Origin of the sequence: Streptomyces albus subsp. albus, from assembly GCF_000725885.1 — a bacterium.
Taxonomy (GTDB): Bacteria; Actinomycetota; Actinomycetes; order Streptomycetales; family Streptomycetaceae; genus Streptomyces; species Streptomyces albus.
In genome coordinates, this window is sequence record NZ_JODR01000017.1 from 111,930 (window position 1) to 227,272 (window position 115,343).

Annotated in this window: 82 protein-coding genes, 1 other RNA gene and 1 pseudogene (2 of these 84 cut by a window edge); 29 read left to right on the forward strand and 55 right to left on the reverse strand. The window is 73.7% G+C overall.

What is annotated here, in order from left to right:
• Positions 1-239: the 5' portion of an FAD-binding oxidoreductase gene (locus tag IO40_RS0120430; RefSeq protein ID WP_016469210.1), read on the reverse strand. It extends 1,129 nt beyond the left edge of the window; 239 of the gene's 1,368 nt are visible here — the first part of the coding sequence; the start codon lies at positions 237-239; the stop codon falls past the left edge of the window.
• A gap of 57 nt (positions 240-296) precedes the next feature.
• Positions 297-1,376: a 4-hydroxyphenylpyruvate dioxygenase gene (hppD, locus tag IO40_RS0120435; protein ID WP_225841802.1), complete on the reverse strand. Its 1,080-nt coding sequence runs from the start codon at positions 1,374-1,376 to the stop codon at positions 297-299.
• Positions 1,377-1,626: 250 nt separating this feature from the next.
• On the opposite strand from hppD, the gene IO40_RS0120440 reads away from it, so the two are divergent.
• The gene (locus IO40_RS0120440; RefSeq protein ID WP_016469212.1) at positions 1,627-2,106 is read left to right on the forward strand and encodes an Lrp/AsnC family transcriptional regulator; all 480 of its coding nucleotides are present in this window, start codon (positions 1,627-1,629) and stop codon (positions 2,104-2,106) included.
• A 123-nt stretch (positions 2,107-2,229) separates the two neighbouring features.
• Here IO40_RS0120440 and IO40_RS0120445 read toward each other — a convergent pair whose 3' ends face one another.
• The 3 genes from IO40_RS0120445 to IO40_RS0120455 form a co-directional block, all read right to left on the reverse strand.
• The gene (locus IO40_RS0120445) at positions 2,230-3,069 is read right to left on the reverse strand and encodes a S16 family serine protease (protein WP_016469213.1); all 840 of its coding nucleotides are present in this window, start codon (positions 3,067-3,069) and stop codon (positions 2,230-2,232) included.
• A gap of 667 nt (positions 3,070-3,736) precedes the next feature.
• The gene (locus IO40_RS0120450) at positions 3,737-4,381 is read right to left on the reverse strand and encodes an IclR family transcriptional regulator (RefSeq protein ID WP_016469214.1); all 645 of its coding nucleotides are present in this window, start codon (positions 4,379-4,381) and stop codon (positions 3,737-3,739) included.
• Between the two features lie 365 nt (positions 4,382-4,746).
• A complete protein-coding gene (locus IO40_RS0120455; protein WP_016469215.1) occupies positions 4,747-6,555 on the reverse strand; it encodes a DEAD/DEAH box helicase in 1,809 nt (602 codons plus the stop codon).
• A gap of 277 nt (positions 6,556-6,832) precedes the next feature.
• On the opposite strand from IO40_RS0120455, the pseudogene IO40_RS0120460 reads away from it, so the two are divergent.
• The 5 genes and pseudogenes from IO40_RS0120460 to IO40_RS0120480 form a co-directional block, all read left to right on the forward strand.
• Positions 6,833-7,945, forward strand: a pseudogene (locus IO40_RS0120460) (N-acetylmuramoyl-L-alanine amidase); the annotation flags it as partial.
• A 345-nt stretch (positions 7,946-8,290) separates the two neighbouring features.
• Entirely contained in the window at positions 8,291-9,868 is a 1,578-nt protein-coding gene (locus IO40_RS0120465) for an MFS transporter (protein ID WP_016469219.1), read from the forward strand.
• Positions 9,869-9,963: 95 nt separating this feature from the next.
• Positions 9,964-10,869: a LysR family transcriptional regulator gene (locus IO40_RS0120470; RefSeq protein WP_016469220.1), complete on the forward strand. Its 906-nt coding sequence runs from the start codon at positions 9,964-9,966 to the stop codon at positions 10,867-10,869.
• A gap of 102 nt (positions 10,870-10,971) precedes the next feature.
• Positions 10,972-11,541 (forward strand): cysteine dioxygenase family protein, encoded by a 570-nt coding sequence (locus IO40_RS0120475; RefSeq protein ID WP_030407195.1) that lies wholly within the window; start codon positions 10,972-10,974, stop codon positions 11,539-11,541.
• Complete coding sequence (locus IO40_RS0120480) at positions 11,541-12,596, forward strand: YeiH family protein (protein ID WP_031175882.1); 1,056 nt, start codon at positions 11,541-11,543, stop codon at positions 12,594-12,596. Before IO40_RS0120475 ends, IO40_RS0120480 begins: the two co-directional genes overlap by 1 nt.
• Before the next feature lie 35 nt (positions 12,597-12,631).
• Here the strand turns inward: IO40_RS0120480 and IO40_RS0120485 are convergent, their stop codons facing one another.
• The 8 genes from IO40_RS0120485 to IO40_RS0120520 form a co-directional block, all read right to left on the reverse strand.
• Positions 12,632-13,315 carry a hemerythrin domain-containing protein gene (locus tag IO40_RS0120485; RefSeq protein WP_016469223.1) on the reverse strand — a complete coding sequence of 228 codons (684 nt, stop codon included), beginning with the start codon at positions 13,313-13,315 and terminating at the stop codon, positions 12,632-12,634.
• A 175-nt stretch (positions 13,316-13,490) separates the two neighbouring features.
• Positions 13,491-15,860, reverse strand: coding sequence for a molybdopterin cofactor-binding domain-containing protein (locus IO40_RS0120490; RefSeq protein WP_016469224.1), 2,370 nt, complete (start codon positions 15,858-15,860; stop codon positions 13,491-13,493).
• Positions 15,861-15,894: 34 nt separating this feature from the next.
• Positions 15,895-19,086, reverse strand: a complete 3,192-nt coding sequence (locus IO40_RS39835) for a 2Fe-2S iron-sulfur cluster-binding protein (RefSeq protein ID WP_051719310.1) — start codon at positions 19,084-19,086, stop codon at positions 15,895-15,897.
• Positions 19,083-19,955, reverse strand: coding sequence for an FAD binding domain-containing protein (locus tag IO40_RS0120500; RefSeq protein WP_016469226.1), 873 nt, complete (start codon positions 19,953-19,955; stop codon positions 19,083-19,085). Before IO40_RS0120500 ends, IO40_RS39835 begins: the two co-directional genes overlap by 4 nt.
• Before the next feature lie 320 nt (positions 19,956-20,275).
• Positions 20,276-21,868 (reverse strand): beta-N-acetylhexosaminidase, encoded by a 1,593-nt coding sequence (locus IO40_RS0120505; protein ID WP_016469227.1) that lies wholly within the window; start codon positions 21,866-21,868, stop codon positions 20,276-20,278.
• A 13-nt stretch (positions 21,869-21,881) separates the two neighbouring features.
• Positions 21,882-22,775, reverse strand: coding sequence for a carbohydrate ABC transporter permease (locus tag IO40_RS0120510; RefSeq protein ID WP_041968952.1), 894 nt, complete (start codon positions 22,773-22,775; stop codon positions 21,882-21,884).
• Positions 22,772-23,752, reverse strand: a complete 981-nt coding sequence (locus tag IO40_RS0120515; protein WP_016469229.1) for a carbohydrate ABC transporter permease — start codon at positions 23,750-23,752, stop codon at positions 22,772-22,774. Before IO40_RS0120515 ends, IO40_RS0120510 begins: the two co-directional genes overlap by 4 nt.
• Positions 23,749-25,020 (reverse strand): extracellular solute-binding protein, encoded by a 1,272-nt coding sequence (locus IO40_RS0120520; protein ID WP_031175885.1) that lies wholly within the window; start codon positions 25,018-25,020, stop codon positions 23,749-23,751. The genes IO40_RS0120515 and IO40_RS0120520 overlap by 4 nt, the downstream gene beginning before the upstream one ends.
• 774 nt (positions 25,021-25,794) lie before the next feature.
• Here IO40_RS0120520 and IO40_RS0120530 point away from each other — a divergent pair.
• Positions 25,795-27,081: a DUF1266 domain-containing protein gene (locus tag IO40_RS0120530; protein ID WP_016469232.1), complete on the forward strand. Its 1,287-nt coding sequence runs from the start codon at positions 25,795-25,797 to the stop codon at positions 27,079-27,081.
• A 164-nt stretch (positions 27,082-27,245) separates the two neighbouring features.
• On the opposite strand, the gene IO40_RS0120535 is transcribed toward IO40_RS0120530, so the two are convergent.
• Both IO40_RS0120535 and IO40_RS0120540 read right to left on the reverse strand, forming a co-directional pair.
• Positions 27,246-28,805 (reverse strand): amino acid permease, encoded by a 1,560-nt coding sequence (locus IO40_RS0120535; RefSeq protein WP_030407186.1) that lies wholly within the window; start codon positions 28,803-28,805, stop codon positions 27,246-27,248.
• A gap of 277 nt (positions 28,806-29,082) precedes the next feature.
• Complete coding sequence (locus tag IO40_RS0120540) at positions 29,083-29,967, reverse strand: M55 family metallopeptidase (RefSeq protein WP_031175886.1); 885 nt, start codon at positions 29,965-29,967, stop codon at positions 29,083-29,085.
• Between the two features lie 49 nt (positions 29,968-30,016).
• On the opposite strand from IO40_RS0120540, the gene IO40_RS0120545 reads away from it, so the two are divergent.
• Positions 30,017-30,415 carry a thiol-disulfide oxidoreductase DCC family protein gene (locus IO40_RS0120545; protein WP_031175887.1) on the forward strand — a complete coding sequence of 133 codons (399 nt, stop codon included), beginning with the start codon at positions 30,017-30,019 and terminating at the stop codon, positions 30,413-30,415.
• Here the strand turns inward: IO40_RS0120545 and IO40_RS0120550 are convergent.
• Positions 30,408-31,478 (reverse strand): hypothetical protein, encoded by a 1,071-nt coding sequence (locus tag IO40_RS0120550; RefSeq protein WP_031175888.1) that lies wholly within the window; start codon positions 31,476-31,478, stop codon positions 30,408-30,410. The genes IO40_RS0120545 and IO40_RS0120550 overlap by 8 nt on opposite strands.
• A complete protein-coding gene (locus IO40_RS0120555; protein ID WP_031175889.1) occupies positions 31,466-32,158 on the reverse strand; it encodes a hypothetical protein in 693 nt (230 codons plus the stop codon). The genes IO40_RS0120550 and IO40_RS0120555 overlap by 13 nt, the downstream gene beginning before the upstream one ends.
• 172 nt (positions 32,159-32,330) lie before the next feature.
• Here IO40_RS0120555 and IO40_RS0120560 point away from each other — a divergent pair, with 172 nt between their 5' ends.
• Positions 32,331-33,197: a YwqG family protein gene (locus IO40_RS0120560; RefSeq protein ID WP_051173498.1), complete on the forward strand. Its 867-nt coding sequence runs from the start codon at positions 32,331-32,333 to the stop codon at positions 33,195-33,197.
• A gap of 317 nt (positions 33,198-33,514) precedes the next feature.
• Here the strand turns inward: IO40_RS0120560 and IO40_RS0120565 are convergent, their stop codons facing one another.
• Positions 33,515-33,811, reverse strand: coding sequence for a DUF3039 domain-containing protein (locus IO40_RS0120565; RefSeq protein WP_016469239.1), 297 nt, complete (start codon positions 33,809-33,811; stop codon positions 33,515-33,517).
• A gap of 92 nt (positions 33,812-33,903) precedes the next feature.
• The gene (locus tag IO40_RS39840) at positions 33,904-34,770 is read right to left on the reverse strand and encodes a YqgE/AlgH family protein (protein ID WP_016469240.1); all 867 of its coding nucleotides are present in this window, start codon (positions 34,768-34,770) and stop codon (positions 33,904-33,906) included.
• Between the two features lie 218 nt (positions 34,771-34,988).
• Between IO40_RS39840 and murA the strand changes: the two genes are divergently transcribed.
• The 3 genes from murA to IO40_RS0120585 all read left to right on the forward strand — a co-directional run bounded on the left by murA (position 34,989) and on the right by IO40_RS0120585 (position 38,132).
• Positions 34,989-36,317, forward strand: coding sequence for a UDP-N-acetylglucosamine 1-carboxyvinyltransferase (gene murA, locus IO40_RS0120575; RefSeq protein WP_016469241.1), 1,329 nt, complete (start codon positions 34,989-34,991; stop codon positions 36,315-36,317).
• 333 nt (positions 36,318-36,650) lie between these two features.
• Positions 36,651-37,394 (forward strand): GntR family transcriptional regulator, encoded by a 744-nt coding sequence (locus IO40_RS0120580; protein ID WP_031175891.1) that lies wholly within the window; start codon positions 36,651-36,653, stop codon positions 37,392-37,394.
• A gap of 51 nt (positions 37,395-37,445) precedes the next feature.
• A complete protein-coding gene (locus IO40_RS0120585; RefSeq protein WP_016469243.1) occupies positions 37,446-38,132 on the forward strand; it encodes an HAD family hydrolase in 687 nt (228 codons plus the stop codon).
• A gap of 208 nt (positions 38,133-38,340) precedes the next feature.
• Here IO40_RS0120585 and IO40_RS0120590 read toward each other — a convergent pair whose 3' ends face one another.
• Positions 38,341-38,622, reverse strand: a complete 282-nt coding sequence (locus IO40_RS0120590; protein ID WP_016469244.1) for an HU family DNA-binding protein — start codon at positions 38,620-38,622, stop codon at positions 38,341-38,343.
• Positions 38,623-39,123: 501 nt separating this feature from the next.
• Positions 39,124-40,566 carry an NAD-dependent malic enzyme gene (locus IO40_RS0120595; RefSeq protein ID WP_016469245.1) on the reverse strand — a complete coding sequence of 481 codons (1,443 nt, stop codon included), beginning with the start codon at positions 40,564-40,566 and terminating at the stop codon, positions 39,124-39,126.
• Positions 40,567-40,856: 290 nt separating this feature from the next.
• On the opposite strand from IO40_RS0120595, the gene IO40_RS0120600 reads away from it, so the two are divergent.
• Positions 40,857-41,063: a cold-shock protein gene (locus IO40_RS0120600; protein WP_016469246.1), complete on the forward strand. Its 207-nt coding sequence runs from the start codon at positions 40,857-40,859 to the stop codon at positions 41,061-41,063.
• Positions 41,064-41,274: 211 nt separating this feature from the next.
• Here IO40_RS0120600 and IO40_RS0120605 read toward each other — a convergent pair whose 3' ends face one another.
• A complete protein-coding gene (locus tag IO40_RS0120605) occupies positions 41,275-43,614 on the reverse strand; it encodes a HelD family protein (RefSeq protein ID WP_030407177.1) in 2,340 nt (779 codons plus the stop codon).
• Between the two features lie 235 nt (positions 43,615-43,849).
• On the opposite strand from IO40_RS0120605, the gene IO40_RS0120610 reads away from it, so the two are divergent.
• The gene (locus IO40_RS0120610) at positions 43,850-44,302 is read left to right on the forward strand and encodes a DUF6010 family protein (protein ID WP_016469249.1); all 453 of its coding nucleotides are present in this window, start codon (positions 43,850-43,852) and stop codon (positions 44,300-44,302) included.
• A complete protein-coding gene (locus IO40_RS0120615) occupies positions 44,269-44,706 on the forward strand; it encodes a GNAT family N-acetyltransferase (protein WP_031175892.1) in 438 nt (145 codons plus the stop codon). Before IO40_RS0120610 ends, IO40_RS0120615 begins: the two co-directional genes overlap by 34 nt.
• 25 nt (positions 44,707-44,731) lie before the next feature.
• On the opposite strand, the gene IO40_RS38890 is transcribed toward IO40_RS0120615, so the two are convergent.
• From IO40_RS38890 to IO40_RS0120630, 3 genes are all read right to left on the reverse strand, one after another.
• Entirely contained in the window at positions 44,732-44,878 is a 147-nt protein-coding gene (locus tag IO40_RS38890) for a hypothetical protein (protein WP_244190324.1), read from the reverse strand.
• A gap of 403 nt (positions 44,879-45,281) precedes the next feature.
• On the reverse strand, positions 45,282-45,998 hold the full coding sequence (locus tag IO40_RS0120625; RefSeq protein WP_016469252.1) for an FG-GAP repeat domain-containing protein: 717 nt from the start codon (positions 45,996-45,998) through the stop codon (positions 45,282-45,284).
• 310 nt (positions 45,999-46,308) lie between these two features.
• Positions 46,309-46,920, reverse strand: a complete 612-nt coding sequence (locus IO40_RS0120630) for a TetR/AcrR family transcriptional regulator (protein WP_016469253.1) — start codon at positions 46,918-46,920, stop codon at positions 46,309-46,311.
• A gap of 123 nt (positions 46,921-47,043) precedes the next feature.
• Here IO40_RS0120630 and IO40_RS0120635 point away from each other — a divergent pair, with 123 nt between their 5' ends.
• Positions 47,044-47,805, forward strand: a complete 762-nt coding sequence (locus IO40_RS0120635) for an SDR family NAD(P)-dependent oxidoreductase (RefSeq protein WP_016469254.1) — start codon at positions 47,044-47,046, stop codon at positions 47,803-47,805.
• A gap of 77 nt (positions 47,806-47,882) precedes the next feature.
• Here the strand turns inward: IO40_RS0120635 and IO40_RS0120640 are convergent, their stop codons facing one another.
• The 6 genes from IO40_RS0120640 to ftsE form a co-directional block, all read right to left on the reverse strand.
• Positions 47,883-48,827, reverse strand: a complete 945-nt coding sequence (locus tag IO40_RS0120640; protein WP_016469255.1) for an oxygenase MpaB family protein — start codon at positions 48,825-48,827, stop codon at positions 47,883-47,885.
• Positions 48,828-48,981: 154 nt separating this feature from the next.
• Positions 48,982-49,354: a transfer-messenger RNA gene (gene ssrA / locus IO40_RS35320) on the reverse strand.
• A 264-nt stretch (positions 49,355-49,618) separates the two neighbouring features.
• Positions 49,619-50,137: an SsrA-binding protein SmpB gene (smpB, locus tag IO40_RS0120645; RefSeq protein ID WP_030407173.1), complete on the reverse strand. Its 519-nt coding sequence runs from the start codon at positions 50,135-50,137 to the stop codon at positions 49,619-49,621.
• A 27-nt stretch (positions 50,138-50,164) separates the two neighbouring features.
• Positions 50,165-51,448, reverse strand: coding sequence for a S41 family peptidase (locus tag IO40_RS0120650; protein WP_016469257.1), 1,284 nt, complete (start codon positions 51,446-51,448; stop codon positions 50,165-50,167).
• 68 nt (positions 51,449-51,516) lie between these two features.
• On the reverse strand, positions 51,517-52,428 hold the full coding sequence (gene ftsX / locus IO40_RS0120655) for a permease-like cell division protein FtsX (protein WP_016469258.1): 912 nt from the start codon (positions 52,426-52,428) through the stop codon (positions 51,517-51,519).
• 12 nt (positions 52,429-52,440) lie between these two features.
• Positions 52,441-53,130, reverse strand: a complete 690-nt coding sequence (ftsE, locus tag IO40_RS0120660) for a cell division ATP-binding protein FtsE (RefSeq protein ID WP_016469259.1) — start codon at positions 53,128-53,130, stop codon at positions 52,441-52,443.
• Positions 53,131-53,430: 300 nt separating this feature from the next.
• Between ftsE and IO40_RS0120665 the strand changes: the two genes are divergently transcribed.
• Positions 53,431-53,625, forward strand: a complete 195-nt coding sequence (locus IO40_RS0120665; RefSeq protein ID WP_016469260.1) for a hypothetical protein — start codon at positions 53,431-53,433, stop codon at positions 53,623-53,625.
• 210 nt (positions 53,626-53,835) lie between these two features.
• Here the strand turns inward: IO40_RS0120665 and IO40_RS0120670 are convergent, their stop codons facing one another.
• The 6 genes from IO40_RS0120670 to IO40_RS0120695 form a co-directional block, all read right to left on the reverse strand.
• On the reverse strand, positions 53,836-54,630 hold the full coding sequence (locus IO40_RS0120670; RefSeq protein WP_031029662.1) for an LPXTG cell wall anchor domain-containing protein: 795 nt from the start codon (positions 54,628-54,630) through the stop codon (positions 53,836-53,838).
• A gap of 238 nt (positions 54,631-54,868) precedes the next feature.
• Entirely contained in the window at positions 54,869-55,984 is a 1,116-nt protein-coding gene (gene prfB, locus IO40_RS0120675) for a peptide chain release factor 2 (RefSeq protein WP_016469262.1), read from the reverse strand.
• A 36-nt stretch (positions 55,985-56,020) separates the two neighbouring features.
• Positions 56,021-56,794, reverse strand: coding sequence for a 2OG-Fe dioxygenase family protein (locus IO40_RS0120680; RefSeq protein WP_016469263.1), 774 nt, complete (start codon positions 56,792-56,794; stop codon positions 56,021-56,023).
• A gap of 12 nt (positions 56,795-56,806) precedes the next feature.
• The gene (locus IO40_RS0120685; protein ID WP_016469264.1) at positions 56,807-57,949 is read right to left on the reverse strand and encodes an iron-containing redox enzyme family protein; all 1,143 of its coding nucleotides are present in this window, start codon (positions 57,947-57,949) and stop codon (positions 56,807-56,809) included.
• 232 nt (positions 57,950-58,181) lie between these two features.
• Positions 58,182-59,498: a serine/threonine-protein kinase gene (locus IO40_RS0120690; RefSeq protein ID WP_031175893.1), complete on the reverse strand. Its 1,317-nt coding sequence runs from the start codon at positions 59,496-59,498 to the stop codon at positions 58,182-58,184.
• A gap of 115 nt (positions 59,499-59,613) precedes the next feature.
• The gene (locus tag IO40_RS0120695; protein ID WP_031175894.1) at positions 59,614-61,434 is read right to left on the reverse strand and encodes a serine/threonine-protein kinase; all 1,821 of its coding nucleotides are present in this window, start codon (positions 61,432-61,434) and stop codon (positions 59,614-59,616) included.
• A 1,071-nt stretch (positions 61,435-62,505) separates the two neighbouring features.
• Here IO40_RS0120695 and IO40_RS0120705 point away from each other — a divergent pair.
• The 4 genes from IO40_RS0120705 to IO40_RS0120725 all read left to right on the forward strand — a co-directional run bounded on the left by IO40_RS0120705 (position 62,506) and on the right by IO40_RS0120725 (position 72,022).
• Positions 62,506-67,134, forward strand: a complete 4,629-nt coding sequence (locus IO40_RS0120705) for an FtsK/SpoIIIE domain-containing protein (protein WP_051719311.1) — start codon at positions 62,506-62,508, stop codon at positions 67,132-67,134.
• Positions 67,135-67,551: 417 nt separating this feature from the next.
• A complete protein-coding gene (locus tag IO40_RS0120710) occupies positions 67,552-68,901 on the forward strand; it encodes an ABC transporter substrate-binding protein (RefSeq protein WP_016469268.1) in 1,350 nt (449 codons plus the stop codon).
• Positions 68,902-69,797: 896 nt separating this feature from the next.
• Positions 69,798-71,078, forward strand: a complete 1,281-nt coding sequence (locus tag IO40_RS0120720; protein ID WP_033229804.1) for a carbohydrate ABC transporter permease — start codon at positions 69,798-69,800, stop codon at positions 71,076-71,078.
• Positions 71,075-72,022, forward strand: coding sequence for a carbohydrate ABC transporter permease (locus IO40_RS0120725; protein WP_016469270.1), 948 nt, complete (start codon positions 71,075-71,077; stop codon positions 72,020-72,022). Before IO40_RS0120720 ends, IO40_RS0120725 begins: the two co-directional genes overlap by 4 nt.
• Here the strand turns inward: IO40_RS0120725 and IO40_RS33835 are convergent.
• The 3 genes from IO40_RS33835 to IO40_RS0120740 form a co-directional block, all read right to left on the reverse strand.
• Positions 72,000-72,575 (reverse strand): GtrA family protein, encoded by a 576-nt coding sequence (locus IO40_RS33835; protein WP_016469271.1) that lies wholly within the window; start codon positions 72,573-72,575, stop codon positions 72,000-72,002. The genes IO40_RS0120725 and IO40_RS33835 overlap by 23 nt on opposite strands.
• Entirely contained in the window at positions 72,572-73,501 is a 930-nt protein-coding gene (locus tag IO40_RS0120735) for a decaprenyl-phosphate phosphoribosyltransferase (protein ID WP_041968959.1), read from the reverse strand. Before IO40_RS0120735 ends, IO40_RS33835 begins: the two co-directional genes overlap by 4 nt.
• Before the next feature lie 148 nt (positions 73,502-73,649).
• The gene (locus IO40_RS0120740) at positions 73,650-74,252 is read right to left on the reverse strand and encodes a phosphatase PAP2 family protein (RefSeq protein WP_016469273.1); all 603 of its coding nucleotides are present in this window, start codon (positions 74,250-74,252) and stop codon (positions 73,650-73,652) included.
• Positions 74,253-74,341: 89 nt separating this feature from the next.
• Here IO40_RS0120740 and dprE1 point away from each other — a divergent pair, with 89 nt between their 5' ends.
• The 5 genes from dprE1 to IO40_RS0120765 all read left to right on the forward strand — a co-directional run bounded on the left by dprE1 (position 74,342) and on the right by IO40_RS0120765 (position 82,381).
• A complete protein-coding gene (gene dprE1 / locus IO40_RS0120745; RefSeq protein WP_078565672.1) occupies positions 74,342-75,826 on the forward strand; it encodes a decaprenylphosphoryl-beta-D-ribose oxidase in 1,485 nt (494 codons plus the stop codon).
• Between the two features lie 26 nt (positions 75,827-75,852).
• The gene (gene dprE2, locus IO40_RS0120750; RefSeq protein ID WP_016469275.1) at positions 75,853-76,626 is read left to right on the forward strand and encodes a decaprenylphospho-beta-D-erythro-pentofuranosid-2-ulose 2-reductase; all 774 of its coding nucleotides are present in this window, start codon (positions 75,853-75,855) and stop codon (positions 76,624-76,626) included.
• A 67-nt stretch (positions 76,627-76,693) separates the two neighbouring features.
• On the forward strand, positions 76,694-77,506 hold the full coding sequence (locus tag IO40_RS0120755) for a class I SAM-dependent methyltransferase (protein ID WP_031175896.1): 813 nt from the start codon (positions 76,694-76,696) through the stop codon (positions 77,504-77,506).
• A 304-nt stretch (positions 77,507-77,810) separates the two neighbouring features.
• On the forward strand, positions 77,811-80,219 hold the full coding sequence (locus IO40_RS0120760; RefSeq protein ID WP_033229783.1) for a bifunctional glycosyltransferase/CDP-glycerol:glycerophosphate glycerophosphotransferase: 2,409 nt from the start codon (positions 77,811-77,813) through the stop codon (positions 80,217-80,219).
• The gene (locus IO40_RS0120765; protein WP_078659781.1) at positions 80,114-82,381 is read left to right on the forward strand and encodes a bifunctional glycosyltransferase/CDP-glycerol:glycerophosphate glycerophosphotransferase; all 2,268 of its coding nucleotides are present in this window, start codon (positions 80,114-80,116) and stop codon (positions 82,379-82,381) included. Before IO40_RS0120760 ends, IO40_RS0120765 begins: the two co-directional genes overlap by 106 nt.
• 188 nt (positions 82,382-82,569) lie before the next feature.
• Here IO40_RS0120765 and IO40_RS0120770 read toward each other — a convergent pair whose 3' ends face one another.
• The 7 genes from IO40_RS0120770 to IO40_RS33845 form a co-directional block, all read right to left on the reverse strand.
• Positions 82,570-83,649, reverse strand: a complete 1,080-nt coding sequence (locus IO40_RS0120770; protein ID WP_031175899.1) for a glycosyltransferase family 2 protein — start codon at positions 83,647-83,649, stop codon at positions 82,570-82,572.
• On the reverse strand, positions 83,646-84,911 hold the full coding sequence (locus IO40_RS0120775) for a nucleotide sugar dehydrogenase (protein WP_234029797.1): 1,266 nt from the start codon (positions 84,909-84,911) through the stop codon (positions 83,646-83,648). The genes IO40_RS0120770 and IO40_RS0120775 overlap by 4 nt, the downstream gene beginning before the upstream one ends.
• Positions 84,796-86,544: a glycosyltransferase family 4 protein gene (locus tag IO40_RS36050; RefSeq protein ID WP_016469280.1), complete on the reverse strand. Its 1,749-nt coding sequence runs from the start codon at positions 86,542-86,544 to the stop codon at positions 84,796-84,798. Before IO40_RS36050 ends, IO40_RS0120775 begins: the two co-directional genes overlap by 116 nt.
• 187 nt (positions 86,545-86,731) lie before the next feature.
• A complete protein-coding gene (locus IO40_RS0120785; protein WP_078659782.1) occupies positions 86,732-89,512 on the reverse strand; it encodes a glycosyltransferase in 2,781 nt (926 codons plus the stop codon).
• Positions 89,509-90,792 carry a Gfo/Idh/MocA family protein gene (locus IO40_RS33840; RefSeq protein WP_016469282.1) on the reverse strand — a complete coding sequence of 428 codons (1,284 nt, stop codon included), beginning with the start codon at positions 90,790-90,792 and terminating at the stop codon, positions 89,509-89,511. Before IO40_RS33840 ends, IO40_RS0120785 begins: the two co-directional genes overlap by 4 nt.
• Positions 90,789-91,937: a DegT/DnrJ/EryC1/StrS family aminotransferase gene (locus IO40_RS0120795; RefSeq protein WP_041969100.1), complete on the reverse strand. Its 1,149-nt coding sequence runs from the start codon at positions 91,935-91,937 to the stop codon at positions 90,789-90,791. The genes IO40_RS33840 and IO40_RS0120795 overlap by 4 nt, the downstream gene beginning before the upstream one ends.
• A 216-nt stretch (positions 91,938-92,153) precedes the next feature.
• On the reverse strand, positions 92,154-92,870 hold the full coding sequence (locus IO40_RS33845) for an acyltransferase (RefSeq protein ID WP_031029605.1): 717 nt from the start codon (positions 92,868-92,870) through the stop codon (positions 92,154-92,156).
• Between the two features lie 293 nt (positions 92,871-93,163).
• On the opposite strand from IO40_RS33845, the gene IO40_RS39470 reads away from it, so the two are divergent.
• Positions 93,164-95,533 carry an arabinofuranosyltransferase AftB family protein gene (locus tag IO40_RS39470; RefSeq protein WP_031175903.1) on the forward strand — a complete coding sequence of 790 codons (2,370 nt, stop codon included), beginning with the start codon at positions 93,164-93,166 and terminating at the stop codon, positions 95,531-95,533.
• 88 nt (positions 95,534-95,621) lie between these two features.
• On the opposite strand, the gene IO40_RS0120815 is transcribed toward IO40_RS39470, so the two are convergent.
• Complete coding sequence (locus IO40_RS0120815; protein WP_031175904.1) at positions 95,622-96,803, reverse strand: acyltransferase family protein; 1,182 nt, start codon at positions 96,801-96,803, stop codon at positions 95,622-95,624.
• A gap of 902 nt (positions 96,804-97,705) precedes the next feature.
• On the opposite strand from IO40_RS0120815, the gene IO40_RS0120820 reads away from it, so the two are divergent.
• Complete coding sequence (locus tag IO40_RS0120820; protein ID WP_031175905.1) at positions 97,706-100,414, forward strand: glycosyltransferase; 2,709 nt, start codon at positions 97,706-97,708, stop codon at positions 100,412-100,414.
• Here the strand turns inward: IO40_RS0120820 and IO40_RS0120825 are convergent.
• The 6 genes from IO40_RS0120825 to IO40_RS0120850 form a co-directional block, all read right to left on the reverse strand.
• Positions 100,372-102,465, reverse strand: coding sequence for a hypothetical protein (locus IO40_RS0120825; RefSeq protein WP_041969098.1), 2,094 nt, complete (start codon positions 102,463-102,465; stop codon positions 100,372-100,374). The two genes, IO40_RS0120820 and IO40_RS0120825, sit on opposite strands and share 43 nt — an antisense overlap.
• 341 nt (positions 102,466-102,806) lie before the next feature.
• Positions 102,807-107,843, reverse strand: coding sequence for an NAD-glutamate dehydrogenase (locus IO40_RS0120830; protein ID WP_016469289.1), 5,037 nt, complete (start codon positions 107,841-107,843; stop codon positions 102,807-102,809).
• Between the two features lie 517 nt (positions 107,844-108,360).
• Positions 108,361-108,654, reverse strand: a complete 294-nt coding sequence (locus IO40_RS0120835; RefSeq protein ID WP_158724382.1) for a hypothetical protein — start codon at positions 108,652-108,654, stop codon at positions 108,361-108,363.
• A gap of 218 nt (positions 108,655-108,872) precedes the next feature.
• The gene (locus tag IO40_RS0120840) at positions 108,873-109,649 is read right to left on the reverse strand and encodes a hypothetical protein (RefSeq protein WP_016469291.1); all 777 of its coding nucleotides are present in this window, start codon (positions 109,647-109,649) and stop codon (positions 108,873-108,875) included.
• Positions 109,650-109,853: 204 nt separating this feature from the next.
• A complete protein-coding gene (locus IO40_RS0120845) occupies positions 109,854-110,552 on the reverse strand; it encodes an HAD family hydrolase (RefSeq protein WP_016469292.1) in 699 nt (232 codons plus the stop codon).
• Between the two features lie 1,154 nt (positions 110,553-111,706).
• Complete coding sequence (locus IO40_RS0120850) at positions 111,707-112,207, reverse strand: DUF6912 family protein (protein ID WP_016469293.1); 501 nt, start codon at positions 112,205-112,207, stop codon at positions 111,707-111,709.
• 1,334 nt (positions 112,208-113,541) lie between these two features.
• Between IO40_RS0120850 and IO40_RS38900 the strand changes: the two genes are divergently transcribed.
• The gene (locus IO40_RS38900; protein WP_016469294.1) at positions 113,542-113,835 is read left to right on the forward strand and encodes an Rv3235 family protein; all 294 of its coding nucleotides are present in this window, start codon (positions 113,542-113,544) and stop codon (positions 113,833-113,835) included.
• 499 nt (positions 113,836-114,334) lie between these two features.
• On the opposite strand, the gene secA is transcribed toward IO40_RS38900, so the two are convergent.
• On the reverse strand, positions 114,335-115,343 hold the final stretch of the coding sequence (gene secA, locus IO40_RS0120860; RefSeq protein ID WP_030409237.1) for a preprotein translocase subunit SecA. The gene runs 1,841 nt beyond the window's last position; 1,009 of the gene's 2,850 nt are visible here — the last part of the coding sequence; its start codon lies beyond the right edge, outside the window; it ends in the stop codon at positions 114,335-114,337.

Sequence of the window (115,343 nt, forward strand, 5' to 3'; positions counted from 1 at the left end):
TTCGCCGCGCCGGACAGCCCGGTGCGGGCGCCCTGCGGGACCACGGGGACCCGCAGGGCGTTCGCGGTGCGCATGACGTGCTGGACCTGTTCGACGGTGCGCGGCAGGACGACGACCGCGGGGGCGCCGGCGGGGCAGAAGCCGGCCATGTCGTTGGCGTACGACCGGACGACATCGGGGTCGGTCAGCACCGCTTCGGCGGGCAGCCCCGCGGCCAGCCGTTCGATCAGCTCGCTCATGGCCCCCAGCCTGTCAGGGGCCCGCGCACCGCACCAGGGTCCGGGCGCGGGGAGCGGTCACAGGTTGCCGCGGCGCTCCTGTTCCCGCTCGATGGCCTCGAAGAGGGCCTTGAAGTTGCCCTTGCCGAAGCCCATGGAGCCGTGGCGTTCGATCATCTCGAAGAACACCGTCGGCCGGTCCTGGACGGGCTTGGTGAAAATCTGGAGCAGATAGCCGTCCTCGTCGCGGTCGACGAGGATCTTCTGCTCGCGGAGCGTCTCGACGGGCACCCTGGTCTCGCCGGCCCACTCGCCCAGCGAGTCGTAGTAGGCGTCGGGGGTGTCCAGGAACTCGACACCGGCCGCGCGCATGGCCTTTACGGAGGCGACGATGTCGTTGGTGGCCAGGGCGATGTGCTGGACGCCGGGGCCGCCGTAGAACTCCAGGTACTCGTCGATCTGGGACTTCTTCTGGGCGACGGCGGGCTCGTTGATGGGGAACTTGACCTTGCGGGTGCCGTCGGCGACGACCTTGGACATGAGCGCGGAGTACTCGGTGGCGATGTCGTCGCCGATGAACTCCTTCATGTTGGTGAAGCCCATGACCTTGCGGTAGAAGTCCACCCACTCGTTCATGCGGCCGAGTTCGACGTTGCCGACGCAGTGGTCGATGGCCTGGAAGAACCGCTTCCGGGGCGGCGCGACGATCGGGTCGGCGGCGACGAAGCCGGGCAGGTAGGGGCCGTCGTAGCCGGTGCGTTCGACCAGGGTGTGGCGGGTCTTGCCGTAGGTGGCGATGGCGGCCCGTACGACGGTGCCGTGCTCGTCCTTGGTCTCGTAGGGCTCGTCGATGCCGCTGGCGCCGTGCTCGAGGGCATAGGCGTAGGCGGCGCGGGCGTCGGGCACCTCGATGGCGAGGTCGATGATGCCGTCGCCGTGGGCGGCCACGTGGTCGGCGAGGAAGCGGCCCCATTCGGTGGTGGGCCGGATGACGGAGGTGAACACGAAGCGGGCGGAGCCGGATTCGAGGACGTAGGTGGCCGTCTCCCGGCTGCCGTTCTCGGGGCCGGAGTAGGCCACGGCCTTCATGCCGAAGGCGGTCGAGTAGTAGTGCGCCGCCTGCTTGGCGTTGCCGACGGCGAAGACGACTGCGTCCATTCCCTTGACCGGGAAGGGGTCTGCCTGCCGTGCGGTCTGCGGGGTTTCTGCCTGCGGGGTCTGCGAGGGCTGTCGCGGAGTCTCCGAAAACACAGTCATGGGCGGAAGCGTCGCCTCGGGCCGCAAGGTGCGCAATAGTTTGCGTTTTGGCTGGGCAATCTGTTCAGCAGAACCGGCGATCGGGCGGACGATGTGCACAATCTGCGCATCGTCCCGCCGCCCTAACCGTTCAACTACGGAGAGGCAACCCATGGCCATCGACCGATTGGACGCGCGCCTGCTCGAACTGCTCGCCGACGAACCCCGGATCGGGGTGCTGGAGCTCTCCCGACGGCTGGGAGTGGCCCGCGGCACCGCGCAGGCCCGGCTCGACCGGCTCACCGCACGCGGCGTCATCCGCGGCTTCGGCCCCCAGGTCGACCCCGCCGCCCTCGGCTACCCCGTCACCGCGTTCGCCACCCTGGAGATCCGGCAGGGCCAGGGCAACGACGTGCGCGCCCACCTCGCGGCGGTGCCCGAAGTGCTGGAACTGCACACCACGACCGGCAGCGGCGACATGCTCTGCCGCCTGGTGGCCCGCTCCAACGCCGACCTCCAGCGGGTCATCGACCGGGTCCTCGGCTTCGAAGGCATCGTCCGCGCCGCCACGGCCATCGTCATGGAGAACCCCGTGCCGCTGCGCATCGTCCCGCTGGTGCGGCAGGCCGCCGACGACGGCGACCCGCCGTAGCGGGCGCGCACGGTTGCGGGCGACGGCCCGCTGTGGCACGCACCGCCGGGAGCGGCGGCCCACTGCGGCGGCGCCCGCTCCGGCCGCTGGTGACCTCGCCCCCAGCCGCCGACGCCCCGCCCTCTAGCAGCCGGGGACCTCGCCGCCCGTGCGGATCTCCTTCAGCGCGTCCAGCGCGCCCTTGAGCGTGCCGACCGGAACCAGCCGCAGCCCCTTGGGCGTCAGCGAGCCGGCCTCACCGCACTGCGAGCGGGGGATCAGGAAGTAGCGGGCCCCGTCCCGGCGGGCCGCCTGCATCTTCAACGGCACCCCGCCCACCGCGCCGACCTCGCCCTTGGCGTCGATCGTGCCGGTGCCCGCGACGGTACGGCCCCCGGTGAGCCCACCCGGGCCCGCGCCGTTGCCGTCCAGTTTGTCGACGATGCCCAGCGCGAAGAACAGTCCGGCGCTCGGACCGCCCACATCCCCCAGCCGCAGTTTGACGTGCACGTCCTTCGGCGACCTGTGCACCTGGCGCAGCGCAGCGGTGACGGCCGCCCGCTGCGAGTCCTTCATCTCCTTGTCGATGCGCCGCTCGGCGTCCTCCGTGTCGCCGCCGCCCGGGTAGACCGCGTCGCGGGGCATCACGGCCCGGTCGTCACGGAACCAGGCCCGCACCACGTCCGGCAGCCGCACCTTCGCGTCGGGCAGCGTCGCCGCGATGGTCACCGACAACAGCCGCCCCTTGTCGGCGGCCTTCCCCGTGGCACCTTCGGCGCCCTCGACGGAGATCACCGGCTTGCCGCCGTGCTTGCCGAGCACGTTCGCGGTCTCGCCGGGCTGGGTGAGCGAGAACGGCAACGGGACGAACACCGCCACCACGAGCAGCAGGACGACGGGCAGGGCGCAGAGCGCCAGCGTGCCGCCACGGGTGAGACGCGGGCTGCCGGGCCGGGCGGGCCGGGTACTGCTGGATTCGGACACCCCCGCAATCTACCGACTGCGAGCGGCCCGGCCCGCATCCCCCCGCACCGCCCGCGGCCCGCCCGCCGGACACCCCGCGACGATCTACCGGACGCACGCCCGAGCGGGGCGACCGAGCGGGAGGGCGGGGGCGCCATGACCGAGCAGGCGCGCGGGCGGCGCGAACCAGGGGCGCGCAACCGAGCGCAGGCGCGGGGCGCGAGGCCGACCAGGCACGAGGCCCGAGACCGGCAGGGCGCGGGGGCCCACATTCAACACCCACGGAACCCACCACCGGCAAGGCGCGGAACCCACCACCGGGCAGCCACGGAGCCCAGCCCCGACAAGGCACGCGCTCGAACGCGAGCAGGCGCACAAGCGGCAGCGCACCAGCTGACGACCAGTTGCAGCGCGCACGGCCGCACAAGCGCGTGAGCGGCGGAACGTGAGCGGCGGAAGGGGCGGAGGGCAGGGAGCCCACCCCCGGCGAAGCACGAGCGCGAGCACGAACGGCGAGCGCACCAGCGGACGAACAGACGCAGGACGCAAGCCCGAGCAGGCGCCGAGCGCAAGCCCGCACAAACGCGCGCGGCGGTGGGGCCGAACGGCGAGGCGCCCCGAGGAGCCGGACGGGGGCCCCGTGGGGCCAGAAGGCGGGGCGCCCCCGTAAGGGCGCCCCGCCGTCGGTTCAGCGCAGGGCGTCGGCCACCTGGTTGGCGGCCCGCACCACGCGGTGTCCCACTTCCTCGGCCACCGTCTCGCACAGCATCACCACGCCCACGCTGCCCTCGATGCCGTTCACCCCCAGCACGGGGGCGGCGGCCCCGCTGGCCCCCGCCTCCAGTTCGCCGTGGGTGAGCACGAAGCCGTGGCCGCGCTCGTGGTCCGGTCTGCGGCCGGCGAGTATCGCCCGCCCCGCCGCCCCCCGGTCGAGCGGATGCCGGAATCCCGTACGGTAGGCGACGTGATAGTCCGTCCAGCTCGGTTCGACGACGGCGACGGCCAGCGCCTCGCTGCCGTCGACCAGAGTCAGATGGGCGGTGGCGCCGACATCCTCGGCCAGCGAACGGAGCGCGGGCAGCGCCGCCTCCCGCACCAGCGGGTGCACCTGGCGGCCCAGCCGGAGCACCCCGAGTCCGACCCGGGCCCGGCCGCCCAGGTCGCGACGGACCAGGGCGTGCTGTTCCAGGGTGGCCAGCAGCCGGTAGACCACGGTGCGGTTGACGCCGAGCTTGTTGGACAGCTCGGTGACGGTCAGACCGTGGTCGGTGTCGGCGAGTAACTTGAGGACGCGCAGCCCTCGGTCGAGCGTCTGAGAGGTCTCCGCGGTCACGACGCCCCCCTCCCTCGGGTGAGTGACGGCAGCCGCGGATGCGGACGCACCGGGGGCCTTCTCCCCGGCCCCCGGCCTGGGTCGGTACCCCGAGCGCAGCGCTGGAGGCCGCCGGTCGCGGTGGCACTGGCAAGAGCTGTTGCGTTGGAGCAAGCTGGGCAAGCTGAGTGTCAACGAATAACCGGCCGCCCGTGGCAGAGGCCGCCACGGGGCGTGTGTCCGAGGAACTTAGCGAGCAGCACCGCTGACCGGAAGAGTCTGTCCAGAATCCGGTCCCGTGGTGCCCGCTTTCACCAGGAACGTCCCCGAACCGCCGCATCCTCCACGGGGGACCGCCCAGGGGGCGGGACCAGGTCCGGCGGGGGCTACTTCATCCGGGTGGCCCACTCGCGGACCTTGGCGATCCGCGCCTCGATCTGCCCGGCCGTCGCCTCCGCGGTGGGCGGCCCGCCGCACACCCGGCGCAGCTCGTTGTGGATCACCCCGTGCGGCTTGCCGCTCTGGTGCACATAGGCCCCGACCAGGGTGTTGAGCTGCTTGCGCTTCTCCAGCAGTTCCTTGTGCGTGACCACCGGCCGCTTCTCCGCCGGCATCTCCAGCAGGTCCGCCTCGCTGTCCGGCTTCTTCCTGCTGTGGGCGAGCTGCCGCGCCTGCCGCTTCTGGAGCAGCAACTGCACCTGCTCGGGCTCCAGCAGGCCCGGGATGCCCAGGTAGTCCTGCTCCTCCTCGCTGCCGGGGTGGGCCTGCATGCCGAACTCGGCACCGTCGTACATCACCCGGTCGAAGACGGCGTCGGACTCCAGTGCCTCGAACGGCAGTTGGTCCTGCTCGCCGGTGTTCTCGTCCTGCTCCCGCTCGGCCTCCTTGAGCAGGTCGGCCTCCTCGGCGTACGGGTCCTCCTCGCCGCCCTTCTTCGGCTTGTCCAGGACGTGGTCGCGCTCGACCTCCATCTCGTTGGCGAAGGTCAGCAGCGAGGGCACCGTCGGCAGGAAGACGGAGGCGGTCTCGCCGCGCCGCCGGGACCGTACGAAACGGCCGACCGCCTGCGCGAAGAACAGCGGCGTGGAGACGGTGGTGGCGTACACGCCCACCGCCAGCCGCGGCACGTCCACCCCTTCGGAGACCATGCGGACGGCGACCATCCAGCGGTCGTCGGGGTTCTCCGAGAGGCGGAAGTCCTCGATGCGCTGCGAGGCGCCCGCGTCGTCGGAGAGCACCACCGTCGGCTTGGTGCCGGTGATGCCGCGCAGCAGCTTGGCGTAGGCGCGGGCCTGCTCCTGGTCGGAGGCGATGACCAGACCGCCCGCGTCCGGCACCGCCTTGCGGACCTCCGTCAGCCTGCGGTCGGCGGCGCTCAGCACGGCGGGCATCCACTCGCCGCGCGGGTCCAGCGCGGTGCGCCACGCCTGCGAGACCGCGTCCTTGGTCATCGGCTCGCCCAGCCGGGCCGCGATCTCGTCCCCGGCCTTGGTGCGCCAGCGCATGTTGCCGCTGTAGGAGAGGAAGATGACGGGCCGCACCACGCCGTCGGCCAGCGCGTTGCCGTATCCGTAGGTGTAGTCCGCGACGGAGCGGCGTACCCCGTCGCCGTCCTCGGCGTACTCGACGAACGGGATCGGATTGGTGTCGCTGCGGAACGGGGTACCGGTCAGCGCCAGCCGGCGGGTGGCCGGCTCGAACGCCTCCAGACACGCCTCGCCCCACGAGCGGCTGTCGCCGGCGTGGTGGATCTCGTCGAGGATGACGAGGGTCTTGCGCTGCTCCACGCGGTTGCGGTGCAGCATGGGCCGCACGCCCACACCCGCGTAGGTGACGGCGATCCCGTGGTACTCCTTGCTCAGCGGCCCGGCGCTGTAGTCCGGGTCCAGCTTGATGCCGACCCGGGCCGCTGCCTCCGCCCACTGCTTCTTGAGGTGCTCGGTCGGCGCGACGACGGTCACCTGCTGCACCACGTGGTGGTGCAGCAGCCACGAGGCCAGCGTGAGGGCGAAGGTCGTCTTGCCCGCGCCCGGCGTCGCCACGGCGAGGAAGTCGCGCGGCTGCCGCTCCAGGTAGGAGTCCATCGCCGCCTGCTGCCAGGCGCGCAGCTTGCTGGCCGTGCCCCAGGGGGCGCGGCCGGGGAAGGCGGGCGACAGGTGGTGATTGCTGCTCGGGGTGGTGGGGGTGGTAGTCACGGTCTCCGGTACGACGGGGTCGGTTGCGGCGGCCGGTGAGCTCGGCCGTCGCCACCCTACCGGGGGCGCGGAACCCCTCGGACGGGACCGGCCACCACCCGGCCACCGGGCCGGCGCCGCCCCGCCCCGTCGGGCCGAGGCGCGGGCGCGACCGCCTTGTTGCCGCTGTGAGCGGGCTGGGCGACACGCACCCGAAGTCGTTGTCATGCACCGGCCACCTCGGTACGGTGGCGGGCCACAGGCGCCTCAGCTCCATCCCCCCACACCAGGAGCAGCCATGTCCCCCCACACCCCTGAGCGCGGGCGCAGCCGCCCGCGCACCGTCACCCTCTCCCTCGCCGCCGCGGCGGTGGCGCTCGCGACCGGCCTCACCGGCCCGGCGGCGACGGCCACCCCGCCCGTGCCCGGCGAACCCGGGCCCTCCATGAACGAGTCCTTCGCCACGGCCGCCGAGGAGTACGGCGTCCCCCGCGACGTGCTGGCCGCCGTCGCCTACGGCGAGACCCACTTCGACGGCCACGCCGGAAAGCCCAGCCAGGCGGGCGGCTACGGCGTGATGCACCTCGTCGGCAACCCCGCCCGGCACACCCTCCAACAGGCCGCCCGCCTCACCGGGGAGCCCGTCTCCGAACTGCGGCGCGACACCGACGCCAACATCCACGGCGGCGCCGCCGTGCTGCGCGCCCACGCCGACTCCCTGGGCATGACCCGCGCCCAGCGCCGCGACGTGGACGCCTGGTACCCGGCCGTCGCCCGCTACAGCGGCGCCCGGGCCGGCACCGCACGGCTGTACGCGGACACCGTCTACGACCTGCTCGCCCACGGCGTACGGGGCACCGCGCCCGACGGCGAACGGATCACCGTCCCGGCCCGCGACGTCCACCCCGACAAACAGACGGCGGGCGCCGCACCGGAGAAGGCGCCCCGGAGCCCCGACTACCCCGACGCCGCATGGGTGCCGGCCGACCCCGCCAACTACGCCGAGGGCCGCGCCGAACAGCTCGACAAGATCGTCATCCATGTGACGCAGGGCTCCTACGCGGGATCCATCAGCTGGTTCCAGAACCCCGAGGCCAAGGTCAGCGCCCACTACGTGGTCCGCTCCAGCGACGGCGACATCACCCAGATGGTGCGCGACGCCGACACCGCGTACCACGCCAAGAGCGCCAACGCCTCCTCGCTGGGCATCGAGCACGAGGGCTACATCGACGACCCGTCCTGGTTCACCGACGCCATGTACCGCTCCTCCGCCGCGCTCACCCGCCACCTGGCCGACAAGCACGGCATCCCGCTCGACAGGCAGCACATCATCGGGCACAGCGAGGCACCCGGCAACGACCACACCGACCCGGGCGAGCACTGGGACTGGGACACCTACATGGAGCTGGTGCGCGAGGGCTGAGCCCGGCGCGGGGCCGCCCTCCGGCTCGGGCCCACCGCCGTGCGGATCAGGTCCGCCGCCGTGCGGGTCGAGGGCACCGCCGTCCGGCTCGGGCGCACCGCCGTGCGGAACAAGTCCGCCGCCGTCCGGCTCGGGTCCGCCGCCGTGCGGACCGGAGGCACCGCCGTCCGGATCGGGGACCACCGTCGCGCGGAACAGCTCCGCCGTCGTCCGGCTCGGGGCCAACGTCGTCCGGCTCCGGGCCACCGCCGTCCGGCTTAGGACCGGCGGCCGAGGGGCCGCCGCGACCGAGGTAGGTGCCGTCCGTCCGGTACGGCACTTACCTTGGTGTACATGCGTGCGACGGATGATCCTTCGGAAGCGAAAGAGCCGGCGGCCCCCCGCCGGGAGTCCGTGCTCGGTGCCGCGCACCGGCCGCTGACCCTCGGCATCGTCTCCGTCGTCCTCCTCATCGCGTTCGAGGCCACCGCCGTCGGCACGGCGATGCCGATGGCCGCCGACGAGCTGAACGGCATCTCGCTGTACGCGTACGCCTTCTCCGCGTTCTTCACCACCAGCGTCGTCGGCATGGTCGCCTCCGGCCAGTGGTGCGACCGGCGCGGCCCGCTGCCCCCGCTGGCCACCGGCATCGTGCTCTTCGGCGGCGGACTGGTGCTCTCCGGCACGGCCGTCACCATGTGGGCGTTCGTACTGGGCCGCGCCGTCCAGGGCATCGGCGGCGGACTGGTCATCGTCGCCCTGTACGTCACCGTCAGCCGCGCCTACCCCGAACATCTGCGGCCCACCGTGATGGCGTCCTTCGCCGCCTCCTGGGTGGTGCCCTCCATCGTCGGCCCGCTGATCTCCGGCACCGTCACCGAGCACCTGGGCTGGCGCTGGGTCTTCCTCGGCATCCCCGCACTCGTCGTGGTGCCGCTGCTGGTGATGCTGCCGCCGCTGCGGCGCCGGGCGTCCGGCCCGCCCGAGGGCGCCGACCCCGCCGCTCGCGGCGACGCGCGGCGCATCCGGCTCGCGGTCGCCGTCGCGCTGGGCGCCGGCCTGCTCCAGTACGCCGGCCAGGACCTGCGCTGGCTCTCCCTGCTGCCGGCCGTCGCCGGACTCGCGCTGCTGGTGCCGTCCTTGCGCGTCCTGCTGCCGCGCGGCACCGCGCGGGCCGCACGCGGACTGCCCGCCGTCGTCCTGCTGCGCGGTATGGCCGCCGGCTCCTACATCGTCGCCGAGAGCTTCGTCCCGCTGATGCTGGTCACCCAGCGCGGGCTGTCCGTGACCATGGCCGGCCTCACCCTCGCCGCCGGGGGTCTGCTGTGGGCGCTGGGCTCCTTCACCCAGTCCCGGCCCGGCATGGAGCGCCACCGGGAACGCCTGGTGCGGATCGGCATGGCGCTGGTCACCCTCGCCCTGGTCTGCGCGCCGCTGGTGCTGTTCGAGCCGGTGCCGGTGTGGGTCCTCACCCTCGCCATGGGCATCGGCTGCTTCGGCATGGGAATGATCATCTCCTCGCTCAGTGTGTTGATGCTGCGGCTGTCGGCCCCCGAGGAGGCCGGTCGCAACTCGGCGGCGCTGCAGCTGTCCGACGGCCTGTCCAACGTGCTGCTGCTCGCCCTCACCGGTGCCGTCTTCGCCGCCCTCGGCGGCGGCTCGGTGACCGTGGGCACGGCCGGGGCCGGCGCCCACGACGCGGCCGGTGCGACCGGCCGGCCCGCCGCTTTCGCCACCGTCTACCTCGTCGCCGCCGTCGTCGCGCTCGCCGGTGTGTGGGTGGCCGGCCGGCTGCGTCCCGCCTCCGGGAAACCGGCGCCCGGCCCCGTCCTCGAACAGCCCGCCGGCACCACCCAGCCCGCCGGCCGCACCGGGCCCGCCGACCCCGCCCAGCCCACCGGGACACCCGAGGCCACGGCCCCCGCCGACTGACGGCCGGCCACACCCGTCCCACCCGGCCCGGCAGGGTTCACCAGCGGTTTCCCCCGGCAGCGGACCCGCCCCCAAATTGCGCTTATGGTGCTCTCATGTTCGACTCGCGGCACATCAGGACCTTCCACGAAGTGGTGCGCGCGGGCTCCTACACCGCTGCGGCCCGGGCCCTGGGCTACACCCAGCCCGCCATCACGCAGCAGATGAAAGCGCTGGAACGGTCCGTGGGGACGCCGCTGTTCGTCCGGGTCGGACGGCGGATGCGGCTCACCGAGGCCGGTCAGACGCTGGCGCGGCACGCCGAGGTGATCCTCGACAGCATCAGCACCGCGCAGCAGCAGATGGAGTCGCTGACCCGGCTGCGCTCCGGAAAGGTCACCGTCTGCGCCTTCCCCAGCGCGAGCGCCACCCTCGTCCCCGAGGCGCTGGCCGCACTCGCCGTCGCGCACCCCGGCATACGGGTCGGGCTGCGGGAGGACGAGCCGCCCGAGTCGCTGCGGCGGGTGGTGCGCGGCGAGAGCGACATCACCCTCGCGTTCACCTACCCCGGCCTGCGCGAACAGGTGCCCGAAGAGCTGGTGGAGATACCGCTGCTGGAGGACCAGCTGACCGTGCTGCTGCCCACCGGCCACCCCATGGCCCGGCGGCGCGCCGTCAAACTGGACGAACTCGCCGGCGAACGGTGGATCGCCGGCTGTCTGCGCTGCCGGGCCAACTTCCTGCACGAATGCGCCGAACTGGGTTTCGCCCCCGAGATCGCCTTCAGCACCGACGACAACCTGGTCGTGCAGAGCCTCGTCGCCGAGGGACTGGGCATCGCCATGGTGCCCGGCCTGGTGCTCTCCTTCCTCGTCCACAAGAAGGTCACCGGCCGGGCCCTGGACCCCGCCTCCCGCCGCCAGGTCTCGGCGTACGTGCTGCGCGAACACCTGCACGTCCCGGCGACCGCCCGCGTCCTCGCTGCGCTGCGGGAGGCGGCGGAGCGGCGCGTGGGGTGCTGAGACGGCGGCCCGCTTCCCGGGCGCCGAACCATAAGCGGCCGTGAGGGAAACCCCAACGAACCGTCGTTGGACGTCATGGAAGGGCGGCACGACCCTGCCCGTATGACAGCGACGACGACCCGGACCTTCCCGCCCGTCACCGCCCGGATGCGCACCCTGATCGACGACGTGCGCGAGGCCGTCGGCAGGGGGCTGCCCCCGGACGTGACCGCGTACCTGGTCGGCGAGAAGCTGACGCCCCACCTGGGCGCCGAGGACCTGCTGACGGCGGCCCAGCGCGAACCCGACCCCGCGCACTACCGCCAGCACGTGCTGCACGCCGAGAGCGACGGCAGCTTCTCCGTCGTCGCCCTGGTGTGGCTGCCCGGCCAGGGCACCCCCGTCCACGACCACGTCTCCTGGTGCGTCACCGGCGTCCACCGGGGCGAGGAGCACGAACGCCGCTACCGGCTGCTGCCCGCCGAGGCGGCCGGCGGCAGCGCCCGGCTCGTCGCCACCGAGGACGTCGTCAACCCGCAGGGAGCCGTCTGCGGGTTCGCGCCGCCCGGAGACATCCACCGGGTGTGGAACGGCGGCACGGGACTCGCCGTCTCCCTGCACCTGTACGGCGCCGACATCTCACGCCTGGGCAGCAGCGTCCGCCGCGTGTACGACCTGCCCGCCGACGCCTGATGGCGCTGCTGGGAAACCGCGCCGGCACCACCACGCCCACCGGGAAGCCGCCCGCCGCACCGGCCCGCCGGCCGAGCCGGCTGCCGGGGCTGGCCCTGGCCGCACTGGGCGTCGCCGCCGCCTCCGCCGTGCACCTGCTGGTGCCCGCCGTCCCCATGCTCACGGCGGCCGTCGTGCTGGGCGTCGCCGCCGCCCACCTGCCCGGGCTGCGCACCGTGGTGCGCGGCACCGCCCGCCCCGGTCTCACCCTGGCGGGCAAACGGCTGATGCGGCTGGGCATCGTGCTGCTGGGCCTCGAACTGAGCGTCGGCGACGTACTGGGACTCGGCTGGGCGACCGTCGTCATGGTGCTGTGCGTGGTGGCCGCCACCTTCGCCGGCACCGTCTGGCTCGGCCGCAGGCTGGGTCTGCGCGGCGACCAGCCGGTGCTCGTCGCCACCGGCTACTCCATCTGCGGGGCCTCCGCCATCGGCGCCGTCAGCGATGTACGCGGCAGCGACGAGGAGGACGTGGCCACCTCCGTCGCCCTCGTCACCCTCTGCGGCACCCTCGCCATCGCCGTCCTGCCCCTGCTGCACGGGCCGCTGGGCCTGGACGCGGACCAGTTCGGCCGCTGGGTCGGCGCGGGCGTCCACGACGTCGGCCAGGTCGTGGCCACCGCACAGACCGCCGGTCCCGACGCGCTCGGCCAGGCCGTCCTGGTCAAGCTGCTGCGCGTGATGATGCTCGCCCCGCTGGTCGCCGCCATGGTGGTGGCGGTACGCCGCCGCAAGGGCACCGCACCCGGCGACAAACGGCCCCCGCTGGTGCCGCTGTTCGTCGTCGGCTTCCTGGCCGCCGTCGCCCTGCGCACCACGGGGCTGCTGCCCGGCCCCCTGCTGGACGGTGCCGCCCGCGTGCGGGAACTGCTGCTGGCCGCCGCCCTCTTCGGCCTCGGCAGCGCCGTGCACCTGCCCACCCTGGCCCGCACCGGCACCCGCGTCGCCGCCCTGGGGCTGGGCTCGTGGATCGTCGTCGCGGGCGTCTCCTACGGCGGCGTGCTGCTGACGACCTGAGCCCGCGGCGCGGCACGTCCCGCACCGCGGGCGTCTCACGGCCGCCGCGCCGCCCGGCCCCGCAGCGCCCCGGCCGCCGCTCCCCCGGCGGCGGCAGCGGCAGCGGCGGCCAGCACGAAGGACCACACGGGGCTGCGCCGTCCCGGCGAGAGCACATCCCGGGTGCGGTCGTAAGCGCTCAGCGGCACTCCCGCGAGCACGTTGCCGGGCGGGCGCCGGGGCACGGCCGGGTGCGGGTGTGTGGGAGCGGTCAGCCGGGCGGCCTCCCACGCGGCCCCCAGCCGTACCAGGTGCGCGTCGTCGAGCACCTCTTGCAGCCGGGGCAGCACGCGGTCCTCCTCGTCGCGGATGTCCTGGCGGATGAGCGCGAACGCCTCGGCGACGAGCCGGGGACGGCCGGGATCGTCCGGGTCCGTCCGTTCGAACCGGGCGATCAGCTCGTTGATCCGCTGGTGCTCCGCCTCGATCTCGGCCGTCAGCTCCTCCCCGCCGGGCACCAGACGGCGCACCGCGGGCCACAGCACGGTCTCCTCGGCGAAGGCGTGGCTGAAGACCAGCTGGACGATGTCCCGCATGACCGTCCCGCCCTCGTCCCCGGCGGCGGACCAGTAGCGGTCCATGAGCCGGTCCAGACGTGCATGGTCCCTGCGCTGCCGGGCGAGCACGCTGCCGGGCCCGCCCAGTTCGTCCGTGCTCTGCTCCGCCAGCGACCGCACCATCCGCCGCACCTCGCCCGCTCCGCCCGGTTCCGTGACCGGAACCAGCGTCCCAGGGACCGGGCCGGGCCGCCTCCCGTGAGCCCCCGGACGGGGACCGTCACCCGGACCCGAGACCGCACGGCAGCGGCGGCCGTCGGCCCGCGCCGGGCACGGGCGGGAAGGGGCCGCCGCCCGCTCAGCGGTCGGCGGTCTCCACCGCGGCCACCGCCGCCTGGGGACGGATCGGCATGCGGTTGACGGGCCGTCCGGTGGCGGCCCGCACCGCGGCGGCCACCGCCGCCGGCGTCGTCACCACCGGGGCGGAGGACGCCGCCTTCGCACCGAACGGCGCCACCACGTCCCGCTCCTCCACCAGCTTGACGATGCGGATGTCCGGCGCGTCGAGCGCCGTCGGCAGGGCGTACGCCGTGAAGTCCGGGTGCCGCACCACGCCCTTGGCCACCCGCAGGTGCTCCGTCAGCGCCGTGCCGACACCTTGGGTGATCCCCGCCTCCAGGCGGGCCCGCAGCTGGCGCGGATTGAGGACCTTGCCGACGTCCTGCGCCAGCGCGACCTCCACCACCCGCACCGAGCCCAGTTCGATGTCCACGTCCACCACGGCCCGCACGGCGGCGAAGGCCAGGCCCACGAAGGCGTCGCCCTGCCCCCACTCGTCCAGCGGCTCGGTGGGGTGGGGCCGGCACTGGGCGGTGGCCCACAGCTCCTTGCCCTCCAGCGCCTCCGCGACCGTGGTGGACAGCACCCCGTCGTAGGAGGTGATCTTGCCGTCGGCGATGGTCAGCAGCTCGGTGGACATCCCGAACTTCGCCGCCAGCGGCTGGAGCAGCTGGGTGCGCACCATCTTCGCGGCCCGCTCCACCGCGCCGCCCGACACCCAGGTGTGCCGGCCGCGCCCGCCGGCCCCGGACGGCGGCTGGTCGGTGTCGACCGAGGCGACGTGCACCTCCTCGACCCCGAGCACGTCCTGCACGATCTGCCGGGCCAGCGTGTCGAAGCCCTGCCCCGACTCGACCGCCGCGCACATCACGGTGGCCACCGGCCCGTTGACCTTCACCGTGGCGGTGGACACCTCGTCGGTGCCCTCCGCGCCCAGCATGTGCACCATGCCGAGCGCGTAGCCGACACCGCGCCGCACCGCCGCCGGATCGCCCGCCCCCTCGGGGCCGCCGGGCAGCAGCCAGTCCTCCTCGGGCGCGTCCTTGGGCAGCGGCGGCAGCGGCGCCTCCCGTACGGCCTCCAGCAGTTCGGCCACCGGCGCCGGGCAGGTCACCGTCTGGCCGGTGGGCAGCAGATCGCCGGTCGCCATCACATTGCGGGCCCGCACCTGGGCCGGGTCCAGGCCCAGCCGCTCGGCGAGCTTGTCCATCTGGCCCTCGTACGCCGCGCACACCTGCATGGCGCCCTCGCCGCGCACATGGCCGGAGGGCGGATTGTTGGTGCGCACCACCCAGCCGTCGATCACCGCGTGCGGCACCACGTACGGGCCGCAGGCGAACGAGACGGCGGCGGCCAGCGCGTCCGAGGAGGTGTCCGCGTACGCGCCGCCGTCCAGCAGGATCTGCGCCTCGACCTTCACCAGCTTCCCGTCGCCGTCCGCGTGGTGGCGGTAGCGCAGCAGGGTGGGGTGGCGGTGGGCGTGGCCGAGGAACGACTCCTCACGGTTCAGCGCGATCTTGACGGGGCAGCCGGTGCGCATCGCCAGCAGCCCCAGCGGCACCTGGAGGCCGGCGTCCTCGCGGTCGCCCATGGCGCCGGGCACCCCCGTCACCACGATCTTGACCTGCTCGGGCGGGAGCCCGAAACAGGCCGCCGCCAGGTCGCGGTCGGTGTGCGGGTCGGTGGAGGCCGTGTAGATCTCCACGCCGCCGTCCGGGCGCGGCACCGCCAGCGCCGCCTCCGCGCCGATCGGCGCCGGGTCCTGACGGCCGATCCGGTACAGCCCCTCGACGACCACCTCGCCCGTCACGTCCGGGTCGCCGTAGCGCAGCGGGATGTGCCGCAGCAGATTGCCGTCCGGGTGCAGCGGTTCGGCCTCGAACGACTTCTCCGGGTCGGTGACCGGCTCCAGCACCTCGTACTCGACGGCGATGGCGGCAGCCGCCAGCCGCGCCGTGTCCGGGTGGTCGGCGGCCACCGCGGCGATCGGCTCCCCGTGGTAGCGGACCACGTCCCGGGCGAACGCCGGCTGGTCGGCGATCTTCCGCCCGTGCGCCGCGTCGCCGGGCACGTCCGCGTGCGTGATGACGGCCCGCACCCCGGGCATCCGCTCCGCTTCCCCCGTGTCGACGGACACGATCCGCGCGTACGGGTGCGGCGAGCGGTGCACCGCCGCCCACAGCAGGCCCTCCGCCCACAGGTCGGCCGCGTACGGGAAGGTGCCCTGCGCCTTGGCCAAGGAATCGGTGGGCAGGACGGAGGCCCCCAGCCCGTGCGGCTCCGGCTCCGTCGGCGCGCTCGCCGGCAGGGCCGTGCCGTGCGGCGGGGTCTCCTGCGGGGCCGCTCCCGCTCCCCCGGCGCCGGTGTGACCGTCAGCCGTTTCCGTCATGCCGCCGCCCTTCCTGTGCGTGGGGCCTCACGTCTCACGCCTCTCCGCTGTTCTCGGAGTGCTCGGCGGGCCCGCCCTGGTGCGGGATGTGCGGCGCACCGGGCACACCGCCGTGTCCCCCGTCGAAGCCGGCGGCCGTGTGCGGACCGTCCCCCGGCACGCCGTCGCCGGACACCGCGGGATCGTAGCCGTAACCGGCGCCCTGCCCGCCGTAGGTGTCGTAGCCGTACGCCCCGGAAGGCTGGTAGCCGCCCTGCTCCCAGGTGCCGGGCGCCGCCTCGCCGTAGCCGCCCGCCGCATGGCCCTGCTGCGGGTAGCCGCCGTGCTGTTCGTGGCCGGGCCCGCCGTAGCCGCCCGCCTCGTACCCGCCCTGCGGATACGCCTCCGCGTGCGGCTGCTCGCCGTAACCGGCCGGGCCCTGCGGCTCCTCGTGCTGCCGGCCGCTCTCCTCACCGGCCCCCGCCGACGCCTCCGCGTGCGCCTGGGCCTCGGCGGCCTCGCGCTCGGCCCGCGCCGCCCGCTGCTCGACGACCGTGCGGACCGCGTCCAGCACCCCGCGGTAGCCCGAACAACGGCACAGGTTCCCGCTGATCGCCTTGCGGGTCTCCAGCTCGCTCGGCCGGTGGTTGCCCTCCAGCAGGTCGTGCACCGTCATCGCCAGCCCCGGCACGCAGAACCCGCACTGCACGGAACCGCTCTCGGCCAGCGCGCACTGCACGTCCGAGGGCCGGCCGTCCGACGACAGCCCCTCGACCGTGCGCACCTCGCTGCCCGCGGCGGTCGCCGCCGGCACCAGACACGCGGCCACCAGCCGCCCGTCCACCTGTACGGAACAGGCACCGCACTCGCCCTGCGAACAGCCGTCCTTGGCACCGGCCAGGCCCAGCCGCTCACGCAGCACGTACAGCAGCGACTCGCCGATCCACGCGCTGGCGACGGGCCTGTCCACACCGTTGACGTGCAGCACGTACGACACGTGCGGACGTTCGTCCTCCGGCGCGGACGGCTCGACGGGCTCCGCCGCGTCGTCCGTAGCGTCCTGGGACGCGGTTCCGGCCCCGGTCCCGGACGCGGCCTCGGACGGCTCGGCGGACCGTGCCGCCCCGTCCGCGGTCTCCACGTCCTCCGCCCCATCGGCGCCGCCCGCGCCGTCGGCCGCAGTGACCTCGACGGCTTCACCGGTCGCGGCTGTTTCGGCTGTTGCGGCTGTCTCGGCCGTTGCGGCAGTTGCGGCGGTTGCGGCGGTTTCAGCCGCTTCGGCAGCCGCCGGGGGCTCCCCCGCCGCCTGCCCGGCCCCGGCATCCGCCGCCGGCCCGTCGGCCACCGCGCCCGGGCCTGCTCCCGGCGCACCGTCAGCACCCGCCTGCTGCGCCGCCGGAGCGTCCTGCGCCGGCTGCGGCCCCTCCGGCACCGCGCCCGCGGCGTCCCCCGCCCCAGGCGCCGCAGCGGCCTCCCGGCCCGGCTCCGCCTGCGGATGCGGCGGGGTCTGCGGATGGGGATGCTGCGGGTGTGCCTGCCGCTCCGGCTCGGCCTCGGCCAGCGGCGTCACCTCCGCGTCCATGTGGGTCTCCGGCTGCGCCGGCACTGCGGGCGGCTCGCTCGCGACGATCTCGGGACCCGCCTGCGCCGCAGCGGCCGGATGCCGGGCCGCCATCGGCCCGGCAGGCTCCTGGTGCCCCGCCGGGCCCGGCACGGCGCCCTCCGGCCCGCCCTGGTGGCCCGCTCCGGCGCCCTCCGGGCCGCCCTGGGCCGCGGAGGGGGCGCTGGGGAACGCGTAGTGCGAGGTCGGCGGTACCGGTGCGCCCTCCGAGGGCCACCCCGGGCTGCCCGGGCCGTCCACCGGCTGCCCGGCCTGCGGCACCGCGCCGGAGCCCGCACCGGACGGAGCGGCCCCGCTCGCAGCGGTGTTCGGCTCACCCGTGTGCGGGACGGCACCACCGGGAGCGGTGTGCGGTTCCCCCGTGTGGGGGGCGGCGTGCGGGGCGCCGTCGGCCGCGGCCTCCGGTGCGCCACCCTGTGGAACGGCACCACCGGGAGCGGTGTGCGGGTCGCCCTGAGGGGAGACGGCACCCTGTGGGACGCCCGCGGCAGCGGCATGCGGGCCCGCCCCGGCGGGGGCGCCGTCCCCGTGCGGAACGCCGCCACCCGGCGCGGCGGCCGGACCACCGGCGGGCGGCACGGACGCGTACTGGCCGCCGGCGCCGGGGCCGAAGGCTTCCGCACCCGTACCCGGGCCGGCCTGCCCAACAGCGGGCTCCTGCCCGGCAGCGGTCCCCTGTCCGGCGACGGGCCCCGCCGACTCCGCGCCGGGGGCCGCCTGACCGGGCACACCGGGGTGGGCCGCCCCCGCACCGGGGTGCGGGTCGCCCGCCCGGGGGCCGGGGAACTGCGCCCCGGCGGCGGGCCCTTCCGCACCGGCCGCGCCGGGACCCGCCGTACCGGCACCGTGCGGTCCCGGGGCGGTGAACTGCTGAGGGCGTGCGCCCGTGGCGGGGGAACCGTCTTGCGCGGGGCCGGAAGTGCCCCACTCGGGGGCGGCCGAGGGCGCCCACGCGCGGGCCGCCCCGGACGCCGGGTCCTGCTCGTCGCCGCTCCGGGCCACCCCGGTGCCGAGGGGACGGCGGCCGGTGCGGGCCTCGTGGGAGCCGACGAGGGCCGCGGCGGCGCCCTGCCCGAAACCGCCCGCACCCGGCGAGGGATGACCGTGCTCGCCGTGCCCCGCGCCGTGGCCGAAGGGCGCATCGTGCGGCATGCCGTGCCCGCCTGCGGCGGCGGGGCCGTCCGGCCGGCCGCCCTCGGGGGCGAACGGCATCACCCAGTGCCCGGGGGACGCGGCCTCACCACCGGGCCCCGCCGCGGGCGGCTGCGCAGCGGGGGCGGTACCGCCCTGCTGCGCGGTGGCCTCGGCCGGGTCGATGGACGGCGGCGTGTAGCCGCCCTGCCCGGTGCCGGGCGCGGCCAGCGGCACGTCGTCCTGGAACCCGCCGGGCGGCAGCTGCACGAAGGCGGTCGCGTCGGCGTCGTACTCGCCGCCGCCCCAACTCCGCGGCACGTGCTGCCCGTACGGCACCTCCTGCGCGTACGCGTCGGTGCCGTACTGCCCGGGGGCGCCCTCGCCGCCCGGGTACGCGTCCGCGTCCGTGTGCGTGTTCACCTGTCCGTGCGGGTCCGCACCCGCGTGCGGGCCCGCGCCCCCGTTCCCGTTCTCCTGTGGTGTACCGCTCATGCGAGAGCCCTCCCGAGTCCCCGGCGGGCAAGTGTCGCCACCGTACGCCGCAAGTGCAGCGCCGCGGGCGGAAGCTGGGGTACGGCACCGGGAGCGCCGTCCGCGCCCTCCTCCGGTGGCGGGTCGGGGATGCACGCCATCGCCACGTACTCCCCGAACGCGGTCAGCACCTCGGGAGCCAGCGCGCGCCGCCCGTCCCAGTCGATGAGGGAGGCGATCCAGTTCTCCGCCTCCAGCGGGCGCAGCGGCATCGGGGCGACAGCGCCCACCGCGCAGCGCACGTTGCGGCGCATCGGGTCGAGCACCACGGCGACGGACGCCAGCGCCCTGCTGGGGCCCGTGCGGCTCGTCGCCTTCAGGAACGTCTGCGGCGCGTGCAGCAGCGGCACCTTCACATAGCCGACGACCTCGCTCGGCTGGAGCATGTCCATGCCCGCCAGCAGATGGCTGACCGGCAGCTCCCGCCGGGCGCCCTCCGGTCCGGCGATGGACAGCGTGGCCTCCAACGCGGCCAGCACGGGCAGCGCGTCACCCGTGGGCGAAGCGCTGACGATGTTCCCGCCGAGCGTGCCCGCGTTGCGCACCTGCGGCGGCCCCGCCGCGCGGGCGGCGGCGGCCAGTGCGGGGATGAGCGCCGCGAAGTCGGGCCGCCCCATCCGGGCGTGGGTCAGCCCCGCGCCCAGCACGGCGAACCCGTCCTGGTAGGACCAGCCGCGGATCTCGCTGATCCGCCCCAGCCCCACCAGCGCGGCGGGTCGCAGCTGCCCGGAGTTGACGTTCACCATCAGGTCCGTGCCGCCCGCCACCGGCACCGCCGCGGGCACCTCGGAGAGCGCGGCGACCGCCTCGTCCAGAGTCGTCGGCAGCATGACGGCAGGGGGCACAGCCTTGGCGGCTCGTCCGCCGTCTGGCGCATGCGCGTGCGCGTGCCGTACGTGCGTGCTCAAGCTGCTGCCCCTTCCCCGACGTACCGGGCTTCTGGCTGCACTGCCGTACGGTACGTGCTCACAGCCCGGACGAGGCAACTCTGGCATATCTCGGCGCCCCACCGACATGAGGGCCAGCGCTGACCCCCTCCCGGTGCCCCCTCTCCTTCGCCGCGGCTCCGCACCGGAAGACGAGGGAGTACGAGACCGGGCCCCGCCCCCAGGGGCGGGGCCCGTCCGTGGACGCGCCGGGGGCCGGGCCCTCAGCCGAGGGGGCGGCCGGGGATTCCGGGGCGCTGCTGCCAGGGGAGGGGGCCGTCCAGGGGGCGGTACTCCACACCGAGGGCGTCGAGACGGGGCAGGTGCGCCCGCTCCAGACGCGCGGCGAACTCGTCGTATTCCCCGCCCGCACCCGACCAGGCGACCTCCGCCACCGCGGCGAGCCGCGGGAACATCTGGTAGTCGACGCGCCGCGAACTCTCCGTGCACTCGGTCCACATGTTGGCCTGGATGCCCAGCACCCGCTCCCCCAGCGGCTCCCCGAACGGCTGGAACTCGTACGCGTCGCGCAAGGTCGCGACGTACCCCAGCGGCATCGGCTCCTCCTCCCCCGGGGCCTGCCGGCGGTCGAGGTAGAGCTGGTGCTCGGGGCAGAGCACCACGTCGTGGCCGGCCTGCGCCGCGGCGGCCCCGCCGTCGGTGCCCCGCCAGGAGGCGACGACGGCGCCCGGGGTGAGCCCGTCGTCGAGGGTGCCTCCTTCGAGGATCTCGTCCCAGCCGACCATGCGCCGTCCGCGGTCGGCGAGCCAGCGGTCGAAGTGGCGGACCATCCACGCCTGGAGGGCGTCCTCGTCGCGGAGCCCGAGGGCGGCGATGCGGGCCTGGGCGACGGCGGAGGCCCGCCATTCGTCCTTGGGTGTCTCGTCGCCGCCGATGTGGATGTAGGGGGAGGGGAAGATGTCGAGGACTTCTTCGAGGACGTGTTCGTAGAAGCGCAGGACGTCGTCGGTGGGGGCCAGCAGGTGCGGGCTGACTCCCCAGTCGGTCCACACGCCGAGCGAGGCGGTGTCGACGGCGTCGGTGGTGCCGAGTTCGGGGTAGGCGGCGATGGCGGCCTGGGAGTGGCCGGGCAGCTCGATCTCGGGGACGACGGTGATGTGCCGTTCGGCGGCGTAGGCGACGATCTCGCGCAGGTCGTCCTGGGTGTAGTAGCCGCCGTGCGGGCGTTCGTCCCACAGCGGCGAGGCACGGTGCCCGACGCGGGTGCGGGGCCGCCAGGCGCCGGTCCCGGTGAGGCGCGGATAGCGGTGGATCTGGACGCGCCAGCCCTGGTCGTCGGTCAGGTGGAAGTGGAAGACGTTGAGCTTGTGGGCGGCGAGCAGGTCGAGGACGCGCAGGACACCGTCCTTGGGCAGGAAGTGCCGGGCGACGTCCAGCATCAGGCCGCGCCAGGCGTAGCGGGGCGCGTCCTGGATGCGGCAGGGGGCCAGCTCCCAGACGGGCCGGTTGACGGCGCGGCGGAAGGCGGCGGGCGGCAGCCCCTGGCGCAGGGTGTGGGTGGCGTGGTGGAGTCCGGCGGCGTCACCGCCGGTGAGAGTGACGCGTTCGGCCGTCACCTCCACGCGGTAGGCGGCGGCGCCCAGCTCCTCGTCGAGGTGCAGCTCGACGGAGTTGCGGGGCGCGCCGGGCCCTTCGTGGAAGGGCAGAGTGGCGGTGCCGCGCAGCAGGCGGGCGACGCCGTGGGTGCCGGGCCCGGCGACGAGAGCGGTGTTCTCGTCCCAGACGAAGGGCGGTCCGTCGCCTTCCGTCAGTTCGCGGGGGCGGGGGACGAGTCCCGTCCAGCCGGTGGCGGACATGTGCGGTCCTCCTTCATTTCACCGCTCCGCCGAGCCCGGAGACCAGGCGGCGGTGTACGCAGACGAAAAAGACGAGTACGGGCAGGGTCATGACGGTCGAGGCGGCCATCACGCCGCCCCAGTCGGGTGTTTCGGTGTCGAAGAAGACGAGGAGCGCCATGGGGAGGGTGGAGTTCTCCGTGGCGGAGATGATGAACGATTTCGCGAACAGGAAGTCGTTCCAGGTGGAGATGAAGGAGAAGACGCTCGTGGCGACGAGGCCGGGGAGGACGAGCGGGAAGAGGATCTGCCACAGGAACCGGCTGCGGCTCGCCCCGTCGATGAAGGCCTGTTCCTCCAGCGCCTCGGGAACGGCTTTGACGAATCCGCGCAGCATCCAGATCGCGAAGGGGAGGGAGAAGGCGAGGTGCGGGAGGATGAGGGAGAGCAGCGAGTTGAGGGCGCCGATGTCCCGCATGAGGAAGAACATGGGGATGGTGAGGGCCTCGACGGGCACCATCTGCGCGGCGAGGAAGAGAATGAGCAAGGTGGTGCGCAGCCGGAACCGGAACCGGGTGACGGCGGTCGCGGCGAGGAAGGCGATCAGCGCGGAGGCGACGACGACGGCGCCGGCCACCAGCAGGCTGTTGAGGAAGTAGCGGCCGAATTCCTGCTGGGTGAAGACGCGGCGGAACGAGTCGAGAGTGGGGGCCAGGGTCCAGCGGACGGGGTTGTCGGAGCGTATTTCCCCGGCGGGTTTGAAAGCCGAGAGCACCATCCAGTAGAGCGGGAAGGCGACGAGCGCGGCGATGAGGACGGTGACGCACTCGGCGAGCAGCCGCCAGGGTTTCCGTATCCGCATCCGTACGCCCGTCCGTGACCGTGACGATCGCCGCGCGGGGGCGGCGGGGGCGGCGGGCGCGCTCATATTTCCTCCCCGTTGCGGCGCAGCAGTTTCAGATAGAGCAGGGTGACGCCGAGCAGGATCAGCAGCATGACGACGCCGACGGCGGAACCGAGGCTGTACTGGGAGGACGCGAACGCCTTCTGGTAGGCGTACACGTTGAGCACGAGGTTCTGTCCGGCGATACCGCCGCCGCCCGTCATCACATAGATCTGGGTGAACACCTTGAAGTCCCAGATGATGGACTGGATCGTCACCACGACGAGGATGGGCCGCAGCATGGGCGCCAGTACGCTGCGCCAGGTGCGCCACACTCCGGCGCCGTCGAGGGAGGCGGCCTCCAGCACCTCGGCGGGCACGGCCCGGATACCGGCGTAGGTGGTGACCATCACCAGCGGGAACGAACACCACACGACCTCGAACAGCACGAGGGCGAAGGCGCTGTAGCGCCCGTACGTCCACGAGTGGTCGCCCAGGCCCAGCACCCTGTTGACGGGACCGAAGTCGGGGTCGAAGAGGAAGACCCACACGGTGGAGCCGGTGATGGCGGGGGTGGCCCAGGCGCCGAGCGCCGCGAGCATCAGCAGCAGCCGCGGCACCGCTCTCACCCGGGTCAGCAGCACCGCCAGTGCGCAGCCGACCAGCAGGGTGCTCACGACGCAGGCGGCGGCGAACAGGACGGTCGCCAGCAGCACCCGCCAGAACTCGCGGTCGGAGAAGAGCTCCGTGTAGTTGCCCAGCCCCTGGAAGCTGGTGGGCTGCCCACCGCTTACCTGCGCCTGGGTGTACTCCAGGAAGGAGATCAGCCCGAGCTGGTAGACGGGGTAGACGAGCAGCCCGGCCAGCACGACGAGGGCGGGCGCCAGATAGAGCCAGGGCGTCCAGCGTCCGCCGCGGACGGGACCGGACCGCCGGGGCGCGCGGCCTCCGGTGGGGCGGCCCGCGCCCGTCCGCGCGGCGGGGCGGGGCCGGGTGGCCGCCTTGCCGGTGGCGACGCTCACTGGGAGAACGCCTCGTCCATCTTGGCCGCGGCGTCGGCGGCGGCACCGTCCACGTCGGCCTTGCCGCTGATGATCTGCTGGAACATCCCCGGCAGCACCAGTGAGGCGTCGATGCGGCCCCAGGCGGGACTGGCGGGCACGAACTCGGTGCCGGCCTCCAGGGTGTCCACGAACGGCTTGACGAAGGGTTCCCGCTCGGCCGCCTTCTTGCGGACATCGCCGAACGTGGGCAGGAAGCCCATCGCGTCGAACAGCTTCTCCTGGGTGTCCTTGCCGGCGAGTTCCTCCGCCAGCCGGACGGCCAGCGTGCGGTGGCCGGTGCTCTTGAGGACGCCGATGTTGTTGCCGCCGGCGAACGCGGGGGCGATCTCGCCCTCCTTCACCCCGGGCAGGGGCACGACCGCGTAGTCGCCCTTGACCTTGCCGTTCTCCATGGCCTGCCGGTTGAAGTCACCGCCGATGGCCATGCCGGCCTTGCCGCCGGCGAACGCCTCGACCGTGTCGTTGCCGCCCATCTTGGCGCAGGTCCCGGCGGGGCAGTTGTCGTCACCGAAGAGAGAGGTGTAGGCGGTGATGCCCTTCTTGGCGGCGGCACTGTCGAGCGCGGAGGCGTAGGAGCCGTCCTTCTTCTCCGCGGCCAGTGCGCCGCCGTGCGCCCAGATGAACGGCATGGCGCCGTAGGTGTAGGCGCCGCCGACGGCGATGCCGTACATGTCCTTGTGCGCGGCGCGGATCTTCCGGGCGGCGGTGCCCAGTTCCGCCAGGGTGCGGGGCGGCTTCAGACCGAGGTCGTCGAAGATGTCGGTGCGGTAGTAGAGGGCGCGGACGCCGACGAACAGCGGCACCCCGTACTGCTTGCCGCGTACGGTGACCGACTGCCGGGCGGTGTCGTCCAGATCCTCGGCGGCCTTCCAGCCGCGGAACTCCTCACTGATGTCGGCCAGTCCGCCGTCGGCGACGTACCCGGCGGTGTCGGTGTTGCCGTACTCGATGACGTCGGGCGCGGACGCGGGGTCGTTGAACGCACCCTTGATCCTCTCGGCACGGCTGTCGACGGGGATGTACTGGACGTCGACCTTCACCCCCTCGTGCCGCTTCTCGAACCGGTCGACCACCTCGGAGACGACCTTCTCCTTCGGCTGGTTGCCGACTTCACGGAAGAGCCAGACCCGCAAGGTCCCGCTCTTGGCGTCCTTGCCGTCCCCGCCCCCGCCGGACGTGGAGGGCGCACATCCCGCCAGCCCGACGGCGACCGCCGCGAACAGCATCGCGGCCCGCGCCGCCCTCGTTCCCGACCGGCTTCTGCTCACTCGCACGACGGCACCCCCAAGCACTGGCGTTGCAACATACGCAACGAACGTTTCGTATCGCACAACCTGCACTGCGCCGTGAGGCTACGAGCCGCCCCCACCCGGGGGCAATAGGTCCGAACCAACTAGTCGACTCGGGCGCTCCGGTGCGCGCCCACGCGCGAACACGCGCCTGCAGGGGAGGACTTGGGAGGAGCTGCCCACAGACCGCGCCGGCCCACTCCTTCAACCCGCCGACTACACCGGACGGAATCAGCGGAGAACCGTGGCGCGTTCCGGCCGCACACCGGGCACCGGGGCCGTGAACGCCGACCGTCGTGGCACACCACGACGCGCTATCCTGCGCACTGACCGTGCGTTGACCCATGCATAACAGAGGGTCAGGCGGCGCGTATTATCACACGCGGCGTAGCAGTCTCGTCACCTCCCGCCCCGCAGTTCAGGAGGACACCGGCACATGGCCAAGCGGGCCCAGCGACTTCCGACGGCGCCGCCCAACGCGTACGGGGCGCATCCGGGAGCCGGGTGGGCGCCGCCGAGGACGGGGCGGCGGGTGCGGCGGACGCGGGTGCAGCGTACGCGGCGGATGTCCACGGGGTGGATCGTCGCCGCCTGCGTGCTGGCGTACTTGGCGTTCTTCTACGTGGTGCTCCCGGTGCTCTCCTGGCTGTTGTGAGGCGCGGGACACGGCGCGGCGGCGGTTTTCTCCGAGAGTGAGTGCGAGGTCTTCGGATGTGGAAGCGGGCGACGGCGGAGGGGGCCGTCGCGGTGGGGGCGGCGCCGGCGGATGCGGGCTGGCAGGCGCCCAGTGAGGTGGAGCGGCGGCTGTACGAGGCCAAGAGCCGGCACGACTGGGCGGCCTACATGGACGTGCTGGCGGGCGAGTGCCTCTTCCGGCTGGCTTCCCGCACCTGGCTGGACGCCAATCCGGGGCGGATACCCGCGCGGTACCACCCGGTGTGGCGCCCGGAGGTGAACGACTGGTGTGCGGCGGTCTACACGCAGGGGATGCTGCCGGCGCCGGTGGAGGACCCGGTGTTCATCTGGGAGGACCTGGGCTCGTACGCGAGCGGCTGGTCCGCGGAGGACCCGCCGTGGCTGGCGGTGAACCCGGGTTCGCCGTGCGAGGCGTACTTCCCGGCGGAGCCGGGCTACCGGGCGCTGTGGCAGCAGCACGCGGACCGCGTGGAGGTGGTGAACTCCCCCGGCACGCTGCGCACGCTGTGGGTGGGCGGCCCCCGCAGCGGCGAGGTCGCCCGCGGGCTGGCGTGCGGGGCGCTGATGTGCGTGAAGAACGGCGTGTACTGGAACGCGCTGGGCCACGGCTACGGCTATGAGCACGAGCGGCGGCTGCTGGACCGCTGGTGGGGCGTCACCACACGGCAGAAGTGGCTGTGCTACCAGGAGGAGTTGCTCACCAACGAGATGAGCAGCCCGGTGTGGGAGTTCGCCCTGGGGGTGCGGCACAGTCTGGCGCAGGACTTCGGCGGGCACGTGGAGCCCGGCCACTGGCGGCAGGCCGCCGAGCGGGTGCTGCGCAGCCGGGTGCCGACGGCGCGGGTCGAGCTGACCCCGGACGGGGTGACGCGGACGGAGGGCCCGTCGGCGGAGGAGATGGAGGCGCAGGTCGAGGGGGTGAAGCGGCTGATCGGCCGGATCACCCGGTACGAGGCGCGGTTCCGTGCGGACGGGCTGCTGCCGGAGGGCCGGTTCGTCCGCTCCGTCGCCGCCTGGGACTACGGCCGGGGCTCCAACATGGCCCGCTTCGGGCTGGCTTCCCGGTTCTGCACCCTGGAGGAGGCCGAGGAGGCGGTGCTGCGGGCGGGCCGGGTGAGTGCGGTGGCCTACCGTTCCTGGGAGGACTTCTCGGCCGGGTACGCGCTGGGGCGCTGTCTCCACTTCGACGACGAGGAGTTCGGCCCCTGGTACGAGGAGACGCTGTCCGCGCACCGGATCCTCACCACGGACCCGGAGAGCCCGTGGCTGACGATCCCGTTCCGCCCGGAGGACGAGGGCTGAGCGGACCCCCGTCGTCCTCGGGGCGGGCCCGGTGTGCATCGCGGGGCCCGCCGTCCCCTGCTCCCCGCCGGGCCCCCGGCACGGCGGTCCCCACACCCCCGCCGGGCCCGCCCCGGCACGGCGGGCCCCACACCCCCGCCGGGCCCGCCCCGGCCCGGCGGGCCCTACTCCCCCGCCGGGTCCGGCCCCGGCCCGGCGGGCCCCGCTCCCGCGCCGGGTCCGGCCCCCGTCCCCGTACGGTCGGCGAGCCGCGAGTGCCGCAGGCCGTACAGGCCGTAGACGGCAAGGCCGACGGCCATCCAGATGCCGAAGACGGCCCAGGTGACGGCGGGCAGGCTGGACATCATCCACAGGCAGCAGGCGAAGCCGAGCAGCGGGGTGACCGGGAAGAGCGCCACCTTGAACGTGCGGTTCATCGTGGGCCGGGTGCGGCGCAGGATGACGACGGCCACGTTGACCAGGGCGAAGGCGAACAGCGTGCCGATGCTGGTGGCGTTGGCGAGTTCGCCGAGCGGCACGGTGGCGGCGAGGATGCCGCAGAAGGCGCCGACCAGCAGGGTGTTGGCGCGGGGCGTACCGGTGCGCTCGTCCACCTTCGCGAACACCTGCGGGACGAGGCCGTCGCGGGACATGGCGAACAGGATGCGGGTCTGGCCGTAGAGGACGGCGAAGACGACGCTGGCGATGGCGACGACCGCACCGGCGGCCAGCACCACGCTCCACAGTCCCAGCCCGGTGACGCGTTCCATGATGCGGGCGAGCGCGGCGTGCGTGTGCCCGAACTCCTGCCAGGGCATCGCGCCGACGGCGACCAGGGCGACGAGGCAGTAGAGCACGGTGACGATCAGCAGCGACAGCATGATGGCGCGCGGCAGGTCGCGCTGGGCGTTCCTGGCCTCCTCCCCGGCGGTGGAGGCGGCGTCGAAGCCGATGTACGAGAAGAAGAGGGTGGCCGCCGCCGCGCTGATCCCGCTGACCCCCAGCGGGGCGAGCGGCGCGTAGTTGCCGGCCTTGATGCCGAAGAAGCCGATGCCGCAGAAGAGCAGCAGCGTCGCGATCTTGACGACGACCATGACGGTGTTGATCCGGGCGCTCTCCTTGGCACCGCCCATCAGGAAGACCACGGCGAGCAGGATGACGGCGAGCGCGGGCAGATTGATCCAGCCGCCCTCGCCCGGCGGCGCGGAGACGACACCCGGGAGCGTCACCCCGAACGTGCCGTCGAGCAGCTCGTTCAGGTACTCGCCCCAGCCGACGGCGACGGCAGAGACGGAGATCCCGTACTCCAGCACCAGGCACCAGCCGCACACCCAGGCGATCAGCTCGCCCATCGTGGCGTACGCGTACGAGTAGGACGAGCCGGAGACGGGGATCGAACCGGCCAGCTCGGCGTACGAGAGCGCGGAGAACAGCGCGGTGCACCCGGCGAGGACGAACGAGACGGCGACGGCCGGCCCGGCCAGCGGCGCGGCCTCCCCCAGGACGACAAAGATGCCGGTGCCGAGGGTGGCGCCGATGCTGATCGTCGTCAGCTGCCACATGCTCAGCGAACGGCGCAGCGCACCGCCCTCGCCGTGCCCGCCCTCGGCGACGAGCCGCTCGACGGGCTTGCGCCGCATGAGCCGCGCGGCGAGCCCGGGCCCCGCCCCGCCCGCGGGCCCGGCTCCGGGGGCGGGGTGGGGGGACGGGTCGGCCGCGGGCCGCGCCGCGCTGTCTTCCGGCATGTGGGGCTCCTTGTCGCTGCGGACCGACGCGCGCCTGCGGCGGCCCGCGGGCATGACGGAGCAGCCCGGGAGGGCACGGCAACGGTGCACCCGCGCGTCGGTTGGGGGGCCGCCGAGTCGGCGGTCGCCGCCGCTCCTGGCACGGGGCATGAGCCTATGAGCCGCCGCTCACGGCCGTAATGCACGGTCGTTGCGCATCACCGGAAGATCATTGCGCGCTGCGGGCCCCGGCCGGGGATACGTTGCGCCGGCCGTCCGGCGGATGCGCCCGGCCGGCTCAGCAGTACGGCGGCTGCCCCGTGAGCGAGTACGCCACGCCCATGAAGACCCCGAAGAGCCGGAAGAGCACCGGGAGCGAGCCCTGGGCCCGGACGGTGCGGTCGTCCAGCCGGGAGACGCCCGGGATGCCCTCCAACTGCTGGGCGACGGAGGCCGACTGCCACCGCACGGCCAGCACCTGCTCGCCGGTGTCGGGTACCAGGCGCGGCCGGACGGCCGGGGTGGCCGCCTCACGCACCCCGTCGGCCACCGCCGCCTCGATGGCGGCGCGGGCCTCCTCGGCGGGACGGAGCCGCGCCGCGAACCGGTCCCGGGCGTACTTCACCGGCACCGCACGCACCCGCGGGTCCCACTCCTCGATCTCCTTGCACGCCACGTCGCAGCCGGTCAGCGCCACCACCGGCACACCGATGGCCGTCGCCGTGGCACAGGCGAAGCCGATCTCCCCCATCGCACGGGCGTCACCCGGCTCGTCACCGACCCCGCCCAGCCACATGTCCTCGATCTCATGGCCCATAAAGCTGTGGCTCAGCACGCCCAGCGCGCCCGCCCGCGCGTGGTAGCCGACGCACACCACGGCGTCGAACGAGCCGTCCAGGTCCTGGAGCATGCCCATCGGCTTCGGCTTGCCCCGCACCAGCGACGCCGCCGGATGCAGGCTCTCCACCAGCAGGTTCCGCATCGTGCTGTGCGTGTCGTTGACGACGACCTCCCCGGCACCCCCCGCCAGCGCACCCCGCACCGCCGCGTTGACGTCCTCGGTCATCATCACGCGTCCGCGGTCGTAGTCCCGGCCGCCCATCTGCACGTCGTCGGCCCCGACGAGCCCGGTCACGCCCTCCATGTCGGCGCTGATGTACACCTTCGTGCCACGTTTCTCCATGCGCCGCACTCTCCCAGTCCCCCGCGCGCGAAGGGAGCAGAATGGGCGGATGCGTGAGCGTCCCCTTCTCGTCTACGACGGAGACTGCGGCTTCTGCACCAGCGCGGTGCGCTTCGGTGAGCGGCGTGTGCGCCCCCGCTGCGAGCCGGTGCCGTGGCAGTTCACCGACCTGGACGCCCTCGGCGTCATCACCGACCGTGCCGAGCACGAAGTGCTGTGGGTGACCCCCACCGGCACGGTGTACGGCGGCGCCCGCGCCGTCGCCAAGGCACTGCTGAGCGCACCCGGCGCCTGGCCGCTGCTGGGCGCCCTCATGATGCTGCGGCCCCTGCGCTGGGCGGCCGACGGCCTCTACCGCCTCGTCGCCGCCAACCGGCACCGCCTGCCCGGCGGCACCCCGGCTTGCGCGGCACCGCCCCGCACTCCCCAGGGCCGCACCCCTAGTTGACCGACTGGATCTCCTGGACGGACACCTGCCGGGTCCCCGCGTACTCACCGTCGGGCAGCGACCCGTCCCCGGCGCCGTCGCTCCCCTCCCACGACGCCTTCCAGGTCAGCGTCGCCTTCAACGGATACCCCGCGCCCTCGGCAGCGGCCCGCAGATACGTCACCCCGCACGGCGGCTTCTTCTTCCCGCTGCCCTTGCGGTACGGGACACCGATCCGCCCGTCCTCGGCCCGGCACTCACCGGAGGACGGATACGTCGTCGCCTCCTGCGTACCCGGCGACAGCCGCAGCGCCGCGGGCGTCACCGTCGTCGTCGCCCAGATCTTCTCGCCACCGCCCAGGTCCACCGACGCCGTCACCGACAGCTTCCGGTACCGGTCCGCGTCCAGCCACACCCACGTCGGCAGATTCACCGTCTGCCGGCCGGCCGGATTCAGCTCCAGTTCCGTTTCCGGCACCCGGACACGCGCGAACGCCAACTGCGACAGAATGCGCGGACTGATCGCGTTCTCGACGTCCGGCCGTTCACCGTTCTTCACCCAGAACGGCAGCTTCGTGCACGACTGCCGCTTCGCCGCGTTCGGCTCGTCCGGGTTCGGGACCGCCGCCCAGAACTTCCCCTCGCCCTCCTTCTTGAGGTTGAAGTTCTTGTAGTCCCCCTCCGTGTACTTGTGACGGATGTCCGTGTCGACCTCCTGCTTGATCCCCCCGTTGTCCGGCTGCCGCCCCGTGAGCGAGTACGGCGAGTCCTCGACCTTCTTCTTCAACTGCTTGGGCGAGTACATGGGCGCGTACCAGCAGGGGGGCGGCGACCAGTGCGCCGCCGGCACGGAGAGGCCCCCCGCCCCTCGCCGGTCACCCCCGGCACCGCTCCCGGAGTAGGCGACCTCCCTGCTGGCCCCGGCGGCGGCGGTGGCTTCGCCGTCGGTGAGAGCACCCTTCTGGAACTTCCCTGTGGTGGCGTCGCGGTATTCGTCGTCGGCCCACGCCGTGGTGGCGTTCATCCCGAGAGCTGCGGCGCACAGACTGGTCACCAGCGCGCAGCTCACTGTCAGTCTTTGCATTTCTGCACCGCCTTCGCCTCGAACTCGAAGGTACGCGCCTTCCAGGGCATCGTGTCCTTCTCGGGCTTCTGCATGACCACGGTGTAGCGCATGTAGCTCGATGCGCTCTTCTCGGTGTACTTGATCTTCCCGCTTTTGATCTTCTTGCTGTACAGCTTGGACTGGTCCACGCAGAAGGACACTTCGGCCAGTTTCCCGTCCACGACATCGCCGACGCTCTCGCGGTAGTAGCGGTCCGTCCCGGTGACCGTGGCACCGCCATCGACGTGGGCCTTGATGAGCGCAGCGGCGTACTCCTCCGCGGTCTGCAACGGCACCACGTGCTCGGCAAGCAGCGGGTCCTTCGGATCCTGCTTCACCGTCCCGTGCATGAGAGCCCTCATATAATCCGCCGCTCCGTCCAACGCCGCGGCCTTTTCCGGGTCGTCGGGCTGTTTCCAGTCGAAGACGAGCTTGATGTCTTCCGGCAGGGTGATGTCCGACGTGCGGAAATCGGGCCGCTCTTCCTTCGGGGCGTCCTCGCCCTTGGTGGGGGTGGGCGTGGCGGAGGTCTTCTTCGCGGAGTCCGCTCCTTCGATCTTGCCGTCGGAGGGGCCGTCGTCGTTGCCGCACCCGGCGAGCAGCACCGCCGAGGCGGCGGCGACGGCGGCCAACGAGGCGGCGCGGCGGGGCAGTTGCACGGCGGGCTCCCATTACGTCAGGCGACTGTCGTGGACCTGACGGTAGCAGCGGGTCGTGCGCTCCGCCGAGTGACTTCATGAACGCGCGGGGTGGCGAACGGGCGCTGTCCGCGGGAAGTTGCTGCGTGGTCCGGAGGCGGCGGTGTCAGTGGGCGGGGGCATGATGGCCGCCATGACGACGAGCACGCCCGGAACGTTGCAGGAACTGGCCCGCGCCCATATGCCGGCGCGGGATGCCGAGCGGTGGATCGGGCTGCTCAAGCCCGGCGCGCGGTTGCGCAGGGCGCGGGAGGGGGAGCGTGTCGTCGGGGTGCTGGGCGGGGAGCCGCGGCTGCCCGAGGGGGTGGCGTGGCCCGTGTGGGAGGGGCGCGGGCCGCTGGGTTTCGTGGCGGCGGTGGACTGCGGCGCGATACGGGAGACGGCCGCCGGGCAGGGGGTGGACCTGCCGCTGCGTACGGACGGCTGGCTGGCCTTCTTCTACTACGAGGACGACGAGGCGCTGGAGATCGTGGACGCGGGGGATCCGCGGACCTGGGCGGGCTACCGCGTGCTGCATCTTCCCGCCGGCTACGAGGAGTTGCCGCGCCGGGCGACGCCGGAGGGTGCCGCGTCGTACGACGAGGTGCCGCTGACGGCCGAGATCGGGCTGACGGCGCCGGCCGGTGACGCGGTGGCGGTGGCCCGGGCGCTGGGGTTCCGGGAGCCGACCGACGAGTACGCGCATCCGGTGGGCAGCGACGCCTTCGTCGAGGAGGTGCGGCGGCTGGCTCCGAGCACGCACCAGCTTCTGGGGAATGCGGACAACGTGCAGGGCCCGGTGGAGACGGAGGTGGCCCGCGGGGTGCTGGGCGGGGTGGACTGGAGCGATCCGCGGCTGGAGGAGGAGGCGCAGCGGTGGACGCTGCTGGCCCAGTTCGACAGCGATGAGGAGGCGGGCATGTGCTGGGGCGACTGCGGGGTGCTGTACTGGCTGATCCGCCCGGAGGACCTGGCCGCGAACCGTTTCGAGGAGGCCCGCTTCACCTGGCAGTGCTGCTGACGGTGGCGGCGGGGTGCGCCACCGTTCGTCGCGCCGTGGTTCCGCCGCGGCCACGCCACCACCGCTGTGAATGCTGACGTGGTTCGGCTGCGGACGGACCGCTGCCGTGGGTGCTGGGTGGGGGGAGCCCCCGGGGAGCAAGCGCCGGCAGAGGCGGACGGCCGTCAGCAGGGGCAGGGGGCCGAACGGGCCGCACGCGCACCGCGCCCGTCCGTCCCCGCCGGGCTGGCGGGGACGGACGGGCGCGGGCTGAGACGTACGCGGGTGGTGCGGGGTGGCCGGCGGTTGCGGCCGGGCGGCGCCGGCCGGCGAGGTGGCTACTTCTTGCCGCCGCCCTTGCCGTCCTTGCCGCCCTTGTCCCCGCCGGGACCCATCGTCTCGTAGATCTCCTTGCACATGGGGCAGACCGGGTACTTCTTGGGGTCACGCCCCGGGACCCAGACCTTTCCGCAGAGCGCGACGACCGGCGTCCCGTCCATCGCGCTCGCCATGATCTTGTCCTTCTGGACATAGTGGGCGAACCGCTCGTGATCGCCGTCACCGTGCGATGTCTGCGGGGTCGGTTCGACGAGTGTGCCGGTGCCCGCCCCGCGCTCGGGCTCAAGAGTGCTCATGCAGTCCAAGGGTACTCATGCGGCCGGGACACGTCAGGCATGGGCGGGGGCCCGCGTCACCCCATCGGGGGGCCGTGGGCCCGGTCCGGCGGTCAGTTCAGGGAGGGGTCGTCCGGGTAGGTGGCGACCAGCGCCAACTCGCTGCGCTGCCTGCGCAGTACGGACCGCCACAGGCCCTCCGGCGCGGGCGAGGACACATCGCCGGGCTCGGACTCGACCACGTACCAGGCGCCCTCGGACAGCTCTTTCTCCAGCTGGCCGGGCCCCCATCCGGCGTATCCGGCGAAGATCCGCAGCGAGCCGAGTTCGGCGGCGAGCAGTTCGGGCGGGGCCTCCAGGTCCACCAGGCCGATGGCGCCGTGGACGCGGCGCCAGCCCAGGGGGCCGTCGGTGTCGAGGACGGTGTCCGGGTCGAGCGCTTCGTCGCCGGGCTCGTCCGCGGACGCGCGGGCCCCGTCGGAGGCGGCACCGCTCCCGCCGGAGGCGGCGAAGGCCCCGTCGGAGGCGGCGCCGGTCTCCCCGGAGGCGGCACCGGGCGCATCGGAGGGCGGCTCTCCGGGCCGGGTGCGGCCGGGCCGGTCACCGGCGGTCCGCGGGGTGTCACCGAGGGCGGCGGCACCGGCGTCCGGCCCGGAGCCGGCGGCGCCGTCCGTAGGGTCGCGCCGGCCGGCGGCACCGTCCGTGCGGTCACCCCTGCCGGAGGGCACGACGGCCACGCCGAGTGCCGCGTCGAGGGAGACGGGCCCGCCCTGGAAGACGACTCCCGGCTCGCCCGCGAGCGCCGCCCACGGTTCCAGGATGTCGCCGACGTTCACCGGGGTGGGGCGATTGAGGACCACGCCCAGTGAGCCCGCCTCGTCGTGGTCGAGGAGGAGCACCACCGCGCGGTCGAAGTTCGGGTCGGCCAGCACCGGTGTCGCGACGAGCAGTCGCCCGGTGAGCGAGGACACCTCGGTCATACGGCAATGATCCCGCACCAGCGGCGTTCCCGGGGACCCAATGGGCAGATCCAGGACGCGCTCCCCGCGCCACAACACGGTACGCAACGGACATCTAACCCACCGTGTTATTGCGGACCTGTGACAGTCGCAGGCCCCCCTCTCGCTTGGGGTACGCCCGGACGGGGCCATTACGCTTGCCTGTTGTCCCATCCCGTCTCGCGGAATCGCGGAGATCCATGACCGACAGCCCAGCCGACGTACTCCTCGTCCACGGTGGCGCCCCGATCGAGGGCGAGATCCGTGTCCGGGGTGCGAAGAACCTCGTCCCCAAGGCCATGGTTGCCGCGCTGCTGGGCAGCGAGCCGAGCCGACTGCGCAATGTCCCCGACATCCGCGACGTGCGGGTCGTGCGCGGGCTGCTCCAGTTGCACGGCGTCACGGTGCGCGCGGGGGACGAGTCCGGCGAGCTGGTGCTCGACCCGTCGCACGTGGAGAGCGCCAACGTCGCGGACATCGACGCGCACGCGGGCTCCTCGCGGATTCCGATTCTCTTCTGCGGGCCGCTGCTGCACCGCCTCGGCCACGCCTTCATCCCGGGCCTGGGCGGCTGCGACATCGGCGGCCGGCCGGTGGACTTCCACTTCGACGTGCTGCGCAAGTTCGGCGCGACGATCGAGAAGCGCGCCGACGGCCAGTACCTGGAGGCGCCGCAGCGGCTGCGCGGCACCAAGATCCGGCTGCCGTACCCGTCGGTAGGCTCCACGGAGCAGGTGCTGCTGACCGCCGTGCTCGCCGACGGTGTCACGGAGCTGTCCAACGCGGCGATCGAGCCGGAGATCGAGGACCTGATCTGCGTCCTGCAGAAGATGGGCGCGATCATCTCCGTGGACACCGACCGCACGATCCGCGTCACGGGTGTGGACAAGCTCGGCGGCTACACGCACCGGGCGCTGCCCGACCGTCTGGAGGCGGCATCCTGGGCGAGCGCGGCGCTGGCCACGCAGGGCAGTGTGTTCGTCCGGGGCGCCGAGCAGCGCTCGATGATCACCTTCCTCAACACCTACCGGAAGGTCGGCGGCGCCTTCGAGATCGGCGACGAGGGCATCCGGTTCTGGCACCCGGGCGGCCCGCTGAACGCCATCGCGCTGGAGACGGACGTCCACCCGGGCTTCCAGACCGACTGGCAGCAGCCGCTGGTCGTGGCGCTGACGCAGGCGTCGGGGCTGTCGATCGTGCACGAGACGGTGTACGAGTCGCGGCTGGGGTTCACCTCCGCGCTCAACAAGATGGGCGCGCACATCCAGCTGTACCGGGAGTGCCTGGGCGGGACGCCCTGCCGGTTCGGGCAGCGCAACTTCCTGCACTCGGCGGTGGTTTCGGGCCCGACGAAACTCCAGGGCACGGATCTGATCATCCCGGACCTGCGGGGCGGCTTCTCGTACCTGATCGCCGCGCTCGCCGCGCAGGGCACGTCGCGGGTGCACGGGATCGACCTCATCAACCGCGGTTACGAGAACTTCCAGCAGAAGCTGGCGGATCTGGGCGCCAAGGTGGAGCGCCCGTAACTTCCCCTTCCGGCCTGCCCCGCGCCGGGGCGGGCCCGGGAAGGCGGACGCGGGCGGCTTTCCGGGCCGGGCGCCCGCTCCTGTACGGACAAGACCGGCCGGCCGGATCGGGACGGGCCGCCAGTACGCGCCCCGGGCCGCGCTCTTCTCAGCCACCCCAAGTGACCGGCTGAGAACGCCTGTTGCACACAGGTGCGGCCGGGTGGGGCAGTGCGGCCCCGCAGCCGTCCCACCGGGTTGATGTGCACTCCCCTGCGCGCGGCTGGCATGATCGTGCGAACCTCCGCGCAGCCCGTACGGGCACCAGCAGCCCCGCGTCCGAGGAGCCGCCCCATGCCCGAGTCCCGCCGCCACGAGGCGATCGCCGACGAGCTGCGGCGCGCGATCTTCGACGGCCGCTATCCGGTCGGCGCGACCCTGCCGTCCGAGACCGAACTGGCCGCCTCGCACGGCGCCTCCCGCGGCACCGTGCGACAGGCCGTCTCCGCGCTGCTCGCCGAGGGCCTCATCGGCTCCCGGCAGGGCGCGCGGCGCGTGGTGCTCTCCACCACTCCCAGCCAGTCCTTCACCGAGCTGCGCAGCTTCGCCCAGTGGGCCAGGTCCGGCGGACGCGCCGCCGGCGGCCTGGTGCTCGCCTCGGCCTGGAGCGCGGCGCACGCCGACGAGGCCGGGCTCCTCCAGGTGCGGCATGGGGCGCCCGTACTGCGCGTGTTGCGGCTGCGCACGCTGGACGGGGAGCCGGTGCTGCTGGAGCGCACCGTGTACGCGGAGTGGATCGGGCCGGCCGTGGAGGCGCTGCCCGACGACTGCGAGTCGGTCACCCGGCGGCTCCACGACGACACCGGGCTGGTCTTCGTGCACGGCGAGCACCACATCGACGCCGTGGCCGCCGGCACCGCCGACGCCGCGCATCTGCGGCTGCGCCGGGGCAGCCCGCTGCTGCGGGTGCGCCGTACGACCGCCACGGCCGACGGGCGGCCCATCGAGACCTCCGACGACCGCTACCGGCCCGGTTCGGTCGTCTTCAGCGTGCGCAACTCGACCCGGACCAATCCGCTGGTGCGCACCCACGCCTGACCGGCCCCGCCCCAGTGGCGCCCGGACCCGACGAAGAAGAGCGAGCCCGCCTTGTCCACCACGTCCACCCCGTCCACCGCCTCCGCTGCGCCCGCCCCCGTGCTGCCCGCCGCCCTGCTCTGCGACATGGACGGCACCCTCGTCGACACGGAACGTGACTGGATGGCGACCCTGGCCGAGTTGCTGACCGCGCACGGCGCCGCCGCCGACGACACCGCCCTGCAGCCGTTCGCGGGCCTTCCGCTGGACGATGCCGCCACGCTGGTCGCCGAGCGCACGGGACTGCCCGCGGACAGCACGGCCGACCAGCTGGGTGAGGCGTTCCTGGCCCGCGTGCGGGCCGGGGTGACGGTGCAGCCGGGGGCGCTCCCGCTGCTCGACGGCGCCCGCGCGCTCGGCATCCCTGTGGCACTTGTCACGGCCTCCGAACGGGTGGTCGCCGATCTCGTGCTGGACACGCTGGGTCACCACCGCTTCACCTGTTCGATAGCGCACGGGGAGGCCCCGCACGGCAAGCCCCACCCGGCGCCGTACCTCACCGCGGCCCGCCGCCTGGGGGTGCCGCCCGAGGACTGCGTCGCTCTGGAGGACACCCCCACCGGTGCCGCCTCGGCGCTGGCCGCGGGCTGCCGTGTGGTGGCCGTCCCCACCGTCCCCGGCATCCAGGAGGGGCCCCGCACCTTCGTGGTGTCCTCCTTGACCCAGGTGGACCTCACCCGGCTGCCGCCGGCCCGCTGAACTGCCCGGGACCGCTCACAGCCCGTCCACGCCCGTCCAGGGCCCGCCCGGCGCCCGCCCGGCCCTAAGGGGCCCGGGGCGGGTGCCGCGGGCCCGAGACCGGCACGCAGGGGCCCGCAAAAGCGGCGTACGGGGCCGGGGAAAGCGGAAGGGCGGCCCCTCCCGGTGGGAGGGGCCGCCCTGGGCCTGGTGGTGGCTGGGGCGTGGCTTACTTGCCCTTCGCCGCTTCCTTGAGCTTGGAGCCCGCCGACACCTTGACGCTGTACCCGGCCGGGATCTGGATCGGGTCACCGGTCTGCGGGTTGCGCGCGGTGCGCGCAGCCCGGTGGGTGCGCTCGAAGGTGAGGAAGCCGGGGATGGTGACCTTCTCGTCGCCCTTGGCGACGACCTCGCCGACGGTCTCGGCGAACGCCGACAGGATCGCGTCGGCGTCCTTACGGGTCACCTCGGCCCGCTCGGAAAGAGCGGCCACCAGCTCACTGCGGTTCATAATTCGTACTCCCGTGTTCTTCTTGCCGATGAGGCGTGAGATCGAAGCCGATGCTGCCAGGGCCCTACGACAGTCCCCGGACCCGGGTCCGCCTTCGCGCCTGCGCGCCCCGTGGGGTATCCCCCCGGACAAGGTCCTCGACGGGGTTACCCCCTCGGACGAAGTCCTTGGGGATGCATCCTGCCCCCACCTGCGGCGGGAAAGCCAATCCGACGTCATCCGGGCGTCTCGCCCGGCGCTGCCCGCCACACTAAAGGGCCGCCCGGGTGAACCCTTCCCCGACGCGCCGGTACCACGAGGGGGGCGGCACCGGTGACGCGGCCCCGCAGGCACCGCGAACGCCGCCGGGGAGCCGCCCGGCGTGGCCGGGCCGCAGCGGGCCGGAACGGCCGGTCCACGCCCCTGCCGGCCCCGCGTGGGGCGGGGCCGTCCCGGAGCGCCGGGCGCAGTGCGGCACAGGGCCGCCCGTGCCGCGCTGCGCCGAAGGCCCGGCCGGCCGGGTCAGGACTGGGAGCGCTCCTTGGTGGAGTCGCCCAGGGCGCTCTTGCCGGTGGCCTGGACGGCGTCGCGGACGGCGCCGGCCACCGCGCCGGAGACCTTCTCGTTGAAGACGCTGGGGATGATGTAGTTCGGGTTCAGCTCGTCCTCGCCGACCACATCGGCCAGGGCGCGGGCCGCCGCCAGCATCATCGAGTCGTCCACGGTGACGGACTGGGCGTCCAGCAGACCGCGGAAGACACCCGGGAAGACCAGCACGTTGTTGATCTGGTTCGGGAAGTCGGAGCGGCCGGTGGCCACGACGGCCGCGCTCTCGCGGGCCGCCGCCGGGTCCACCTCCGGGTCCGGGTTGGCGAGCGCGAAGACGATGGCGCCGTCGGCCATCTTGGCCACGTCGTCGCCGTCGAGCACGTTCGGGGCCGAGACGCCGATGAACACGTCGGCGCCGACCACGACCTCCTTGAGGGTGCCGGTGTGGCCCTCGGGGTTGGTGTTGTCGGCCACCCACCGCATGGGCGAGTTCTCGTCGGCCTCGGCGACGTCCTTGCGGCCGGAGTGGACGACGCCGTGGATGTCGGCGACCACGGCGTGCTTGACGCCGGCCTCCAGCAGCAGCTTGAGGATGGCGGTGCCGGCGGCGCCCGCACCGGACATCACGACGCGGATGTCCTCGATCCGCTTGTCGACCACGCGCAGCGCGTTGTAGAGCGCGGCGAGCACGACGATGGCGGTGCCGTGCTGGTCGTCGTGGAAGACGGGGATGTCGACGGCCTCCCGCAGCCGCGCCTCGATCTCGAAGCAGCGGGGCGCGGAGATGTCCTCCAGGTTGATCCCGGCGAAGCCGGGGGCGAGCGCCTTGACGATCTCGACGATGGCGTCGGTGTCCTGGGTGTCCAGGCAGATCGGCCAGGCGTCGATGCCGGCGAAGCGCTTGAAGAGGGCCGCCTTGCCCTCCATGACGGGCAGAGCGGCCTGCGGGCCGATGTTGCCCAGGCCCAGCACGGCGGAACCGTCGGTGACGACGGCGACGCTGTTGCGCTTGATCGTCAGGCGGCGCGCGTCCTCGGGGTGCTCGGCGATCTGCGTGCAGACGCGGGCGACGCCGGGCGTGTAGATCATCGAGAGGTCGTCGCGGTTGCGAATGGGGTGCTTGGACGACATCTCGATCTTGCCGCCGAGGTGCATCAGGAAGGTCCGGTCGGAGACCTTGCCGATCGTCACGCCCTCGATGGAGCGCAGCTTGCCCACGATCTCGTCGGCGTGTGCGGTGGAGCTGGCTGCGATCGTGACGTCGATCCGCAGCCGTTCGTGACCCGATGCGGTCACGTCGAGGCCGGTGACCGAGCCGCCAGACGACTCCACGACCGTGGTGAGCTGACTGACCGCCGTCCCGCCAGCGGGGACCTCCAGGCGGACCGTCATCGAGTAGGAGACGCTTGGCGCCATTGCCGACTTCCCTCTGCTTTCCCTTGTCGCGTTGTGCGCGTGTCCCCCCGCGCGACCGCGTTTTTTACGGCCAGCGGGGCGGCACGTCAACAGATCGTCCCACCTACCCCCCGGTACGCGGTAACGCCGCCCCCTCTTCGGAAATCGTATTCCACCATCCGAGAGGCTGTCACCCGTGCGAAACCCCCCACTCCTTCGCAGGAAAACCGCCATCAATCTCCCTAAAACGGAGCGAATCCGGCCTAAGATCGGCCCGCACACTGCCTCTGCATTTATGGGAGACCCGCAACATGGCTCAGGGCACGGTCAAGTGGTTCAACGCCGAGAAGGGCTACGGCTTCATCGCTCAGGAAGGCGGCGGTCCGGACGTCTTCGTGCACTACAGCTCGATCGACAGTGAGGGCTACCGCAGCCTCGAAGACTCCCAGCGCGTCGAGTTCGAGATCACCCAGGGCCGGAAAGGGCCCCAGGCCGACGGGGTCCGCGTGGTCGGCTGACCGCACGTCCCCCACACACGAAAGGGCTCCCACCGACCGGGTGGGAGCCCTTTCTCGTGACGTTCGATGACACCGACCCGCCAGCTCGCCTCGCGGCAAGTGGGCGCTCGAAGCGCCTATGGTTGGGCCCGGGGGCATGGATCGGGCCGGTGCCACATCCAGGCTAACAAACCACCCGCGCCAGGCATTCCCCCGCGCACGAGCCCGCCTCTCAGGGGCGGAGAAGGTCGGGCACCCCCTCCTCGTCGGGCAGGTCGGCGGCGGTGCCGAGCACCTCCAGACGCTGGGTGGCCCGGGTCAGCGCCACGTACAGGGTGCGCAGCCCGGCGGGGGACTCGTCGGCGATCTGGGCCGGGGAGACGACGAGCGTGGCGTCGTACTCCAGCCCCTTGGCCTCCAGGCTGCCGAGGGCCACGACCCGCTCCCCCAGCCCCGCCAGCCACTCCCGCGCCTCCTCGCGCCGCGCCATGGCGACGACGACGCCCACCGTGCCCTCCACCTCGTCCAGCAGCCGGGAGGCCGCCGCGCGGACGGACGCGCCCAGATCGTCACCGGCCACGGTGAAGCCCGGCCGCACGCCGGTGGAGCGCACGGCACGCGGCGGGGTGACCCCGGGCATGGCGAGCGCGAGGACCCGGTCGGCGAGCTGGGCCAGTTCGGCGGGGTTGCGGTAGTTGACGGTGAGTTCGAAACGGCGCCGGGGCCGCTTCCCCAGTGCCTCGTCCCGCGCGGCCTCGGCCTCGTCCGGATCGGTCCAGGAGGACTGCGCCGGGTCCCCCACGATCGTCCAGGTGGCGTGCCGGCCGCGCCGCCCCACCATGCGCCACTGCATGGGGCTGAGGTCCTGCGCCTCGTCGACGATGACGTGCGCGTACTCGGTGCGCTCGGAAGCGGCCCTCCAGCCCCCGGCCTCCCGGCGGGCGCCCGGGTCCCGGTCGGCGGCGGTGGTCAGCTCCTCCAGACCGGTGAGCTGGTCCAGCGGATCGGCCTCCCGCTTCCTGGGCCGCGCCGGCGCACCCAGCAGGCTGCGCAGCTCGTCCAGGAGGGCGATGTCGTGCACGGACAGCTCCCCCTCCCCGGCCGGGCCGAGCCGCGCGGCCAGGGCGCGGGCGAGGGTACGGGCCTCCTGGGGCCGCAGCACCCGCCTCGACCAGCGGGCGAGCCGGCTCTCGTCGGTCATCGCGCCCAGGACCTGGCGGGGGGTGAGCTCCGGCCACCAGGCGTCCAGGAAAGCCAGAAACTCCTCCTCGGTCGCGACGTCCTCGTCGAAACCGGCGCGGGCCTCGGCGGCCAGTTCCGGATCGTCGTAGCGGCGGCGGGCGCCGGCCTTCTCCCACAGGGCGTCGAGCAGCAGTCTGCGCGCGCGGGGCCGCATCAGATTGACGGGGGCGGTGCCGCCCAGGACCTGCTGGCGGACGGCGTCCAGTTCGGCGGCGTCCAGCTCCACACGGTTGCCGAACGCCACGACGCGGAGCCGGTCCGGCACCGGGGCGCGCAGTCCCACATCGAGCGCCCCGCGTGCGGCTTTGCGCAGCACCTTCACCATGCGCGCCGACCCCTTGATGCGGGCGACCCGCTGCTCGTCGTACGTGGTGGCCACCGCACCGGCCGTCTCCTCCGCGAGCGCGCCCAGTGCCCGGATGGCGACCTGCCCCTCCTCGCCCAGGGAGGGCAGCACCCCCTCCGTGTAGGAGACCAGCAGCGGGGTCGGCGAGACGATCAGGATGCCGCCCGCGTAACGGCGCCGGTCCTGGTACAGCAGGTACGCCGCCCGGTGCAGGGCCACAGCCGTCTTGCCGGTGCCGGGCCCGCCCTCGACCAGGGTGACGGAGGCGGCAGGGGCGCGGATCACCTCGTCCTGCTCCGCCTGGATGGAGGCGACGATGTCCCGCATGGTGTGGCCGCGCGCCTGCCCCAGGGCCGCCATCAGGGCACCGTCGCCGACCACGGCCAGCTCCTCGCCGTCCAGCCGGGCCTCCACCTCGGGGCGCAGCAGATCGTCCTCGACGCTGGTCACACGACGGCCCTTGCTGCGGATGACACGCCGGCGCACGACCCGGCCCGGGGCCACGGGCGTGGCCCGGTAGAAGGGGGCGGCGGCGGGAGCGCGCCAGTCGATGACCAGCGGCGCGTAGTCCGCGTCCAGGACACCGAGCCGGCCGATGTGCAGCGTCTCGGCGATCTCGGCCGACTTCCGGCCGCCGTCCTCCTCGCGCACCGCACCGTCGGCGGGCTCCACGGAGGTGTAGGCACCGTCGGGGCCGCGCTCGCCGGTCTTGCCCTCCAGCAGGTCGATCCGGCCGAAGAGGAAGTCCTCGAACTCGCTGTTGAGACGGTTGAGGTGGACACCGGCGCGGAAGACCTGCGCATCGCGTTCGGCCAGCGCCCCGGGCGTGCCGACCTGCGCCCGTTTGGAGGCGTCGTCCATGAGGAACTCCGCCTCGTGGATCTTCTCCTCCAGCCGCCGGTACACCCGGTCGAGGTGGTCTTGCTCCGCGCGGATCTCGCGGTCGCGGACGGTCTCTGGCTCCGCTGTGTGCTGCGCGTTCAACGCGGCGGCCCCCTTCTGCGTTCCTTAGGGCAGCCGTCAACCGTACGCGATTCCCCGCAGCGGGGCCCGCCCGACGGCCTCCTCGGCCCGGCGGCACACCCCCGCCCCACCTGGCACTAATCCGGCAGAACCCGTCACTCCTGCCCCTGGGGACCGACACGCCCCCCGCCTACGGTGTGAGCCGTCACCGCGTCGCGCGCCGCTTCCGCACCGTCCTTCCCGTGAGGCTCCCCCAATGCAATACGTCATGCCCCTCGTCATCGGCGTCCTCTACGCCCTGGTGATGTCCCTCCTGGCCGAGCCGCACCGGCTGCGCCTCAACGCCCTGATGGTCGGCGGCGCGGGTGCCGCCTATCTGAGCGGAGGCGGCATGGGCGGCTGGGAGTTCGCCTTCACCGTGCTCGCCACCTACGTGGCCTACCGGGGGCTGGAGTCGTGGACCTTCGTCGGCATCGGCTGGCTGCTGCACACCGCCTGGGACGTCGTCCACCACCTCAAGGGCAACCCGATCATCCCCTTCTTCCACGACTCCTCGTTCGGCTGCGCCCTGTGCGACCCGGTCATCGCCCTGTGGTGCTTCGCCGGCGGCCCCTCTCCTCGTGAACTGCTCCGTTCCCGCAACGGAGCGACGCGACTGCCCGTAACATCCCCCGCATGCACGCACGACGGGACGACGGCTACGAAATAGCAACCGACCCGCACCGCCTCGACCTCGACACGGTGCACCGGTGGCTGTCCGAGGACGCCTACTGGTCCCGGGGCCGCAGCCGGGCGAAGACCGAACAGGCCGTACGCGGCTCACTCAACTACGGCGTCTACGCCCCGGACGGCGCCCAGGCCGGCTACAGCCGGGTCATCACCGACAAGGCGACCTTCGCCTGGCTGTGCGACGTCTACATCGACCCCGCACAGCGCGGCCGGGGCCTGGGCAGCTGGCTGGCCACCACGATCCGCGACCACCTCACCACCTACCCCCTCACCCGCATCATGCTGGCCACCGCGGACGCGCACACCCTCTACGCCAAAGCCGGCTTCACCCCCGTCCCCGACCCCACCGAACTGATGCTGCTCCGCCCCGACCCGGCGCCCTGACCACCGGGACACTCGGCAGACGGGCTCAGTGCTGAACCGCCGGGCAGGTGCCGGTCTCCTCACCGATCGAGTTGATCTCGGCGTTCGGCCGCGGGTCCCCGGCGTAGTTCACCTGGTCGGTGCACCGCTCACCGGGCTTGTGCGGCGTCCCGGAACCGGCCTTCTCCGGCACAGGGCAGGTCCCCGACTCCTCACCGATCGAATTGATCTCGGCGTTCGACCGCGAATCCCCCGCATAGTTCGCTCACCGGACTTCTTCGCCGCCCCGGGAGCGGACTTCTGCACCGTCCCCGACTCGGGCTTCTCCGGCTTCTCCGACTTCTCCGAGGAAGAGGGGGAGTGCGGGGCGGAGGCGGAAGCGGAACGGGACGGCGCCGCGTTGTCACTGCCGGTGCCGTTGTCGCAGGCGGTGAGGGCCAGGCCGGCGGCCATGGCGACGAGGGCGATGACGGGGAACTTCCGAGCAGGCATTGGTCTCTCCTCATGGATGCCCGCTCGCGGCGAGCACACTGTTGTTGGTCATTGGGGGGAACCGGGCACCCCGCTGGACGACTGCGCGGGGCGCCCGGTGGCGGTCAGGAGCAGCTCTTGTAGAACTGCTGCCAGCCGTCGGTGGGCATGGCCGGCGGCTCGGCCCAGGTCCCGTACTCCCCGTACTTCTGCTTGGCCTCGGAGTCGAAGTCGCCGAGACCGCCACCCGGCTGGGACAGGCGCACGTCCCGGTCCATCTGGCCGTCACCGGCGTTGTTGAGGACGGCCAGGTCCGGGTAGGCGTCGTCGTTGTACTGGGCGACGGCCAGCTGCTTGACCTCGCCGCGGTCACCGATGTCGAAGTGGCGGGCGTTGTCGGAGGTCAGGTCGGTCCGGTTGAGCGGCCCCTGCCGGTACTCGGCCAGACGCGCCATGGAGGGGTCGTCCCCGCCGGACGGTTCGACGACGTTGACGACCAGGTCCAGGGTGCCGTCGTTCTCGAAGTCGGCGACAGCGGCGGACACGATCTCGCCCTTCTTGGCGCCGACGAGGCTCCGGACGGTGTGCTTCTTGCCGAACGAGCCGTCCGCGCCGCCCCACTGGACGGTCATCTCGGTGCCGGTGTGCCCGGGGTTGGTGATCTTGTCCTGGTGGCCGTCACCGTCCAGGTCACCGAGGAGCGTGGTGGCATCGGCCAGGCACACGGCAGGCGCGTCAGCGTTGGACGGCTCGGCGGCGGAGGCCTGATAACCGGCGTAGGACAGGGTCAGGGCAGCCGCGGCCAGCGGGGCGGCGATCCAGCGTGAGCGAGTGCGCAGCATGTGCGAGCACCTTTCCGTCGTAGTTGCCGGATGTGATGCCGGTGCCGCCTGATGAGTTCACCCGAGGTTTTCCGCGTGACAGGACCGTGACATACCGCCCCGACGTGCGGCGCACCCGCGCGGGATACGGAGGGGCGGGGTCTGCGGGGTGGTCGTTCCGGAACACTGAAGCGTGATTTTCGGACCGACCGTAAGAGCGCACACGCCGGTCGCGGGGTCCGGGGTCGGTCCGTAAATCATGCCGTTCCGGAACGACCACCCCGCAGACCCCGCCCCAGCCCCCAGGGAGAACCGCCCAGCGAGCGCCCCCTCAGCCGCGCACCCCGACCAGCCCGTCCCAGGCCCCCATGGCGGCGTCCACCACACCGAGCAGACTCTCCCGGCAGGCACCGTCGCGGGCCTGCACGGAAAGACCGAAGAGCACAGCCGCGTAGAACGCGGCGCAAGCGTCGAGGTCGGCACCGGAAGACACGTCTCCCTCGGCGACGCCGCGGGCCAACCGGTCGCGGAACCGCCGCTGGGTGCCGCACCGGGCGTCGGCCAACAGTTCCTGCACCCCCGCGTGTTCGGGCGTGCAGTTGGTGGCGGCGAGCACGATCATGCAGCCGGAAGGTTTGCCGGGCTCGGTGTAGCCGCAGGCGTTGCCGGCCAGCGCGCGGTGGATGCCCTCGCGCGCGGTGGCCGCCTCGTCGAGTGCGCGGGGCGTGAGGGCGCCTTCGGTGCGCATGTACAGATCGACCGCTTCGCGGAAGAGCTGCTCCTTGGAGCCGAAGGCGGCGTAGAGGCTGGGTGGTCTGATGCCCATGGCCTCGGTCAGTTCGGCGAGCGACGCCGCTTCGTAGCCGCGTCGCCAGAAGACGCACATGGCCTCCCGCAGGGCGGCGTCCCGGTCGAAGGCGCGAGGCCGTCCGCGTCCCGCCATCGCCGACCCCTTTCTTTAGCGAACGCTACTAAAAGCTCTTGACGCCCGAGGATACTCCTGTGTTACTTATTGAGCGCGCGCTACAAAAATCACTCACACCCAACGACAAGCGAGGCACCAGCCATGACGGCGACACCCACCACATCCCTCCCCCTGCTCGGCAAGGCAGCGCTGGTCACCGGCGGCAGCAGGGGAATCGGCGCGGCCACAGCCCGCAAGCTGGCGGCGGACGGCGCCGATGTCGCCCTCACCTACGTGTCCGGGGAGGGCCGGGCCAAGGAGGTCGCGGAGGACATCCGCGCCCTGGGCCGCCACGCGCTGGCGTTCCGTTCGGACAGCGCCTCGGCCACCGACCCGGCCGAGGCCGTCCACCACACGGCCCACGAGTTCGGCCGCTTCGACATCCTCGTGAACAACGCCGGCATCTTCCCCAGCAGCCCGCTGGCGGAGATCACCCTGGAGGACATCGACCGCACCCTCGCCGTCCACGTCCGCGCCGCACTGCTGGCCGCCCAGGCCGCCGCCGGCCATATGACGGAGGGCGGCAGCATCATCACCATCGGCAGCAACCTCGCCGAACGCGTGCCGGGCCCCGGCATGACGCTCTACGCGGCGTCCAAGGCGGCCCTCAACGGCCTCACCAGGGGACTGGCCCGAGATCTGGGCCCGCGCGGCATCACCGCCAACCTGGTGCAGCCCGGCCCGACGGACACCGACATGAACCCGGCGGACAGCGCCAAGGCCGACGGTCAGCGCGCGCTCACGGCGCTCGGCCGCTACAACACACCGGAACGCGTGGCCGCTCTGGTCGCCTTCCTGGCAGGCGAAGCGGGCGCCGGCTCGACGGGCGCGGTTTTCACCGTGGACAGCGGCGCCAACGCCTGAGCCCGCACGGCACCAGCACCAGCACCAGCACCAGCACCAGCACCAGCAGGATCACAACCAAGAACCCCAGCCGAGGATCACAACCGAGGCAGGTAATGCCGAGGACTGTCCCACTCATCGAGCGGCGGCAGATTGCGCGCGGGTGTCTCCACGAGGGGAGCGTGTGCGGGCCGCACACCCCGGGCACGCTCCCACCCGGCCCGGGCCCGGGGATGGTAACGACGCGACGGCGGCACCAGCTTCCACCCCAGATGGAGGAGCCGCCCCAGCCGCCGCAGCCGCCGCTCGTCCCGGACGGTCCACCGGTAGCCGAGGCGGTGCCGTACGGCGGCGGGGAAGAACCCCACGGTCAGCCAGAGGAACTGCCGCGCCACGACGCCCCGCACCAGCCGCCACACGGCGTCCGGCACCGGCAGGGCCGGCGGTTTGGCCAGTTCCGTCAGGTCGAGCACGTCCCGGGTGGGCTGGTTGTCCTCCAGCACGTGTGCCGTCATGTGCTCCCAGTAGGCCTGGAACTCGTCCCAGTCGGCCGGCACGGGGCGCATGCTCATCCCGTACAGCCGCCACCACTGCACGTGCTCGTCGAAGAGCTGCCGCTTCTGGGCGTCCGAGAGCCCGGGGCCCAGCCGGTCCGCGACCAGCAGGGTGAGCACGAAGAAGGTGGCGTGCGCCCAGTAGAACGTGTCGGGCTCCAGCGCGTGGTAGCGACGGCCGTGCCGGTCGGTGCCGGCGACGGTGCGGTGGTAGCCCCGCACCCGGCGCGCGGTCTCGACGGCGCGCGGCCCGTCGTAGACGACGCCGCCGATCGGGTACAGAGAACGGAACAGCCGCTGCCAGCGCTCTTCGAAGAACCGGGAGTGCTCGGCGACGCCCGCCCCCAGCTGCGGGTGCATGTTCTGCATGGCCCCGGCCCAGGGGGCGAGCAGCAGCGTGCGCCAGTCGCCGAAGAACTGCCAGGTCAGCGAGTCGGGCCCCAACGGTTCGGGGGCCGGTCGCGGAGTGTCCGGGTGTGGCGTGGGCATACGGGCAACGCTCCCTCCCCCGTTCACGCGGCACGGTCCGGGTTCCATGACAGCACGCCGCCCCGGACCGGGGAAGAACCGGCCGGAACCCGGTGGGAACACGACGAAGGCGAGGCTCCCACGCCATCGCGTGGGAGCCTCGCCTTCGTCGTACCAGTGGAGATGGCGGGAATCGAACCCGCGTCCAACGAAGTGGAAACAGGGCTTCTCCGAGCGCAGTCCGCTTCGATTTTCTCGGCCCCGGAGATCACGCGGACTAGTCTCCGACGGGCCCAGTCACTGTGTGATGTCCCGGCAGGCCCCGTGACCGGGCCTACGCGGTGAGTTCCCTTAGCTGATGCCAGGAACCGGGGCGGGAACTACCCCGGGCTGACACTTCGCAGGTCGCTGCTCAGGCAGCGAGGGCGAAGGAATCGCGCTTCTGATTGGCGATTATTTTTTTGCGGCACGTGGTTAACGAGATCATTGCCGCGTTCCTCGGCTCGCTTCCCCTGCTTCGACGTTCGCTGTCGAAACCGATCATCCCCATGTTGAGTTGAGAAACCCCGCCCCCGCGTGGAGGGCTCTGCCATGGTACCCAACCCATGGACATCAGTGCCAACGGTTTCACCCGGGCGAATATTCCGGCGGCGAGCCGGAAGCCGCGCCACACAACGCAAGCCACCCCTCACCCCACGTGACCCGCACACAACCACCCCCACGTGACCCGCACACAACGCACGACAAAGCGGCCCCGCCGGACCAGACGCGGGCCGGCCGGACCAGGCCGGCCGGGAGGGGGCGGCAGGGGGTCACCCCATGCGACTGCGCTGCCGCCGCCGGGCCGCGGACATCGCGCGCTCGGCCTCGCGGCGGTCCTGCTTCTCCCGGAGCGTCTGCCGCTTGTCGTACTCCTTCTTTCCCTTGGCGAGCGCGATCTCGACCTTCGCCCGCCCCCGGTAGAAGTACAGCTGGAGGGGGACGAGGGTGAGACCCGTCTCCTGGAGCTTGCCGGTCAGCTTGTCGATCTCCGCACGGTGCAGCAGCAGCTTCCGCTTGCGGCGGGCGGCGTGGTTGGTCCACGTGCCCTGCGCGTACTCCGGGATGTGCACGTTGTGCAGCCAGACCTCGCCGCCGTCGATCTGGGCGAAGCCGTCGACAAGGGAGGCGCGGCCCTGGCGCAGGGACTTGACCTCGGTGCCCGTCAGCGCGATGCCGCACTCGTAGGTGTCGAGCACCAGGTAGTCGTGGCGCGCCTTCTTGTTCTGCGCGACGAGCTTCCGGGCGTCCTTGTCGTCCTTGGCCTTCGCCTTGGTCCGAGTCGTCTTCATCTTCGCCATAGCCAGGCCATTCTCCCACTAGGACCGGGCTTCGAGGCCACTCAATACTTTCCTGGCCCGGGCCAGCGACTCGCCGGTGCCGCTGACGGGGAGGTCGGGGGCGATACCGCGCCCCTCCACGTGGCGACCTGACGGAGTCGAGTAATGACCGACCGTCAGCTCGGCGACGGAACCGTCCGGCTGGGGCCGGGGCATCTGCACGGACCCCTTGCCGAAGGTGCGGGAGCCGACGACGACGGCGCGGCCCCGGTCCTGGAGCGCGCCGGCCAGCAGTTCGGCGGCGCTCATGGTGCCGCCGTCCACGAGGACGACGACGGGGCGCCGTTCCACGCCGGAACCGCCGCGGGGGTCGCGGTCGGCGTACAGGGCGCGCTGGGTGCCGTGGTCGTCGTAGGTGGCGACCAGACCGCCGTCGAGGAAGGCGGAGGCGGTGGTGACGGCTTCCTCGACCAGTCCGCCGGCGTTGCCCCGCAGATCGAGGAGGATGCCGCCGTCCTCGGGGACGCGGCTACGCAGGGCCTCGCGCACCTGTTCTCCCGAGCCGCGGGTGAAGGAGCCGACCTTGATGCGGGTGACGTCGTCGTCCAGCCGCTGCACCCGCACGGGTTCGGTGCTCAGCCGCTCGCGGCGCAGGGTGCGCACGAGGGTCTTCCCGTCGCGGGTGAGGCGGAGGGTGACATCGGTGCCGGGGGCGGCGGCGCCGCCCGGTGCGTCGGGGTCGGAGCCGCGCAGCAGGGCGACGACGGCGGTGACGGGCCGGCCGGTCACCTTGTGCCCGTCCACCGTGCGCAGCCGGTCGCCGGCGCGGACCCCGGCGCGGTCGGCGGGGCTGCCGGACCGTACCCGGTCGACCGTGACGGCCGGGCCGTGGCCGGCCCGGCGGGCGGCACCCTCGGCGTTCCGCGCGGCGGACCTGGCCTGTCGTACGGAGATGCCCACGCCGACGTAGCTGCCGTCGAGGGCCTGCCGCAGTCCTTCGTACTCGCGGGCGGTGTAGGCCGCGGACCAGCGGTCGCCGCTGCGGCTGACGGTGAGCTCGGCGAGGTCGGCGCCGCGGGCCCGGGCCTCGCGCGGGTCGCGGGGGGTGTTCTTGCCGTCGTCGGTGGCGGCGTCACCGACGGGGGCGCCGCGGCCGGTACCGCCGTGGGCGGCGGACCCGGGGGCGACGGAGCCGAGGGCGGTCGGTTCGCCGCCGAGGGCTCCGGTGGCCGCGCCGGTCGCCAGTACGCCGGCGAAGACCACCGTCAGGGCCCCGCGCCGCGACCGGCGCGGGCGCGTGTCGAGGAACCACGAGCCTGGCATGGTCCGGAGTGTAGGACAGCGGGGGGCGCCGCACGGACGGTTGCGGCCACGGCCCCCCGCGTCCTGTGTCACACCTTCAGGTACTTGCGCAACGTGATGAACGCTGCTGCCGCGGGCATCAGCACCCCCACGGCGATGATGAGCGGCAGCACCTTGATCAGGGCGTCCCAGCCGACGAAATTGATCAGCGAGATGCGTTCCTGGAGCCAGTTGTTGATCAGGAAGTACTTGCCGAGGATCAGCAGTACGCAGGCGAAACCGGCGCCGATCAGGCCGGCGATGGCCGCCTCCAGGATGAACGGCATCTGGATGTAGAAGCTGGAGGCGCCCACCAGCCGCATGATCCCGGTCTCGCGGCGCCTGCTGAACGCGGACACCCGCACGGTGTTGACGATCAGCAGCAGCGCCACCACCAGCATCAGCGTCATCACGCACAGGGCCGCGATGTTCATACCGTTCAGCAGGTTGAAGAGCGGGTCGAGCAGGCCGCGCTGGTCCTGGACCTCCTGGACGCCCTGCCGGCCGGAGAACGCCGTCTGGAGCACCCGGTACTTCGTCGGGTCCTTGAGCTTGACCCGGTAGGACTCCTGCATCTGGTCAGGCGTCAGCGAGTCGGCCAGCGGCGACTCCTTGAAGTCCTTCTTGTAGCGGTTGTACGCCTCGTCGGCGGACTCGTGGTAGACCTTCTCGACGACCTCGAGCTTCTCCAGGTCGCTCTTGATCTCCCGCTTCTGCTGCGCGGTCACGGCCCCCTTGTCGCAGTTGGGGTCCGAGGTCGCGTCGTTCTTGTTGCACAGGTAGATGGAGACCTGGACCTTGTCGTACCAGTACCCCTTCATCGTGCTCACCTGCTCGCGCGCGAGCAGGGAACCGCCCGCGAGTGCCAGCGACAGGGCGACGGAGACGATCACCGCGAACGTCATCGTGAGATTGCGACGGAGACCGACGCTGATCTCCGACAGTACGAACTGGGCGCGCATGGCGTCCTTTCCTCAGTGCTGGTATCCGTAGACGCCGCGCGACTGGTCACGCACCAGGCGGCCCTGCTCCAGTTCGACCACGCGCTTGCGCATCTGGTCGACGATCTGCTGGTCGTGGGTGGCCATCACGACCGTGGTGCCGGTGCGGTTGATGCGGTCGAGCAACTTCATGATGCCGACGGATGTCTGCGGGTCCAGGTTGCCGGTCGGCTCGTCGGCGATCAGCAGCATGGGCCGGTTGGCGAAGGCCCGCGCGATGGCCACGCGCTGCTGCTCACCACCCGACAGCTCGCCGGGCATCCGGTCCTCCTTGCCGCCCAGGCCGACCAGGTCGAGGACCTCCGGCACCGTCTTGCGGATCTGCCCGCGGGGCTTGCCGATGACCTCCAGCGCGAACGCCACGTTCTCGCCGACGGTCTTGTTGGTCAGCAGCCGGAAGTCCTGGAAGACGGTGCCGAGCTGGCGCCGCATGTGCGGCACCTTCCAGTTCGAGAGCCGGGCCAGGTCCTTGCCGAGCACGTGCACCTGACCGGAACTGGCGCGCTCCTCGCGCAGGATCAGCCGCAGGAAGGTGGACTTGCCGGACCCCGAGGAGCCCACCAGGAAGACGAACTCGCCGCGCTCGATCTCCAGCGACACGTCGCGGAGCGCCGGGCGGTTCTGCTTGGGATAGGACTTGGAGACGCTGTCGAATCGGATCACGGATACACCACGTCGGCCTGGGTAGGGGCAACGGAAGCCGCGGTGCGGCCCCCTGGGACACCTCCGGCGTCAGCTGGGGGTGCGGTGTGGGCGACCATACGCGAAGCGTGGCGTGCCGCGCACGCTGCACCCGCAAATGCGGCGCCCGGCCGGGGCCCGGGTGTCCGCCCGCGCGCCCGCCGTCCGTGTACCACCTGCTCGTTTCTGCGGAAGCCGCCCTCACCTGGCAGAGTGGAGTGGAGGACCCATGGGGAACGAATCACGCACGGGTGGCGTTGGCGCGACGGGAGAGGAGTTCGCATGACATGCGACCGACTGGTGTGTGCCAACTGCGCGGGGCCCGTGAGTGAGGGCCGCTGCTCGGTGTGCCGCGCCCACCGTGAGCGCCTGCACCGGGAATCCCCGTTCGCCCACCTCTCCCCCACCGCGCTGATCGCCCTGCTGGCCACGCTGATAGCGGTGGCGCTGGTGGCACAGCGGGTGGCCACGGCGTAACTGTCCGGCACCGGGCTGCGGGTCGGCCGTAGCGGACGGCCGGAAGTGCCGCGGGGCCGGCGCCGGGGACCGGCCTCCGGGAGCCCGCGGATGGGCGACGCGCAAGGGCGACACACGACACCACAACGACGACGTGCCGGGTCCGGCGGTGGGAACCGCCGGACCCGGCACGTGCGTGTGGTGCGCGTGAGGCGCGCGACCGCCGGGTGCTTACGCAGCCGTGCGGCGCGAGACCAGCCGCGGCATCAGCCGGAAGCCGACACCACCGGCGATCATCGTCGCGGCGCCCACCAGCAGGAAGGTGGTCTCGGCCGAACCGGTCTCGGCCAGTTCGTCCTTCGGGGCCGCGGGCTTGCTGTCCTGGACCGGCTGGCTGCCGGCGCTGTCCGGGTTGGCGCCGCCGCCCTGGCAGTTGACGTTGTCGCCGTTCAGCTCGCAGGTGTCGTCGTCGCCGCCGGAGCCGCCGATGGTCGCCGGCTCCTCGCCGCCGCCACCGTTGCCGTTGCCTCCGTTGCCGCCGTTACCACCGTTGCCGTTGCCGCCGTGGCCGTTGCCGCCACCGTGGTCACCGCCACCGCCGTGGTCGCCGCCACCGCCGTTGCCGTTGCCACCGTTGCCGGGACCGCCGTTGCCCGGCCCGCCGTTACCGGGGCCGCCATTGCCGGGACCGCCGTTGCCCGGGCCGCCGTTGTCGCCGGGGCCGCCGTCGTCGCCACCGGAGACGGTGCCGCCGATGCCGTTGTCCTCGCCGCCGATGCCGCCGTCGTCACCGCCGGAATCACCGCCGGAGTCGCCACCGGAGTCACCGCCGCTGTCACCGCCGCCGATCAGGCCGCCGATGATGCCGCCGATGACACCGCCGTTGTCCCCGCCACCCGAACCGCCGGAGCTCTCACTCAGCCCCGCGGCCTGCGCGGCACCAGCGGCGGTCAGCGTGGCGCCGGCCGCGAACACGGCCGCAGCGGCAACGCGCGCGACCCGCAGCCGCGTCTTCGATTTGCTCATGTTCCAACTACCCCCAGTAGCTGTACTCGTCCATGGGGCAGCTGCGCCGCGGAGCGCGACCCGCACCGGGCGTCCATCGAGGCGTTCTGTTTCCCCACCCCGGGCGCCATCGTTCTGCCAGCGGGGCGCTCTCTTAGCCCCGTCCGTGCGCCCCTGACACAGGCATGCCGAGCGAACAGCTTTCCCCAGCCTTCACACGCCCGTCAAGCGAAGAAGGGGTGAACGAGCTGACGGGGTGTCAGTCCTGGGCCTGTTCCTGCTGCTTGCGCCAGCGGATACCGGCCTCCAGGAAGCCGTCGATGTCACCGTCGAGCACCGCCTGAGGGTTGCCGACCTCGTGCTCGGTGCGCAGGTCCTTGACCATCTGGTACGGGTGCAGCACGTACGAACGCATCTGGCTGCCCCAGGAGTTGCCGCCGTCGCCCTTGAGGGCGTCCATCTTGGCCTGCTCCTCCTGGCGGCGGTGGGCCAGCAGCCGGGCCTGCATGACACGCATGGCGGCGGCGCGGTTCTGGATCTGCGACTTCTCGTTCTGGCAGGAGACGACGATGCCGGTGGGAAGGTGCGTCATCCGGACCGCCGAGTCGGTGGTGTTGACCGACTGGCCGCCCGGACCGGAGGAGCGGAACACATCGATCCGCAGCTCGTTCTCCGGGATGTCGATGTGGTCCACCTGCTCGACGACGGGCAGCACCTCGACCCCGGCGAACGAGGTCTGGCGGCGGCCCTGGTTGTCGAACGGGGAGATGCGCACCATCCGGTGGGTGCCCTGCTCGACGGAGAGCGTGCCGTAGGCGTACGGCGCCTTCACCGTGAAGGTCGCGGACTTGATGCCCGCCTCCTCCGCGTACGAGGTGTCGAACACCTCGGTCGGGTAGCCGCGCCGCTCGGCCCAGCGCAGATACATCCGCATCAGCTGCTCGGCGAAGTCGGCCGCGTCCACGCCGCCGGCCTCCGCACGGACGCTGACGACCGCCTCACGCGGGTCGTACTCGCCCGACAGCAGGGTGCGGACCTCCAGCTCGTCCACCGTCTTGCGGACGGCCGCCAGCTCGTTCTCCGCCTCGGCCCGCGCGTCCGCGTCGTCCTCGCTCTCGGCCAGCTCGAAGAGCACCCCGACGTCGTCGATCCGCCCGCGCAGCTCCTCGACCTTCCGCAGCTGCCCCTGGAGGTAGGACAGCCGGCTGGTCACCTGCTGCGCACGGTCGACGTCGTCCCACAGGTCCGGAGCCGCCGCCTGCTCCTCCAGCGCGGCGATGTCGGACCGCATCTTGTCCAGGTCAAGGACGGCCTCGATCGACTCCATGGTGGAGGAGAGGGCCTTCAGCTCTTCGGATACATCGACGACTGCCACGCTCCCCACCCTAACCGCAAGCCGCCACCCGGGGCCCTAGCCCACTTGGGCGTCACGCTCCGCGCTGTGGCGTGCGGTCAGCGTGGTCACCAGGACGTCGCGGCGGGCCGGTCGGGTGCCGTCCGCCGGGCGCACGGGGTCCACCTCGTGCAGGGTGGCCCGGTCGTCGCCCAGCAGGAGGGTGCCGCGCTCGTGCAGCGTGGTGCTCAGCAGGCGGGTGCCGTCCGGGGTCCAGACGGTGCTCCGGCCGCCGACCGCGTTCTCCCTGCCGATCAGCAGGGAGGTCACCAGCGTCACCCCGTCCCGGTGCCGGCCCTCGGGCGTCGGCCGGCCCTCGGTGTCCGCGGAGGCGATCACCCGGAAGGGGTGCACCTTCACGCTCCACTCGTCGGCGTCCTCCAGACATGCCGCGATCTGGCCGAGTGTCCTGGTCAGCGCCTTGAAGAGGGGGTCGGCCACGAAAGCGTCGGTCAAGGGCGCGAAGTGACGGTCCTCACCCACGTGCAGTGGGTTGGTCTCGCCGGGCTGGACGAACGCCACGTGCGGCATCGGCCGCAGCGACCCGGTGCGGTGCAGGACGAAGTGCCCGTACCGGCGCAGCCGGCGGCTGCCCTGGCGGGCCGCGTAGCCGTCCTCCTCCAGGTCGTCCCAGTGACCGGCGAAACGACGCCAGTCCGCCTGCTCGGCGCCCACACAGCGCGAGACGGCGGCCGGCCGCATCAGATGGGTCCGCTCGGCGAGCAGCGCCTGGCGGGCCTCGGCGACCTCACCCGCGCTCCGCACCGTCTGGACGCCCGCTATGTCCTCCATGCCGCCATCGTCCTACGCGCCGGCCGGGTCCGCATCCGGGCTCTCGGCCCCCGCTCCCGCCGGAATGGGGGCCGGCGCCGGCTGGAGCGGGGTGCGGAGCGCGGAGGCGCCGGTACGCCACGCCGCCAGCAGCGCGTCACCGAGCCGGTCCTCCAGGAAGACGGTGGCCTGCGCACCGAACGCGATCTGCGGCTCCAGTTCCGGTTCGTCCTCCAGCAGCCCGCCGATCACGTCGCGGCGCACCACCTGTTCGTGCACCGCGTCGGCCTCCACGTGCTCGTCGTAGAACCGCTCCGCCGCCGCTCCCGCCTCCAGGCGGCGCATCGCGGCGGCCAGCCGGCGCGAGCCGGGCGAGGAGGTGACCTCCACACAGGCGAAATGCCCCACGAGCGCGCCGCGCAGCGCCCTGTGCAGGCCGAACAGCGACATCAGGTTGACCAGCGCCAGGGCCTCGCCCGGTGCCGCGTCCAGATAGCGGCCGTAGGTGTCGTCCAGGTCGAGGTCGCGCATCAGGTCCGCGAACAGCCGGGCGTGCACGTTCTCCGCCCGCCCCGCGCCGAACTCGTCGTACTCGACGGCGACCATCGCCGCCTTCGCCCGGCCCGTCAGCCGCGGAATCACCCACGCGTGCGGGTCGGCCTCCTTGAGGTGGTAGAGGGAGCGCAGCGCCGCGTACTCGCGAAGCTGCCAGCGCTCCCCGTGGTGCTGGAGGTGGTGGGCGACCCCGCCCTCCTCACCGGCCGGCTCCACCGGCTCCACCAGCAGTTCGCCGAAGACCTCCGCCACGGAGCGGCCGGCCGGCAGGTCGTGGCGGAGCGCCGCGAGGAAGCGGTCCTCCAGCACCGCGCGCACCCGCAGCAGCCGCGGGTCCCACTCCCGCTCGCCGGGCACACCCGCGAAGCCCCGGTAGTGCAGTTCGTACAGCACGTACAGGGCCAGGTGCAGATCCTCGCCGTACGGGTCGGCCGTCGCGGCCCGCACGGACAGCAGCTCGGGGTCGGCGGGCGGGCCCGTCGTGGCCAGCGTCTCCAGGACGCCCGCGGACAGGGGGCCGCGGGCCTCGGGCAGGGCGGGGCCGCCGGACGCCGGGTGCTGCGGGGCCGTCGCCGCCCGGCCGGCCGGGGCCGTGGTCGCCGTCCTCATGGTCGCCGTCATGGTGCGCTCCCGTCGTGCAGGCTCTCCTCGGGCCCCGGGCGCCGGCGCGTGTCGTCGGGGCCCGCGCCGTCCGCGCCGGGCGGGGACGCGGGCCCGGACGGCACGCCCGTCACACCGGGCCGGCCGCCGGGCGGCGGTCGGCCCTCCGGGTACCCGCACCCACGCGCGGGCAACGGGCCCGTTCCGGTGCACTCGGGAGCGGGGCCCGGGACGGTCCCGGACTCGGTCGCCGTCAGCTGCGCGGCATCGGTGTGCTGTGGGCGGCGGGGTGCGGGGCCGTCGCGGTCTGTGTGGGGGCCGGGGCCGGGAGCGAGCCCGTTTCGGGGTCGTCCTGCGAGGTGGCCAGCCAGCCGCCGACCGCGAGGGCGACGGCCACCAGCGCCGCGGCCACGCCTATTTTGAGCCGGCGGCGGCGCTCGGCCATCCGGTGCCGGGCCGATCCGGCGCGGGCCTCGCCCACCGCGCGGGGGGCCCGCGCGGTGCCGTGCGCTCCTCCGGCCAGTTCGTCGGCGCCGGGCACGCGCATGCTGGTGTGGGTGTCCCGGTTCGCGTCGGGGCCGACCCGCGAATGGACCAGCGGTACGGCGCCGCCGCCCGCCGGCAGCACGGCTGCCTCCGCCTCCTGGTCCCGGTGCGCCCCCGCCGTCCCGTCCGCGCCGTCGCCGGTGTCCGGGCCCTCGGCGTAGCCGTCGTCCGACTGCTCGTCGATGTCGAGGGCCGGCAGCCCCTCCAGTGCGGGCAGCAGCTCGCGCAGCCGGGTGGCCAGCTCCGCGGCCCGCAGCCGGGAGGCGGGCGCCTTGGCGAGGCACTGGTGGATGAGCTGCCACAGTTCGTCGGGGATGCCGGGCAGGGGCGCCACCGATTCGGTGACGTGCCGCCGCAGCACCGCGCCGGGATGTCCGCCCCCGAAGGGGGTGAACCCGGCGAGCAGCTCGTAGAGCACGGTGGCCAGCGCGTAGATGTCCACCGCCGCGCGGGGCGGCAGCCCTTCGACGATCTCCGGTGCCAGATAGTCCGGGGTGCCGATGATCGAGGTGGCGCGGGTGCGGCTGGGCGAGTCGATGAGCTTGGCGACGCCGAAGTCCGTCAGCAGCGCGGGCGGGGCGCCGCCCGGGCCCTCCATGGCCAGCGCGTCGAGCAGGACGTTCTCCGGTTTCACGTCGCGGTGCACCAGCCCCGCGGCGTGCGCGGCGGCGAGGGCGTCCGCGACGTCGGCGGCGATGGCGACCGCGGCCTCCGGGGCGAGGCGGCGGTCCCGCTCCAGGCGGGTGCGCAGGTCGGTGCCGCGCACCAGGTCCATGACGAGGGCCAGTTCGTTGCCGTCCACCACCAGGTCGCGGACGCCGACGACGCGCGGGTGGTCCAGGTGCAGCAGGGCGCTGCGTTCCTGCACGAAGCGCTCCACCAGGTCCTGGTCGGCGGCGAGGTCCTCGCGCAGCAGCTTGATGGCGACCGGACCCTCCGGTCCGTCGCCGAGCCACACCGTTCCGGCGCTGCCGCGCCCGAGGATCTGGTGTGCCGTGTAGCGACTGCCGATCTTCCGTGCCATGGCGACAAAACTACGCGGCGGGGCCGGGGTTGGGAGCCCCGGATGCCGTCAACAGTCACTTCTGCGGGGGAAATCCCCCTTTGGAAGTCGACAAATCCGCAAATTCAGCGACGCGTCAGTTGCTGAACTGGCCGAAGAAGTCCCCTATCTGACTGAAAACGTCCTTCGTGGACTGCCAGAAACTCTTGCCCTCGGCCCACCACTCCGGCACCGGCGTGAAGTTCCACACCAGAACCGCCGCCACGACCAGTATGACGATCATGAACAGGCAGCCCTTGAGACAGCCGAGCCCCGGAATCCGCATCGGGTTCGCGCTGCGCTGCCGCGGCTCACGGCTCGGCCGCGGCTCACGCGGCGGCCTCGGCTCACGCTGCGGACGCGGCTCCCTGCGCCGCGGCGGCTCCGGCTCGTAACGCTGCGGAGGCTGCTGCGGCGCGCGGCGCTGCGGGGCCGGGGCCCCGTACTGCTGCGGCTGCCCCGCATAGCCCTGCGGGCCGTACCCCTGCTGCCCGTACCCCTGCTGGCCATAGCCTTGCTGACCGTACGGAGCCGGAGCGCCCGGTGGCGGGCCCTGCGGAGGCTGCTGCGGGGCCGGACGGCGCTGCGGACGGCGCCGCAGCGGGTCCATGCTCGGGTCCAGCGGCTGGAACTGCGTCTGCTCGTTGCGGTCCCGCGCCGCCCGCAACTGGTTCTCCCACGGATGCGGGCCGTCCTGCTGCGGCGGACCGCCCTGCTGCCCGGCGGGGCCGCCCGGAACCGGCGGCATCACCTGGGTCGGGTCCGCGTTGCCGCCCTGCGTACCGCCCGGGCCGCCCGTCTGCGGCATGACGTTCGTCTGGGCCGCCGGGTCGTACTGCGGCGGACCGCCCTGCGGGCCGCCCGTCTGCGGGAGCACGTTCGTCTGCGCCGACGGGTCGTACTGCGCACCCTGCGCCGCGCCGCTGTGCGGGAGCACCTGCGTCGGCTCGGCGTCGCCGGCACCCGCGCCCGGCGCCCCGCCGCCCGTGTCCGGGACCGGCGCCGGTGTCGGGTCCGGCGCCAGCAGCGCGCCCACGCCCAGCGCGGCACTCGCCGCCTGCGGGGTGGCCCCCGCCCCGATACCGTCCGCGACCGTCCGCAGACCCCGCGCCAGGTTCTCCGCGCTCGGCCGCTCCTGCGGCTCCTTGCGCAGGCACCGCTCGATGACCGTCCACAACGGGTCCGGCACGTTCCCCGGCCGCTCCGGCTCCTGCGCCAGGTGCTGGTGCAGCACCGCCAGCGCGCTGTCGCCGCTGAACGGCGGGTAGCCCGCCACCAGCTCGTACAGCATGATGCCCGCGCCGTAGATGTCCACCGCGGACGTCTGCGGTCGGCCCTCGGCGGACTCCGGCGCCACGTACGCGGGCGTGCCGACGAACTCCTGCGTACGCGTCAGCCCCGGCGAGTCCGCCAGGCGCGCGATACCGAAGTCCGTGAGCATCGGACGCATCCCGTTCTCGTCCTCCGTGAGCAGGACGTTCGCGGGCTTCAGGTCCCGGTGGACGATGCCGTCCGCGTGGCTGGCCGCCAGCGCGTCGGCCACCTGGGCCGTCACCAGACAGGCGGCGACCGGCGAGAACGGGCCGTTCTCCCGCAGATAGCGGTGCAGATCCGGCCCCTCGATCAGGTCCATCACCAGCGCCAGGAGATCGCCCTCGACCACCAGGTCGCGGGTCCTGACGATGTTGTGGTGCGTCAGCCGCAGCAGCACGGAGCGCTCCCGCAGGAAACGCATCACCACGTCGGGATCGCTCGCCAGCTCCTCCTTGAGGACCTTGATGGCGACCGTCTCGCCGGGCTGCCCGGCGACCGCCGCCTCCGAGCCCGCCGTCTCACGCTGGCGGGCCCGCCAGACGGTGCCCGTGGCGCCGCGCCCCAGCGGCTCTTCGAGCAGGTACTTGCTGCCTACCGGCCGCACGTCATGCGCTCCCTGGTCTCGTACTGCTGTCCCGCCCACCATAGTGCCGCCGCGCAAGGCACCCCCGAGCCCGCGCGGGCCCCGCGGGGCCCGTGCAAGAGGCCGGTGAACGGCTCCCCCGGTAGACGCACGCCACATGGCGATGGTTGCGGCGGCGGCGACACAACGACAAGATCATTCCGCACACAAGATCACCAACGTGGCCAGGACGGACCCCGTTGTCGGCCCCGGGTGCGAGTATGCCTGCAACACAACGAAAAGTGCGCCTCCGCACATCCCGCCGACCGCCGACGGACTGCGGACCGCGGGGCCCGCGGCGCGGCCGGCCGTCGCGGCCCCGGCGTTCGCCCTCGATGGGGCGGTGGCCGGGAGGCCGTCGCGCGGGGGCCGTCCCTGCGCGGGCGGCCTGTGGGAGGCGGGCTGCGGGAGGGCCGGGCGGCGACTGGCCGGGCCCGGTCGGCAGCAGGCGTGCGAGGGACTACTGTTCGCTGCCCGTCGGCTGCGCACCGCGGGCGGTCCGTCCGGGGCGGGGCCGGACGGGTCGGGTCGGGCTGGTGGGCCCGGTGAGGCCGGTGGGCCCGGTGGGACGCGGGTGGAGTTGGCGGGCCTGGCGGGACGGGAGACCTGACGGGACCGGTGGATGCGACCGGATGTGGTGAGGCCGGCGGGATGGACGGGCGCGACCGGCGGGGCGGGCGGTTCACGGCGGCCGTCGCACCGGGCGCGGGCGCGGAGAGGTGACGGAGTCGGCGGGTCGGCAGCAGGTGGTGCGCCGGCCCGGCAGGGCGGAGATGAGGTGGTCCCGCAGGGCGGAGGTGAGGTGGCCCGGCGGGGGTCGGAGGTGGTTCCGTCGAGGGGTGGCGGGATGGAGCGTCCGCAGGTCGCCGGGCGCATCGCGGTGGTAGGACGGACACGCGCCGGCCGCCCCGCGGAACGGGCCGCACGCGAGGGATGAGGCGGCTGAGAGGGACGCGGGGGGTGTTGTGGGCGGGGCGGGGGATGGTCCACGGACTGGAGTGGGCAGACTGCGGACGGGCCGCAGACGTGATGCGGACGGGACCTGGAGGGCAGATGCAGATCCGGCTGACTGTCGCCCTGGCGCCGCGCGGCGCACGCAGCGCGGCGGACCCGGGAGAGGGTGGCGGTACGGGCACGGCCCCGTCCTACCCGGTCACTTATACGAACGTGCTGGTCACGGCGCCTGCCGGGACGGTGCTCTCGGCGGTCACGGGCGCACTGGCGACCTCCGCCGCCGCAGCGCTGGCCGCCACCCCCGGCGCCCCGGGCGGCCCCGCGAACACCGGCCGGCAGGCCCGTGCGGGCGGTGAGGACGGCCCGCAGGAATCCGTGACCGTCTACGCCGGCACCCGCCGGCTCGACCCGCACCGGCAGATCATCGGCGAGCCGCCCCTGCTGGACGGCGCCCTCGTCTCGCTGCACGCGCCCGTCGCCCCCGCCGCACTGCCCGCACACGGGGCGGCCGTGACGGCGCTCACCGCGTACGGCTCGGCCAGGGCGCGGCTGCACGTGGTCGCCGGACCCGACGCGGGCGGCATCCACCTCCTCCAGGGCGGCAAGGTCCTGCTGGGGCGCTCGGCGGAGGCGGACGTCCCCTTGGACGACCCGGACGTCTCCCGGCTGCACTGCGCGGTGACCGTCACCGACGGCGGCGCGGTCACCGTCACGGACCTGGACTCCACCAACGGCACCACCCTCGACGGCGCCCCCGTCGGCGGGCGGCCCGTTCTCTTCCGGCCCGGCGCCACGCTCCGGCTCGGGGAGACCGCCCTCCGGCTCGAAGCGGCCGGACCGGCGGGCGCCACGGGCGGGGCCGCACAGCACGCCCCGCCGACGCCCCCGCTGGCACTGCCCACCACGCCGGACGGCGAGGGCCGGCTGCGTCTGTCCCGCGACGCGGGAGCCGCCGGTCCGTCGTCCCCCGTCGGCTCCGTTCCCGGTGCGGGCGCTGTCCCGAGTGCCCCCGTAGCGGGGCCGGGGCACGAGATCCGGCAGATCGGCGGCGGCGTACCCCAGGCCGCGCCCGGCGACGCCGCCGGGGCACACGCGTACGCGTCCGGCGGGCCCTTCCCGGACAGCGCCGGCACCCACGCCTCCGGGATCGTGCCGCCTCCGCCGCGTGACCCGCGGGAGACCGGGCCCCGCAAGGGGAAGGGGCTGGGGGCCTGGGCACGCCGGTTCGCCGGCGGCGGCCGGACCGAGCCGGAGGACGGACAGGGAAGCGGCCACGGGGACGGCCACGGAGCCGGGCCGGCCCTCGTCAGCGAACCGCCGTACGCCTCGGGCGGCGCGGCAGGGTCCGGCGGAGACGGTACGGCGGCCGGTGCCGGGCTGCCGGACGGGCCGACGCGGTACGGCGCCGGCACCGCCGACGGGCTCGCCCACGGCGGGCACAGCCCCCTGCCGGGCGGCGCCCCCGCACCCAGGCTGGCGCCGCACGAATGGGCCGCCCGCTGGCCCGACCCGGCGGCCGTCCTGCTGAGCGCCCTCGGGCCGGGCCCCCGGCTGTGGGAGCGCGGGCCCGCCCATCCGGACGCGCTCACCGTACGGCTCGGCACCACGTGGCGGAGCGACGGTCAGGGCGAGCCGGTCACCGTCGATCTGCGCCGGGCGGGTTCGCTGGGCCTCGCCGGTCCCCGCGCCCGGCTGACGGGGCTGGCCCGCGCCGTGGTGGCGCAGCTGACCGCGCTGCACGGGCCCAGCGCCCTGGAAGTCGTGCTGCTCGCCGCCGACCGCTCCCGCGACGTGGCCGAGCGCCAGCAGGACTGGTCCTGGCTCGGCTGGCTCCCCCACCTCCGCCCCACCCACGGCCAGGACTGCGGCCTGCTGACCGCCTACGACCGCGACCAGGCCGCGGCGCGCGTCGCCGAACTCGTCCGCCGCCTCGACGCGCAGGAGACCGCACCCACGACCCCCGTGGCCCCGCCGGCACCACCGGCGTCGGTGGCGTCCGGGGCGGCCACCGATGCGTACGGCGCGCCGGCCGGCTCACACGGCGCGGGAGCGACCGGTGTTCTCCCGTACGGCGCGGGCGGCGCCCCTGCCATCCCCGGCACGCCTGGCGCGGAGGCCGCGCACTCACCGTCGGGCCCGTACGCACCATCGGGCTCGCATGCACCGTCCGTCGCGCAATCACCGTCCGGCGCCCGGCCCGGCGAAGGCACGCCGGGAGTTCCGGGGGCCGCGGGCGGGCCGACGGGTCCGACCGGTCCTGGTGCCGGGCCGGTGCACGGCGTGCCCGCCGGGGCGGGCGGCGCCGGTTCCCGGCCCGCCGGGCGGCTGGTCCAGGGGGCCGTGGTCGTCGTCGTGGACGGGGACCCCGGGTCCGCCGCCCTGCGGGCGGACGTGGCACGGCTGGCACGGGAAGGGGCGCGCGCGGGCATCCATCTGGTCTGCCTCGCCGAGACGCCGTCGGCCAGTCCGACCTCGCCGGTCGCCGCGACGGTCGAGGCCGCCGACGACGCCTGCCCGGCCTTCCCCGAGTGCGGGACGGTCGCGTTGCTGAGCGGTGACGTGGCCACGGCCGTACAAGTACTGCACCGGACCGCGGCGCCGGGTGCGGGCGGCGGTTACAACCCCGCCGCGCCGGTCGCGACCGCCGACGGCGTCTCCGCGGCCTGGGCCGAGCGCTTCGCGCGTGCGCTCGCCCCGCTCCGGGAGCCGGACGGCGCCGCCGAGCGCGCCGGTATCGCCCGCCCCACGGTGACGCTGCCCGACCAGTGCCGGCTGCTCGACGAGCTGGGTCTCGCCAGGGCCACCCCCGCCGCGCTGCTCGCCCGCTGGTCGGCGCAGCTCGCCGCACCCGCGGGCCGGGCCCCGCTGGTGTTCGGTGCCGGACCGCACGGACCCCTGGAGGCCGATCTGTCCGATGTGGCGCCGCGGACGGCGGAGGACGGGTCCGCCCCGGTGCCCGGGCACGCGCTGATCAGCGGCGGGCCCGGGGCCGGCAAGACGGAGCTGCTGCGTTCGCTGGCGGCCTCCCTCGCCGCCGGGGAACGCCCGGACCGGCTGGCGCTCGTCCTGATCGACGGTGCCGGTGCCGGCGCCGGTGAGGGGCTGCGGCCCTGTGTGGAGCTGCCCCATGTGACCGAACACCTGGTGGCGGGCGACCCGGTGCGGATGCGGCAGTTCGCCCAGGCGCTCAGTGCCGAGGTGAAGCGGCGCGCGGAGCTGATCGGGGACGAGCTGGGTTACGAGGAGTACGTACGGCTGTCGGCCCGCCCCGGCGGCCGGGTGGTGGCGCCGCGTCAGGCTCCGGAGCACGCCCGGGGCCGGAGCGAGGCGGGTCACCCGGGCGAGAGCGGGGTGCAGCTGCCCGCGCAGCCGTCCGCCGCCTCGGTGCCGGACGAGCGGGCCGCGATCCCGGCGGGCCGGGCACCGCAGCGGGCGGCCCGCACCGACGCCGCGGCCGGCGGCCGGGGCCCCGGCGACGGGACCTACGGCGACGGCACTTACGGAGGCGGCGCCACCGCACCGGGCGGCGGGCGCAGCCGCACCGACGGCTCCGGCGCATCAGGTGACCGCACACCAGGCGACCGCATGCCAAGTGACCGCACATCAGGCGACCGCACGTCCGCCGACCGCGCACCCGGCGTCGGCGGCCGTGCTCCGGGTGGTGCCCGGGGCCGGGCCGAGGCCGCGTGGCACCAGCCCGGGAGCGGCCGGGGGCCGGACGACGGCACCCGTGGTGCGAGCGCCGTCAGCCGGGGGCCGGACGACGGCGGGGCGGGCCGTGCGGGGCATGCCGCCGGTGGCCGGCCCGACCACGTCCGGGGCCGTGCGGCGGGCAGCGGCGGGCCGGGGGACGGCTCATGGGACGCGGCACGGGGTGCGTGGGGTCCGGACGAGGGCGACCGTGCGGGCGCCGACCGCGCCGTCCGCGGCCCGGCAGCGCAAGTCCCCCGCAACCCGGCGGGTGACGCGCGGACGGCCGGCGGCGGCGCCCGCGGTACGGGTGCGGTGCCGGCACAGGGCGCCGGGGATGGCCGTCCCGCAGCGGAACGGCCCGGCGCGGAACGGGGCCCGGGGCAGGCCGAGCGGGGCGGCCGGGGCACCGCGCACCCGGCCGGCGTCGAACCGGACCGTACGCAGCGGACGTTGCGGCTGCGGCAGCGGGACGGCGAGCGCTCCGGCGGACCCCAGGAGGCGTCGGCGATCCCGTCACCGCTCGGACCGGACGGGGTGCCGCCCCGGCTGGTGGTGCTGGTGGACGACTTCGACACGCTGGTGGACCCCGCGCTGGGCAACCCCGGCCGTCCGGCGGCCGGTTCGGTCGTCCGGGCGCTGGAGACCGTCGCCCGGTCGGGCGCCCGGCTGGGGGTGCACGTCGTCGCGGCGACCGGGCGTGCCGACCGTACGGCGGGCACCCTGCTGGCGCGGACGGCGGCGCTGCACGCCGAACTGACGGGCGGCGAAGGCGGCGAGGGCGGTACACCACCCGGCCGGGGCACGCTGTCGCCGGGCGGGGGCGGGCCGGCCGTGCCGTTCCAGGCGGGCCGGGTCACCGGCCGTATCCCTCGCACGGCGACGGTGCGCCCGACCGTCGTGCCGCTGGAGTGGACACGGGCCGGGGACCCGCCCGCGCGCCGGCAGGTGCGGGAGCTGGGGAACGGTCCGACGGATCTGGCCCTGCTCGCCAGCGCGATGGAACGGGCCGCGCAGCAGGCCGCCCGCTCCCGCTGAGTCGCGCCCCGGGCACCTGCCGCGCACACCCGACGCACGCCGCGCCTCCGCCCGCGTACGGGCGGGGGCGCGGCGTGCGTCGGGTGGCGCTGTCGTGGTGGGCTCGTGCGCGGCTCCGGGCGGCGCCCGGGCCGGACGGGCGAGGGGGCGCGAGCCCCGTCAACGGTGGCCCAACTGGCCCAGTCGCCCCAGGAGTTCGCAGGCGGCGGCGCATCGGCGCGGGCCGTCAGATCACGGAGTGATCAAGATACTTGAGGCGGCACGAACAGTGTTGCCAGGGACGTGGCTCCGGGCGTACAAACATCCGCACAAGAAAGGTACGGCGCGCTGCCCGCACGGCCTGCCGTGCCTTGCTCGACTCCCGTCCCGCCGGCGCGGCGACGGGGGACTTCATGGGGGAAAGGGACGGCTTGAACCATGCGTATTCCGCGTGCTCCGCGCACGGCTCTCGCACTTGTCTCCGTCGCCGCCCTCACGCTCGCCGCTGCGGGCTGTGCCAAGGAGGACGAGGGAAGCGAGTGGGCGGCTTCGCACAAGCCGACCGTCGATCTCCCGAAACTCGACGGACAGAAGCTCCAGGTGGCGGCCGTGTGGACCGGCGCGGAGGAGGCCAACTTCCGCAAAGTCCTGGACGAGTTCGAAAAACGCACCGGCGCGAAGGTCGAGTTCGTGCCGACCGGCGACAACGTCGCCACGTACATCGGCTCCAAGATCGAGGGTGGTGCCCCGCCGGACGTGGCGATGCTGCCGCAGGTCGGCGTGTTGCGGCAGTTCGCGAAGAAGGGCTGGCTCAAGCCGCTGGGCAAGGAGGCCAGGGCCGAGTCGGCGAAGAACTTCAGCAAGGGCTGGCGTGACCTGGGCAGTTACGACGGCACGCAGTACGGCATCTACTTCAAGGCCGCCAACAAGTCCCTGATCTGGTACAACACCCAGGCGTTCGAGGACGCGGGGGTGGGCGAGGCGAAGGACTGGAAGTCCTTCGTGCGGGACGCGGAGACCCTCTCCGACTCGGGCGTGGACCCGGTCTCCGTCGGCGGCGCCGACGGCTGGGTGCTCACCGACTGGTTCGAGAACATCTACCTCTCCCAGGCGGGCCCCGAGAAGTACGACCAGCTCGCCGCGCACGAGATCAAGTGGACCGACCCGTCGGTCACCAAGGCGCTCAGGACGCTGGCGCAGCTGTGGGGCAAGAAGCACCTCCTTGCGGGCGGCAACAAGGGCGCGCTCCAGACGGACTTCCCCAAGTCGGTCACCCAGACGTACGGCGACCTGGCCTCGCCGGACGCCGCGCTCGTCTTCGAGGCGGACTTCGTCGGCGTCAATATCGAGGGCGACACCAAGGCCCGTATCGGCAAGGACGCGCAGGTCTACCCGTTCCCGAAGGTCGGCGCCCAGCCCCCGGTGGTGACGGCGGGCGACGCAGCCGCCGTGCTCAAGGACAGCAAGGGCGCGCAGGCCCTGGCCACGTTCCTGGCCTCCAAGGACGCGGCGGGCATCTGGGCCGCGGAAGGCGGTTTCATCTCCCCCAACAAGGAGCTGGACCTGTCCGCGTACCCCAACCAGCCGCAGCGTGAGATCGCCAAGGCGCTGATCGCGGCGGGTGACGACTTCCGCTTCGACATGTCCGACCAGGCCCCCGCGCAGTTCGGCGGCACCAAGGGCGAGGGCGAGTGGAAGGCCCTCCAGGACTTCCTGGCGAACCCGAAGGACATCGAGGGCACCCAGCAGGCGCTGGAGAAGGCCGCCGCCAAGGCGTACCGGAAGTAACCGCGCCCGATCGCCCCCGTCGCGGGCCCGTACGTGCCGCAGCGTGCGCCGTACGGCTGCCGCGACCCGCAGCCCACTGACGGAACAGGACAGGGGAGAGGACCGTCATGCCGACCCCGAGCAATCCCTCCAGCGGCGCGGCCGGAGGCATACCGGAGGAGCCCGGTGCGCCCCGGACCTCCGACGCCGCCGCGACACCCGACGCAGCCGTGACACCCGGCGCCCCGAAGAGCGAGCCGGGTGCCGCCTCCGCCGGGGGCGACGCCGCCCCGGGCGGGGAGTCCGCCGCCGACGGCGGTGCGTCCGAGGCCCCCGCGGCGCAGGCGGCGACCGCCGCCGCACCGACGAGCGCCACGGGCGCCGTACCGGAGTCCGCCACCGCGGAAGCCACGTCCCCGGAAGCAGCCGCCCCGGAAGCCGCCGACCCGAAGGCCACCGTGCCGGAGGCCGCCGTGCCGGCACCGGCGGCGAGCGCGGCGACAACGGCCGCGAAGGCGCCGGCCGCTGCGGCGGAGAGCGTCGCCGGCACGGCCTCCGCCACTGCCGCGCCGGAGGCCGACACACCCGCCGCGACCACGGCGGAACCGGCGGAACCGGCCGTGGTGGCGGCCTCCGCCACCAGCGAGACAGCCGCCTCCGAGGCGCCCGCCTCCGAAGCGCCCACCGCCGAGGCGCCCGCCTCCGAAGCACCCGGCGCCACAGGCCCGTCGGCCCCCAAGGCGTCCGGCACCACGGAGACCCCCGCCCCCAAGGCATCGGCCACCACGGAGGCACCCGCCACCCCGGCATCCGGCGCCACAGGACCGGCCGCCTCCAAGGCATCCGGCACCGCCAAGGCGCCCGCCCCCGGGGCGGCCGGGGCGGGGGGCGGGAAGAAGGGGCGGAGCATCGCCGCGATGCGCCGCCGGCCCTGGATCGCCGGGCTCTTCCTGCTGCCCGCGCTGCTGATCCTGGGTGCGCTCGTCGTCTACCCGATCGTGTACTCGCTCTACCGCAGCCTGATGAACGCCGACGGCTCCGGCTTCGTCGGCCTGGGCAACTTCAAGGAGGTCTTCACCGACGAGGGCACCCTCATCGCCTTCCGCAACAATCTCGTGTGGGTCGTCGTCGCACCGGCCGTGTGCACCGCGCTCGGCCTGATCTTCGCGGTGCTGACCGAACGGGTGCGCTGGGGCACGGCGTTCAAGCTGCTGGTCTTCATGCCGATGGCCATCTCCATGCTGGCGTCCGGCATCATCTTCCGCCTGGTCTACGAGCAGGACCCCGAGCGCGGTATGGCCAACGCCCTGTGGACGACCGTGCACGACACGTTCGCCGACACCGCGCCGTGGCCCGACGCGCGGCCCCGCACCGACGCGCCGCTGACCGTCACCGAGGGCGGCGCCTATCTGACCCGCGAGACCGTGGACGCCGCGAGCCCCGTCTCCCTCCCGCTGGTGGGCATCCCGCCGAAGGAGGCCGCCGGCGAGGCACTGGCGAAGAAGCCAGCGAAGGCCGCCGGCGGGAAGGTCACCGGCACCGTCTGGCTGGACTTCGTCAAGGGCGGGCGCAGCGAGCACAACGTGATCGACCAGCAGGAGAAGGCCCTCTCCGGGATCACGGTGGAGGCCGTCAAGGACGGCCGCAAGGTCGCCGAGGCCACCACCGCCGACGACGGCACCTTCACCCTCCCGGCCGCCGCCGACGGCGCCAAGCTGCGGCTGCCCGCCGCGAACTTCGCCCAGCCGTACAACGGCATCGACTGGCTGGGGCCCGCCCTGGTCACCCCGGCCATCATCGGCTCGTACGTGTGGATGTGGGCGGGCTTCGCGATGGTGCTGATCGCCGCCGGCCTGGCCGGTGTCCCCCGTGAGCTGCTGGAACAGGCCCGGGTGGACGGCTGCAACGAGTGGAAGGTCTTCCGCAAGGTCACCGTGCCGCTGCTGGCGCCGGTGCTGGGTGTCGTCACCGTCACCCTGATGATCAACGTGCTGAAGATCTTCGACCTCGTCTACGTCATCTCCCCCGGCGCCACCCAACGGGAGGCGAACGTGCTCGCCCTCCAGCTGTATCTGAAGTCCTTCGGCGGCAGCCCCGACCAGGGGGTCGGCAGCGCGATCGCGGTGATCCTGCTGCTGCTCGTCGTGCCGGTCATGATCCTCAACATCCGCCGTCTGCGCAGGGAGTCCCGCCGATGACCACGCTGACCGCCAAGGGCGCCGCCTCCGAACCGGCGGCCCCGGCGCAGGAAACCGCACAGCCGAAGACCCCGCTCGGCAGCCGGCTGGCCGCACTGACCGGACACTGGGCGGTGCGCTTCGCACTCGTCGTCATCGGGCTGTTCTGGCTGCTGCCGACGGCCGGTCTGCTCAGTTCCTCGCTGCGCGACCCGGCGGAGATCTCCATATCCGGCTGGTGGAACATCTTCGACCTCAACGGCAGCTTCCCCTGGATCCTCGACAGGGACCAGCTGACCTGGTCGAACTACGACGCGCTGTTCGCCAACGACCAGGTGATGGGGTCCTTGTGGACCACCGTGCTGATCACCGTGCCGGCCACCGTGCTCGTGGTGGTGATCGGCGCGCTCGCCGGCTACGCCTTCGCCTGGATGGACTTCCCCGGACGCGACTGGTGGTTCATGGTCGTCGTCGGACTGCTGGTGGTGCCCGTGCAGGTGGCGCTGGTGCCGGTCGCGAAGCTCTTCAACACCCTCGGCATCTTCGAGACGACGGCCGGTGTCGTCCTCTTCCACACGGCGTTCGGTCTGCCGTTCGCCATCTTCCTGCTGCGGAACTTCTTCGCGGAGATCCCCCGCGAACTGCTGGAGGCCGCACGGCTCGACGGTGCAGGTGAACTGCGGCTGTTCACCCGGGTGATCATGCCGCTGGGCGGGCCGGCCATCGCCTCGCTGGGCATCTTCCAGTTCCTGTGGGTGTGGAACGACATGCTCGTCGCGCTGATCTTCGCCGACTCCACCAATCCGCCGATCACCGTCGCCCTGCAGCAGCAGATGCGGCAGTTCGGCAACAACATCGACGTCCTGGCACCCGGCGCCTTCATCTCCATGCTGGTGCCGCTGGTGGTCTTCTTCGCCTTCCAGCGCCAGTTCGTCTCCGGCGTCATGGCCGGTGCCGTGAAGTGAACCGCGGCCCGGTGGCGGCCCCGTCCGGGGTGGCCACCGGGCCGGCTCCCGGCCTCTCCGTCCGCCCCCGTTCCGTACGTACCGCGTCCGGAACGGGGGCGGACGCGTGCGAGAACACCAGCGTCCGGGTCCCCCAGAACCGCACCGCCGTGCCCAGCAGCAGCCCGACCCCCGCCCCCGACACCACGTCGGCGAGGACCGAGGTCAGGCCCAGCACATGGCGGGAGAAGGCCAGACAGCCCAGCTGGACGGCCCCGCCTGCGGCGTTGACCAGCGTGAAGACGGCGAACCGCCGCCAGGCGCCCGCCGGGCGGCGCCCCCGCGCCCGGTAGGGGCCGAGAGCGTTGCCCACGTAGGCGACCGTCACCCCGGCGACGAACGAGCAGGCCTTCGCCGCCATCGCGTCCCAGCCGGCGGGGCCGCGCAGCAGCAGGAACCCGCCCAGGTCGGCGGCGCAGGCCAGCGCGCCGACCGACGCGAAACCGACCACCTCCGCCCACAGGGCCCTCCACCGCTCCTCCCCCGCCCGCCGGTGCCGGCCGCGGGGGCTCACGGTGCGGTGAGGGAGAGGGTGTAGAGGACGCACCAGCAGACCGCGGTGACGGCCAGGGGGCGGTCGCGCAGCACGACGTCCTCCGGCGAGCCGGCCGCGCCCCGGTCCACGAACACGGCGTACCGCAGCACGGCCAGGATCAGCGGCACCATCGACAACTGCCGCCACAGGGAGCCGGGCCCGGCGCCGTCGGTGCCCAGCGCCCAAAGGCAGTAGGCGAGGACGGCGACACCCGCGGCGAGCTGCCACACGAAGCGGAGGTAGCCGACCGAGTAGTCCCGCAGCAGGGCCCGGGTACCGCCCTCCCCCTCCCCCATGAGGACCGCCTCGGAGTAGCGCTTGCCCGCCACCATGAACAGGGCGCCGAACCCGGCGGTGATCAGGAACCAGCGGGAGAGGGGGATGCCGAGCGCGAGACCGCCCGCCATGGCCCGCATCACGAACCCGGCGGTCACCACGGCCAGATCGACGACGAGGACCCGCTTGAGCAGCAGGCAGTAGGCGATCTGCATGACGACGTAGCCGGCCAGCACCGCGGCGGTAGCGGCGTTGCACAGCAGGGCGCCCAGGGCGGTCGCCGTCAGGGCGAGGAGCGCGCCGAGCCCGTAGGCGAGGGGAACGGGGACGGTGCCGGCCGCGACGGGGCGGCGGCACTTGTCGGGGTGGGCGCGGTCGGCTTCCACGTCGCGGGCGTCGTTGAGCAGGTAGACGGCGGACGCGGCCGTGGTGAACAGCACGAAGACGAGGGCGAGTCGCAGTGCGGTGCCCGCCGAGCCGAGCTGTCCGGCGGCGGCGGGAGCGGCGACCACGAGCAGGTTCTTGGTCCACTGCCGGGGCCGCACGGTGCGCAGCAGCCCGCCGGCGAGGGTGCCGCCGATGCCGCCGCCCTCACGGGTGGCGGGCTCGCGGACGGCCGCTTCACGCATGGCCGGCTCGCGGACGGCCGACCCGCGAGTGGCCGCTTCACGGGTGGCCGGCTCGCGGGTGGCCGGACCACCGGTCGCGGGCTCGTGGGGGGCGGGGGCGGAAGGGTCCCGCCGGGGTGTTCCGGTCAGGGTGAAGCGTTCACTCATCTCAGGGTCCCCGTTCGGTGCCGAGCCGTACGGTCAGCGCGCCCAGGGCGGCTCCCGCCACCACGTCGGACGGGTAGTGGACGCCGGCGACCAGCCGTGAGACGCACATGAGGGCGGCCAGTACGCCCAGCGGGACGGCCAGCGGGATGCCCGGCCCGGTGCCGGTGCGGCCCCGGTGGCTCAGGGTGCCGAGGGCGAGCGCGGCGGCTCCCGCCGAGGCGGCGTGCGAGCTGGGGAAGGAGTGCCGGCCGGCGGTGCGCACGAGCGGGGCACGGCCGGCCAATTCGGGGCGCGGGCGGCGCACGACCCGTTTGAGCCCCATGCTGGCCAGGTGCGCGGTGGCGACCAGTGCCGTGCCCCGCAGCCAGCGGTCGCGCTGGGCGCGGTCGGTGGCGGCGCCGGCGAGTCCGGCGGCGAGCCAGACGGCGGCATGTTCGCCGCACCAGGACAGGGTGCGGGCCGCGCCGGCCACCCGGGCGTCGGCCGCGCAGCCGGTCAGGGCGGACAGCAGCCGCCGCTCCCACCGGTCCCATCGTCGTGCCGTCGCCGTTGTCGCTGCCACGCCGTGACTGTCCCGCGCGCGCACGGTCGGTCCGGTGACCATACGATCCGACACTCGGTCTTTCACTCTTTCAGCACACGGACGGCGCAGCCTCCCGGCCCGGCAGGTGTGCGGCGCCTACCGTCTCGTCCATGTCTGCGTCGTCCGCTTCGTCTGTTTCATCCGCTCCGTACGTCCGGCGGAAGGGGACGGTGGGGCCCGCCCGGCCCGCACCCTGCGGCCCGCCCGCCACCGGTGCGCTGCCGCATCCGGCGGGCCCGCGGCTGCTGACCGGCTGGGGCCGTACCGCGCCGACCGGGGCCCGCGTGCTGCGGCCCCGCACCCGGGACGAGGCCGTGGCGGCGCTGCGCTCCTGCGGGGCGCGGGGCGGTATCGCGCGCGGGCTGGGCCGGTCGTACGGGGACGCCGCCCAGAACGCGGGCGGCACCGTGCTGGACACCACCGCGCTGGACCGGGTGCTGGCCCTCGACGCGGTGACCGGCACGGTGACCTGCGAGGCGGGGGTGAGCCTGCACCGGCTGATGACGGTGCTGCTGCCGCTGGGCTGGTTCGTGCCCGTCACCCCCGGGACCCGCTATGTGACGGTCGGCGGGGCGATCGGGGCGGACATCCACGGCAAGAACCACCACATCTCGGGCTCCTTCACCCGCCATGTGCGCTCCATGGATCTGCTGACGGCCGACGGGCAGGTGCGAACCCTGACGCCGGGCAGCGAGCTGTTCGACGCGACGTGCGGCGGCATGGGCCTGACCGGGCTGGTGCTGAGCGCCACGTTCGACCTGCTGCCGGTGGAGACATCCGTGATGAGCGTCGACACCGAACGGCTGCCCGACCTGGACACGCTGCTGGCCACCCTGACCGCCACCGACCACCGGTACCGCTACTCGGTGGCGTGGATCGACCTGCTGGCGCGCGGCACGGCCGCCGGCCGCGCCGTCCTCACCCGGGGCGACCACGCGCCCCTGTCCGCGCTGGAGGGCGCCTCCGGACGGCTGGCGCGCGCGGCGCGGCGCGAGCCGCTGGCGTTCCGGCCCGGACGGCTGCCGCCCCCGCCGCGCACCGTCCCCGACGGGCTGCTGCGGGCCGGCACGGTCGGCGCCTTCAACAAGTTCTGGTACCACAAGGCGCCGCTCCGCCGCCGCGGCGAACTCCAGCGGCTGGCCTCCTTCTTCCACCCGCTGGACGGGCTGCCGCACTGGAACCGGATCTACGGCGGCACCGGTTTCGTGCAGTGGCAGTGCGTCGTCCCGCACGAGGCCGACGACGCGCTGCGCCGCGTGGTGCGGCTGCTGTCGCGCCGCTCGTGCCCGTCCTTCCTCGCCGTCCTCAAACGCTTCGGCGCCGCAGGACCCGGCTGGCTGTCCTTCCCCACCGAGGGCTGGACGCTGGCGCTGGACATCCCCGCCGGGCTGCCCGGCCTGGACGGCTTCCTCGACCGGCTGGACGAGGAGATCGCCGCGGCCGGCGGGCGGCTCTACCTGGCCAAGGACGCACGGATGCGGCCGGAGCTGCTGACGGCGATGTACCCGCGCCTGGACGACTTCCGGGCGCTGCGCGCCGAGGTGGACCCGCGCGGCCTGTTCACCTCCGACCTGGCCCGCCGCCTCGCCCTCTAGCCCGCACCCACCCTTGAGGAGCACCCGTGAAGGACGCCTTCGGATCCCCGCAGTCGCTGCTCGTACTGGGCGGCACCTCTGACATCGCACTGGCCACCGTCCGCCGCTTCCTGGCGCGGCGCACCCGCACGGTGTGGCTGGCCGGGCGGCCCGGTCCACGGCTGGACGAGGCGGCTGCGACCCTCCGCAGGGAGGCGACGGCGCACGGCGCGCAGGTGACGGTCCGCACGGTGGCGTTCGACGCGCTGGCCTGCGAGTCGCACGAGGAGGTGCTGGGGAAGGTCTTCGCCGAGGGTGACATCGACGTGGTGCTGCTCGCCTTCGGGGTGCTGGGCGACCAGCGGGCCGACGAGCAGGACCCGACGGCCGCCGTCCGCGTCGTACGGACCAACTACGTCGGCGCCGTCTCGGCCGGACTGGTGTGCGCACGGGCACTGCGCACCCAGGGACACGGATCGCTGGTGGTGCTCTCCTCGGTGGCGGGCGTACGGGCCCGCCGCGCCAATTTCCTCTACGGCTCCAGCAAGGCGGGCCTGGACGCCTTCGCACAGGGACTGTCCGACGCGCTGCACGGCACGGGCGCGCACGTCCTGGTGGTGCGGCCCGGGTTCGTGCACACCCGGATGACCGCGGGGCTGCCGGCCGCGCCGCTGGCCACCACGCCGGGCGCGGTGGCGGACGCCGTCGTCCAGGGGGTACGGCGCCGGGCGGGCACGGTATGGGTACCCGGCGCCCTGGGCCCCCTGATGAGCCTGCTCCGCCTGCTGCCCCGCCCACTGTTCCGCCGCCTGCCGGGGTGAGGGCCACGCGGCGTGCGGCCCTTTCCCCTTCTTACGTGCCCACGTGGTCGCGGACAGAATGCTCGGCATGTCCCCAGAACTCGCACCCGAGGTAATGGCCTTCTACGCGTCCACGGTGGACGAAAGCCGGCGTCTGTCCTCTTCGGCGGACGGGCGGCTGGAAATGCTGCGCACTCAGGAACTGCTGCGTCGCCACCTGCCACCGGCCCCGGCACGCGTCCTCGACATCGGCGGGGGCCCCGGTGCCCATGCGCGGTGGCTCGTCAAGGACGGTTACGCGGTTCATCTCGTGGACCCGGTACCCAGGCATGTCAAGGCCGCGAGTCACATCGCGACCAGTGCCGAGATCGGTGACGCACGGGATCTCCAGGAGCCCGACGCCGCCTACGACGTGGTCCTCATGCTGGGCCCGCTCTACCACCTGATCGAACGGAAGGACCGGGAGCGGGCACTCGCCGAGGCGTACCGGGTCGTTCGCCCCGGCGGACTGCTGGCTGCCGCCGGCATCAACCGGTATGCCTCACTGTTCGAACACACCGCGTTCGCCCACCTCCACAAGGACGGCGTGCGGAAGAGCATCGAGAACATCCTGGCCGGTCGCGTCCACGACGGGAAGGAGAGCTTCACAGCGGCGTACTTCCACAGTGGTGGCGAACTGCGCGACGAGGTCGCCGGCGCCGGCTTCGAGGACGCCGAGGTGTTCGGGATCGAAGGTCCGACGTGGGCGATGCTCAAGGCGACCGAGCAGTACTCCGGGGAGTCGCTGGTCGGATCAGGGCTGTTCGAATCGGCTCTGGCAGCGGCACGAATGGCCGAACCCTACCCGGAGCTGCTGGCCGCCAGTTCGCACCTGCTCGCCGTCGGCCGCCGCCCCCTGTGACCACCACGGTCTGTGGTCCCCGGCCATGTGGGGACCGTTCCCTCGCCGGGCTGTCCGTGCGGAGGGCCGTGGGAGCACCCCCGCGCGCCGGGGTGGGCGTCTGTCGACCTCGTATGCGCGTGCGGCCCCGCCCGTCCGGAAGAGCGACAGGGCCCAAGAGCCTGACCAGGGTGGCGGCTGTGCGGGGGTCGCTTCGAGATGTGACGACGCGCTGACTGTGGGATAAATCGGAGTGTTCCCGTCCATTGCGCGGGAGCAGCCGTCCCCGCCGTCCCAGTCGTCACGTCCACCCGGGGAAGCAGCCGTGCCTCGATTCAGTGTGATCGTCCCCGTCCACCAGGTGCAGGCGTATCTGCGCGAATGCCTCGACTCCGTGCTCGGCCAGTGCTTCGGCGACTTCGAGCTGATAGCCGTCGACGACTGCTCCCCCGACGCGTGCGGTCAGATCCTCGACGCCTACGCCGCCGCCGACCCCCGCGTGACCGTCATCCATCTGGCGCAGAACGGCGGTCTCGGCCCGGCCCGCAACACCGGCACCGCGCGGGCCCGCGGCGACTACGTGCTCTACCTCGACGGCGACGACGTGATGGTCCCCGGCGCCCTGCGCGCCGTCGCCGACCGGCTGGCGGCCACCGGCGAGCCCGACGTGCTGCTGTTCGACCACGCGCCCTGGTACTGGGACCGGGAACCCGTCGCCGCCCACCCCGACGTGCTGGCGCCCGGCGCGCACCCCGAGGTCTTCACCCTCGCCGACCGGCCCGAGCTGCTGCGCCTGCCGGCCTTCGCCTGGACCAAGGCGTACCGCCGCGACTTCCTGACCCGCGAGGGGTTCGCCTTCCCGCCGGGCTGGTACGAGGACACCCCCTGGACGTTCCCCGTGCTGCTGACCGCCCGCACCCTCGCCACCCTCGGCCGGGTGTGCGTCCACTACCGGCAGCGGCGCGGCGGCAGCATCCTGTCGAGCACCAGCCGCGCCCACTTCGACGTGTTCGCACAGTACGACCGCCTCTTCGCGTTCCTCGAAGACCGCCCCGCCCTCGCCCGCTGGCGGCCCGCGCTGCACCGGCGGATGACCGACCACTTCGCCGTCATCCACAGCAGCCCCGGCAGGCTCCCGCGCGGCGACCGCGCCGCGTTCCTGCGGCAGGCCCGCGCACACTGCCGCCGGCACCGGCCCGCACCGGGCAGCGCCCGGCAGCCGCTGGGCGCCCGCACCCGGCTGCGGCATCTGCTGGTGCGGCGCGGCGCCCACCGCACGTTCCGGCTGCTGTGGCAGGCCGACCGGGCCCGTACCGCCGTCGCCGCCCGGCTGCGCGTGCTGCGCCCCCGGGCGCGGGCCGCCCTGCTCCAGGCCCACTACGCCCTCCAGCGCCGCCGCCGGCTGGATGAGAACCTGGCGGTCTTCTCCGCGTACTGGAACCGCGGTTACTCCTGCAATCCGGCCGCGATCGAGGCGAAGGTCCGGGAGCTGGCGCCGCATGTGCGCACCGCGTGGGTGTGCGAGCCGCGGTACGCGCACACCGTGCCGCCCGGGGTGCGGCACCTGCGGCCCGGCTCGGCCGCCCACTGGACGGCGCTGGCCCGCGCCCGCTTCCTCGTCAGCAACGTCAACCTCCACCACCGGTACGTCAAACGCCCCGGCCAAATCCTTCTCCAGACGCACCACGGCACCCCGCTCAAGCACATGGGCCTGGATCTGGCGCCGTATCCGGCCGCCGCGGCCGGGATGGACTTCGGCCGGCTGCTGCGGCACGCCGACCGCTGGGACTACAGCCTCTCCGCCAACCCGCACTCGACCCTCGTGTGGGAGCGCGCCTACCCGTCGTCGTACACGACGCTGGAGTTCGGGTATCCGCGCACCGACGTCTTCCAGACGGCGACCGCCGCCGACGTGGCCCGCGCCCGCGCCCGGCTGGGCATCCCCGAAGGGGCCGTCGCCGTGCTGTACGCGCCCACCCACCGCGACCACCGGCCAGGGCGCCGGCCCCCGCTGGACGTGGCCCGGCTGGCGGCCGGGCTCGGCCCCGGCTTCGTCGTCCTGGTCCGCGCCCACTACTTCCACGACGGGGACCGGCCGCCCTGTCTGCCGCCGGGTGTCGTCGATGTGACGCACCACCCGTCGGTGGAGGAGCTGTGCCTCGCCTCCGACGTGCTGGTCACCGACTACTCGTCCCTGATGTTCGACTACGCCGGACTCGACCGGCCCCTCGTCGTCCACGCACCCGACTGGGACGCCTACCGGGACGCCCGCGGCGCCTACTTCGACATCACCGCGCCGGCGCCCGGCCCCGTCACCCGCGACGACGACGAACTCCTCCACGTGCTGGCCACCGGCGCCCACACCACCGAGGAGGCCCGACGCCGGCGTGCCGCCTTCCGGGAGCGGTTCTGCCCCTGGGACGACGGGCACGCCGCCGAACGCGTCGTACGGGCCGTCTTCCTCGGTGAGACGCCCGCCGCCGCCCCGCGCACCGGGCTGGCCGTCCCCGCGGCGGACCCGCCCGTGGTGCCGCTCGCCGAACGGCGGCCCGCGCCCGCGCCGGGCGCCGCCCCCGCCCCGCCCTCCCCCGCCACCCCTGCCCCCCTCGCAGCGAAGGACTGGTGGTCATGCCCCGCTTCAGCGTCGTCATACCGGTGTTCAACGTCCAGGGATACCTGCGCGAGTGCCTCGACTCGGTGCTCGGGCAGTCCTTCACCGACCTGGAGGTCATAGCCGTCGACGACCGCTCCCCCGACCACAGCGGCGCCATCCTCGACGAGTACGCGGCCCGCGATCCGCGCCTGACGGTCCTGCACCTGCGGGAGAACGGCGGTCTGGGGCCGGCCCGCAACGCGGGGGTGCGGCACGCCCGCGGCGACTACCTGCTCTTCCTCGACAGCGACGACCGGTATCTGCCCGGCGCCCTGGCCGCCGTCCACCGGCAGCTGACCGCCTGCGGCGAGCCCGACCTGCTCGTCTTCGACCACCAGCGGTCCTGGTGGGACGGCCGCACCGAGCCCAGCTCCTACGGGGCCCGCCTCGCCGCCACCGGAACCCAGACCAGTTCGGTGGCCGACCGGCCCGAGTTGCTGCACCTCTTCCACGTCGCCTGGAACAAGGCGTACCGCCGCGCCTTCTACCTGCGTGAAGGGCTCGGTTTCCGGCCCGGTCTCTACGAGGACGCGCCCCTCTCGCACGAGGCCATGGTGTGCGCCGGGAGCATCGGCTGCCTGCCGAGGATCTGCGTCGACTACCGGCAGCGGCACCAAGGGGCCATCACCCGCTCCCCCGGGCGCCGGCACTTCGACATCTTCCCCCAGTACGACTCGCTGTTCGCGTTCCTGGACCGGCGGCCCGAACTCGCCGGCCACCGGCCCCTGCTGTTCGAACGGATGGCCGCGCATCTGGTCTTCTGCCTGCGGCGGCCCGAACGTGTCCGCCGCGCCGACCGGCGGGCCTACTTCCGGCAGGCTGCCGCGCACTACCGCAGGCACCGGCCGCCCGGCTTCGCCCCGCCGCCCGGATCCGGCCGCGATCTGGCGCTGCTGGCGCGCGGCAACTACCCGCTGTTCGCCGCCCGCGAGACGGTCCGCCGCGCCGGCGGCCTGGGCCGGCGCGGCGTGCGGGCGGCCCGGCGGCGGCTGTCCGCGGGCGGCAACCGGCTCTACTACGCGCTGCAACGGCGGCTGCCGCTCCAGCCGGACCTGGCCGTCTACGCCGCGTACTGGTACCGCGCGCCCGCCTGCAACCCGCAGGCCGTCGAGGCCGCCGCCCGCAGGCTGGCCCCCCATGTGAGGAGCGTGTGGATCGTGCGGCCCGAGGCCGTGGCCGCCCTGCCGCCCGGAACCGACCACGTGCTGCCCGGCACCCGCCGCTACTGGAAGGTCCTCGCCCGCGGCACCTACTTCGTCAACAACGTCAACTTCCCCGACCACCTGGTGAAGCGGCGCGGACAGGTCCACGTGATGACCCACCACGGCACCCCGCTCAAGACGATGGGCCTCGACCAGCGGCCCTACCCCGCCGCGCGGATGGACTTCGACGCGCTGCTGCGCCGCGCCTCCCGCTGGGACTACAGCGTCACCTCCAACCCGCACTCCGCCGAGGTCTGGCACCGGGCCTTCCCCTGCGGCTACCGGGACCTGCCCGCCGGCTACCCGCGCAACGACCGGTACGCCACCGCCGGGCCCGAGCAGATCGCGGGCATCCGCGAACGGCTGGGCATACCCGAGGGCCGCACCGTCCTGCTGTACGCGCCCACGGCCCGCGACTACCGCGAGGGCTACCTGCCCGACCTGGACCTGGAGGCGTTCAGCAGCCGCCTCGGCGACCAGTACGTGGTGCTGGTGCGCACCCACTACTTCTACGGCCGCCACGAGTGGCTGCGGGAGCTGCACGAGCGGGGGCTGGTGCGGGACGTGTCCCGTCACCCCTCCACCGAGGATCTGTGCCTGGCGGCGGACGCGCTCATCACCGACTACTCGTCCCTGATGTTCGACTACGCCTGTCTGGACCGGCCGCTGGTCGTCCACGCGCCCGACTGGGACAGCTACCGCGACGCCCGCGGCACCTATTTCGACCTGCTGTCCGGGCGCCCCGGCGAGACACCCGGACCGGTCACCCGCACCGTGGACGAGCTGGTCGCCGTCTTTTGCGACGGCACCTGGCGGGACGACCGCTCCCGCGCGCTGCGGGCCGCCTTCCGGGAACGGTTCTGCCCCTGGGACGACGGGCACGCCGCCGAACGCGTCGTACGGGCCGTCTTCCTCGGTGAGACGCCCGCTCTCCCTCCCGTCCCCCGGCGTACCGCGCCCCTGCTGCGGGCCTCGGCCATGCTGCCGGACCCGCACCGCGCCCTCGGCACACCGCTGCGGCAGCCCACGGACGGCGGCTGAGGCACCGGGGCGGGGCCCGGGGCGCGCGCCGCGAGGGCGTACGCCCCGGGCCGGGCGCGGTGCGGGAGTGCGCTCGGGCGCGGGGTGCCGGGGGCGCCCGGACGCGCGGTTCACGCAGACGGTTCAGACGCGCGGTTCACGCTCGCGGCCCAGGCGTGCGTTCACGCATGTACTCCGGGCGTGCGGTCTCACGCGTCGGCCGCGGTCGCCGGGAAGGAGAAGCGGCGCAGCAGGCGTGCGCGTCTGGTGGCCGGCGCGGGGCGGGCCGTGCGCTGCGGATCGGCGGCGATCTCCGCGCACAGCCCGGCGTCGTCGCCGCGCCGGGCGAGTTCGAGGGTGCGCCGCCGCCGGGTGTCGAGCCGTTCGACGACGCCGTCGCCGTACGTCCCCACGAGCCGGGCCGCACCGTTGCAGACCCGCTGCCGCACCGGCGCCGGCAGCCGCGGGTAGGCGCCGTCGAACAGCTGGAAGAGCTCGACGTGGAAGTGGCGCCGGTGGAAGGCGTCCCGCACCGGCCCGGCCGGCAGGCACCGGCAGGTGGCCTCGAAGAGCCGCTCGACGCAGCGCAGCCGGGTCTCGGCGCCGGTGCGGAAGGTGATGTTGCTGCCGTCGGCCCGCCGTACGGCGAAGTAGTGCGGCTGGTCCGCGAGGACGGAGATCCGCTGCGCCCGCACGCACGCCTCCAGCACGAACGGCTGGTCGCTGAAGGCGGGCATCGACTCGTCGTAGCGCAGCCCGTGCTCCTCGATGAGGGAGCGCCGGAAGAGTTTGGTGTTGGACAGCGCCCAGGGCAGTCCGTCGCCGACGAGCCGGATGAGGGGCGCGGTGCGGGAGAACACCCCGGTGGGCACGGTCCGTTCGCCGATGGGCACCATCTTGCACAGCAGCACGTCGGAGCGGCAGTTGTCGGCCATGGTCACCATCTGCTCCAGCGCCCGGGGCGCGAGGTGGTCGTCGGCGCCGAGGAAGAAGACGTACCGTCCGCGGGCGGCCTCCAGCGCCCGGTTGCTGGGCGCGGCGGGCCCGCCGGAGTGGGCCTGCCGCACGGTGGTGAACAGTCCGGGGTGGCGGCGGGCGAAGCGGGCGATCTCCCGGCTGCTGCCGTCGGTGGAGCCGTCGTCCACGACGACGGCCTCCATCCGCCGCTGCCCGATGCTCTGCTCGACCAGCGAGGTCAGACAGCGGGTGAGGTAGGGCATGGTGTTGTGGACGGCGACGACGACGCTGACGTCCGGCTCGCCGCCGCCGGGTCCGCCCGCCGGGTTCACCGCCCGGCCCCGTCGCCGACCACCACCCGCCGCACGCCCGCCCACAGCGCCGGGTCGGTGATGCGCCGGCCGTCCACCAGGACCCGGACGGTGGGCAGCTGGTCGGCGCACAGCCTGCGGTAGGCGTCGTGGTCGGCCTGGACGACGGCGGCGGTGACGGGCTGCCCGGTGTGCGGGCGCAGCCCCATGTCGGCGAGTTCGCCGGGCTCGTACAGCGGGTCGGTGACGTAGGGGCGGGCACCCCGGGCCCGCAGCGCCTCCACGGTGGGGAAGACCCCGGAGAACGCGGTCTCCTTCACCCCGCCCCGGTAGGCGGCGCCCAGCACCAGCACCTCGGCGCCGTCGAGGTCGCCGTAGGCGTCGGCGAGCAGGTCGACGACGTGCGCGGGCATGGCCTCGTTGGTCTCGCGGGCGGCGCGCACCAGCTCGGCGCCCGGGTCGTTCCACAGGTACATGCGCGGGTAGACGGGGATGCAGTGGCCGCCGACCGCGATGCCGGGCCGGTGCAGATGGCTGTATGGCTGGGTGTTGCACGCCTCGATGACGGCCTCGATGTCGATGCCGCTGCGGTCGGCGAACCGGGCGAAGCGGTTGGCCAGCGCGATGTTGACGTCCCGGTAGGTGGTCTCGGCCAGCTTGGCCAGCTCCGCGGCCTCGGCCGTGCCCAGGTCCCACACCCCGTTGGGCCGGGGCAGGTCCGATCGGGCGTCGAAGTCGAGCACCGCCTCGTAGAAGCGCACCCCGTCCTTGGCGGAGGCCGGCCCGATGCCGCCGACCAGCTTCGGGTAGCGGCGCAGGTCGGTGAAGACCCGTCCGGTGAAGACCCGTTCGGGGGAGAAGACGAGGGAGAAGTCCCGTTCGGGCAGCAGCCGTGAGCCTTCCTGGAGCATCGGTGCGAAGCGGTCGCGGGTGGTGCCGACGGGCAGCGTCGTCTCGTAGCTGACGAGGGCGCCGGGGCGCAGTCCGGCGGCGACGGCGCGGGTGGCCGCGTCCATGGCCCGGAAGTCGGGGGTGCCGCGGTCGTCGACGAACAGCGGGACGACCACCACCACCGCCTCGGCCCCGGCCACGGCCTCGGTGGTGTCCGTGGTGGCCGTCAGCCTGCCCGCGGACACGACTTCGGCCAGCCGCTCGGCGAGCTGCTCCTCACCGGGGAACGGCGTCGTCGCGGCGTTCACCTCGGCCACCACGCGCGGGTCGGTGTCGGCGCCCGTCACCTGGTGTCCCTTGGCCGCGAACTGGACGGCCAGCGGCAGTCCGATCTTCCCGAGCGCCACCACACAGATCCGCATTGCCGTCTCCTTCTGGGTCGTGCCGCTCCTGCGGCGCGTGGTGAGGGGCTGCGTCCAGCAGCCGGGTGTAGATCCGGTCGAGGGTGCGGGCCTGCGCCTCCCACGTCCACCGCCGCAGGAGCCCGGGACGCCCCGGGGCCGCGCGGTAGCGGTGCGGGTCGGCCAGCACGGTGCGGACCGCGCGCACGTAGTCGTCGGTGTCCTGGGCGCGGAAGACCTCCCCCAGGCCGGTCTCCAGCGTGGTGGCGGCCATCGTCTCCACGTCGCTGACCACCAGCGGCAGCCCGGCGTGCGCGTACTCGAAGAACTTGGTGATCAGCGCGATCTCGTGGTTGGGCCAGTGGTGCAGCGGGATCGCCCCGGCGTCCGCCTCGGCCAGGAAGGGAACCACCTGGTCGTAGGGCACGTACGGCAGGATGTGCAGCCGGTCGGCGACGCCCAGTTCGGCGGCCCGCGCCCGCAGTTCTGCCGGGTACCGGGCGGCGGGCTTGGGCACCACGAGCGCGGTGTGCACGCCGGGCAGCCCCGGCAGCGCCTCGACCATGGTGGCCAGTCCGCGCTGCGGTGCGGCGGCGCCGCTGTAGACGACGAGCGGGGTGGCCGCGTCGATGCCGCAGCGGGCGCGCAGTCCCGGCCCCTCGATGCGCGCCCCGGATCCGGTGGTGTGTGCCTCGGGCGCGTTGAGGACGACGGCCGGGTCGGCGGCCAGGCCGTGGGTGCGGCGCAGCAGGGCGGCGAGGGTGTCGGAGACGGTGACGGCGGCGTCCGCGTACGGCACGTACTCCCGTTCGTGGGCGAGGTGCGCGGGCAGCCAGCGGGGGTCGTTCTCCCAGGGGCGGACGCCGGGCAGGTACTCGTGGGCGTCCCACACCAGCCGTACGGTGCGCCCCTCGGCCGCCGCGCGGATCTTCGCGCGGGCGCCGACGCCCAGCATCCGGAAGTCGTGGGCGTGGATGAGGTCGGGGGCGAGCGCGTCCACGACCCGGCCGTAGGCCAGTTCGAAGTCGTAGAGGCCGGGCCACAGTCTGCGCCAGCACCTGTCTCCCAGCAGCCGCTGCCAGAGGGCGACGGCCACCCAGTCGGCGAGGGTTCCGGCGGTGCGGCGCCGCAGCGCGTGGTCGAGGTGGCGTTTGCGCAGGCCCGCCCAGTGCACGGCGAACCGGGCGGCGGCACGGGGCAGGGCCAGCCGCGCCCGGTCGCGCACCCGGTCGCGGGGCGGTGCCGCGGGCCCTCCTCGCGGGTGTCCCGCGAGGAGGGCGGCACGGCGGGTGCGCAGCTCGTCGCGGCGGGCCTTGGCACGCTGGAGGCGGTAGGCCGCGGTGCCGGGTCGGAGGGCGAGGAACGGGCGGCGGGTGCGGCGCGGCGGGTCGGCCAGCGGGGTGGGGACGGGCAGCAACCGCACCTGCGCGCCGCCGATCCGCCAGGTCGCGGGCCGCCCGTCGGGGGAGCGTCCCAGCAGGACGACGTCCCATCCGGCCGCGGCGGCCGAGCGTGCGGTCTTCTGCACCCGGGAGTCGCCGGTGACCCCGTTGCACACCAGCATGACGACGCGTCCGCGCCGCCCCGCGGTGGGCGCCTCCGCTGTGCCGCTGCCGAGCTCCACGGGTGTCCCTTTCCGTCGTACCGAGGTGTCGTGTTCGCCGAGAGGTCGGGTTTCCGAGGGGTCTTTCGAGGGCCTGTTTTCGGGGGTCTGCTTTTCGGGGGGTCTGCTTTTCGGGGGTCTGCTTTCCGGGGTCTGCTTTCCGGGGGTCCGCCGGGCGCTCCCGGGGCCGGGCGGTGGTGGCCCGGGGCTAGCGCAGGAAGCCGTCCAGCACATCGGCGGTGTAGCCGCCGTCGTGGTAGGTGCGTACGTACTCGACCGACTCCCGCGCCGTGCGGCGGGCCCCGTCGCGGTCGTCCAGCAGGGACTCCAGCGCGCTGCGCAGGGTGTTGGGCGTGGCGTTGACGATGGGCGGCCGGACACCGACGGACTCGTGCAGCCGCTCGTCCAGGAACGCGATGACGGGCCGGCCGGCGGCCATGCCCTCGCAGGCGAACGTGCCGTAGGTGCCGACGGCGAACTGGTCCACGACGATGTCGGCGTCCTTGACCAGCTCCTGCACCTGGAGCCACGGCACGCCGGTCACCATGCGGAACTCGATCAGGCCGCGCCGGTCCAGCTCCTCCAGCACCGGCACCACCTGCTCGGTGCCCTTCGTCCAGCGTTTGGAGGGGGCGTGCACCACCACGGGGCGGGCGCGTTCCATGGCGGGCCGTTCGCTCGCCCAGCCGTCCACGTCCACCACGAGCGGCGCCCAGCGGGCCCCGGGCAGCTCCTCCAGCAGGTCGGGGGTGGTGACGAACTGCGGAAGTCCGCTCTGGGCGGCCATCCGCCGGTTGCGGGCGCTCTTCTTGGCCAGCACCTGGAGGATGCGCTCGTCGGCGGCGTGGAAGAGGGAGTTCTCGTAGCGGCTCATGTGCCGCTCGGGGTCGCGCACGTCGCTGCCGTGCGCCAGCAGCGCCACCTTGATGCCGGCGGCCGACAGGGAGGGCAGGTCGTCGGAGATGTGGCCGCCGTTGAGCCTGCCGAGCGCGGGGGTGAAGGAGTCGGCCAGATAGTGGGTGTAGGAGCCGAGCACGCGGCGGGCCCGCTCCAGCTGGAAGCCCAGATCGCCGGTGCGCTCCCCGATGGCGTAGATGTCGGCGGGGTAGATGACGCTCTGGTCGTGGGTCTGCATCAGCACTTCGGCCGACAGGTCCTGGCGCCGTTCGCACAGGGCGCGGGCGAACCCGGCCAGTTGCCCCGCGGAGTTGGCGCAGCCCATGCCGAGCCGTACCGGGGTGCTGCCCAGCGCCCGCCAGCCGGCCGGCAGCCCGCCGGGCGGGGCGGTCCCGGCGGGACGCGGCGTGCCGGAGGGGCCGAGGCCGGGCTGCTCGGAGACGGACCAGCACACCGTGCGGGGTGCCAGCCGGGCCGCGGACTCGGGTCCTGCCAGCCGTTCGTACAGGCGCAGCAGCCCGGCGGACTGCTGCTCCCAGGACAGCTCGTGCAGCAGTTCCTCGGTGATCCGTCCGGCCAGCCGGGCGCGTGCGGCCAGTCCGCGCTGGACGGCGGCGACGAAGGAGGGTACGTCCTCGGTGACGAACACCTCGCCCACGCCGGTGCGTTCGACGAAGCCGCGCAGGGTCCGCACCCCGCTGGTGATCAGCGGCAGCCCCGCGTGCAGGTACTCGGCGGCCTTGGTGGGCAGCGAGATCTCGCAGTTGGGCACGTGGCGGAAGCAGATCAGGCCCAGGTCGGCGGAGGAGAGGTAGTCGGGCACCTGCTCCTGCGGCACGTAGGGCACCACGTGCACCCGTTCGCGTACCCCGAGTTGCTCGGCGCGGAACAGCAGCCGCTGGAGGGTCGCGTTCGGTTTGGCGGCGGCGACCAGCGCCAGGTGGGCGTGCGGCAGTTCGGCCAGGCCCTCGACGGCGGTGTCCAGTCCGCGTTCGGGGCCGATCCACCCGGCGTAGACGAGCAGCGGCACGTCCTGGCTGAGCCCGCACGCGTCGCGTACCGACACGCCCTCACCGGCGCGGGCGCTGACGGCTTCGCGGACGGGCGCGTTGGCGACGACCAGCGGGGTGTCGGGCAGCCGGTAGGCCTCCTGGAGGATGCCCGCGAGTTCGCCGGAGACGGTGACCACCGCGTCCGCCCGACCGATGTACTCCTCCTCCACGCCGGGGAACGCGGCGGCCCGTACCGCGTCGGGCCACTCGACGCCGCGGACGTACTCGTGCGCGTCGTACAGCCAGCGGGTGCGCAGCCCGCGGGCGCGGAGCCGGGCCGCACAGCGCGCCCCCACGGCGATCATGGTGATGTCGTTGGCGTGGATGACATCGGGTTCCAGCTCCTCGATCACCGGCCCGAACGCCAGGTCGAGATCGACGAGTTCGGGCCAGTCGCGGCGCCAGTCCCCGGTGGGCCGGGCCGCGCCGGACGCCGCGCGGCGCTCCCACTGGTAGAGGCGGCCCCGCCCCTTGTGCGCGTAGCGGCGCACCCGGACCCAGCCCTTGAGCGCCTCCCGGGCCAGTGCGGCGCGCGGCCCGGTGCCCTCGCCGGTCAGCCAGCCGGCGCGGGCCGACTGTTCGCGCACCCACGCCGCGTGCGCCGCGCGGGCCCGTACCCAGGCCGCGTCGTCGGGCAGCCCGAACTGGGTGATCCTGCTGCGCAGATGGGGGCGGCGCCGCTCGGCCGCCACGACGGCGCGCATGTGCGCGGCCACCGGCACCTTGACGACCCGGACCGGGCCCAGCACCGACTCCTCGCGCCGTTTGGAAGAGCTGCGGCCCACCAGGGTCACGTCCCAGCCGGCCCGGGCGGCGGCGATGGCGGTCTTCTGGACCCGCGAGTCACCGGTGATGCCGTTGCCGACGACGACGGCCAGTCTGGGCCGGCCCGGACGGCGCCGCTCCCCGTCCGCCGGGCGGCCGTCCTTGGCGGGGGTGCCGTCGGCCGCCCCGTCGCCGAGCCGTGCCTCGGCCGCCTCGGGGGCCTGTGCGCTCCCGCGGCCGGCCGGGTACCGCCCGGCCGCACCCGGCGGCCTCATGCCGTGGCCTCCGCCACGCCCGTGCCGGTGGCGGTGGCCGCCGCCGGTCCGGTGTCCGCCCCGGCGCGGTGGGCGGGTGCCGGAGCGGAGCCGGTGGGCAGCACGGTGGCGGGCACCGTCACCGGCGCCGCCGGGTCGGGCGCGGGGCGCGCCCCGGCCGTCGTACGCGCCGCGTCCAGCACGGCCGCGGAGACCTCGACCGTGCGCAGGCCCTCGCGGGCGGTGACGATGCCGCCGTCGCCGTCCGGGGCACCGCCCGCGCGGACGGCGTCGCGGAACCGCTCGTGCTCGACGAGCAGCGGTTCCCGCTTGGGGAAGGCGTAGCGGACGGTGTCGCCCTCGGCCACACCGCGGAAGGCCCGCAGGGCCTCCCACTCGGTGGCCTGGGCACCGTTGGCGTGGAAGGTCAGGTCGGCGGTGAGGGTGTCCGCGACGAAACAGCCGCGCTCCCCGGTGACGGCGGTGAAACGCTCCTTGAGCGGGCTGAGCCAGTTCACCAGATGGCTGACCATGGTGCCGTCGGTCAGCGTGCCGACGACCGCCACCATGTCCTCGTGGGGCCGGCCGCTCTTGGAGACGGTGCGCGCGGACAAGGACGCGTACGCCTGCCCGGTGATCCAGCTGGTGAGGTCGATGTCGTGGGTGGCCAGGTCCTTGACCACGCCGACGTCGGCGATCCGGTGCGGGAACGGCCCCTGCCGGCGGGTGACGACCTGGAAGACCTCGCCCAGCTCCCCCGCCTCCAGCCGGGAACGCAGCTGCTGGAGCGCCGGGTTGAACCGCTCCACATGCCCGACCCCCGCGACCAGGCCCCGCTCCTCGAACGCGGCCACCAGCCGCCGCGCGGCCCGCGCCGAGTGGGCCAGCGGCTTCTCGATGAGCGCGCACACGTCGTGCGCGGCCAGCCGCAGGCCGATCTCCTCGTGCAGTGCGGTGGGGCAGGCGACGACGGCATAGTCGACACCCAGCGCCAGCAGGTCGGCGACGTCCCGCAGCACCGGCACGCCGGTGCGGACGTGCAGGCTGCCGTGCGGGTCGCCGGCCGGATCGACGGCGCCGACGAACTCCACACCGTCGAGCGAGGCGAGGATGCGCGCGTGGTTGCGGCCCATCGCGCCCAGCCCGATGAGTCCGGCCCGCAGCGGTCGCGGCCCGCCCCGGGAGACCTCGCCCGCCGGTGCGGGTGCGGGGCCGCGCTCCGCGGGTCCCGGTGCGTCGGCCGTCCTGGGGGCGTTGGCGGTCGGTGCCGTGGTCGCCGTTCTGGCTCTCGTCGCCGTCATCGGGTCACTCCCGCCTTGCCGGCCGCCCTGGTGACGGCCGCCACGATCTGGTCCAGGTCGCCCGGGGTGAGCGAGGGGTGCACGGGCAAGGAGAGCACCTCGGCCGCGGCCCGGTCGGTGACCGGGAGTTCGGCTCCCAGGTGCGCGTAGGGCTTCAGCCGGTGGATGGGGGTCGGGTAGTAGACGGCGCAGCCGACGCCCTCGGCCTCCAGGTGCCGGCGCACCGCGTCGCGGGCGGCGGCGCCGCCGGGCACCCGCACCGTGTACTGGTGGTAGACGTGCCGGGCGCCGTCGGCGACGTGGGGGGTCAGCAGGGGGCCGGCCAGTCCCGCGTCGAGCACCTTGGCGTTGGCGCGGCGCCGTTCCGTCCAGTCGGCGAGCCGTTCGAGCTGGACGCGGCCGATGGCGGCGGCCACGTCCGTCATCCGCATGTTGGCGCCGACGATCTCGTTCTCGTAGCGCTGCTCCATGCCCTGGTTGCGCAGCAGCCGCAGGGTGCGGGCGCGGTCCTCGCCGGGGACGACGACCATGCCGCCCTCCAGGGCGTGCATGTTCTTGGTGGGGTAGAAGCTGAAGCACGCCGCGTCGCCGAAGGTGCCCACGGGCCGGCCGTGCAGGGCCGCCGCGTGCGCCTGGCAGGCGTCCTCGACGAGGGCCAGCCCGTGCCGTTGGGCGAGCTGGGTGAGCCGGCCCATGGGCGCGGGGTGCCCGTACAGGTGCACGGGCATCAGTGCGGCGGTGCGCGGCCCGACGGCGTCGGCGGCGGCGTCCGGGTCGAGGCAGTAGGTGTCCGGGTCGATCTCCGCGAAGACGGGCTCGGCGCCGGCCAGCCGTACGGCGTTGGCGGTCGCCGCGAACGAGAAGGAGGGGACGACCACCTCGTCACCGGGCCCGATCCCGAGCGCGAGCAGCGCCAGGTGCAGCGCGGAGGTGCCCGAGTTGACGGCCACGCAGGGGCGGCCCTCGACCAGGGCGGCGAACTCCTGCTCGAAGGCCGCCACTTCGGGTCCTTGCACGACCCGGCCGTCGCGCAGCACCCGCACGGCGGCGGCCACCTCGTCGTCCCCGATCACCGGTTTGGCGGCCGGGATCGCCCTCGTGGCGGCCGGCGCCGCGGACGCGCCGGCGCCCTGCGGCCCGTTCATGTCTCTTCGCAGCCCTTGCATGGCGGATGTGCCCCTCCGGGTCCCCGGCAGTGTCGTCCTATGTGGACCCGCATCCACCGCGCATATAGCACTATGAGCCTACAAATCACCCGGTCTGCCTACAGGGTGGCGGCTCAGCCGTCCCCGTCCCCCTCGCCTCCGTCTCCCTCGGCCACGGCCTGCCACAGCGTCACCGCGCCGGAAGGCGGTGGAGGCTCACTCGTCCCCGTCCCCCTCGCCCCCGTTCCCCTCGGCCACGGCCTGCCGCAGCGTCACCGCGCCGGACGCGTCCGCCGCTCCCTCCCGCTGCTCCTCGTAGCGCTCACCCGTGACCGGGCACTCCCACATCCCGGCGCGGCCCGGCAGCTCCCGCAGGCGTACCCCGGCCCTGCCCACCCAGCCGACACGCCGCGCGGGCACCCCCACCACCAGGGCGAAGTCCGGCACATCGGCGGTCACCACGGCGCCCGCCGCCACCATCGCCCACCGCCCGATCCGGACCGGCGCCACACACACGGCACGCGCCCCGAGGGAAGCGCCCTCCGCGACGGTCACCCCCACCGCCTCCCAGTCCCCCGCCCGCTTGAGCGCGCCGTCCGGGTCCACGGCGCGCGGGGCGCGGTCGTTGGTGAGCACGACGGCGGGACCGACGAACACCCCGTCGGCGAGCTCGGCCGGCTCGTAGAGGAGGGCGTGGTTCTGCACCTTGCAGCGCGCCCCGACACGGACGCCCGCACCGATGTAGGCGCCGCGCCCGATGACGCACTCCGCACCCAGCACCGCCCCCTCCCGCACCTGCGCCAGCTCCCAGACGGTGGTGCCGTCCCCGACGACGGCATCCGGAGAGACCTGCGCCCCGGGCATGGCACGGAAGGGCCGGCGCGGCGGCTGCGGGGAGGAGGCCGGATGGGCGGTCGCGTCGATGGTGCTCATGGGCTCACTTCCTGTACGACAGCGGGGAAGGGACGCGGAGCCGCCCGGAGCACCGGCCGGCACACGGCCGCCTCCCGGCTCACGCCGGTGGCGGCCCGCGGCCCCGTCGGCGGGGGCCGCTCCGCGAGTACGCCGAAGGATGGCCGCCCCCGGCCGCGCCTGCCGCCCGGCGCGCCGCACGGTGGGTCTCCCGTCGGCCGTGCGGGTCCCCCCGTCCGCCGCCCGGGTGAGCCGGGCACGGCCCGCGCGCCGCGGCCGAGGCCACCGCGCGGGGCAGGGGGATGGTGGGCGGTATGTCCCGATCCGATGAGCTTCCCGTCCCCCAACCGACGCCCGGAACACGGGCTTTCGGCCTGCCCGGCACCCTCGCGCAGCGCTGGAACGCATTCGCCGTCGCCGCCTGCGGAGCCGTCGTCCTCGTCATGGGCTACCGGCATCGCTGGACCAACGACGACGCCCTGATCTACACCCGCGCCGTCCGCCAGATCCTCGCGGGCAACGGCCCCGTCTTCAACGTCCAGGAACGCGCCGAGTCCTCCACCGGCACCCTCTGGCAGTGGCTGCTGGCCGCCGGCGGCGCCCTGCCCGGGGTGAGCGACCCGCTCCGGCTGGCCGTGGCCCTCGGACTGCTGCTGACCGTCGCCGGCTACCTCCTGGCCCTGGACGGCACCCGCCGCATGCTCCGCATCCACCGCCCCGCCGGAGCCCTGCTCCCCGCCGGGGTACTGGTGCTGCTGCCGCTCTGCGCGACCTGGGACTACGCGACCTCCGGACTGGAGACGGGACTGTCCTTCGCCTACCTGGGCGGCGCCTGGTGGCTGCTGGTGCGCGCCCGCACCCTGCGGGCCGCATCCGAGGCCCCCGCCGGCCGCGGGCGCCCGGCGCTGGCGCCGACGGCCTTCGCTCTGGGCCTCGGCCCCCTCGTCCGCCCCGACCTGGCCCTGGTCAGCAGCGTCTTCCTGGCCGCCCTGTGGCTGCTGTGGCGGCCCCCGCTGCGCACCACCCTCGGCTGGGCCGGCGCCGCCGCCGCGCTGCCCTGCGCCTACGAGATCTTCCGCGCGGGCTACTACGGCGTACTCGTCCCGCTCCCCGCCCTCGCCAAGGAAGCCTCCGGCACCCAGTGGCAGTTCGGCTGGGACTACCTGCGCAACACCCTCGACCCCTACCTCCTGTGGATCCCGCTTAGCCTGCTGGCGGGGTACATCGGGTACCGGGCGTACGGGGTGTGCAGGGCGCGCGGGGCCTCCGCCATGGCCGGCACTCCTGCCGCGCCTGATGCTTCCGCCACGGCTGGCGCCTCTGCCACTCCTGATACTTCTGCCGCGCTCGGCACTTCCGCCACGGCTGGCACTCCAACCACACCTGATACTTCTGCCGGGCTTGGCACTTCCGCCACGACCGGTACCCCTGACACACCTGAGACCTCTGCCGCACTCGGCACCTCCGCCACGACCGGTGCCCCTGCCACCTCCACCACCTCTGCTGAGCCTGACGCTCCCGCCCCTCCGGGCACCTCCGCCGAACCTGGCGGCGCTGTCACTACTGGCACCCCTGCCGAACCTGGCGGCGCTGTCACTCCAGGTACCTCCGCCACCCCAGGCACCACTGGGGCCCTTGGCACCCCTGCCACGTTCGGCACCGCCGTCACGCCCGGCAGTCCCGCCGCACCTGGCACGGTCACGCCCGGTACGGCCGCACCCGTCGGCTCCGCCATCGGCGGCGGCTCCGCCGTGGGTGCCTCCCTCCCGCACGGCGTGCCCGTCCGGCGGTGGGTGCGGTGGTGGGGCGGGACGCGCGACGGGCGGGCCGCGCCCCGGCCGTACACCGCCGACGCGGTGCTCGTGGGCGCCCCGGTAGCCGCCGGGCTGCTCTCGGCGTTCTTCGTGGTGAAGATCGGCGGCGACTTCATGCACGGCCGCATGGTGCTGCCCGCGCTCTTCCTGCTGCTGCTCCCGATCTTCCTGCTGCCCCTGGGGCGGGCCGCGACGGTGCTGGCCGGCGCCCTCGCCGCGTGGGCGGTGGTGTGCGGACTGCTGCTGCGACCGCCCCTGGAGAGCCCCGACGACCCGCGGATCGTCTTCGACTCCCACACCGTCTACCAACGGGTGCTCGGCGACACGCACCCCGTGGGGCAGTCCGCCCACACCGAGCGGCGGCTGGCCTTCAGCGACGCGGCCCGGCACACCCTGCGGACCGGCCGCCACGCACTGGTGCTGCGGCTGCCGCACGACGCCGGATACCCCGTGGTGCCGCTGGCGCCGCACGTCCGGGCGCCCGTCGCCGCCGCCGAGGCCCGGCTGGGGCACGCGGGGGCGGTGCTCCCGCTGGACGGGTTCGTCATCGACACCCTCGGCCTGAGCAACCCGCTGGGCGCCCACACGGAGCCGACCAGCCGCCGCAAGGCGGGCCATGAGAAGCCGTTGGACCGGGCGTGGGTCGTCGCGGACGTGACCGCGCCGGGCACCCGGGTCCCCGGTGTGGACCCCGACCGGGTACGGGCCGCCCGGCACGCGCTGACCTGCGGCCCCCTCCCGGAGCTGCTGGCCTCCGCCCGGGAACCGCTCACCCCGGGCCGGTTCTGGAGCAATCTGACGGGCGCCTGGGACCGCACCCGTTTCCGCATCCCTGCGGACCCGGTGGAGGCCGAACGCCGACTGTGCTGAGGCCCGCGAGCGGACGAACGGACGAACGGACGAACGGACAGCGGCACCGGCGGACGGCGGGCGGGGCTCCGCCGTCCGCCGCCCGGCATCAGCGCGCGGGCCGGCCGGTTCCCGCTTCGGCCGGCACGGGCGCGCCGCGCAGCCAGCCGGGGAACGGGGGCTCCACGCACGGCCACAGCACCCGCCTCACGTGCGGGAAGCTCAGCAGCACGGTGACCCCGGTCACCAGCACGCTGGTGCCGAGCACGGCCAGCGGGCCCGCCTCGGCCACCGCGCGGAAGCCGCCCGCGTCCGCGAACGCCGTGAGGGCCAGCCCGTGCAGCAGCAGCGGGTAGAGCGCGCAGCCGCCCAGCGCGGTGAAGGCGGTGCGGCGGGCGGGGACGAGGGCGAGGAACGCGGCGACGAGCAGCGCGCCGACCGCGAACTGGGCGAGCCGCACCTCCACGTACAGCAGCGGGGGGACGCCGAGCCCGTCGGCGCCGGCCTCCATCAGCAGCCAGTCGGGGTCGATGCGGGGCGCCGCCCACCAGGCACCAGCCGCGGCGGCGGCCATCACCGGCAGCGCCCACCGGCGTGCCGTCCGGTTCCGCAGGGGGCGCAGGTGCGCGGGGCGCAGCCGCAGGCCCAGTACGAACCATGGCCACAGCATCAGGATGCGGGGCAGCGCCAGTTCCCCGCCCAGGTCGGTGAACCCGGCGCCGAGCGACAGCAGCAGGGCGAAGACGAGGGGCCAGCGCACCGCCTGCCACAGCGGTGCGGTCAGCCGCCAGACGAACAGCGCGACGAGGAACCAGCACACGAAGGCCGGCCGGGTGGGAGTGAGGGCGAAAGGCCGGTCCAGGAGGAGGACGTGGACGCCCGCGTATGCCGCTTCGAAGACGAAGTACGGCACGAGGATGTGGGTGATCAGCCGGCGGAGCTGGTCGGGACGGCCGGTGAAGTCGCGGGAGAGGTGGCCGCACAGCAGGACGAGGGCGGGCAGGTGGAAGGCGTGGACGAACAGCCAGGCGGCTTCGACGGCGCGCATGCCCTCGGCGACGGGCGTCCAGCTGTGACCGAGCGCGACGAGGACGACGAGCAGGAACTTGGCGTTGTCGAGGAAGGGGTCGCGTCCGCCCTGCCGTCCCTGCGCGGTGGCGCCGTTGAGCCGGCGCACCCGCGCCCGCACGCTGCCGCGCGCCGCCTTCTCCCCTTCCGCGCCGGTACGCGCCCGCGTGCGGACCCGGGTCCGCACGCCCGCCGACCGGCCGTCGTCGTCCCGCTGCGGCACACGGCGCGGACCCGACGAGGGCGAGGGTGAGGGAGCGGGCACCGCGGCACCGACCGACGGCGGCCCGGCGGGACGCCCGTCAACAAGAGGCCCACCCGCGGCACCCCCGCCGACAGCGCGCCCGTCCACAGGACGCTCACCGGTGAGACGCCCACCAACAGCGCGCCCGCCCGCGAAACGCCCGTCCGCAGATCGCCGGCCGCCGGGGCCCCCTTCAACGAGACGCCCACCGGCGGAACCCCCGTCAGCGAGAGGCCCACCGACAGCACGCCCCTCCGCAGGACGCCCACCGGCGAAACGCCCGTCGGCAGGGCGCCGACCAGCAGGACGCCCGCCGAAAGGGCGCCCGTCCACGGGGCGCCCGCCCCCAGGGCGTCCGTCCGCCGGAGCGGGGAAGGGGGGCGGGGGCGCGGACCATCCGTACGGCTGCGCGCCGGCCTCGGCCGGCGACGCAGCCCGCCGGGCCGTCCCCACCGAGGAGGGCCGCTCGGCGGCGCGGCGCGGCGCGGAAGCGGATGTCGCGAAGGTGTCGCTGAAGGGGTCCCGGGCCATCACGCATTCCTTCGCTCGCGGGGTTCGCCCATCGACCCGTACCGCGGGCGCGCACCGGCGCGGGGCCGCACGCCTCGCGCCGGGCCGCGGCGGGTGGGCCGGCTGCCGGCACCACCGCCCGTGCCCGGCGCGGCCGGGTCGATGATCTTGGAGGCCATTGATCCGACAGTAAGCGCGGCGCCCGCCACGGCCCGTGCGGCATGCCGCCGCCGGGGCCGAACGAGGGACATACGAGTGTTACGAACCCCTCGCCTCTTCTTCCCCACCTCAAATAGTCGGAGGACAAAACGGGACAGAACGCATGACGTCCGCAGCACGGCAGAGGGCGCACGGGAGAAGGGGAGGCTGCGATGAAGATCGTGTTCCTGCTGGACAACGCCTATGGGATCGGCGGCACGATCCGCTCGACGGTCAACCTCTCCAGGGCCCTCGCTGCCCGGCACCGGGTCGAGGTCGTCAGCCTCCGCAGATCCCGCGAGGAGACCTCCCTCGTCTTCGACCCCCGGGTGCGGCTCAGCTCCCTCATCGACCTGCGCCGCACCTCCCCCGACTACGACGGTGACAACCCCGACTACCACCGGCCCAGCGAACGCTTCACCGAGGGGCGCGACCATTTCGAACGTGGTATCGCCACCCGCCTCGGCGACCTGCGGATGAGGGAACTGCTCGCGGGACTGGACGCCGACGTGGTCATCGGCACCCGCCCCAAGATCAACGACTACCTCGCCGCCTACGGAACCGACCGGTACGTGCGCATCGGCCAGGAACACCTCACCCACCGGATGCACAGCGACCACATCCGCACCCACCAGGACGCGGCCCTCGCCCGCCTGGACGCGTTCGTGACGGTCTCCTACGCGGACGCCGCCGACTACCGTGCCGCCCTGCCCGACGTCCCCGCCCGGATCACCTGCATCCCGAACGCCGTCCCCGCCGCCGACGTCGAACCCTCCCAGGGGCAGGCCCGGCTGGTCGTCGCCGCCGGCCGCCTCATCAAGGTCAAGCGCTACGACCGGCTGCTGCGCGCCTTCGCCCTCGTCGCCGAACGGCACCCCGACTGGACTCTGCGGCTGTACGGGCGCGGCCCGCAGCACGACGCCCTCCAGGCCCTGCGTGACGAACTGGGCCTGTGCGACCGCGCGTTCCTCATGGGCGTCCACTCCCCCATCGAGCCGGAATGGGCCAAGGGCTCCGTGGCCGCCGTCTCCTCCGACGCCGAGTCCTTCGGCATGACGCTGGTGGAGGCCATGCACTGCGGTGTGCCCGTCGTCTCCACCGACTGCCCCTACGGCCCCGGCGAGATCATCGACAACGGCCGCGACGGTCTCCTCGCGCCCCTCGGACCCACCGAGGACGCCTCGGTCCGCGCCTACGCCGACGCGCTCCTCCACCTGATCGAGAACCCGGACCTGCGCGCCCGCATGGGCCGGGCCGCGCTGGAGAAGGCCGCCCGCTACGACCCCGAGCGCATCGCCGCCGAGTACGAACAGCTGATGACCGACCTCGTCGGGACCCGGCCCCGCCCCCACCACCCCGCACCGGCCCGGCCCGAACCCGAATCCACCACCCCGGAGCCCGCCTCCGGGCCCGCCGCTGCCACCCCGAAGTCCGGGCACCAGCACGCCGCCGCCGAGGAGTCCAGACGTCGGCCCGCCGCCCCGGAATCCGGGCATCAGCACGCCACCCCGGAGTCCGCACACCAGCCCGCCGCCCGGGGCGCCACGGGACAGCACACCGCCCCAGCGTCAACGTCCACGACCGGGTCCGCACCCGGGGCCGGGTCCGCCCCGCCGCCCACGTCCGGGCCCGGGTCCGCGTCCGGGTCCGCCGCCCCGGGCGACCCCGGCGCCCGGCAGGCAGCGGGCGGTGCGCCCCCGACGGCGGCCTCCGCGCCGGAGGCGGCGCAGGAGGCCCGGGACCGCGCACCGTCCGCACGCCACGCCCCCGCGCCCGCCCTGCGCGCCCGCGTGCTGCGGGCCGCCCGTCGCGTACTCCCCGGCGCCCTCGTCCCCCTCGTCCGCCCCCTGTGGCGGGCCGCCCGCACCCACCGCGCCGGCGCCGCCCCCGCCAAAGGCATGCGCCGTCCGCTGGCCCGGGCGCGTTCCGGGGCCGACGGCAGCCTGCTGCTGCGGCTGCGCGCCGACACCCTCCCCCAGGGCCCGGCCCGCCTGTCGCTGCGCGCCCGCCACCGCGACGACACCCCGCCCGTCACCGTCCCGTTGCCGCCCGCCGGCGAGGCGGACGGCGACGGCTGGGTCGAGGTCCGTCTCACCCGTTCCGCGGTGTCGCTGTCCGAGGCCCGGTGGGACGTGTTCGTCGAACGCGTCTCCGACGGCCGCGGCAGACGGGTCAAGGCCCTGATGGTGGAGACCGCCCGGCTGCTGACCATGCCGCCGCCGCAGCGCGCCGACGGCACCCTGGAGCCGTGGGTGCCGTACGCGACCGGCGACGGCTACCTGGCCGTCCGCGTCTGGTCCAGGGCCCGGCACGCCGAGGTCACCGCCCTCGCCCCCGGCGAGCACGGCTATCTGCTCACCGCCCGGCTGTACGGGCAGGCCAGCCGCCCCGAGCTGTCCGCCCGCACCGTCGAGCTGTCGGGCGGACCGGTCCTGGCCGCCGTACCCCGCCACGACCCGGGGCAGGCGTTCGAGTTCCCGGGCCGGTACGGCACCGAGCCGGACACCGTGCGGCTGGAGTTGCCGTACGAGCTGCCCGTGGCCTTCGCCCACGGTGCCCGGGAAGCCGTCTGGGACCTGTGGCTGCGGCCCGGCCTGGGACCCGACCGGGTGCGGCTCGGACGGATTTTGGGCGACCTCGCCGACCGCAAGAAGACCGATATCGTCCCCCGCACCCCGGTGGGCGACAGCGGCACCGCCGTCCAGCTGTACTTCTCCCTCAACAACAATCTCGTCCTCGCCCTGACGCCGCACCCCGCACCCGCCGGGGAAGCCGGCACGCCGCCGGCGGGGAGAGCGGCCGGTGAGACGGCACGCGCCGACACCGCCGGGGGCGGCGGTCAGGGCCGTTCGTCCTCGCCCAGCGCGTCGGCCAGCGCCTGACCCCGCTCCTGCTCCCGCTCGGCCGCCACCTCCCCCTCCGCGTCCACCGGCCGCCGCTCCCTCGCCCGCACCAGCCGGGCACGCTCCTCCGCCTGCCGCCGCAACGCCTGCGCGGCACGGTCGAAACGCACCAGCGACGACGGCTGAGAGGGGCCCAGCAGCCGCAGCTTGAGGGCGGCGCGCGCGGCGGCGAGCGTGTCCAGCTCGGGGTGCCGCACACTGCGCAGCAGCTCCGGGATGCCCGACCCGTCCGGGCCCAGGACGGTGGCCGCCCGCACCGTGGGGAAGGCGGCGCGGAAGGCGTCCTCCTCCAGACCGGTGGTGTTGGCGACCGCGTACGGTTTCTCGCTGCTGAGGTAGTCCGAGACGACCGACGAGACGTCCGAGACCAGCAGGTCCGCCTCGTTGAAGCAGCAGTACAGCCCCGGTCCCTCCTCGGTCACCACGCAGTGCCGCCCGGCGGGCAGCGCCGCCCAGTACGCCTCCTCCCAGGCGCGCCGGGCCTCGGCCACCGCCCGGGCCCGGCCCGGCTCGGGTGCCGGCTGGCGCAGCATCCGCTCCACCTCGTCGGCGTGCGGCCCGTACGCGTCACGGCTGAGGGCCGCCAGCCGAGCGGACGCCCGCCGCAGTGCCGCCACCGCCTCCGGGGCGGGCGGCGGGCCGCCGCGCCGCTCGTTCGCCTCCTCGACCAGGGCACGGATGCGCGCGTCCGCCGCACCGGCACGGGGATCGACGGTGCCGGTCATCGGGTGCGGCTTGTACAGCAGGCGTACCTGGGGGTCGGCCAGCAGCGCCCGGACGATGTGTTCGCCCGCCACCACCACGGAGGTGTTGCCGGGATCGTCGGTGAAGCCCTCCCAGGTGGGCGCGTACAGCACCGTCAGGTAGCCGTCGCGGTGGCCGACGGGCCGGGTGCCGGCGGCCTCGATCGGTGCCAGCTGGGGGCGGCCGACCTCGACCACGTCCTTGTCCTCCACCCCGACGTGCGCCTGCGCGTACCGCTCGCGGGCCTCCTGGCCGGCCACCCACACCTGGTCGTAGGCCTTGGCGTACGGGTTGCAGGAGGAGAGCTTGTCCGACTCGCCGTGGTTGATGAAGGCGTGTTTGAGGGTGGGGATGCGCAGCACCTGTGAGGTCTTGCCGGAGTTCGAGGGGTGCAGCAGCACCTTCAGCGTCGAGTGCTCCAGCCGCATCAGGTGCGACACCTTGGGCACGCACAGGATCGGCACGTCCGTCGTGTCGATCTTCTGCACCATGAACCGCTCCCGCAGCACGATCAACGGCCGCCCCTCCAGCTCCGCCAGCGTGCTCAGCCACATGTTGGCCTGGTACGCGGAGGCGTTGCCGCCGGAGAAGTACATGCCGATCGTCGGGCGGTACTCCGCCAGCCACCGCTCCAGCCACTCCAGCGCCTCCGCCTCGTCCGCGACCCGCTTGCCCGGCAGCAGCCAGGTGGCCACCCGGCCCGCCCCGGCCAGCAGCCCCGCACAGCAGCACAGGGCGGCGGCCTGGGCCCACACCGGGTCGCCCGCCACCGCGGTGCCGCACATCCCGGCCGTCGTCAGCGCCGAGACGCACGCCAGCCGCAGCGTCGTCCGGGTGCTGAACAGGGCGGGCGGCGCACAGCTCAGCCGCAGCGCGGAGGCGTCGATGTTGCGGGTGACCACCGGGAGCTGCCGCCGCGCCCGTACCGCCCCCGCCACCGCCTGGCAGACGAAGTGCAGCGCCCAGCAGCCCAGCAGCGCGGCCAGCAGCAGCGCGGCGCTCCCCGCCCGTACGACGCCGAGCGCCCCCAGGCCGCCCACCAGCAGCGCGTCCCGCAGCAACTGCCGGGCCGACGGGGTGAACTGGGCCCGGCCCAGCCGCTGCGCCGTACGCCGAGCGCCGCGCTGCATCACCACGTCGGTCAGCAGCCCCAGCACGGCGCCGGTCACCACGAGGGCCGCGTTCCCGGCCACGATCCCCAGCGTCTGGAGCGCGTAGCCGGCCCCCAGCGCGCTGAGCGCCGCGCCGCTCCGCACACTCTCGCGGGCCGTCCGCGCACCGGACACGGAACCCGCGCCCGAGGGGGCACCCGGAGAGGCCGAGGGGCCCGGAGCCGATGGGTCACCAGTCCGGTGCCCGTCCCGTGCCGACGCGTCCCCCGCCCCGTGCCCGTCCGGGGCAGGACGGGCACCGGCTCTCGTCTCGTCGTCCGCGCCGTCGCCCGCGTCGCCGACGCCGTCCACCAGCGCACCCACACTTGACCGTAGGCAGCGTGCGCGCCGTCTGTCGCGCCCGGACTCCGCCGAACGTGTGACCGCCGGGCCGGGAGGCGGTCGCCTCCCGGCCCGGCGGCCGGATGCTGCGGTGGGACGGAACCGTCAGCGTTCGCCGCCGACGGACCGGCCCGTCAGCGGTTGCTGCGCAGCAGCGTGCGCATCGTCCGCATGGCGACCGACAGGTTCGCCAGGTCGAACGTCTCCGACGCCTGGATCTCGTCCAGGGTGCCGCGGGCCCGGATCAGGATGGCGCGGTTCTTCTCCTCCCACGCCTGGTACAGCTCCTCCGGGGTGTCGGTGCCGCTCCCGGCGGCCAGCACATCGGCGGTCAGCAGCTGGTGGGCGGCGTAGAGGTCCTCACGGATGGAGGAGCGGGCCATCGACTGCCAGCGGTCGGCCCGCGGCAGCTCGCTGACCCGGCCCTGGAGCTGGGTGATGCCCAGCCGGTCCGCCAGGTCGAAGTAGACCTCGGCGACGTCCATCAGCTCCTTGCCCATGCGGTCCGCGACGGCCACCACGTCGAGCGCGGAGAACGCCGCCGCCGACCCGGCCATCCGCAGCGCCAGCTCGGAGGGCACCCCGGCGCCGGACAGCTTGTCGTAGACCCGCTGGTGCCACTTGAGGTCGTCGCCCTTGAGCAGCTTCGGCAGCTCCGTCCAGACGGTCTCGACCCGTTCCGCGAACAGTTCCACGGTGTCGGCCAGCGCCAGCGGCTGCGGGCGGTTGTTGAGCAGCCACCGGGTGCCGCGCTCGACCAGCTGCCGGGACCGCAGCCGGATGTCGGTGAGCACGCTCGCCGGCACCTTGTTGTCCAGCGACTCGGCCTCGTCCCAGATGTCCCCGAGGCGGAAGATGGCCCGCGCGGCCGTGTGGGCGCGCACGATCTCCTCCGTCGAGGCCCCGGACTCCTCCTTCATGCGGTGCACGAACGTGGAACCCGCGGTGTTGACCGTGTCGTTGACCAGTACCGTCGTGACGATCTCGCGGCGCAGGGCGTGCGCGGTGATCTGCTGGCCGAACCGCTCGCGCAGCGGCTCGGGGAAGTAGCAGAACAGCAGCCGCTGGAGGTAGGGGTCGTCCGGCAGCGACGTGCCGATCAGCTCGTCCGTCACATTGATCTTGGTGTAGGCGAGCATGACCGCCAGCTCCGGCTGGGTCAGCCCCTGCCCGTTGCCGCGCCGGTCCCGGATCTGCCGGTCGGAGGGCAGGAACTCCAGCGTCCGGTCGAGCTTGCCCTCCTTCGACAGCCTGCGCATCTGCCGCTGGCTGGCCAGCAGCAGGCTGGGCGCCTGGGCGAGGGAGTTGGCCAGCGCCGCGTTCTGCGCGTAGTTGTTGCGCAGCACCAGCTCGCCGACCTCGTCGGTCATCTCGGCCAGCAGCTTGTTGCGCTGCTTGACGGTCATGTCACCGTCGGCGACCACCGAGTTGAGCAGGATCTTGATGTTGACCTCGTGGTCGGAGGTGTCCACACCGGCACTGTTGTCGATGGCGTCGGTGTTGATCCGGCCGCCGCCCGCGGCGAACTCGATCCGGCCCAGCTGGGTGCAGCCCAGGTTGCCGCCCTCGCCCACGACCTTGACCCGCAGGTCCTGGCCGTCGACGCGGATCGCGTCGTTGGCCTTGTCGCCGACGTCCGAGTTGCTCTCCGTGGACGCCTTGACGTAGGTGCCGATACCGCCGTTCCACAGCAGGTCCACCGGTGCGGTCAGCACGGCCCGCATCAGCTCGGCCGGGGTCATCTTCGTGACGCCCGGCTCGATGCCCAGCGCCTCCCGCACCTGCGGGGTGATCGGCACGGACTTGGCGGAACGCGGGTGCACACCGCCGCCGGCCGAGATCAGCTTGGTGTCGTAGTCCGCCCACGAGGAACGCGGCAGCTCGAACAGCCGGCGGCGCTCCGCGTAGGAGGTGGCGGCGTCCGGGTCGGGGTCCAGGAAGATGTGCCGGTGGTCGAAGGCGGCCACCAGCCGGATGTGCTCGGAGAGCAGCATGCCGTTGCCGAACACGTCGCCGGACATGTCGCCGACGCCGACGACGGTGAAGTCCTCGGTCTGGGTGTCGTGGCCCAGCTCCCGGAAGTGGCGCTTGACCGACTCCCAGGCGCCGCGCGCCGTGATGCCCATGCCCTTGTGGTCGTAGCCGGCCGAGCCGCCGGAGGCGAAGGCGTCGCCCAGCCAGTAGCCGTAGGACTTGGCGACCTCGTTGGCGATGTCGGAGAAGGTGGCGGTGCCCTTGTCGGCGGCGACCACCAGATAGGTGTCGTCCTCGTCGTGCCGGACGACGTCCTTGGGGTGCTCGACCTCGCCGGAGACGAGGTTGTCGGTGACGTCGAGCAGGCCGGAGATGAACGTCTTGTAGCAGGCGATGCCCTCGGCCTGCCAGGCGTCGCGGTCCTGCGCCGGGTCGGGCAGCTGCTTGCCGACGAACCCGCCCTTGGCGCCGACCGGCACGATGACGGTGTTCTTGACCTCCTGCGCCTTGACCAGGCCCAGGATCTCGGTACGGAAGTCCTCACGCCGGTCCGACCAGCGCAGACCACCGCGCGCCACCTTGCCGAACCGCAGGTGGACGCCCTCGACGCGCGGCGAGTACACCCAGATCTCGTACTTGGGGCGCGGCGCGGGCAGGTCCGGGATGGCCTGCGGGTCCAGCTTCATCGACACATAGGTGTGCGGCTTGCCGTCCTCGGCGAGCTGGAAGTAGTTGGTGCGCAGGGTGGCGTTGATGACGGTGAGGAAGGAGCGCAGGATGCGGTCCTCGTCCAGGCTCGCCACCTGGTCCAGCGCGCCGTTGAGCTCCTCCAGGATGCCGTCGGTCAGCTCGTGGCCGGCCCGGCGGCGGGCCGGGTCCAGCCGCGCCTCGAACAGATTGACCAGCAGCCGCGTGGTGTGCACGTTCCCGCGCAGCGTGTCCTCGATGTAGGACTGGCTGAAGGTGGCACCCGCCTGCCGCAGGTACTTCGCGTACGCGCGCAGCACCATGGCCTGCCGCCAGGTCAGCCCCGCCGACAGCACCAGCGCGTTGAGGCCGTCGTTCTCCGCACGGCCCGTCCACACCGCCTCGAACGCCTCCTGGAAACGCTCGCGCGTCTCCTCCTCCAGACCGCGCTGGCCGTCGGGCATCCGCAGCCCGAAGTCGTAGATCCAGGCGTGCGAACGGTCGGCGCAGCGCAGCTCGTACGGCCGCTCGTCCACCACCTCGACACCCATGGCCTGCAGGCCCGGCAGCACGGCGGACAGCGAGACGGGGCTGCCGGTGCGGTAGATCTTGAACCGGCTCTCGCCCGGTGCCGCACCGACCGGCTCGTACAGGCTCAGCGCGAAGTCGTTCTCCTTCTCGCCCCGCACGAGCTGCTCGATGTGCTGGAGGTCGGCGACCGCCGCCCGCGGCGAGAAGTCCGCCTTGTAGCCCTCGGGGAAGGCGTGCGCGTACTTCTGCGCCAGCTCGGCCGCCTGCTCCTCGCCGCACTCGGCGACCAGCGCCTCGCTGAAGCCGTCGGCCCACGAACGGGCCGCCTCCGCCAGCCGCGTCTCGATCCGGTCGACCTCGGCGTCGGTCAGCTCCCGCAGCTCGGCGCCGGGACGCACCCGGATGACGAAGTGCAGCCGCGAGAGCACCGACTCGGTGTTCCACGCGGTGAAGTCGACGCTGGTGCCGCCCAGTTCCTCGGTGAGGATGTCCGTCAGCCGCAGCCGCACCGCCGTGGTGTAGCGGTCCCGCGGCAGGTAGACCAGCGCCGAGTAGTACCGGCCGTACTCGTCCTGGCGCAGGTAGAGCCGCAGCTTGCGGCGCTCCTGGAGGTAGAGGACGGAAGTGACGATGGACCGCAGCTCGTCGGCGGGCGTCTGGAACAGCTCGTCACGCGGGTAGGTCTCCAGGATCTGGAGCAGGTCACGCCCCGCGTGGCTGTCCGGGGTGAAGCCCGCGCCCTCCAGCACCTCGGCGACCTTCCGCCGGATGACCGGCACGCGCCGCACCGACTCGGTGTAGGCGGCGGACGAGAACAGCCCCAGGAAACGGCGCTCCCCGATGACGTTGCCGTCGGCGTCGAACTTCTTGACGCCCACGTAGTCCAGGTAGGAGGAGCGGTGGACCGTGGCGCGGCTGTTGGCCTTGGTGAGCACCAGCAGCCGGTGTTCACGCGCCTTGGCCCGGGCGCCGGCGGTCAGCCGGTTGAACGACGGCGAGACCGGGTGGCTCTCCTCGGGGCTCTGATGCGGGTCGGACCGCAGGATGCCCAGGCCGGTGCCCGGCAGCGGGGTGAGGCTCAGCTCCTCACCCTCCTTGCGACCGGCGGACGGGTCGCCCTCCGCCTCCAGCTCGTACTCGCGGTACCCGAGGAAGGTGAAGTGGTCGTCGGCCAGCCAGCGCAGCAGCTCGCGGGCCTCGTCGATCTCCTCCTGCGGCAGATCGTCGGTGGGCTCCTCGGGCAGCTCCTCTGCGATGCGCAGCGCGGCGCCCCGCATCTTCTGCCAGTCCTCGACGGACTCGCGCACGTCGGACAGCACCCGGCGCAGGTCGGCGGTGATCTGCTTGAGGTCGTCCCGGTCGGTCTCCCGGTCGATCTCGACATGGATCCACGACTCGACGAGCGCGTCGTGCGGCAGCTCGTCCCGCTTCTTCCTGGCCTTGCGCTTGCCCGCGCCCCGCGAAGCGCCGGCCTGCTGCGCGGCGTCCGCCTGCTGGGCTGCGACCTCGTCACGGCCGGCGGACAGGATCTCCAGCAGCTTGCCGGACAGATCACGGCGCACCACCATCTGCGGGTGGATCACGACGTGGATGCCGCGGCCCTGCCGGGACAGCTCGTTGGTGACCGAGTCGACGAGGAACGGCATGTCGTCGGTCACGACCTCGACCACCGAGTGCGTGCACGACCAGCCGTTCTCGTCGATCGACGGGGAGTAGGCCCGCACATTGGCCGTGCCCTGGGGCCGCTCCTGGGCGAGACGGTAGTGGGCGAGCGCGCCGCCGAGGATGTCCACCGGGTCGCGGTCGGTGAGGTCCTCCGGCGCAGTGTGCAGGTAGTACCGCTGGAGATACGCGCCGAGGGCCCCGTCCTGGGGGCCGGGGCCTTGGACCGGGTGGCGCCCCTGTGCCGGGCTCTGTTCCGCCACCCGGGCGGCTTCCGCCAGCCGCTCGGCTTTTGCTTCATCCAGCTTGCTCTGCATGTCCTCTGGCTCCTGTCGCGCGCCGTTGCGTGACGTCGGGATCGAAAAGGCAGGGCACCGGAACGCGGGGTGTCCCCCCGGGTCCGCCGCGGTGCCGGGAGAGACGACCAGCGGCGCCCCGCGCACGTTCTCGCGGAGGGCGCTGTACGGAGTGACGCCCGCAGGCGGATCCTCCGAGGGATATCGCGCTGATCACGTAGGCAAGGCTATCGCTCCCCGGCACCGGAGCGTCATGGCCCTTATGTGTACAAATGGGGAGACGGGAGGGATCGTCTTGGCCGGTTCGGCCATCCCCCCACCGTGTGCCTCGTCACTTTCCCCCGGCCACCCCCTCCCACCTGCGAGAAAGCGGCCGGTCACGCGCCACGTCGCCGCTGTCGAACCGGTCACACCTGTCCCCGCTTCCCCCCTCACGGGCCACTCACGGGCCACGGGTCGCGTCCGCGCCGCCACGCCTTGCGCAGGACCCCGGGCGCTCGCACCACCGGCGCCGCCTTCCGCGGGGCACGCGCCCCGTTCAGGCCACGCGCTCCCCCATCCGCGCGGACCGTCGTTCCCCGTTCTTCGTGAACCACCACTCGACGAGCTGGATCCGCAGCATGTCCGCGATCCCGGTGACGAGCTCAGCACTGGGCCGGCCGTCGAAGACGTGCATGTCCGCCTTGTCGGAAGGGATACGCACGCGCCACCGCTCCCCCTGCACCTCGACAAGGAGGACCGCCGTGAAGGTGCGCTCGTTCTCCACGATATCCAGGGCGTGGACGGTCATCGTCAGTCCGCCCGTCTCGAAGGCCCCCGAAAGACGCGACAAGAGCAGCTCTCGCACTTGTTCGACGGACGACATCCCTCTCCCATCCGAACAGCGCCCGATCCGCGAGTGGCCGCATCGCCTCGAAGCGCTCGCCCCAGGGCACAGGACAGGGCCCGTACCCCGGAACCGTCCTTGCCCCGAGGCGGCTCCTCGCCTCCTGCCCCGGAGGCGGTCCGTGGCCGAGGACGCACTCGGCGGTGGGCGTACCACCTCGCCGCTCAGGTGCCCAAGGCCACCAGCACGCTCCCCCTCACCGCGCGCGCCTGCCGCAGCGCCTCGACGAACAGCTCGGCCAGCCACGCCGCCGTCTCCCCGCCCCACCCGCGAACGGTGCAGTCGAAGCTCAGGCAGTGGCCGCCGCCGGCGACTTCTCGCAGACGCTCGTGGCCGGCGGGCCGAGTGGCGACCCCTGCGACGAGGCTGTCGGTGCCGGCCCCCGCCCCGGAACGGCACGAGAGGTGGCCGTGGGCGAGATCCTCCGCCGTCGCCGCGAGCACATCGGCCCGTACCGAGTCCGGGAGCCCTTCCAGACGGACCCGCACCGCGCGTTCGGGCTGCCGGAAAGCGGTCAGCTCCCGCCACCCGGCCATGGAGGCGAGTGCTGCGCGGGCATCGGCCGCTGCCTCCATGGGCACCAGAGCGTGGAGCCCGGTGAGGCGGTGGGTGCCGATGGCACCCAGCGCGTCGGTCAAGAGCACGGTGAGCGGCACGAAGGGCAGGCGGCAGGCGGGCGACCGGGGAGCCACATCAACCTGGACCCAGATCATCTCCGTGCGCCGGCCAGGGTTCCGCCAGTCACCGCCCGCCTCCAGATGCCACCACCTGCGTCCGGGCGGCACACCATCGCTGGAGTGGACCGAGGGCCAGCCGTATGCGTCGGCGCGGCTGATCAGCAGACCGTTGATGCCATCGTCCACCTGCGCCACATCGTCCTGGTGCCAGTGCTCGATCACAGCGGCATCGACGTCCACGACCCCGTGAAGGCCGAGGAACATCTCATGCCTCGTGCTCGCCACCGCCGCCCTGCCACGCGGCAATCCCTTCCGCCTCACCCCGGCCTCCACACCCGGTCTGCTCATCCACTCGCTCCCAGCCGAGCCAGTCCGCGAAGGCGAAGCAGACCCGCCCTTCACCCGATGTGGCAACGGGCCTCACGCCAACGGGCAAGGCGCGCGCTCCGCAAGCACTGAGGCCGCCGTCTACGGCCGGGCTATCCGCTCCGCCACTTCGACGGCCTCGGCGAGGCTGTCCACCACGGGCACCCCGGCCTCTTCCAGGCTGGCCCGGCTGTGCGACCCGCCGGTGAACAGCACCGCCCGCGCCCCCACATGCGCGGCGGCCACAGCATCGTCCACCGCGTCCCCGATGACCACCGTCCGGCCCGGCGACACGGCGTGCGCGGCAGCCAGCTCCCTCAAGTGCCGCTCCATCTGCCCTGCCTTGCCGCCGCGACCGCCCCCGGTCGGCCCGGTGGCCCCGTCGACGCGGACGAAGCGCTCAGCGATGCCATGTGTCCGCAGCAGGGGCAACAGCCGGTCGTGCGGCGCCAGCGAGCACAGCGACTGCGTGTGCCCCGCGGCCTGCCGGGCGGCCAGCATCTCGGCTGCGCCCTCCTCCAGCGGCACACCCTCGGCAGCCCGCCAGTAATGCCGGTGGAAGGTCTCGTCCATGACCGCCCACTCCTCGGCGGTCGGGGCACGTCCGAGCAGCCGTTCGTAGAAGCGCGGCACCGGCACGCAGTACAGCTCCCGGTATCTCTCCAGCGTTATCGTCGGGAGCCCCAGCTCGTCGAAGGCCGCGTTGGTCGCTTCGACGACCGCCCCGATGTCGCAGAGCAGAGTCCCATTCCAATCCCACACGATGTGTACGGACAGTCCGTCCCCGGTCACCTGAGCCATGTGCTGGACCGTACGTGCAGGGGCTGACAGTCCGGTACCGGTTTCTGCCCTGCGGGACCGTGGGGGAATTCGCGTCCGGTTGCCACCGGTGGGACGGGGTGAGACGCAGCAGTGGCCGAAACCGTTGGGAGTCCGTGCCGACCAGCCCCGGCCAGGGAGGCGCCTGTCGCCACCGAGCGTTGGTCTCCAGCCCGGCCGACCGGTTCTCGACGGCTCGGCGGTGAGCGTCGGCGGAGGCCCACAGCGCACAGTCGAACACTTGGGATCCGTCGGCGCTCACGGAGAAGTGGGCCGAAAGCAGTCCGTCAGCCGGCGGCACCCCGGCGCCGCTCCCGGACACCGCATCCACAGTCGGTCCGCCCGCGCAGCGTCCGGGCTGTCGAACCTCCGGCTGGCCAGCACCACGCATGCTGCCTCAGCCGCCGGTCCGTGGACGGGCGTACCGCACCGCAGGACGCCCGAGGCAACGCCGACTCGCTCGATCCCGGGAACGGCGGCGTCCACTTCCTGTTTCCACGTCAGGTCCTGTGGCGGAACATCCTCCAAGTCGTCCACCTCGGAGAAGTGCAGCATCGTGGTGCCGTCGTCGGCGGCCAGAACGGTACGCACGCAGGCCGATGCCCGGCCAGGGCCTGCGCCGCCAGGCACCGGCGATCGCCTGTGCGAGGCATGCCGGCGCTCCGGCCCACCCACGTCCCAGGTGCCGAACAGCGCCGCCGCCGTGGAGACCGGACCGAGTACGGATTCGGCACCAGCCTTCACCAGCGGCCTCCTGCCGTTGCACAGCTACGCGAGTGGTCCTTCCCCCATAGTCCGTTTGCGGGGCACGTTCCACACCGGCCGCAGGACCTACGCCGGGCGGTCAGGCCGGCCACTCTCCGGCGGACCAGCGGCCGGGGCGTCCGACGTGCCGGGGAGCACACACCGGGCCCGCCTGCTGCCGCCCCGCTTCCCGTCCGCACCCGGCATCCCCTGCCCCTTCCCCCGCCCCCTGCCCAGGGCCATGCCGCCGATGCCCAGGGCCATGCGTCGACGGTACGGAAGGGCACCGACAGCGCGGCAGCGCGCTCCTCCGCCGCGGCGGTCCGGCCCGTGGTGGTCCTCCGGGAGGGGGCGGCCGACGACCGTGCCGGGTCGGGCGGCGACGCCCCGGGTCAGCCGATCAGGGCCGGAATCTCCTGGGTGGCGAACCACAGCAGTTCGTGGTCGCCGGCGCCGTCCACGACGGCCTGCGCCTTCTCGTCCCCCTGCGCGGCGGCCGTGAGCGCCCCGATCGCCGCCGTCACGTCCTCGACAGCGTCCTCCGCGTCCAGATGGACGGCCGCGGCCTTCGTCAGCGGCACCGGGGCGGTCACCCGTACCCGGCCCACGGGGTCCTCCGCGTCACCGTCCGCCGACTGCACCGTGGCGTCCGGCGCCTCCGCGACGACCACCACGCGACGCCGGGTCGCCTCGTAGTCCTCGGCCAGCCGCCAGAGCGAGGCCGCGGCGGCCTGCCCCAGCGCCGCGTACTCCAGTTCCTCGCCGTCCTCGGAGTCCCACCACGTCCGCAGCCCTTCGGTGACCGCGTAGGCCTCGAAGGGAGCCGGTCCCAGTTCACCCGCGCCGTGGGCCTGGCTCAGTGCGGGCAGGGTCAGAGGGACATAGACACGCATGGCTGCCGCTTTCGTGTATCGCCGGGACCGTTCCGCCCGTCAGCATACGGCCGCCCCGCGCCGCCCGCCCGGTCGAGCACGCGTACAAACCCGCAGGTAGAAACGGCGCGGCGGCAACATCGGTTCATCGCACCATCCTGACAGGTGAACTTCGCCGGGCCCCGCACGCTGTCCGGGCATCGTTGCCGCGCAGGTCATGCCGCCGCTAGAACCGTTGCCGCAAGCCGGTTACCGCTCGGTACGGATCAATCCGTCGGAGCCCGACCGGCAGCGCACCCGCGTTCGCGTACACGTCCATGTCCACGGGGGGACCCATGACCACACCCGAACCCGCGCCCGCACCCACGCACACAGGCGCCACATCCGCGCCCTGTTCCGGACCCGTGCGCACTGGTGAGCGCCCCACAGGAGCCGCAGCCCTTCAAGCGGACCCCAACGGGCACCCAGACCACACCAGGTGCACACCTCACACCGGCCCCGCAGACCTGTCCGCCGCACCCAACCCCACTGGGCCCGCACGCCCGTCCAACACACCCGGCCGTACCGGGCCCGCACGCCCGCCCCACACACCCAGCCCTACCGGGCCCGCACACCCGCCCCACACACCCGACCCCACCGGACACACGGGCCCAACCAACACGCCCAACTTCACCAGGCCCGCATACCCGTCCAACACACCCAGCCGTACCGGGCCCGCACGCCCGTCCAACACACCCGACCCCACCGGGCCCGCACACCCGCCCCACACACCCAGCCCCACCGGGCCCGCACGCCCGTCCAACACACCCAGCCCCACTGGGCCCGCACGCCCGTCCAACACACCCGACCCCACCGGGCCCGCAGGCCCGACAGACACACCCGACCCCACCGGGCCCGCAGGCCCGACAGACACACCTGGCCCCACGGCCGACTCGGTCCCGCAGCAGCCGGCCCACGCTGAGCTTCCCGGCCGTTCGCCATCGCCCGCCCACAAGAGCGCCGGCACCGTTTCCGCACCACCGCCCGCCCGCACCCGCGAGGCGACACCCGGTGCGGCATCCGTACCCGGCCCGCGTACCGCCCCGGAGGACACCTTCGGCACCGATCCCCTGACCACCCGCCAACCGTCCACGGCCTCGCCCACGGCAGCCGCCGAGGGCCCGCGCGCGACGCCCGCTCCGGGCGTACCCGCCGCCCGGCCGGCGTCCGCACGCGGGTCGCGCCGGAGGGTGCCGCGTGCGGCGCCCTCCCGGCCGCCGGGCCGGCGGGACAGCCGCCGCCCCGCCGATTCCGCACTGCGGGCTGCCGCACATCGGGCCCGCGACCATCAGCCCCCGTACTGGTTCGCCCGCCGCATGCTGCTCGTCCTCAGCGGACAGTGTTCCGTGCACACTCTTGTGGGGTACATCGCCGGCCCGGCCTTCGACCGTCTCACCGCGCTCGCCCCCACCGCACCGTTCCGCCCCTGCGGCACCGACCGCACCACACCTGCCGTGCTCGAAGCACGCGGCACCAAACCGTGTCCCGGCGTCATCGAGGCGTTCGCCCGCATCGCGACCGGTTCCCGCCAGCGCGCCATGGCGTTCCGTCTGGAGCGCCGGAACAACCGCTGGATCTGCACAGCCGTCGAGTTGGACACCGACCGGTGAACCCGGCCCCCGGTGCCGGCCCGTCCGGAGACAACCGACCCAGGCCGGCACCGGGGGCCTGAACGGGGGCTGCGAGGCGCTGCACGACCCCACGAGAGGCCGGAGCCGGGGTGCGCAGCCCTCGCAGCCTCCCCAGGGCCCCTCCCGGCCTCCCTGCCCCGGGGAGGCCGGAGAGACGGCAGCCACAGCCACAAGCACGGGCACGGGCACGGGCACAGCAGAGCCGCAGCCCAGCTACAGGCGGCCCAGCTACAGCCCCAGGTCACACCTCCGACGCAGGCACAGCCCAGGCCCAGCTACACCCGCGCCCACGCCCACACCCACAACCGCACCCGCAACCGCAACCGCCTCCACAGCCCCAGCAACGGACAAAGGCCCGGCCTCAGCGCGCCTGCCCCACCGGACGCCGACAGCCGAGGGGCCGGGCACCGAAGTGGTGCCCGGCCCCTCGCGGACGGCCGGCTCGGCGGGGAACGTCGGACGTACCCCGCCGAGGGCGTCACTTGCGCTTCTTGCGCCCCTTCTGTGCCTTGCGGCGCTCCGCCCGCGTCATCCCGTCGGCCTGCGAACGGATGGGACCGGTCTCGGTGCCGTCCGTACCGGCGCCGGCGTCGAGGTCGCCCTCGACGACACCGCCCTCCGCGGTGGGCGCGGAGAAGTGCAGCCGGTCGGGCCGCTGCGGCTGTTCCAGGCCCTTGGCACGGATCGCGGGGGCCGGCCCGGCGCCCGCCCCGGCCGGCACGGCGTCGCGCGGCTCGCCGTCCTTCTCCAGGGACGGCGCGGGCACGGCGTCCTCGACGGGGACCTCCTCGACCTGCTGCTCGACCTGCACCTCCAGGTTGAACAGATAGCCGACGGACTCCTCCTTGATGCCGTCCATCATGGCCTGGAACATGTCGTAGCCCTCCCGCTGGTACTCGACCAGCGGGTCCTTCTGGGCCATGGCACGCAGGCCGATGCCTTCCTGGAGGTAGTCCATCTCGTAGAGGTGCTCGCGCCACTTGCGGTCGAGCACCGAGAGGACGACGCGCCGCTCCAGCTCACGCATGATCTCGGAGCCGAGCTCCTTCTCACGCTTGTCGTACTGCTCGTGGATGTCGTCCTTGATGGACTCGATGATGAAGTCGGCGGTGATGCCCTCGCGGTCGCCTGCGGCCTCCTCCAGCTCCTCGACGGTGACCTGCACCGGGTAGAGCTGCTTGAACGCGCTCCACAGCCGGTCGAGGTCCCACTCCTCGGCGAAGCCCTCGACGGTCTCGGCCTGGACGTACGCCTCGATGGTGTCGTCCATGAAGTGCCGCACCTGCTCGTGCAGGTCCTCGCCCTCCAGGACGCGGCGGCGCTCGCCGTAGATGACCTCGCGCTGCCGGTTGAGCACCTCGTCGTACTTGAGGACGTTCTTGCGGATCTCGAAGTTCTGCTGCTCGACCTGCGACTGGGCGGAGGCGATCGCGCGGGTGACCATCTTGTTCTCGATGGGCACGTCGTCCGGCACGTTGGCCATGGAC

Coding starts and splice junctions, on each gene's coding strand:
- hppD (WP_225841802.1), bottom strand. CDS start 1,376: ATGGACGCAGTCGTCTTCGCCGTCGGCAACGCCAAGCAGGCGGCGCAC.
- IO40_RS0120440 (WP_016469212.1), top strand. CDS start 1,627: ATGGCCATCGACCGATTGGACGCGCGCCTGCTCGAACTGCTCGCCGAC.
- IO40_RS0120465 (WP_016469219.1), top strand. CDS start 8,291: ATGCGTGCGACGGATGATCCTTCGGAAGCGAAAGAGCCGGCGGCCCCC.
- IO40_RS0120470 (WP_016469220.1), top strand. CDS start 9,964: ATGTTCGACTCGCGGCACATCAGGACCTTCCACGAAGTGGTGCGCGCG.
- IO40_RS0120475 (WP_030407195.1), top strand. CDS start 10,972: ATGACAGCGACGACGACCCGGACCTTCCCGCCCGTCACCGCCCGGATG.
- IO40_RS0120480 (WP_031175882.1), top strand. CDS start 11,541: ATGGCGCTGCTGGGAAACCGCGCCGGCACCACCACGCCCACCGGGAAG.
- IO40_RS0120485 (WP_016469223.1), bottom strand. CDS start 13,315: ATGGTGCGGTCGCTGGCGGAGCAGAGCACGGACGAACTGGGCGGGCCC.
- IO40_RS0120490 (WP_016469224.1), bottom strand. CDS start 15,860: ATGACGGAAACGGCTGACGGTCACACCGGCGCCGGGGGAGCGGGAGCG.
- IO40_RS39835 (WP_051719310.1), bottom strand. CDS start 19,086: ATGAGCGGTACACCACAGGAGAACGGGAACGGGGGCGCGGGCCCGCAC.
- IO40_RS0120500 (WP_016469226.1), bottom strand. CDS start 19,955: ATGCTGCCGACGACTCTGGACGAGGCGGTCGCCGCGCTCTCCGAGGTG.
- IO40_RS0120505 (WP_016469227.1), bottom strand. CDS start 21,868: ATGTCCGCCACCGGCTGGACGGGACTCGTCCCCCGCCCCCGCGAACTG.
- IO40_RS0120510 (WP_041968952.1), bottom strand. CDS start 22,775: ATGAGCGCGCCCGCCGCCCCCGCCGCCCCCGCGCGGCGATCGTCACGG.
- IO40_RS0120520 (WP_031175885.1), bottom strand. CDS start 25,020: ATGCTGTTCGCGGCGGTCGCCGTCGGGCTGGCGGGATGTGCGCCCTCC.
- IO40_RS0120530 (WP_016469232.1), top strand. CDS start 25,795: ATGTGGAAGCGGGCGACGGCGGAGGGGGCCGTCGCGGTGGGGGCGGCG.
- IO40_RS0120535 (WP_030407186.1), bottom strand. CDS start 28,805: ATGCCGGAAGACAGCGCGGCGCGGCCCGCGGCCGACCCGTCCCCCCAC.
- IO40_RS0120540 (WP_031175886.1), bottom strand. CDS start 29,967: ATGGAGAAACGTGGCACGAAGGTGTACATCAGCGCCGACATGGAGGGC.
- IO40_RS0120545 (WP_031175887.1), top strand. CDS start 30,017: ATGCGTGAGCGTCCCCTTCTCGTCTACGACGGAGACTGCGGCTTCTGC.
- IO40_RS0120550 (WP_031175888.1), bottom strand. CDS start 31,478: ATGCAAAGACTGACAGTGAGCTGCGCGCTGGTGACCAGTCTGTGCGCC.
- IO40_RS0120560 (WP_051173498.1), top strand. CDS start 32,331: ATGACGACGAGCACGCCCGGAACGTTGCAGGAACTGGCCCGCGCCCAT.
- IO40_RS0120565 (WP_016469239.1), bottom strand. CDS start 33,811: ATGAGCACTCTTGAGCCCGAGCGCGGGGCGGGCACCGGCACACTCGTC.
- IO40_RS39840 (WP_016469240.1), bottom strand. CDS start 34,770: ATGACCGAGGTGTCCTCGCTCACCGGGCGACTGCTCGTCGCGACACCG.
- murA (WP_016469241.1), top strand. CDS start 34,989: ATGACCGACAGCCCAGCCGACGTACTCCTCGTCCACGGTGGCGCCCCG.
- IO40_RS0120580 (WP_031175891.1), top strand. CDS start 36,651: ATGCCCGAGTCCCGCCGCCACGAGGCGATCGCCGACGAGCTGCGGCGC.
- IO40_RS0120590 (WP_016469244.1), bottom strand. CDS start 38,622: ATGAACCGCAGTGAGCTGGTGGCCGCTCTTTCCGAGCGGGCCGAGGTG.
- IO40_RS0120595 (WP_016469245.1), bottom strand. CDS start 40,566: ATGGCGCCAAGCGTCTCCTACTCGATGACGGTCCGCCTGGAGGTCCCC.
- IO40_RS0120600 (WP_016469246.1), top strand. CDS start 40,857: ATGGCTCAGGGCACGGTCAAGTGGTTCAACGCCGAGAAGGGCTACGGC.
- IO40_RS0120610 (WP_016469249.1), top strand. CDS start 43,850: ATGCAATACGTCATGCCCCTCGTCATCGGCGTCCTCTACGCCCTGGTG.
- IO40_RS0120615 (WP_031175892.1), top strand. CDS start 44,269: ATGCACGCACGACGGGACGACGGCTACGAAATAGCAACCGACCCGCAC.
- IO40_RS0120625 (WP_016469252.1), bottom strand. CDS start 45,998: ATGCTGCGCACTCGCTCACGCTGGATCGCCGCCCCGCTGGCCGCGGCT.
- IO40_RS0120630 (WP_016469253.1), bottom strand. CDS start 46,920: ATGGCGGGACGCGGACGGCCTCGCGCCTTCGACCGGGACGCCGCCCTG.
- IO40_RS0120635 (WP_016469254.1), top strand. CDS start 47,044: ATGACGGCGACACCCACCACATCCCTCCCCCTGCTCGGCAAGGCAGCG.
- IO40_RS0120640 (WP_016469255.1), bottom strand. CDS start 48,827: ATGCCCACGCCACACCCGGACACTCCGCGACCGGCCCCCGAACCGTTG.
- smpB (WP_030407173.1), bottom strand. CDS start 50,137: ATGAAGACGACTCGGACCAAGGCGAAGGCCAAGGACGACAAGGACGCC.
- IO40_RS0120650 (WP_016469257.1), bottom strand. CDS start 51,448: ATGCCAGGCTCGTGGTTCCTCGACACGCGCCCGCGCCGGTCGCGGCGC.
- ftsX (WP_016469258.1), bottom strand. CDS start 52,428: ATGCGCGCCCAGTTCGTACTGTCGGAGATCAGCGTCGGTCTCCGTCGC.
- IO40_RS0120665 (WP_016469260.1), top strand. CDS start 53,431: ATGACATGCGACCGACTGGTGTGTGCCAACTGCGCGGGGCCCGTGAGT.
- IO40_RS0120670 (WP_031029662.1), bottom strand. CDS start 54,630: ATGAGCAAATCGAAGACGCGGCTGCGGGTCGCGCGCGTTGCCGCTGCG.
- IO40_RS0120680 (WP_016469263.1), bottom strand. CDS start 56,794: ATGGAGGACATAGCGGGCGTCCAGACGGTGCGGAGCGCGGGTGAGGTC.
- IO40_RS0120685 (WP_016469264.1), bottom strand. CDS start 57,949: ATGACGGCGACCATGAGGACGGCGACCACGGCCCCGGCCGGCCGGGCG.
- IO40_RS0120690 (WP_031175893.1), bottom strand. CDS start 59,498: ATGGCACGGAAGATCGGCAGTCGCTACACGGCACACCAGATCCTCGGG.
- IO40_RS0120705 (WP_051719311.1), top strand. CDS start 62,506: ATGCAGATCCGGCTGACTGTCGCCCTGGCGCCGCGCGGCGCACGCAGC.
- IO40_RS0120710 (WP_016469268.1), top strand. CDS start 67,552: ATGCGTATTCCGCGTGCTCCGCGCACGGCTCTCGCACTTGTCTCCGTC.
- IO40_RS0120720 (WP_033229804.1), top strand. CDS start 69,798: ATGCGCCGCCGGCCCTGGATCGCCGGGCTCTTCCTGCTGCCCGCGCTG.
- IO40_RS0120725 (WP_016469270.1), top strand. CDS start 71,075: ATGACCACGCTGACCGCCAAGGGCGCCGCCTCCGAACCGGCGGCCCCG.
- IO40_RS0120735 (WP_041968959.1), bottom strand. CDS start 73,501: ATGCGTGAAGCGGCCGTCCGCGAGCCCGCCACCCGTGAGGGCGGCGGC.
- IO40_RS0120740 (WP_016469273.1), bottom strand. CDS start 74,252: ATGGTCACCGGACCGACCGTGCGCGCGCGGGACAGTCACGGCGTGGCA.
- dprE1 (WP_078565672.1), top strand. CDS start 74,342: ATGTCTGCGTCGTCCGCTTCGTCTGTTTCATCCGCTCCGTACGTCCGG.
- IO40_RS0120755 (WP_031175896.1), top strand. CDS start 76,694: ATGTCCCCAGAACTCGCACCCGAGGTAATGGCCTTCTACGCGTCCACG.
- IO40_RS0120765 (WP_078659781.1), top strand. CDS start 80,114: ATGCCCCGCTTCAGCGTCGTCATACCGGTGTTCAACGTCCAGGGATAC.
- IO40_RS0120785 (WP_078659782.1), bottom strand. CDS start 89,512: ATGAGGCCGCCGGGTGCGGCCGGGCGGTACCCGGCCGGCCGCGGGAGC.
- IO40_RS33840 (WP_016469282.1), bottom strand. CDS start 90,792: ATGACGGCGACGAGAGCCAGAACGGCGACCACGGCACCGACCGCCAAC.
- IO40_RS0120795 (WP_041969100.1), bottom strand. CDS start 91,937: ATGAACGGGCCGCAGGGCGCCGGCGCGTCCGCGGCGCCGGCCGCCACG.
- IO40_RS33845 (WP_031029605.1), bottom strand. CDS start 92,870: ATGAGCACCATCGACGCGACCGCCCATCCGGCCTCCTCCCCGCAGCCG.
- IO40_RS39470 (WP_031175903.1), top strand. CDS start 93,164: ATGTCCCGATCCGATGAGCTTCCCGTCCCCCAACCGACGCCCGGAACA.
- IO40_RS0120820 (WP_031175905.1), top strand. CDS start 97,706: ATGAAGATCGTGTTCCTGCTGGACAACGCCTATGGGATCGGCGGCACG.
- IO40_RS0120830 (WP_016469289.1), bottom strand. CDS start 107,843: ATGCAGAGCAAGCTGGATGAAGCAAAAGCCGAGCGGCTGGCGGAAGCC.
- IO40_RS0120840 (WP_016469291.1), bottom strand. CDS start 109,649: ATGTTCCTCGGCCTTCACGGGGTCGTGGACGTCGATGCCGCTGTGATC.
- IO40_RS0120845 (WP_016469292.1), bottom strand. CDS start 110,552: ATGGCTCAGGTGACCGGGGACGGACTGTCCGTACACATCGTGTGGGAT.
- IO40_RS0120850 (WP_016469293.1), bottom strand. CDS start 112,207: ATGCGTGTCTATGTCCCTCTGACCCTGCCCGCACTGAGCCAGGCCCAC.
- IO40_RS38900 (WP_016469294.1), top strand. CDS start 113,542: ATGCTGCTCGTCCTCAGCGGACAGTGTTCCGTGCACACTCTTGTGGGG.